The organism is Allorhizobium sp. DMC15, from assembly GCF_056314065.1.
In genome coordinates this window covers 170,615-278,771 of record NZ_JBQUZB010000001.1, presented here as the reverse complement: position 1 = coordinate 278,771, position 108,157 = coordinate 170,615, and the positions used below count along the sequence as shown (strand labels likewise).

118 protein-coding genes and 1 tRNA gene (1 of these 119 only partly in view) are annotated in these 108,157 nt (G+C 62.6%); 56 read left to right on the top strand and 63 right to left on the bottom strand.

Going from position 1 to position 108,157, the window contains the following annotated elements:
• Positions 1-116: 116 nt before the first annotated feature.
• Together cysK and ACT53S_RS01380 are read left to right on the top strand one after the other, a co-directional pair.
• Positions 117-1,085 carry a cysteine synthase A gene (cysK, locus tag ACT53S_RS01385; protein ID WP_476065668.1) on the top strand — a complete coding sequence of 323 codons (969 nt, stop codon included), beginning with the start codon at positions 117-119 and terminating at the stop codon, positions 1,083-1,085.
• A gap of 509 nt (positions 1,086-1,594) precedes the next feature.
• Positions 1,595-2,650 (top strand): HWE histidine kinase domain-containing protein, encoded by a 1,056-nt coding sequence (locus tag ACT53S_RS01380; protein ID WP_476065667.1) that lies wholly within the window; start codon positions 1,595-1,597, stop codon positions 2,648-2,650.
• 109 nt (positions 2,651-2,759) lie between these two features.
• On the opposite strand, the gene ACT53S_RS01375 is transcribed toward ACT53S_RS01380, so the two are convergent.
• The 9 genes from ACT53S_RS01375 to rsmI form a co-directional block, all read right to left on the bottom strand.
• Positions 2,760-4,289: a YifB family Mg chelatase-like AAA ATPase gene (locus ACT53S_RS01375; RefSeq protein ID WP_476065666.1), complete on the bottom strand. Its 1,530-nt coding sequence runs from the start codon at positions 4,287-4,289 to the stop codon at positions 2,760-2,762.
• 199 nt (positions 4,290-4,488) lie between these two features.
• A complete protein-coding gene (gshB, locus tag ACT53S_RS01370; RefSeq protein WP_476065665.1) occupies positions 4,489-5,436 on the bottom strand; it encodes a glutathione synthase in 948 nt (315 codons plus the stop codon).
• Between the two features lie 95 nt (positions 5,437-5,531).
• Positions 5,532-6,023: a cupin domain-containing protein gene (locus tag ACT53S_RS01365; protein ID WP_476065664.1), complete on the bottom strand. Its 492-nt coding sequence runs from the start codon at positions 6,021-6,023 to the stop codon at positions 5,532-5,534.
• Between the two features lie 92 nt (positions 6,024-6,115).
• Complete coding sequence (locus ACT53S_RS01360) at positions 6,116-7,228, bottom strand: sn-glycerol-3-phosphate import ATP-binding protein UgpC (protein WP_476065663.1); 1,113 nt, start codon at positions 7,226-7,228, stop codon at positions 6,116-6,118.
• Between the two features lie 14 nt (positions 7,229-7,242).
• On the bottom strand, positions 7,243-8,085 hold the full coding sequence (locus tag ACT53S_RS01355; protein ID WP_113375696.1) for an ABC transporter permease subunit: 843 nt from the start codon (positions 8,083-8,085) through the stop codon (positions 7,243-7,245).
• A 10-nt stretch (positions 8,086-8,095) separates the two neighbouring features.
• Positions 8,096-8,977, bottom strand: a complete 882-nt coding sequence (locus ACT53S_RS01350) for an ABC transporter permease subunit (RefSeq protein WP_476065662.1) — start codon at positions 8,975-8,977, stop codon at positions 8,096-8,098.
• Positions 8,978-9,044: 67 nt separating this feature from the next.
• Positions 9,045-10,343, bottom strand: coding sequence for an extracellular solute-binding protein (locus ACT53S_RS01345; protein WP_476065661.1), 1,299 nt, complete (start codon positions 10,341-10,343; stop codon positions 9,045-9,047).
• Between the two features lie 135 nt (positions 10,344-10,478).
• A complete protein-coding gene (locus ACT53S_RS01340; RefSeq protein WP_476065660.1) occupies positions 10,479-10,847 on the bottom strand; it encodes a YraN family protein in 369 nt (122 codons plus the stop codon).
• Positions 10,844-11,761 (bottom strand): 16S rRNA (cytidine(1402)-2'-O)-methyltransferase, encoded by a 918-nt coding sequence (gene rsmI, locus ACT53S_RS01335; protein ID WP_476065659.1) that lies wholly within the window; start codon positions 11,759-11,761, stop codon positions 10,844-10,846. Before rsmI ends, ACT53S_RS01340 begins: the two co-directional genes overlap by 4 nt.
• 221 nt (positions 11,762-11,982) lie before the next feature.
• On the opposite strand from rsmI, the gene dnaN reads away from it, so the two are divergent.
• From dnaN to ACT53S_RS01305, 6 genes are all read left to right on the top strand, one after another.
• The gene (dnaN, locus tag ACT53S_RS01330) at positions 11,983-13,101 is read left to right on the top strand and encodes a DNA polymerase III subunit beta (protein WP_113375701.1); all 1,119 of its coding nucleotides are present in this window, start codon (positions 11,983-11,985) and stop codon (positions 13,099-13,101) included.
• Between the two features lie 126 nt (positions 13,102-13,227).
• Complete coding sequence (pmtA, locus tag ACT53S_RS01325; RefSeq protein ID WP_476065658.1) at positions 13,228-13,821, top strand: phospholipid N-methyltransferase PmtA; 594 nt, start codon at positions 13,228-13,230, stop codon at positions 13,819-13,821.
• Between the two features lie 113 nt (positions 13,822-13,934).
• Positions 13,935-14,639, top strand: a complete 705-nt coding sequence (gene pyrF, locus ACT53S_RS01320; protein WP_476065657.1) for an orotidine-5'-phosphate decarboxylase — start codon at positions 13,935-13,937, stop codon at positions 14,637-14,639.
• Between the two features lie 23 nt (positions 14,640-14,662).
• A complete protein-coding gene (locus ACT53S_RS01315) occupies positions 14,663-14,950 on the top strand; it encodes a DUF1330 domain-containing protein (RefSeq protein ID WP_110790244.1) in 288 nt (95 codons plus the stop codon).
• Between the two features lie 132 nt (positions 14,951-15,082).
• Positions 15,083-16,063 (top strand): complex I NDUFA9 subunit family protein, encoded by a 981-nt coding sequence (locus ACT53S_RS01310; RefSeq protein WP_476065656.1) that lies wholly within the window; start codon positions 15,083-15,085, stop codon positions 16,061-16,063.
• 192 nt (positions 16,064-16,255) lie between these two features.
• Positions 16,256-16,414: a hypothetical protein gene (locus tag ACT53S_RS01305; RefSeq protein ID WP_165826144.1), complete on the top strand. Its 159-nt coding sequence runs from the start codon at positions 16,256-16,258 to the stop codon at positions 16,412-16,414.
• A gap of 57 nt (positions 16,415-16,471) precedes the next feature.
• Here ACT53S_RS01305 and ACT53S_RS01300 read toward each other — a convergent pair whose 3' ends face one another.
• Complete coding sequence (locus ACT53S_RS01300; RefSeq protein ID WP_476065655.1) at positions 16,472-17,278, bottom strand: undecaprenyl-diphosphate phosphatase; 807 nt, start codon at positions 17,276-17,278, stop codon at positions 16,472-16,474.
• A 142-nt stretch (positions 17,279-17,420) separates the two neighbouring features.
• Here ACT53S_RS01300 and ACT53S_RS01295 point away from each other — a divergent pair, with 142 nt between their 5' ends.
• The 13 genes from ACT53S_RS01295 (at position 17,421) to guaA (ending at position 30,764) form a co-directional block, all read left to right on the top strand.
• A complete protein-coding gene (locus tag ACT53S_RS01295; protein ID WP_113375706.1) occupies positions 17,421-18,113 on the top strand; it encodes a glutathione S-transferase family protein in 693 nt (230 codons plus the stop codon).
• A 10-nt stretch (positions 18,114-18,123) separates the two neighbouring features.
• A complete protein-coding gene (gene queG, locus ACT53S_RS01290; RefSeq protein WP_476065654.1) occupies positions 18,124-19,278 on the top strand; it encodes a tRNA epoxyqueuosine(34) reductase QueG in 1,155 nt (384 codons plus the stop codon).
• 3 nt (positions 19,279-19,281) lie between these two features.
• Entirely contained in the window at positions 19,282-20,163 is an 882-nt protein-coding gene (locus tag ACT53S_RS01285) for an SDR family oxidoreductase (RefSeq protein WP_476065653.1), read from the top strand.
• A 369-nt stretch (positions 20,164-20,532) separates the two neighbouring features.
• The gene (locus ACT53S_RS01280; protein ID WP_476065652.1) at positions 20,533-20,895 is read left to right on the top strand and encodes a septal ring lytic transglycosylase RlpA family protein; all 363 of its coding nucleotides are present in this window, start codon (positions 20,533-20,535) and stop codon (positions 20,893-20,895) included.
• Between the two features lie 103 nt (positions 20,896-20,998).
• Entirely contained in the window at positions 20,999-22,285 is a 1,287-nt protein-coding gene (locus ACT53S_RS01275) for an RsmB/NOP family class I SAM-dependent RNA methyltransferase (protein WP_476066614.1), read from the top strand.
• Positions 22,286-22,410: 125 nt separating this feature from the next.
• On the top strand, positions 22,411-23,691 hold the full coding sequence (locus tag ACT53S_RS01270; protein ID WP_476065651.1) for an imelysin family protein: 1,281 nt from the start codon (positions 22,411-22,413) through the stop codon (positions 23,689-23,691).
• A gap of 45 nt (positions 23,692-23,736) precedes the next feature.
• On the top strand, positions 23,737-25,254 hold the full coding sequence (locus tag ACT53S_RS01265) for a di-heme oxidoreductase family protein (protein WP_476065650.1): 1,518 nt from the start codon (positions 23,737-23,739) through the stop codon (positions 25,252-25,254).
• Positions 25,254-26,375, top strand: a complete 1,122-nt coding sequence (locus ACT53S_RS01260; RefSeq protein ID WP_476065649.1) for an imelysin family protein — start codon at positions 25,254-25,256, stop codon at positions 26,373-26,375. The genes ACT53S_RS01265 and ACT53S_RS01260 overlap by 1 nt, the downstream gene beginning before the upstream one ends.
• Position 26,376: 1 nt before the next feature.
• Positions 26,377-27,453, top strand: a complete 1,077-nt coding sequence (locus ACT53S_RS01255) for a DUF1513 domain-containing protein (RefSeq protein ID WP_476065648.1) — start codon at positions 26,377-26,379, stop codon at positions 27,451-27,453.
• A 66-nt stretch (positions 27,454-27,519) separates the two neighbouring features.
• Positions 27,520-27,972, top strand: coding sequence for a TspO/MBR family protein (locus tag ACT53S_RS01250; protein WP_476065647.1), 453 nt, complete (start codon positions 27,520-27,522; stop codon positions 27,970-27,972).
• A 68-nt stretch (positions 27,973-28,040) separates the two neighbouring features.
• Entirely contained in the window at positions 28,041-28,490 is a 450-nt protein-coding gene (locus tag ACT53S_RS01245) for a PaaI family thioesterase (protein ID WP_113375716.1), read from the top strand.
• On the top strand, positions 28,487-29,125 hold the full coding sequence (locus tag ACT53S_RS01240) for a 5'-methylthioadenosine/S-adenosylhomocysteine nucleosidase (RefSeq protein WP_476065646.1): 639 nt from the start codon (positions 28,487-28,489) through the stop codon (positions 29,123-29,125). Before ACT53S_RS01245 ends, ACT53S_RS01240 begins: the two co-directional genes overlap by 4 nt.
• Positions 29,126-29,201: 76 nt before the next feature.
• Positions 29,202-30,764 carry a glutamine-hydrolyzing GMP synthase gene (gene guaA / locus ACT53S_RS01235; protein WP_142072614.1) on the top strand — a complete coding sequence of 521 codons (1,563 nt, stop codon included), beginning with the start codon at positions 29,202-29,204 and terminating at the stop codon, positions 30,762-30,764.
• 54 nt (positions 30,765-30,818) lie between these two features.
• Here the strand turns inward: guaA and ACT53S_RS01230 are convergent, their stop codons facing one another.
• Together ACT53S_RS01230 and ACT53S_RS01225 are read right to left on the bottom strand one after the other, a co-directional pair.
• Positions 30,819-32,333 (bottom strand): mechanosensitive ion channel family protein, encoded by a 1,515-nt coding sequence (locus ACT53S_RS01230; RefSeq protein WP_476065645.1) that lies wholly within the window; start codon positions 32,331-32,333, stop codon positions 30,819-30,821.
• Positions 32,330-33,226, bottom strand: a complete 897-nt coding sequence (locus ACT53S_RS01225) for a Tll0287-like domain-containing protein (protein WP_476065644.1) — start codon at positions 33,224-33,226, stop codon at positions 32,330-32,332. The genes ACT53S_RS01230 and ACT53S_RS01225 overlap by 4 nt, the downstream gene beginning before the upstream one ends.
• A gap of 203 nt (positions 33,227-33,429) precedes the next feature.
• Here ACT53S_RS01225 and ACT53S_RS01220 point away from each other — a divergent pair, with 203 nt between their 5' ends.
• The 3 genes from ACT53S_RS01220 (at position 33,430) to ACT53S_RS01210 (ending at position 35,577) form a co-directional block, all read left to right on the top strand.
• A complete protein-coding gene (locus ACT53S_RS01220; protein WP_476065643.1) occupies positions 33,430-33,777 on the top strand; it encodes an ArsC family reductase in 348 nt (115 codons plus the stop codon).
• A gap of 3 nt (positions 33,778-33,780) precedes the next feature.
• Entirely contained in the window at positions 33,781-34,254 is a 474-nt protein-coding gene (gene ybaK, locus ACT53S_RS01215; protein WP_476065642.1) for a Cys-tRNA(Pro) deacylase, read from the top strand.
• A 72-nt stretch (positions 34,255-34,326) separates the two neighbouring features.
• Entirely contained in the window at positions 34,327-35,577 is a 1,251-nt protein-coding gene (locus ACT53S_RS01210; RefSeq protein WP_476065641.1) for an aminopeptidase, read from the top strand.
• A 76-nt stretch (positions 35,578-35,653) separates the two neighbouring features.
• Here the strand turns inward: ACT53S_RS01210 and ACT53S_RS01205 are convergent, their stop codons facing one another.
• From ACT53S_RS01205 to ACT53S_RS01175, 7 genes are all read right to left on the bottom strand, one after another.
• Entirely contained in the window at positions 35,654-36,007 is a 354-nt protein-coding gene (locus ACT53S_RS01205; protein WP_476065640.1) for a hypothetical protein, read from the bottom strand.
• Positions 36,008-36,204: 197 nt separating this feature from the next.
• Positions 36,205-36,585, bottom strand: a complete 381-nt coding sequence (locus tag ACT53S_RS01200) for a DUF6481 family protein (RefSeq protein WP_476065639.1) — start codon at positions 36,583-36,585, stop codon at positions 36,205-36,207.
• Positions 36,586-36,611: 26 nt separating this feature from the next.
• Positions 36,612-36,833: a hypothetical protein gene (locus ACT53S_RS01195; RefSeq protein WP_113375726.1), complete on the bottom strand. Its 222-nt coding sequence runs from the start codon at positions 36,831-36,833 to the stop codon at positions 36,612-36,614.
• Positions 36,834-36,964: 131 nt separating this feature from the next.
• Positions 36,965-37,174 (bottom strand): cold-shock protein, encoded by a 210-nt coding sequence (locus ACT53S_RS01190; protein ID WP_069042173.1) that lies wholly within the window; start codon positions 37,172-37,174, stop codon positions 36,965-36,967.
• Positions 37,175-37,418: 244 nt separating this feature from the next.
• Positions 37,419-38,018, bottom strand: coding sequence for an NAD(P)H-dependent oxidoreductase (locus ACT53S_RS01185; protein ID WP_476065638.1), 600 nt, complete (start codon positions 38,016-38,018; stop codon positions 37,419-37,421).
• Positions 38,018-39,628, bottom strand: a complete 1,611-nt coding sequence (gene xseA / locus ACT53S_RS01180; RefSeq protein WP_476065637.1) for an exodeoxyribonuclease VII large subunit — start codon at positions 39,626-39,628, stop codon at positions 38,018-38,020. The genes ACT53S_RS01185 and xseA overlap by 1 nt, the downstream gene beginning before the upstream one ends.
• A 74-nt stretch (positions 39,629-39,702) precedes the next feature.
• Positions 39,703-41,529: a hypothetical protein gene (locus tag ACT53S_RS01175; RefSeq protein WP_476065636.1), complete on the bottom strand. Its 1,827-nt coding sequence runs from the start codon at positions 41,527-41,529 to the stop codon at positions 39,703-39,705.
• 155 nt (positions 41,530-41,684) lie between these two features.
• On the opposite strand from ACT53S_RS01175, the gene ACT53S_RS01170 reads away from it, so the two are divergent.
• Together ACT53S_RS01170 and ACT53S_RS01165 are read left to right on the top strand one after the other, a co-directional pair.
• Complete coding sequence (locus tag ACT53S_RS01170; protein ID WP_476065635.1) at positions 41,685-42,722, top strand: glycosyltransferase; 1,038 nt, start codon at positions 41,685-41,687, stop codon at positions 42,720-42,722.
• Positions 42,719-43,093 (top strand): GtrA family protein, encoded by a 375-nt coding sequence (locus ACT53S_RS01165; RefSeq protein ID WP_476065634.1) that lies wholly within the window; start codon positions 42,719-42,721, stop codon positions 43,091-43,093. The genes ACT53S_RS01170 and ACT53S_RS01165 overlap by 4 nt, the downstream gene beginning before the upstream one ends.
• A 14-nt stretch (positions 43,094-43,107) precedes the next feature.
• On the opposite strand, the gene ACT53S_RS01160 is transcribed toward ACT53S_RS01165, so the two are convergent.
• On the bottom strand, positions 43,108-44,094 hold the full coding sequence (locus ACT53S_RS01160) for a Gfo/Idh/MocA family protein (RefSeq protein ID WP_476065633.1): 987 nt from the start codon (positions 44,092-44,094) through the stop codon (positions 43,108-43,110).
• 193 nt (positions 44,095-44,287) lie between these two features.
• Here ACT53S_RS01160 and ACT53S_RS01155 point away from each other — a divergent pair, with 193 nt between their 5' ends.
• The 4 genes from ACT53S_RS01155 to ACT53S_RS01140 all read left to right on the top strand — a co-directional run bounded on the left by ACT53S_RS01155 (position 44,288) and on the right by ACT53S_RS01140 (position 47,335).
• Entirely contained in the window at positions 44,288-44,848 is a 561-nt protein-coding gene (locus ACT53S_RS01155; RefSeq protein ID WP_476065632.1) for an isochorismatase family protein, read from the top strand.
• Positions 44,849-44,858: 10 nt separating this feature from the next.
• Positions 44,859-45,827, top strand: coding sequence for a GlxA family transcriptional regulator (locus tag ACT53S_RS01150; RefSeq protein ID WP_476065631.1), 969 nt, complete (start codon positions 44,859-44,861; stop codon positions 45,825-45,827).
• Between the two features lie 108 nt (positions 45,828-45,935).
• Entirely contained in the window at positions 45,936-46,886 is a 951-nt protein-coding gene (locus ACT53S_RS01145) for an aldo/keto reductase (protein WP_476065630.1), read from the top strand.
• Positions 46,883-47,335, top strand: a complete 453-nt coding sequence (locus ACT53S_RS01140) for an N-acetyltransferase family protein (RefSeq protein ID WP_476065629.1) — start codon at positions 46,883-46,885, stop codon at positions 47,333-47,335. Before ACT53S_RS01145 ends, ACT53S_RS01140 begins: the two co-directional genes overlap by 4 nt.
• Before the next feature lie 6 nt (positions 47,336-47,341).
• Here the strand turns inward: ACT53S_RS01140 and ACT53S_RS01135 are convergent, their stop codons facing one another.
• Positions 47,342-48,232 (bottom strand): LysR family transcriptional regulator, encoded by an 891-nt coding sequence (locus tag ACT53S_RS01135; protein WP_476065628.1) that lies wholly within the window; start codon positions 48,230-48,232, stop codon positions 47,342-47,344.
• 142 nt (positions 48,233-48,374) lie between these two features.
• On the opposite strand from ACT53S_RS01135, the gene ACT53S_RS01130 reads away from it, so the two are divergent.
• Positions 48,375-49,370, top strand: a complete 996-nt coding sequence (locus ACT53S_RS01130) for an aldo/keto reductase (protein ID WP_476065627.1) — start codon at positions 48,375-48,377, stop codon at positions 49,368-49,370.
• A gap of 60 nt (positions 49,371-49,430) precedes the next feature.
• On the opposite strand, the gene ACT53S_RS01125 is transcribed toward ACT53S_RS01130, so the two are convergent.
• Both ACT53S_RS01125 and ACT53S_RS01120 read right to left on the bottom strand, forming a co-directional pair.
• Entirely contained in the window at positions 49,431-50,888 is a 1,458-nt protein-coding gene (locus ACT53S_RS01125) for a sensor domain-containing diguanylate cyclase (RefSeq protein ID WP_476065626.1), read from the bottom strand.
• 133 nt (positions 50,889-51,021) lie between these two features.
• Complete coding sequence (locus tag ACT53S_RS01120; protein ID WP_476065625.1) at positions 51,022-51,888, bottom strand: helix-turn-helix domain-containing protein; 867 nt, start codon at positions 51,886-51,888, stop codon at positions 51,022-51,024.
• A gap of 212 nt (positions 51,889-52,100) precedes the next feature.
• Between ACT53S_RS01120 and ACT53S_RS01115 the strand changes: the two genes are divergently transcribed.
• Together ACT53S_RS01115 and ACT53S_RS01110 are read left to right on the top strand one after the other, a co-directional pair.
• Positions 52,101-53,009 carry a DMT family transporter gene (locus ACT53S_RS01115; protein WP_476065624.1) on the top strand — a complete coding sequence of 303 codons (909 nt, stop codon included), beginning with the start codon at positions 52,101-52,103 and terminating at the stop codon, positions 53,007-53,009.
• Positions 53,010-53,324: 315 nt separating this feature from the next.
• The gene (locus ACT53S_RS01110) at positions 53,325-53,489 is read left to right on the top strand and encodes a hypothetical protein (RefSeq protein ID WP_476065623.1); all 165 of its coding nucleotides are present in this window, start codon (positions 53,325-53,327) and stop codon (positions 53,487-53,489) included.
• Positions 53,490-53,622: 133 nt separating this feature from the next.
• Here the strand turns inward: ACT53S_RS01110 and pheT are convergent, their stop codons facing one another.
• The 11 genes from pheT to infC all read right to left on the bottom strand — a co-directional run bounded on the left by pheT (position 53,623) and on the right by infC (position 63,293).
• The gene (gene pheT, locus ACT53S_RS01105; protein ID WP_476065622.1) at positions 53,623-56,046 is read right to left on the bottom strand and encodes a phenylalanine--tRNA ligase subunit beta; all 2,424 of its coding nucleotides are present in this window, start codon (positions 56,044-56,046) and stop codon (positions 53,623-53,625) included.
• Complete coding sequence (locus tag ACT53S_RS01100; RefSeq protein ID WP_476065621.1) at positions 56,043-56,333, bottom strand: DUF2442 domain-containing protein; 291 nt, start codon at positions 56,331-56,333, stop codon at positions 56,043-56,045. Before ACT53S_RS01100 ends, pheT begins: the two co-directional genes overlap by 4 nt.
• An 87-nt stretch (positions 56,334-56,420) precedes the next feature.
• The gene (pheS, locus tag ACT53S_RS01095) at positions 56,421-57,506 is read right to left on the bottom strand and encodes a phenylalanine--tRNA ligase subunit alpha (RefSeq protein ID WP_142072574.1); all 1,086 of its coding nucleotides are present in this window, start codon (positions 57,504-57,506) and stop codon (positions 56,421-56,423) included.
• A 1-nt stretch (position 57,507) separates the two neighbouring features.
• On the bottom strand, positions 57,508-58,374 hold the full coding sequence (locus ACT53S_RS01090; RefSeq protein ID WP_476065620.1) for a phosphotransferase: 867 nt from the start codon (positions 58,372-58,374) through the stop codon (positions 57,508-57,510).
• A 153-nt stretch (positions 58,375-58,527) separates the two neighbouring features.
• Positions 58,528-58,932: a 50S ribosomal protein L20 gene (gene rplT / locus ACT53S_RS01085; protein WP_113379683.1), complete on the bottom strand. Its 405-nt coding sequence runs from the start codon at positions 58,930-58,932 to the stop codon at positions 58,528-58,530.
• Positions 58,933-58,971: 39 nt separating this feature from the next.
• Positions 58,972-59,175 carry a 50S ribosomal protein L35 gene (gene rpmI, locus ACT53S_RS01080; RefSeq protein WP_075613521.1) on the bottom strand — a complete coding sequence of 68 codons (204 nt, stop codon included), beginning with the start codon at positions 59,173-59,175 and terminating at the stop codon, positions 58,972-58,974.
• 144 nt (positions 59,176-59,319) lie between these two features.
• Positions 59,320-60,669 carry a sensor histidine kinase gene (locus tag ACT53S_RS01075; RefSeq protein ID WP_476065619.1) on the bottom strand — a complete coding sequence of 450 codons (1,350 nt, stop codon included), beginning with the start codon at positions 60,667-60,669 and terminating at the stop codon, positions 59,320-59,322.
• The gene (locus ACT53S_RS01070) at positions 60,666-61,331 is read right to left on the bottom strand and encodes a response regulator transcription factor (protein ID WP_476065618.1); all 666 of its coding nucleotides are present in this window, start codon (positions 61,329-61,331) and stop codon (positions 60,666-60,668) included. The genes ACT53S_RS01075 and ACT53S_RS01070 overlap by 4 nt, the downstream gene beginning before the upstream one ends.
• 3 nt (positions 61,332-61,334) lie before the next feature.
• Positions 61,335-61,856, bottom strand: a complete 522-nt coding sequence (locus ACT53S_RS01065; RefSeq protein ID WP_476065617.1) for a PepSY domain-containing protein — start codon at positions 61,854-61,856, stop codon at positions 61,335-61,337.
• Between the two features lie 147 nt (positions 61,857-62,003).
• Positions 62,004-62,573: a hypothetical protein gene (locus ACT53S_RS01060; protein WP_476065616.1), complete on the bottom strand. Its 570-nt coding sequence runs from the start codon at positions 62,571-62,573 to the stop codon at positions 62,004-62,006.
• Between the two features lie 183 nt (positions 62,574-62,756).
• A complete protein-coding gene (gene infC, locus ACT53S_RS01055) occupies positions 62,757-63,293 on the bottom strand; it encodes a translation initiation factor IF-3 (protein ID WP_113379695.1) in 537 nt (178 codons plus the stop codon).
• Between the two features lie 179 nt (positions 63,294-63,472).
• Here infC and ACT53S_RS01050 point away from each other — a divergent pair, with 179 nt between their 5' ends.
• Positions 63,473-64,270, top strand: a complete 798-nt coding sequence (locus tag ACT53S_RS01050) for an alpha/beta hydrolase (protein ID WP_476065615.1) — start codon at positions 63,473-63,475, stop codon at positions 64,268-64,270.
• Between the two features lie 200 nt (positions 64,271-64,470).
• On the top strand, positions 64,471-65,088 hold the full coding sequence (locus ACT53S_RS01045) for a transglutaminase-like cysteine peptidase (protein ID WP_113379696.1): 618 nt from the start codon (positions 64,471-64,473) through the stop codon (positions 65,086-65,088).
• 2 nt (positions 65,089-65,090) lie between these two features.
• On the opposite strand, the gene ACT53S_RS01040 is transcribed toward ACT53S_RS01045, so the two are convergent.
• Complete coding sequence (locus tag ACT53S_RS01040; RefSeq protein ID WP_476065614.1) at positions 65,091-66,284, bottom strand: MFS transporter; 1,194 nt, start codon at positions 66,282-66,284, stop codon at positions 65,091-65,093.
• Positions 66,285-66,355: 71 nt separating this feature from the next.
• Entirely contained in the window at positions 66,356-67,339 is a 984-nt protein-coding gene (mbfA, locus tag ACT53S_RS01035) for an iron exporter MbfA (RefSeq protein WP_142072562.1), read from the bottom strand.
• Positions 67,340-67,469: 130 nt separating this feature from the next.
• On the opposite strand from mbfA, the gene ACT53S_RS01030 reads away from it, so the two are divergent.
• Complete coding sequence (locus tag ACT53S_RS01030; RefSeq protein ID WP_476065613.1) at positions 67,470-67,937, top strand: group III truncated hemoglobin; 468 nt, start codon at positions 67,470-67,472, stop codon at positions 67,935-67,937.
• Between the two features lie 46 nt (positions 67,938-67,983).
• Here the strand turns inward: ACT53S_RS01030 and ACT53S_RS01025 are convergent, their stop codons facing one another.
• Entirely contained in the window at positions 67,984-68,667 is a 684-nt protein-coding gene (locus ACT53S_RS01025) for a hypothetical protein (protein WP_476065612.1), read from the bottom strand.
• Between the two features lie 222 nt (positions 68,668-68,889).
• Between ACT53S_RS01025 and ACT53S_RS01020 the strand changes: the two genes are divergently transcribed.
• Complete coding sequence (locus ACT53S_RS01020) at positions 68,890-69,987, top strand: TRAP transporter substrate-binding protein (RefSeq protein WP_476065611.1); 1,098 nt, start codon at positions 68,890-68,892, stop codon at positions 69,985-69,987.
• Between the two features lie 72 nt (positions 69,988-70,059).
• On the opposite strand, the gene ACT53S_RS01015 is transcribed toward ACT53S_RS01020, so the two are convergent.
• From ACT53S_RS01015 to ACT53S_RS01005, 3 genes are all read right to left on the bottom strand, one after another.
• On the bottom strand, positions 70,060-72,054 hold the full coding sequence (locus ACT53S_RS01015) for a primary-amine oxidase (RefSeq protein ID WP_476065610.1): 1,995 nt from the start codon (positions 72,052-72,054) through the stop codon (positions 70,060-70,062).
• A 67-nt stretch (positions 72,055-72,121) separates the two neighbouring features.
• On the bottom strand, positions 72,122-72,292 hold the full coding sequence (locus ACT53S_RS01010) for a hypothetical protein (RefSeq protein WP_476065609.1): 171 nt from the start codon (positions 72,290-72,292) through the stop codon (positions 72,122-72,124).
• Positions 72,289-73,728 carry an APC family permease gene (locus tag ACT53S_RS01005; RefSeq protein ID WP_476065608.1) on the bottom strand — a complete coding sequence of 480 codons (1,440 nt, stop codon included), beginning with the start codon at positions 73,726-73,728 and terminating at the stop codon, positions 72,289-72,291. The genes ACT53S_RS01010 and ACT53S_RS01005 overlap by 4 nt, the downstream gene beginning before the upstream one ends.
• A 121-nt stretch (positions 73,729-73,849) precedes the next feature.
• Between ACT53S_RS01005 and ACT53S_RS01000 the strand changes: the two genes are divergently transcribed.
• Positions 73,850-74,863: an AraC family transcriptional regulator gene (locus tag ACT53S_RS01000; RefSeq protein WP_476065607.1), complete on the top strand. Its 1,014-nt coding sequence runs from the start codon at positions 73,850-73,852 to the stop codon at positions 74,861-74,863.
• An 18-nt stretch (positions 74,864-74,881) separates the two neighbouring features.
• On the opposite strand, the gene ACT53S_RS00995 is transcribed toward ACT53S_RS01000, so the two are convergent.
• Positions 74,882-75,910: a histone deacetylase family protein gene (locus tag ACT53S_RS00995; RefSeq protein ID WP_476065606.1), complete on the bottom strand. Its 1,029-nt coding sequence runs from the start codon at positions 75,908-75,910 to the stop codon at positions 74,882-74,884.
• Positions 75,911-76,112: 202 nt separating this feature from the next.
• Between ACT53S_RS00995 and ACT53S_RS00990 the strand changes: the two genes are divergently transcribed.
• Both ACT53S_RS00990 and ACT53S_RS00985 read left to right on the top strand, forming a co-directional pair.
• Positions 76,113-76,724 (top strand): TetR/AcrR family transcriptional regulator, encoded by a 612-nt coding sequence (locus ACT53S_RS00990; protein WP_476065605.1) that lies wholly within the window; start codon positions 76,113-76,115, stop codon positions 76,722-76,724.
• A 47-nt stretch (positions 76,725-76,771) separates the two neighbouring features.
• Positions 76,772-78,001, top strand: a complete 1,230-nt coding sequence (locus ACT53S_RS00985; RefSeq protein WP_476065604.1) for an MFS transporter — start codon at positions 76,772-76,774, stop codon at positions 77,999-78,001.
• Between the two features lie 101 nt (positions 78,002-78,102).
• On the opposite strand, the gene ACT53S_RS00980 is transcribed toward ACT53S_RS00985, so the two are convergent.
• The 3 genes from ACT53S_RS00980 to ACT53S_RS00970 form a co-directional block, all read right to left on the bottom strand.
• Positions 78,103-78,444 carry a hypothetical protein gene (locus tag ACT53S_RS00980; RefSeq protein WP_476065603.1) on the bottom strand — a complete coding sequence of 114 codons (342 nt, stop codon included), beginning with the start codon at positions 78,442-78,444 and terminating at the stop codon, positions 78,103-78,105.
• Positions 78,445-78,579: 135 nt separating this feature from the next.
• The gene (locus tag ACT53S_RS00975) at positions 78,580-79,098 is read right to left on the bottom strand and encodes an N-acetyltransferase family protein (RefSeq protein WP_476065602.1); all 519 of its coding nucleotides are present in this window, start codon (positions 79,096-79,098) and stop codon (positions 78,580-78,582) included.
• Between the two features lie 42 nt (positions 79,099-79,140).
• On the bottom strand, positions 79,141-79,731 hold the full coding sequence (locus ACT53S_RS00970) for a helix-turn-helix domain-containing protein (RefSeq protein ID WP_476065601.1): 591 nt from the start codon (positions 79,729-79,731) through the stop codon (positions 79,141-79,143).
• On the opposite strand from ACT53S_RS00970, the gene ACT53S_RS00965 reads away from it, so the two are divergent.
• A complete protein-coding gene (locus ACT53S_RS00965) occupies positions 79,715-80,566 on the top strand; it encodes an MOSC domain-containing protein (protein WP_476065600.1) in 852 nt (283 codons plus the stop codon). The two genes, ACT53S_RS00970 and ACT53S_RS00965, sit on opposite strands and share 17 nt — an antisense overlap.
• On the opposite strand, the gene ACT53S_RS00960 is transcribed toward ACT53S_RS00965, so the two are convergent.
• Complete coding sequence (locus tag ACT53S_RS00960; protein WP_476065599.1) at positions 80,551-82,248, bottom strand: FAD/NAD(P)-binding protein; 1,698 nt, start codon at positions 82,246-82,248, stop codon at positions 80,551-80,553. The two genes, ACT53S_RS00965 and ACT53S_RS00960, sit on opposite strands and share 16 nt — an antisense overlap.
• 168 nt (positions 82,249-82,416) lie before the next feature.
• Between ACT53S_RS00960 and ACT53S_RS00955 the strand changes: the two genes are divergently transcribed.
• The gene (locus ACT53S_RS00955; RefSeq protein ID WP_113379657.1) at positions 82,417-82,647 is read left to right on the top strand and encodes a DUF2171 domain-containing protein; all 231 of its coding nucleotides are present in this window, start codon (positions 82,417-82,419) and stop codon (positions 82,645-82,647) included.
• An 84-nt stretch (positions 82,648-82,731) separates the two neighbouring features.
• Here ACT53S_RS00955 and ACT53S_RS00950 read toward each other — a convergent pair whose 3' ends face one another.
• Complete coding sequence (locus ACT53S_RS00950) at positions 82,732-83,133, bottom strand: ketosteroid isomerase-related protein (RefSeq protein WP_476065598.1); 402 nt, start codon at positions 83,131-83,133, stop codon at positions 82,732-82,734.
• 81 nt (positions 83,134-83,214) lie between these two features.
• Here ACT53S_RS00950 and ACT53S_RS00945 point away from each other — a divergent pair, with 81 nt between their 5' ends.
• The 4 genes from ACT53S_RS00945 (at position 83,215) to ACT53S_RS00930 (ending at position 85,333) form a co-directional block, all read left to right on the top strand.
• A complete protein-coding gene (locus ACT53S_RS00945; protein ID WP_476065597.1) occupies positions 83,215-83,808 on the top strand; it encodes a GNAT family N-acetyltransferase in 594 nt (197 codons plus the stop codon).
• Positions 83,805-84,680 (top strand): carbon-nitrogen hydrolase family protein, encoded by an 876-nt coding sequence (locus ACT53S_RS00940; RefSeq protein ID WP_476065596.1) that lies wholly within the window; start codon positions 83,805-83,807, stop codon positions 84,678-84,680. The genes ACT53S_RS00945 and ACT53S_RS00940 overlap by 4 nt, the downstream gene beginning before the upstream one ends.
• Positions 84,681-84,752: 72 nt before the next feature.
• Positions 84,753-85,022 (top strand): CopG family transcriptional regulator, encoded by a 270-nt coding sequence (locus ACT53S_RS00935; RefSeq protein ID WP_113456161.1) that lies wholly within the window; start codon positions 84,753-84,755, stop codon positions 85,020-85,022.
• Positions 85,019-85,333: a type II toxin-antitoxin system RelE/ParE family toxin gene (locus ACT53S_RS00930; RefSeq protein WP_476065595.1), complete on the top strand. Its 315-nt coding sequence runs from the start codon at positions 85,019-85,021 to the stop codon at positions 85,331-85,333. The genes ACT53S_RS00935 and ACT53S_RS00930 overlap by 4 nt, the downstream gene beginning before the upstream one ends.
• A 10-nt stretch (positions 85,334-85,343) precedes the next feature.
• On the opposite strand, the gene ACT53S_RS00925 is transcribed toward ACT53S_RS00930, so the two are convergent.
• The gene (locus tag ACT53S_RS00925) at positions 85,344-86,603 is read right to left on the bottom strand and encodes an RNA polymerase sigma factor (RefSeq protein WP_476065594.1); all 1,260 of its coding nucleotides are present in this window, start codon (positions 86,601-86,603) and stop codon (positions 85,344-85,346) included.
• 6 nt (positions 86,604-86,609) lie between these two features.
• Positions 86,610-86,981, bottom strand: a complete 372-nt coding sequence (locus ACT53S_RS00920; protein WP_113379648.1) for a YciI family protein — start codon at positions 86,979-86,981, stop codon at positions 86,610-86,612.
• Between the two features lie 257 nt (positions 86,982-87,238).
• Here ACT53S_RS00920 and lepA point away from each other — a divergent pair, with 257 nt between their 5' ends.
• Positions 87,239-89,059 (top strand): translation elongation factor 4, encoded by a 1,821-nt coding sequence (lepA, locus tag ACT53S_RS00915; RefSeq protein WP_113379647.1) that lies wholly within the window; start codon positions 87,239-87,241, stop codon positions 89,057-89,059.
• Between the two features lie 46 nt (positions 89,060-89,105).
• Here lepA and ACT53S_RS00910 read toward each other — a convergent pair whose 3' ends face one another.
• On the bottom strand, positions 89,106-89,465 hold the full coding sequence (locus ACT53S_RS00910) for a winged helix-turn-helix transcriptional regulator (protein ID WP_476065593.1): 360 nt from the start codon (positions 89,463-89,465) through the stop codon (positions 89,106-89,108).
• Positions 89,466-89,582: 117 nt separating this feature from the next.
• Here ACT53S_RS00910 and ACT53S_RS00905 point away from each other — a divergent pair, with 117 nt between their 5' ends.
• The 3 genes from ACT53S_RS00905 to ACT53S_RS00895 all read left to right on the top strand — a co-directional run bounded on the left by ACT53S_RS00905 (position 89,583) and on the right by ACT53S_RS00895 (position 90,529).
• On the top strand, positions 89,583-89,897 hold the full coding sequence (locus tag ACT53S_RS00905) for an antibiotic biosynthesis monooxygenase family protein (RefSeq protein ID WP_113379645.1): 315 nt from the start codon (positions 89,583-89,585) through the stop codon (positions 89,895-89,897).
• A gap of 99 nt (positions 89,898-89,996) precedes the next feature.
• Complete coding sequence (locus ACT53S_RS00900; protein ID WP_476065592.1) at positions 89,997-90,227, top strand: type II toxin-antitoxin system CcdA family antitoxin; 231 nt, start codon at positions 89,997-89,999, stop codon at positions 90,225-90,227.
• 2 nt (positions 90,228-90,229) lie between these two features.
• A complete protein-coding gene (locus tag ACT53S_RS00895; protein ID WP_476065591.1) occupies positions 90,230-90,529 on the top strand; it encodes a CcdB family protein in 300 nt (99 codons plus the stop codon).
• A gap of 3 nt (positions 90,530-90,532) precedes the next feature.
• Here ACT53S_RS00895 and ACT53S_RS00890 read toward each other — a convergent pair whose 3' ends face one another.
• Positions 90,533-91,519, bottom strand: coding sequence for a hypothetical protein (locus tag ACT53S_RS00890; protein WP_476065590.1), 987 nt, complete (start codon positions 91,517-91,519; stop codon positions 90,533-90,535).
• A 259-nt stretch (positions 91,520-91,778) separates the two neighbouring features.
• On the opposite strand from ACT53S_RS00890, the gene ACT53S_RS00885 reads away from it, so the two are divergent.
• The gene (locus ACT53S_RS00885) at positions 91,779-92,144 is read left to right on the top strand and encodes a YegP family protein (protein ID WP_476065589.1); all 366 of its coding nucleotides are present in this window, start codon (positions 91,779-91,781) and stop codon (positions 92,142-92,144) included.
• A gap of 1,675 nt (positions 92,145-93,819) precedes the next feature.
• On the opposite strand, the gene ACT53S_RS00880 is transcribed toward ACT53S_RS00885, so the two are convergent.
• The 5 genes from ACT53S_RS00880 to ACT53S_RS00860 all read right to left on the bottom strand — a co-directional run bounded on the left by ACT53S_RS00880 (position 93,820) and on the right by ACT53S_RS00860 (position 98,848).
• Complete coding sequence (locus ACT53S_RS00880) at positions 93,820-95,457, bottom strand: CRTAC1 family protein (RefSeq protein WP_476065588.1); 1,638 nt, start codon at positions 95,455-95,457, stop codon at positions 93,820-93,822.
• On the bottom strand, positions 95,454-96,770 hold the full coding sequence (locus ACT53S_RS00875) for a vanadium-dependent haloperoxidase (protein ID WP_476065587.1): 1,317 nt from the start codon (positions 96,768-96,770) through the stop codon (positions 95,454-95,456). The genes ACT53S_RS00880 and ACT53S_RS00875 overlap by 4 nt, the downstream gene beginning before the upstream one ends.
• Positions 96,771-96,909: 139 nt before the next feature.
• Positions 96,910-97,503 (bottom strand): LysE family translocator, encoded by a 594-nt coding sequence (locus tag ACT53S_RS00870; protein ID WP_476065586.1) that lies wholly within the window; start codon positions 97,501-97,503, stop codon positions 96,910-96,912.
• A gap of 88 nt (positions 97,504-97,591) precedes the next feature.
• Positions 97,592-98,293 (bottom strand): type 1 glutamine amidotransferase, encoded by a 702-nt coding sequence (locus ACT53S_RS00865; protein WP_113377281.1) that lies wholly within the window; start codon positions 98,291-98,293, stop codon positions 97,592-97,594.
• Positions 98,294-98,407: 114 nt separating this feature from the next.
• Positions 98,408-98,848 carry a DoxX family protein gene (locus tag ACT53S_RS00860; RefSeq protein WP_113376998.1) on the bottom strand — a complete coding sequence of 147 codons (441 nt, stop codon included), beginning with the start codon at positions 98,846-98,848 and terminating at the stop codon, positions 98,408-98,410.
• Positions 98,849-98,969: 121 nt separating this feature from the next.
• Here ACT53S_RS00860 and ACT53S_RS00855 point away from each other — a divergent pair, with 121 nt between their 5' ends.
• Positions 98,970-99,272 (top strand): Rdx family protein, encoded by a 303-nt coding sequence (locus tag ACT53S_RS00855; protein ID WP_476065585.1) that lies wholly within the window; start codon positions 98,970-98,972, stop codon positions 99,270-99,272.
• Positions 99,273-99,374: 102 nt separating this feature from the next.
• Here ACT53S_RS00855 and ACT53S_RS00850 read toward each other — a convergent pair whose 3' ends face one another.
• Positions 99,375-99,845 (bottom strand): BA14K family protein, encoded by a 471-nt coding sequence (locus tag ACT53S_RS00850; protein ID WP_476065584.1) that lies wholly within the window; start codon positions 99,843-99,845, stop codon positions 99,375-99,377.
• Between the two features lie 246 nt (positions 99,846-100,091).
• Between ACT53S_RS00850 and ACT53S_RS00845 the strand changes: the two genes are divergently transcribed.
• Positions 100,092-100,178, top strand: a tRNA-Leu gene (locus ACT53S_RS00845).
• 172 nt (positions 100,179-100,350) lie between these two features.
• Positions 100,351-100,566: a hypothetical protein gene (locus tag ACT53S_RS00840; protein ID WP_113376996.1), complete on the top strand. Its 216-nt coding sequence runs from the start codon at positions 100,351-100,353 to the stop codon at positions 100,564-100,566.
• 29 nt (positions 100,567-100,595) lie between these two features.
• Here the strand turns inward: ACT53S_RS00840 and ACT53S_RS00835 are convergent, their stop codons facing one another.
• The 5 genes from ACT53S_RS00835 to ACT53S_RS00815 form a co-directional block, all read right to left on the bottom strand.
• Entirely contained in the window at positions 100,596-101,822 is a 1,227-nt protein-coding gene (locus ACT53S_RS00835; protein ID WP_476065583.1) for a pilus assembly protein TadG-related protein, read from the bottom strand.
• 171 nt (positions 101,823-101,993) lie between these two features.
• Positions 101,994-102,407, bottom strand: coding sequence for a hypothetical protein (locus ACT53S_RS00830; protein WP_142072501.1), 414 nt, complete (start codon positions 102,405-102,407; stop codon positions 101,994-101,996).
• Between the two features lie 53 nt (positions 102,408-102,460).
• Positions 102,461-103,321 (bottom strand): C40 family peptidase, encoded by an 861-nt coding sequence (locus ACT53S_RS00825; protein WP_476065582.1) that lies wholly within the window; start codon positions 103,319-103,321, stop codon positions 102,461-102,463.
• Positions 103,322-103,333: 12 nt separating this feature from the next.
• Entirely contained in the window at positions 103,334-103,681 is a 348-nt protein-coding gene (locus ACT53S_RS00820) for a MarR family transcriptional regulator (protein WP_113376992.1), read from the bottom strand.
• 86 nt (positions 103,682-103,767) lie between these two features.
• Complete coding sequence (locus tag ACT53S_RS00815) at positions 103,768-105,159, bottom strand: M17 family metallopeptidase (RefSeq protein ID WP_142072497.1); 1,392 nt, start codon at positions 105,157-105,159, stop codon at positions 103,768-103,770.
• A 132-nt stretch (positions 105,160-105,291) separates the two neighbouring features.
• On the opposite strand from ACT53S_RS00815, the gene ACT53S_RS00810 reads away from it, so the two are divergent.
• On the top strand, positions 105,292-106,113 hold the full coding sequence (locus ACT53S_RS00810) for a tetratricopeptide repeat protein (RefSeq protein WP_113376990.1): 822 nt from the start codon (positions 105,292-105,294) through the stop codon (positions 106,111-106,113).
• An 18-nt stretch (positions 106,114-106,131) separates the two neighbouring features.
• Here ACT53S_RS00810 and ACT53S_RS00805 read toward each other — a convergent pair whose 3' ends face one another.
• Together ACT53S_RS00805 and ACT53S_RS00800 are read right to left on the bottom strand one after the other, a co-directional pair.
• A complete protein-coding gene (locus ACT53S_RS00805) occupies positions 106,132-106,734 on the bottom strand; it encodes an IMPACT family protein (protein WP_476065581.1) in 603 nt (200 codons plus the stop codon).
• 9 nt (positions 106,735-106,743) lie between these two features.
• A complete protein-coding gene (locus tag ACT53S_RS00800) occupies positions 106,744-107,169 on the bottom strand; it encodes a hypothetical protein (protein WP_113376988.1) in 426 nt (141 codons plus the stop codon).
• A gap of 254 nt (positions 107,170-107,423) precedes the next feature.
• Between ACT53S_RS00800 and ACT53S_RS00795 the strand changes: the two genes are divergently transcribed.
• Positions 107,424-108,157: the beginning of a DNA translocase FtsK gene (locus tag ACT53S_RS00795; RefSeq protein WP_476065580.1), read on the top strand. Its footprint extends 2,401 nt past the window's final position; only the first 734 of its 3,135 coding nucleotides appear in the window; the start codon lies at positions 107,424-107,426; its stop codon lies off the right edge, out of view.

The following is a 108,157-nucleotide window of genomic DNA, read 5'->3' as shown; positions in this document are numbered from 1 at the left end:
CTCTCCCGGCGGAGGATTATTTCCCGTTTCAAAGACTGCGGAAACAAACGGTTCTGGCGGGCGGCAGACAATCTGCCTATCTTGTCTGCAAGCAAAAATCCGAAAGGGAGTGAAACATGACGGATACCAAGAAACCCGGGCGTGGACGCGTTTACGGATCGATCACCGAGACGATCGGCGACACACCCATCGTGCGGCTCGACAAGCTGGCCAAGGAAAAGGGCGTGAAGGCGCATCTGCTCGCCAAGCTCGAATTCTTCAACCCGATCGCCTCGGTCAAGGATCGCATCGGCGTGGCGATGATCGAAAGCCTGGAAGCCCAAGGAAAGATCACGCCCGGCAAGACCACGCTGATCGAGCCGACCTCCGGCAATACCGGCATCGCGCTCGCCTTTGCGGCCGCCGCCAAGGGTTATCGACTGATCCTGACCATGCCCGAGACGATGTCGATCGAGCGGCGCAAGATGCTGGCCCTGCTCGGCGCTGAGCTTGTTCTGACTGAGGGCGCCAAGGGCATGAAGGGCGCGATCGCCAAGGCGCAGGAACTGGCCGAGACGACGCCGGATTCGATCATCCCCCAGCAGTTCGAGAACCCGGCCAATCCGGAAATCCATCGCAGAACCACAGCCGAGGAAATCTGGAACGACACCGATGGTTCGGTCGATATCTTCGTTTCCGGCATCGGGACGGGCGGTACGATCACCGGCACCGGCCAGGTGTTGAAGGCGAAGAAACCGTCGATCAAGGTCATCGCCGTCGAGCCCGCCGACAGCCCGGTGCTTTCCGGCGGCAATCCGGGACCGCACAAGATCCAGGGCATCGGTGCGGGTTTTGCCCCTGCCATCCTCGACACGCACATCTATGACGAGGTCGTCACCATCACCAATGACGAGGCATTCGAGCACGCCCGTCTCGTGGCGCGGCTGGAAGGCGTGCCTGTCGGGATCTCCTCGGGCGCTGCACTGACTGCCGCCATCAAGGTCGGCCAGCGGGAAGAGAATGCCGGAAAAACGATCGTCGTGATCATTCCCTCTTTTGCCGAGCGTTATCTTTCGACCGCCTTGTTTGCCGGCCTCGGCGAATAAAGCAACGGGATCGGACAGGCATCGATGCCTTGCGGGCTGACGCGGTTTTCCCTTGCCGCGTCAGCCGCCATTGCCTTGCGTGTGCGGCATGCGCGTTTCGGCTCCGCCTGCCTCGCATGCCCGTTCTCCCCGCCACGCTTTTATGTGTCGGACTGTTCTCATGTCGGCAGCCACAGACAGGTTCCCGAATCCGTGGTGACCGACTTTTCGGTCAGAGGACCGCAGTTGCGAACCTGAAGACGTGCCGATGCCGCCACGAGAGGGTTTGGTCCATGATTGCCGACGACCGGCCGAGGTCGCCCCGGCCGCCGAGGACCGCCACAGCTTGACGAACTCGGTATGTCGATCCTCTCTCTGCGGGAACGCGGAACCGGCAAACGCCGCGAAGAGTTCAAGCGCAGGATACGGTATCGTGGATTGTCGGCGCCTCCAGGGTTAGCTAGGGTCGCTATCTGGTTTTTCTGTTTTAACGTCGCATAATACGTCTTCCTGTCAGACGATTGAGGCCCATGCGCTCCTATTTCGACACCCTGCCGGCCTTTGCAGCAGTCCAGAAAACCCTGTCCAGCAAGGACAAGGTGGTCACATATGGCGCCAGTCTTGCCGTCTTCCTCGTCGCGCTGCTGCTTCGGGCCTGGCTCGACCCGCTGATGCCCGCGGGCTTTCCTTTCCTCACCTTCTTTCCAGCCGTCGTCATTTGCGGCTTCGTCTTCGGAGTGCGCCAGGGCATTCTGGTCGCGATCCTCTCCGGCCTCTCGGCATGGTATTTCTTCATCACGCCCTACCGCTTCGACGTTTCGGCCGGAACGCTCGTGGCAATGGGCCTCTATGTCTTCGTCATCGTGACGGACCTCACGCTGATTCACCTCATGATGGGTGCCTACCGGGCGGAAATAGCCGCCAGGCAGGAGACACAGCGCCTGGCGGACGGGCAGGAGGTGATGGCGCAGGAGCTTGACCACCGACTGAAGAACATCTTCGCCACCATCAACGCCATCATCAGCCTTTCCTTGAAGAATGCCTCCAGTGCGGAGGAGCTTGCAGCACGGCTGCGCGACCGGTTGACGGCACTCGGTCGATCAAACCTGCTCCTCAGGGGCCTGCGCGAAGGCGAGGATGCCTCGCTGCAGTCCGTCATCTTCCAGGCGCTCGAACCCTTTGCCGTGGTCGGCACGCCGCGCTTCTCCGCCTCCGGCCCCCGGGTTCCGGTCGGTGGCCAGACCGTCGTGGTGCTCAGCCTCATCCTGCACGAGCTTGGCACCAACGCCGCCAAATATGGCGCACTCAGCGTCGGCACCGGCCAGATCGACCTGACCTGGCGCCTCGAAGACGGCGCAGACGAAGAGAGCCGGCTCATCCTGGAATGGCGCGAGACCGGCGGTCCCGTGCCAACACCGCCGGAGGTCGGCGCCGGCGGCTTCGGCTCCACCCTGATGAAGCGCGTGATTGCCGGAGTTCGCGGCCAGGCCGAGATGCACTATCCGGAAACCGGGGCCGTCATCCGCCTGTCGCTGCCGACCGACATGCTGAGACCGGACGAAACCGGGCCACAGAACGCCCGATAGCGGCACATCCCCGTCTCTGCCGAACTGGATTTCCCGCATACGCACAGCTTTCCTCGGACGCGACTGGCTTGCTCGGGTCTCCTTTGCCTGCGAGCGGGCCATCGCGCATTCAGGCTGCGGCCGCTAGACGCTCCGAGGCGATGCGGTAGGAGATCGCTTCGGCAAGGTGGATGCGGCCCAGGGTTTCCACCCCGTCGAGATCGGCCAATGTTCGCGCCACCTTCAACACCCGGTGATAACCCCTGGCCGAAAAACGGAACTTGTCGGCCGCGTCACGCAGCAACTGGAGGCCAGAGGGATCAGGTTCGGCAAGCGTTTCGATCAGCGCTGTCGAGCAGCGGGCATTGGTCGAGAACGGCAGATCGAGCCGAGCAAAACGCTCGCGCTGGCGGTTGCGGGCAGCGGCCACGCGACGGGCAACGTCGGCACTGCTTTCGGCCGTGCCCGGCCGGATGAGGTCGGAAGCCGAGACTGCCGGCACATCGATGCGGATATCGATGCGATCCATCAGGGGGCCTGAAATGCGGCCTTGATACTCGCTCTGGCAGCGGATTCCGCGGGCGCAGACATGGCCGGGTTCACCCGCCATGCCGCAGCGGCACGGGTTCATCGCGGCAACCAGCTGGAAATCGGAGGGATAGGAGACACGGTGATTGGCGCGGGCAATGATGCATTCCCCGGTTTCGAGCGGCTGGCGGAGCGCATCGAGCACCGGCGGGGCAAATTCGGGGAGTTCGTCGAGGAAGAGAATGCCGTGATGGGCGAGCGAGGCCTCGCCCGGTCGGGCCTTCAGGCCGCCGCCGACCAGTGCCGCCATGGTGGCGGAATGATGAGGGGTCCGGAAGGGGCGGCGATCCGACAGCTTGCCGCCCGAAAGCTGGCCAGCGATCGAATGGATCATCGAAACTTCGAGCAATTCGGCCGCAGAGAGCGGCGGCAGGATCGAGGGCAACCGGGCTGCCAGCATCGACTTGCCGGAGCCCGGCGGGCCGACCATCAACAGATTGTGCCCGCCAGCAGCCGCCACTTCCAAAGCGCGCTTGGCGCTTTCCTGGCCCTTGATGTCGGCCAAATCCGGCAGGTTGGCGGGCAGTGCGCGCACGGACGGCTCCGGCCGCGACAGGATCTGGGTGCCGCGAAAATGATTGGCGAGGCCAATCAGGCTGCGCGGCGCGAGGATGTCGAGGTCTGCGCCGGCCCAGGCGGCTTCGGCGCCGCTGTCGGCCGGGCAGATCAGCCCCTTGTCGACAGAGTTTGCGCTGATCGCCGCCGGAAGCGCACCAGCGATGGGGGCAATCGTGCCGTCGAGATTGAGCTCGCCGATGACGAGATAGCCGGAGAGCGCGTCACCCGGAATGGCGCCCAGGGCTGCCATCAGTCCGAGCGCGATCGGCAGATCGAAATGAGACCCCTCTTTTGGAAGATCCGCAGGTGCCAGATTGACGGTGATCCTCTTCGGCGGCAGAGCGAGACCGGAGGCATGGAGCGCGGCTTGCACCCGTTCGCGACTTTCGGCGACTGCCTTGTCGGGCAGGCCGACGATCTGCATGCCGGGCTTGCCCGGTGCCACCATGACCTGGACATCGACGGGCACACCCTCGATCCCCTGGAATGCAACCGTACTGACACGCGCCACCATTGCCCGCCCTCGCCGATCGTCCCCTGGCCGCCACCTGCAACTTCATATTGCGTGTGTAGACAGGAACAATCTCGCATAAGGCGCAGGAATTGGCAAGAACATTTACGGAACATCCGCATCCCGCGATAGTCGTGGGGTTGCAACCGGTTGCAACAGCAGAACGTGCCGTGAACTTTATGAGCCGTTTCAGATGCTTGCGTCAGGCGCGCTTCCGCTCGATGGCATCCCACAGAAGTGCCGCGATGTCGGCGCCGCCGAACTTCTTGACTTCGCGGATGCCGGTCGGGGAGGTGACGTTGATCTCCGTCATGTAATCGCCGATGACATCAATGCCGACCAGGAGGAAGCCCCGTTCACGGAGAGCGGGACCGATGCGGGCGCAGATCTCGCGTTCGCGGGCGGTCAGTTCGGTCGGCTCCGGCCTGCCGCCAGCGTGCATGTTGGAGCGGGCGTCATGTTCGGCCGGGACGCGGTTGATCGCGCCCACCGGTTCGCCATCTACGAGGATGATGCGCTTGTCGCCCTTGCGCACAGCCGGCAGATAGCCCTGGGCGATGAAGGGTTCACGGAACATCTGGTTGAACATCTCCATCAACGAGGAGAAGTTGCGGTCATCGCGGGTCGAGTGGAAGACACCGGCGCCACCGTTTCCGTAAAGCGGCTTCAGGATGATATCGCCCTGCTCTTCCCGGAAGCGGGCGATCTCGGCCGGATCCTTGGTGATCAGGGTCGGCGGCATCAGGTCGGCGAATTCGGTGACGAAGATCTTTTCCGGCGAGTTGCGCACCCAGGCCGGGTCATTGACCACGAGCGTCTTCGGGTGAATACGCTCAAGCAGGTGCGTCGAGGTGATATAGCTCATGTCGAAGGGTGGGTCCTGACGCAGCAGGACGACATCCATCGTGGAGAGATCGACGCGCTCCGGCGCTCCGAGCGTGAAGTGATCGCCCTTGACGTCACGCAGTTCCATGGGCTCGACGGTCGCATAGACCTTGCCATCGCGCATCGACAGCCGGTCGGGCGTGTAGTGGAAGAGCTTGAAACCCCGGGCCTGCGCCTCGAGGCTCATGGCGAAAGTCGAGTCGCCCGCGATGTTGATCGTGGAGACGTGGTCCATCTGGACCGCGACATTGGTGATTTTCGCCATGGATCTGTCCTCGTTCAAAAGCAAGGCAGATTTAGGCTGCGCCGCCAGTGATGGCAACGGCGGCCGCCTTGAATTTTCCTGATGCTGCGATCACCTCAGAGGGCCGAGTACTTGCCCTGACGCAGCGCATTGCGCAGCCGGTACAGCGTGGCGAGCGGACCGGGGAAGGGTTTGCGCAGGAAGGCGATCTTGCGGACGTAATTGTCGATGCGCCAGGTGGCCCAGGTGCCCCCCCGGAAATAGGCAATGTCGCCGGCACGTAACAGTCGCACTTCGCCGTCCGCGTCGGTCACATGGACTTCCCCTTCCTGGATCACAACCGTCTCGTCCCAGTTGAAATACCAGCGGAATTCGCCTGCGGTGCAGTCCCAGACGGCGGTTGAACTGGCCTCGTCGGTGCTGGTCGAATGCTCGCCGATGCGCGCCAGCGGGGTGCCGCGAATGATCCAGTCGGAATTGATCGGAGCCGCCTTCATGGCGAGGTGATCAGCATGCGCGGCAACCACGGCAGCCGGGCCTTCGGTTCGGCGGCGTGGCGTGGCAAGCATCAGACCGACCATTCCGGCAATGAGCAATTTAATTGGCATAGGTTCCCCCGTGAATGCGACCGGGGGACGCTAGCAGCCATGCGCTAAAGTCCGGTTTGGCAGATCATTCAAATGCGATCTATCCGGAACCTTCAGGCGAAGCTCGGAACCGGCACCGGGCAAATGGCGGAATTGGCCTCGCCTGCCGTTGTCGCTTCGACCCTCTTGCCCGTTTCTGCCGAGAAGAAATGCAGTTTTTCGGGTGCTATCCGGACAGGCAGACGATCGGCAAGAGGAGCGTTGGGCGAAACGATCACCGTCAGCACCTGGTGACCGACCAGACCGTGGACCAGTCTCTGGGCGCCAAGTTCCTCGACATAATCCACCGCCAGAACGAACTGGGCGTCCTGCGGCTCCGCCGCCACCAGATCTTCAGCACGCAGCCCCAGGCGGATCGGGCCATCCGGCAGCAGACCGGGTATCTGCAAGGGGACGTCACCGAAGATGAGCCGCCCGTCTTCGACGACGCCGTCGAGCAGGTTCATGGCCGGCGAACCGATGAAGCTCGCGACGAAGGTGGAGGCGGGGCGATTGTAAACCTCGAGCGGCGTGCCAATCTGCTCTATGCGACCACCATTCAGCACCACCAGGCGATCAGCGAGCGTCATGGCCTCCAGCTGGTCGTGGGTGACGTAGATCGCCGTCGTCTTCAGCCGCTTCTGCAGTTTGCGAATTTCGCCACGCATGGAGACGCGCAGCTTGGCGTCGAGGTTGGAGAGCGGCTCGTCGAAGAGGAAGACGGCAGGCTTACGCACGATCGCGCGGCCCATGGCGACGCGCTGGCGCTGGCCGCCGGAAAGCGCACGTGGCTTACGGTCGAGATATTTCTCGATTTCGAGCATTCGGGCAGCTTCGGCGACACGGGCGGCGATCTCTTGCCTCGGCGTACCACGGTTCTTCAGGCCATAGGCGAGATTGTCGTAGACGGTCATATGCGGATAAAGCGCATAGTTCTGGAAGACCATGGCGATGTCGCGATCGGCAGGCTCGACCTCGTTGACCACGCGGTCAGCGATCGAGATCGTGCCTTGCGAGATTGCTTCGAGACCGGCCACCATGCGCAACAGTGTGGACTTGCCGCAACCGGAGGGGCCGACGAGCACGATGAACTCGCCGTCCTCGATCTGAATGTCGACCGCGTCGACGGCGCGCGCTCCGCCCTTGTCGTAGATCTTGGAGACCTCGTTTATATCGATGGAAGCCATGATGCGTTCCTCTCTTACTTGTCGGTTTCGGTCAGGCCCTTGATGAACCAGCTCTGGAACACCACCACCACGATGACGGGGGGCAGGAGTGCGAGCACAGCCATGGCAAAGGCTTCGTTGTAATCGGGGATCTGCGAGCCGACCCAAACCTGAAGGATCTGCTTGATGCCGCGCATCAGGGTGTAGAAGCTCTCGTCCGTCGTCATCAGCATGGGCCAGAGATACTGGTTCCAGCCATAGACAAACATGATGATGAAGACGGCGGCGATCATCGTGCGCGAGAGCGGCAAGAGGATGTCGACGAAGAACTTGAACGGGCCGGCATTGTCGATGCGGGCGGCTTCCAGCAGTTCGTCGGGGACCGACTTAAAGAACTGGCGGAAGAAGAAGGTGCCGGTGGCCGAGGCCAAAAGCGGCAGGATCAGACCCTGATAGGTGTTCAAGAGTCCCAGATCGCTCATCACCTTGTAGGACGGCATGATGCGCACTTCGAGCGGCAACAACAGCGTGGTGAAGATGAGCCAAAAGGCGAGCGTCGCAAAACGGAAGCGGAAATAGACGATGGCGTATGCCGCCAGCATGGAGAGCACAATCTTGCCGATGGCAAAGCCTAGACCGAGGATCAGCGAATTCATCGCCATGGTCAGGCCCGTGACCTGGCCGGTAAAACCGCCCGACTTAAAGAGCACCTTGTCATAGGTCGAGGTGAAGTCGTCACCGATTGACAGCATCAGGCCATGGGTGTGGATCTCGGCCGCCGAATGCGTCGAGGTGGTGAAGGCGACGACCAGCGGCCCGAGCATGAAGATCACGCCGGCGATCAGGATCAGATGGTCGAAGAATTTGGTGCGATACATGGCGCTCTCCTCAACCGTAATGAACGCGGCGTTCGATGAAGCGGAACTGGATCATGGTCAGCACCAGCACGATCAACATCAGGATGACCGACTGGGCCGAGGACGAGCCGAGGTCATTGCCGCGGAAGCCATCGAGATAGACCTTGTAGACCAGCGTGATCGGGTTGTTGGCCGGCTTGTCCTTCACGATCACGTCGATCACGCCAAAGGTATCGAACAGCGAATAGGTCATGTTGATGACCAGCAGGAAGAAGGCGGTCGGGGTGAGCAGCGGCAGGATCACCGTCCAGAAGCGGCGTGTGCCGGACTTGCAGTCGATGGCGGCGGCCTCGCGGATGGAGGCCGGGATGCCCTGAAGGCCAGAGAGGAAGAAAATGAAATTATAGGGAATCTGGTTCCAGACCGCGACCGCGACCATGGCAAAGGCCGTGTCGAAGTAGTTGAGGCCCACCTTCATGTCCCAGCCGAACAGGGCGGCGAATTTGACGAAGGGACCGATATGTTGGTCGAAGAACATCATGCCGATCAGACCCGCGACCGGCGGGGCAATGGCATAGACCAGGATCAGAAGCGTTTTGTAGGCGGACTTGCCCCGGATCACGGCATCGGCTTTCAGCGCAAGAAGGAGGCCGAGCGACAACGCCAGGAAGGTTACAATCAGGCTATAGACCACCGTGAAGCCGGCAATCTTGCGATATTCGGGCGAGGCGAGTGCGTCCGTGTAATTGGCGAAACCGACGAAGCTGGAGCCGAAGCCGAAGGGATCCTCGATGTAGAAGGACGAGGTGATCGCCTGGGCGGACGGCCAGTAGAAGAAGATCGAAATGATCACGAACTGCGGCAGCAGGAATAGATACGGCAGATATCGCGAGTTGAACTGGACGCGCTTCATCGGGAACCTCTCAAGCAAAGTCCCGGGGGCATGCACCCCCGGGATCCGTCAGGCATGGCAAAGATGATCAGCCGGCGGTCTTGGCGAAGCGGGCGAGCAGTTCGTCGGCTTCCTTCTTGATCGTTTCCATTGCGTCCTTCGGGGTGGTCTCACCCGCGAAGATGCGGTTGTATTCGCGTTCCATGATCGAGCGGATCTGCGGGTAGAAGCCGAGGCGATAGCCCTTGTCCCACTCGGCGCCCGGCAGCTGCAGCTGCTTGATGCCCACTTCAGCAGCCGGCTTCTCGTTGTAGTAGCCTTCCGACTTTGCCAGCTCGTAAGCGGCATTGGTGATGGCGACGTAACCGGTGGCCTGGTGGTAGAACTTCTGGATCTCGGTCGAGGTCAGGAAGTTGAAGAACGTGGCCGTGCACTTGTTTTCTTCAGCCGACTTGCCGGACATTGCGAAGAGGGCAGCGCCGCCGATGAAGGAGTGGACGCCAGCGCCTTCGATTGAATTCCAGTAAGGCAGGAAGGTTGCCGAGAAGGGCATGGTGGCGGTCTTCTGCAGGCCACCGAAGGAACCCGAAGAGCCGATCCAGAGAGCGGCCTTGCCTTCTTCGAAGACCTTCTGGTTGTCGTTCCAGGCGGCACCGTAGTAGCCGAACAGGCCCTGGTCGTACCAGGCCTTGAGCTTGTCATACATCATGACATGGCGCTCGTCGGTGACGTTGATCGTGGTGTCGACGATGCTGTCGTAACCGTTGTTGTTCGAGGCGAACTGGATGTTGTTGCGCGAGAAGAAGTTCTCGGTGAACTGCCAGGTGAGCTGCGACTGGACGAGCGGGATGAAGCCGGCTTCTTTCAGCTTCGGGGCGATGGCTTCGAACTCTTCCCAGGTCTTCGGAGCTTCGACGCCGGCCTTCTTCAGGGCTTCGTCGTTGATGTACATGATCGGCGCCGAAGAGTTGAACGGCATGCCGACGAACTTGCCGTCCGAGTCGGCGTAGAAGTAGCGCACACCTTCGATGAAGGCGTCACGGTTAAACTCGAAACCGTTCTCCTTCAGGAGGTCTTCGGCCGGAATGGTTGCGCCCTTGGCGTTGATGATGGTGGCGGCACCAGCGTCGAAAACCTGCAGGATGTTCGGCTGTTCGCCGGAGCGGAAAGCGGCGATTCCGGCCGACAGGGCTTCCTCGTAGGAACCCTTGGAAACGGGCGTGATGGCGCATTCGCTCTGGGCAGCGTTGAACTTCTGGGCAAGCTCGTTGATGACTTCGCCGTTGCGGCCACCCATGCCGTGCCACCAGGTGATGTTGGTCGCGGCAAGCGTCGTCGATGCGGTCATGGTCAGGGCCAGTGCGGCCAGGGAAATCTTCTTGATCATGGGACAGATCCTCTCCACCGGTTGTTGCGGTGAGGCCTGCATTAGGCGTGGTCGATGACAGCGACTTGAATGTTTGGTGACAGTCCTGTCACAATTGGCGGGTTTCGAGTTTTCCACATCGAAGGCGAAACGAACCTAGAACGCGCCCGGCAGATGGGTCGGCCAGCGCCATGGCCGCACCACGATGATATCATGGCGAAGTGACAGTTTTGTCGCGTCGGACTGCCTGGTAATCCAATGATCTGAGGCGTTGTGAATACGGCGCTGCGCCTCCCAGCCGACGGCATCGACCCCGGAAGACACAGTCTTTCGCGCTTTCACTTCGACAAAAATGACGAGATCGCCGCGACGCGCGATGATATCGACTTCACCCGCCCGGGTACGATAACGGAAGGCGAGGATGCGGTAGCCTTTGAGCAGCAGGGCTATCGCCGCACGAACCTCCGACCAGCGGCCCAGCCTTTCGGCGCGGATGCGATTTCGATCCACGCCGACAGGCTTCATGCGGCCCCCTTGAGTTCCAGGAGCCGCTGATAGAGGTCCTTGCGCGGCAGGCCCGTGAGTTTGGCTGCCTCGGTCGCCGCCTTGGCCGTGGGCATGGTGCCGGCGAGTTCGGCGAGAAGACTGTCGACATCGGCGGCATCGGGGGCGGCATCGGCCATCGGCGGGCCGATCACCAGCACCACCTCGCCCTTCACGGCCTTGTCGGCATAGATCGCGGCGAGGTCGCCCAGCGTGCCGCGGCGGAATTCCTCGAAGGTCTTGGTGAGTTCCCGGCAGACGGCGGCAGGGCGGCTGGCATCCAGCTCTTCGGCAGCGGCTGCCAGCGTATCACCGATGCGGTGCGGAGATTCGAAGAAGATGAGCGTGGCCGGCACCTTGGCGAGTTCCTTCAGCCGGTCACGCCGCGCCTTGTCCTTGGTCGGCAGGAAGCCGGCGAAGAGGAATGCGTCGTTGGGAAGGCCGGAGCCGACAAGAGCGGCGAGCGGTGCGGATGCGCCCGGGATCGGCACGACGCGGTGGCCGGCCTCGATCGCCAACTGGCCGAGGCGATAGCCGGGGTCGGAGACGAGCGGCGTGCCGGCATCGGAGACGAGCGCCACTGACTTGCCAGCGTCCAGCGCGGCGAGCAGGCGGGCGCCGGCCTCGTCGGCATTGTATTCGTGATAGGCATAAGGCCGGTTCTCGATACCATAGCGATCGAGCAGGACGCGGGTCACACGCGTATCCTCGCAGGCGAGCACATCGGCACCGGCCAGCGTTTCCAAGGCCCGGAGCGTAATGTCGCTGAGGTTGCCGATGGGGGTCGCCACGAGATAGAGCGCCGGCTCCAGCGGGCGGGCGGGCACCAGCGTGTCGTTGAGGCGGTAGCGTTTGGCGGACGGCGCCTCGGCTGCGGGTTTGTCATGATCTGTCATGGCGTCTTTATCCTCCACGCCCCGATCTTCCACAAGGGCGCCCGGCCATAAACCATTCCGGCAACCAGACCTGTGCGCCGAGGTGGAAAACCTTGGAGGCTCTTGCTTTTCCCGTTCGTTTCCTGCCATTTTGCCCGTCCACATCGTCCGGCCCAGGGTCAGGCCGGCCCTTCTTCCATCCGGGCAACCGGATGACGACACGTCGAAAGCGGTAGCATCCTATGCGTATAACTCTTGAACGGTCCAATCTCCTCAAGTCGCTGAACCATGTGCATCGTGTGGTCGAGCGTCGCAACACGATCCCGATCCTGTCGAACGTGTTGTTGAAGGCCGAAGGTGCGGCCCTCGACATGAAGGCGACCGACCTCGACCTCGAAATCACTGAAAGCACGGCCGCCATGGTCGAGCAGGCCGGTGCCACCACCGTTCCCGCGCATCTGCTCTATGAAATCGTGCGCAAGCTGCCGGACGGATCGGAAGTGCTGCTGGCCACGACGCCGGACGGCGCGAGCATGACGGTGGCCTCGGGTCGTTCCAAGTTCTCGCTGCAGTGCCTGCCGCAGTCCGACTTCCCGGATCTCACCGCCGGCAGCTTCAGCCACAGCTTCAAGATCAAGGCATCCGATTTCAAGATGCTGATCGACCGCACCCAATTCGCGATCTCGACTGAAGAAACCCGCTATTATCTGAACGGCATCTTCCTGCACACAATCGAGGCTTCCGGCGCCCTGAAGCTGCGCGCCGTTGCAACCGATGGCCACCGACTGGCGCGCGCCGACGTCGATGCGCCCTCGGGCTCAGAGGGCATGCCGGGCATCATCATCCCGCGCAAGACGGTCGGCGAATTGCAGAAGCTGATCGACAACCCGGATCTCGTCATCGGCATCGAGATTTCGGATTCGAAGATCCGCCTCTCGATCGGCACCGTCGTTTTGACCTCCAAGCTGATCGACGGCACCTTCCCGGATTACCAGCGCGTCATTCCGCAGGCGAACGACAAGGAGATGCGCGTCGATTGCCAGACCTTCGCGCGCGCCGTCGACCGCGTCTCGACCATTTCTTCGGAACGCGGCCGCGCCGTGAAGCTGGCCCTGTCCGACGGCCAACTGCTGCTTACCGTCAACAACCCGGATTCGGGCAGTGCGACGGAAGAAGTGGCCGTCGGTTATGAAAACGACGCGATGGAGATCGGCTTCAACGCCAAATATCTGCTCGACATCACCAGCCAGCTTTCGGGTGACGATGCGATCTTCCTGCTCGCGGATGCAGGCTCCCCGACGCTCATTCGCGACACGGCCGGCGTCGACGCTCTCTACGTCCTGATGCCGATGCGCGTCTAAGTCGGGAATTTTCTTTCACGATACGTACTCCGACAGCGCCATTCCCTCTTGCGTTTGCGACAGACAAGCCCAAAATTGTCGCAATCGGCTCGCAGCAATCGAGCAGGAACAACAAGAGGGACGATCATGGCCATTCGACTGAAGGAACGGTTCGAGAAGAAATTCGATGAGGAGATCCGCTTCTTCAAGGGCATGATGCAGGGGCCAAAGACGGTCGGCGCCATCGTGCCGACCTCTTCCGTGACCGCAAAGCGCATGGCAAGCGTCATCGACGTGACGTCTGGCCTGCCCGTCCTCGAACTCGGGCCCGGCACGGGCGTGATCACCAAGCAGATCCTGGCCCGCGGCGTATCGCCGGAGAAGATCGTATCGGTCGAGTATTCGCGCGACTTCTACGAGCGTCTGGTCGAGGACTACGCGGGCGTGAACTTCATCCATGGCGACGCCTTCGATCTGAAGACGTCGCTTGGCGCCTTCGCCGACCAAACCTTCGACTGCGTGATCTCGGCGGTGCCAATGTTGAGCTTTCCGATGGAGGCGCGCATCCAGCTGCTCGAGGACCTTCTGTCGCGCATCCCCGAAGGTCGTCCCGTGGTGCAGATCACCTATGGCCCGGTGTCTCCGATCATCGCCAAGCCGGACCGCTACCACATCCAGCACTTCGACTTCGTCGTGCGCAACATCCCGCCGGCTCAGCTGTGGATCTACCGCAAGGCTTGAGCGACCCTCTCATATGAGCGGGGGATCACGGTCAGCTCTCCCTTGGTCGTGCTTGCGATTCAGCTCCGGTCGTGCGACTTGACGTCCGTCTCGATCTGGCAGGAGTGTTTGTCTTGAGCGCACGTCACCGTCTCATCGTCGGACTGGATGTTCCGACCGTCGCCGACGCGGAAGGCGTGGTTTCCACGCTCGGCGAGAGCATCTCCTTCTACAAGATCGGCTATCAGCTCGCCTTCGCGGGCGGACTGGAATTCGCCCGAGACCTTGCCAAGGACGGCAAGCAGGTCTTTCTCGACATGAAGCTGCTCGACATCGACAACACGGTTGCCTCGGCCGTCGAGAACATCGCGCGCATGGGCATGACCATGCTGACGCTGCATGCCTATCCGAAGGCGATGAAGGCTGCCGTTGAAGCGGCCAAGGGCTCGGGCCTCTGCCTGCTCGGCGTGACGGTTCTGACCTCAATGGACGAGCAAGATCTGACCGATGCGGGTTATGAATACGACCCGCATACGCTGGTTCTGAAGCGCGCCGAACAGGCGCGCATCGCTGGCATGGGCGGGGTTGTCTGCTCGGCGGAAGAGGCGAGCGCCGTGCGCCAGATCCTCGGGCCGAAGATGGCGATCGTGACCCCCGGCATCCGGCCTGCGGGCGCCGACCATGGCGACCAGAAGCGCGTGATGACACCGGCCGATGCGATTGCCGCCGGTTCCAGCCATCTCGTCGTCGCACGCCCGATCGTCAAGGCCGCCGACCCGAAGGCTGCCGCGCTCGCGATTCTGGCCGAGATGGATACGGCACTCGGCACGTCGAACTGAACTTACCAAGGGAGGAGACACCAATGGCCAAGGGATACTGGATCGCCCGTGTCGATATTCGCGATGCCGAGCGCTATAAGGACTATGTCGCGGCCGCCAAGCCGGCTTTCGAGAAATACGGCGCGACCTTCCTGGCACGCGGCGGTGCTTATACGCAGCTCGAGGGCCAGGTGCGCGCTCGCAACGTGGTGATCGAGTTCCCCTCGCATCAGGCGGCCGTCGATTGCTACAATTCGCCGGAATACCAGATTGCCGCCAAGATCCGCCAGGAAGTGGCCGACGCCGAGATGGTGGTTGTCGAAGGCGTGTGACGCTTCAGGCCTGAGGCTCTCTGTCCCGCTGGCAAAGGCCTCATCTGCCCTTTCCCCGGGCAAACGATTCGGCTAAGAGAAGCGCGATATCATACGCGCAGAGTGCGCCGCACCGTTCAGGGGAGCCCGTCCATGACCTTGTCCAACCAACCGCCGCTCGTCACCGTCTTCGGGGGTTCTGGTTTCGTCGGGCGGCATGTCGTGCGCGCACTGGCCAAGCGTGGATACCGCATTCGCGTCGCGGTACGCCGTCCCGACCTCGCCGGCTTCCTCCAGCCGCTCGGTAATGTCGGCCAGATCTCCTTCGTCCAGGCCAACCTGCGCTATCGCGCCTCGGTCGATGCCGCCGTTCAGGGCGCAGATCATGTGGTGAACTGCGTCGGCATCCTGTTCGAGAGCGGCCGCAACGGTTTCGATGCCGTGCAGGATTTCGGCGCCCGCGCGGTTGCGGAAGCGGCCCGTTCGGTCGGTGCGACGCTGACCCACATCTCCGCCATCGGCGCCGACACGAAGTCGGCCTCGTCTTATGCCGCCAGCAAAGGTCGAGCTGAAGTCGCGATCCAGGCGATCCTGCCGGACGCGACAATCCTGCGCCCATCGATCGTCTTCGGCCCTGAAGACGGCTTCTTCAACAAGTTCGCCGCCATGGCACAGCTGTCGCCCTTCCTGCCGCTGGTTGGCGGTGGCAAGACGAAGTTCCAGCCGGTTTATGTCGAAGACGTCGCCGAAGTCGTGGCGCGTGCCGTCGACGGCACGATTACGCGCGGCAAGACCTACGAGCTTGGTGGCCGCGACGTCATGACTTTCAAGCAGTGTCTCGAGACCATGCTCGAGGTTGTCGGCCGCAAGCGGGCGCTGGTGCACCTGCCCTTCGGCATCGCCTCGCTGATCGGCAGCATCGCGTCGGCCATCCCGCTGATCACGCCGCCGCTGACGCCGGACCAGGTAACGCTGCTGAAAAAGGACAATGTGGTTTCGGCTGCGGCCAAGGCAGAGGGGCGCACACTGGAAGGTCTCGGCATCGAGCCGGTCACCGTTGCCGCCATCCTGCCGACCTATCTCGTGCAGTATCGCGAGCACGGCCAATATGCCGGCGCCGGGAAGGCTGCCTGAGCAGCATTCCTGCTGGCTGCGGTGTGCCGGAGTTGCACAAAAGACGCAGCTAAAGAAAGACGCGTGTTAACCGCGGATAAAGCAAGATCGCCTATTGATGGCCGTCAAAGCAGTGCGTAAAGACTCGCCCGCAGCACCGGGCGAGAGTTTCCCACCGGCCATTTCTATTTAGACAGTCTCAAGAGGCATTTCATGGGCAAGTCCATCGCACTGTTCTTTGCATGTGCGGCATTGGTGATCATCGCCGGCTCGTTCGTCGCGCCGACCACCGTCGCGGCCCGCAAGGGAAACTGCACGCCGGCCTACGGGATCGACCCGTGCTCGACGGCGTCCATTCCGGCGACGAACTAATCATCTTTCCGAAAAAAGGGCCGCTTCGAACGGCCCTTTTTTATCGCGCGCAGATGGTCAGCCAACCAGAAGCAGCGCCACAAGGCCGATCGCTCCGACCGCGATGCGCCAATACGCGAAGGGCGCGTAGCCCCGGCGCGAAACGAAGTCCAAGAGAGACCTGACAACGAAGATCGCCGAGACGAAGGCGGCGATGAATCCGATGGCGATGATCGCACCGTCGTTGAAGCTCAGCGCATCCCGGTTCTTGTAGAGGTCGAGCGCGAAGGCGCCGACCATGGTCGGCATGGCCAAGAAGAAGGAGAATTCGGCGGCAGACCGCTTGTCGGCACCGAGGAGCAGGGCACCGACGATCGTCGCGCCCGAGCGCGAGGTGCCGGGGATCATCGCCAGGCACTGGAAGAACCCGATCTTCAACGCCAGCGACAACGGATATTCGGTGACATCGTGATAGCGCGGGGTGAGCGGCTTGCGATCAATCCACAGAAGGACGAAGCCGCCGAGAATGAGGACGACGCAGATCAGCATCGGCGTTTCAAACAGTACCGTCTTGATGAAATCATGCGCGATCGCGCCGATGACAGCGGCCGGCAGGAAGCCGACGAGAACGGCGCCGACGAAACGGCGGCTCGCCGCACTCGTGGGCAGCGACAGGGCGATCTGCAGAAGCTTGGTGAAATAGACGCTCAGGATCGCGAGAATCGCACCCAGCTGGATCAACACGGCGAAGGTGTTGCCCGGCGACTTGAAACCGAGGAAATGCCCGGCGAGCAGGACATGCGCCGTCGACGACACCGGGATGAACTCGGTCAGGCCCTCGATGAGGCCGAGCACGAGCGCGCTTACGATTGACTGATCTTCCATAAGGTCTCCTTCAGGGGGAAGGCTGCGAGTGATATGCTTGTGTTGCGGGGACCAAGCACCTATAGCTTGGAAGCCGAGATCATGACCAGTCGCCTCAGATCGCGCGGTCCGGCGCCTGAAAAATCCGAGAATCCGAGTCACAATGCCGACCCTGTATCATCATTCGATGTCCACCGCGTCTCGTTTCATCCGTCTGGTGCTGGCCGAATACGGCTTCCAGGTGGATCTGGTGGAAGAGCAGACCTGGGAAAAGCGCAAGGAATTCCTGGCGTTCAATCCGGCCGGTACCCTGCCCGTCTATGTCGACGACAACATGCGGGCACTTTGCGGGCCCATCGTGATCTCGGAATTCATCGACGAGACGCATGGCGTTTTGAAGCGGGATCGCCGCCTGTTTGCGGAAGACCCGTTCCAGCGCGCGGAGATCCGTCGACTGGTCGAGTGGTTCCTGCAGAAGATGGAGCAGGACGTGACAAAGCCGCTCGTGCGCGAGCGGGTGCACAAGCTGATCATCCCCAACGGGCTTGGTGGCGGGGCGCCGGATTCGAAGGTGCTGCGCACGGCGCGCGGCAATATCCGCCATCACATGAAGTACCTCACCTGGCTGTCGGGCTCGCGCCAGTGGGTGGCCGGTGACCGGTTGAGCTATGGCGATCTTTCGGCCGCGGCTGCCGTCTCGGTACTCGATTATCTCGGCGAGATCGACTGGAACGAATTCGCCGTTGCCAAAGAATGGTACCAGCGGATCAAGTCGCGGCCGTCGTTCCGGCCGCTGCTCACCGAACGCGTTCGCGGCATCACGCCTGTGTCACACTACGCCGATCTCGACTTCTGACGGCCAAGCCATGGACGAGCCGCAGAACGATCCGAAGATCAGGAAGCGGCGGGAAGACCTGACGCGCTTCCTGCGCGCGGAAGCGCTCGCCCAGGGCTTCGATGTCTGCCGCATCACCCTGCCCGACACGATCCCGGAAGCCCCTGCGCGGCTCAAGGCCTTTGTCAAGGCTGGACGGCACGGCACCATGGCGTGGATGGAAGAGACGTTGGAGAGACGCGGCGACCCGCGCGTGCTGTGGTCGGACGTTCGCTCCATCGTGATATTCGGGATGAATTATGGCCCGGATGAGGATCCTCGCCTTCTACAATGCCAGCGGGACAAGGCCGCCATCTCCGTCTATGCCCGCAACCGCGACTATCACGATGTGATCAAGGGACGGCTGAAGGAGATCGCGACGCGCTTTGCTTCAAAGGCCGGTGCGGATGTGAAGGTCTTCGTCGACACGGCACCGGTGATGGAAAAACCGCTCGCGGCGGCGGCCGGGCTCGGCTGGCAGGGCAAACACACCAATCTTGTCAGCCGCGACTTCGGCTCCTGGCTGTTTCTCGGCAGCCTGTTCACCACGGAAGATCTGGAGATCGACACGCCCGAGCGGGATCATTGCGGCTCCTGCCGGGCTTGCCTCGACGCCTGTCCGACCGAGGCCTTCCCGGCGCCCTATCAGATCGATGCGCGGCGCTGCATTTCTTATCTGACCATCGAGCACAAGGGACGAATCGACCCTAAGCTTCGCCCCGCCTTTGGCAATCGCATCTATGGGTGCGACGACTGTCTGGCCGCCTGTCCGTGGAACAAGTTCGCGGCGAGCGCCCGCGAAATGAAGCTCAAGGCGCGCGATGATCTCAAGGCACCCGAAATCGCCTTCTTCCTGACGCTGGACGATGCCGCCTTCCGCACCTACTTTAGCGGCTCGCCGGTGAAGCGCATCGGACGCGACCGTTTCGTGCGCAACGTGCTGATCGCGGCGGGGAATTCCGGATCGGGCGACCTCATATCCGCCTGCGAAACGCTGCTCGGTGATGCTTCCGCAGATGTGCGCGGCATGGCCGTGTGGGCGCTGTCGCGGCTGCTGCCGGGGCAGGACTTCGCGGTCCAACGGGCGGCCCGCATGGGGGACGAGCCGGACGAGACAGTCCGGATGGAATGGATGATGGAGAGCTGACGCATGCGTGTGATGATCTTTGGGGCGGGTTATTCGGGCAAGGCGATCGGCCGTCTATTGAGCGGCCAGGGAGCCTCCGTCGCCGGCACCACGCGCAGCGCCGAAAAGGGAGTGGCCCTGGAGGCTGCCGGCATCCAGCCTTTCGTTTTTGACGGCACGAGGCTTACGTCGGAACTTGAAGCCGCCTTGAAGGACGTCACGCATTTCGTCCAGTCGATCGCGCCGGGGGCGCAGGGTGATCCGCTCATCCGGCTGTTCGGCACTCAAGGCCTGAAAGCCGCGATGCCGAAGCTGGAATGGGTCTGTTATCTCTCGACGGTCGGTGTTTATGGCGACCATCAGGGCGCCTGGGTCGACGAGACCTCCGAACTGAAACCTGTTTCCGTGCGCTCCGTCGAACGCGTCGAGGCCGAAGAGGCATGGCAGTCGCTGGCGGATCGGGAGGCCATCCCGCTCGCCATCCTCCGGCTTTCCGGCATCTATGGGCCGGGCCGCAACACCTTCATGAACCTCGCCAACGGCACAGCTCGCCGGCTGGTGAAGAAAGACCAGGTGTTCAACCGCATCCGGGTCGAGGACATCGCTGCGGCAACCGCCTTCCTGGCGGGCCCCAAGACCGGGGGCGTGTTCAACGTCACCGACGACGAGCCCTCGCCGCCGCAGGACGTGGTCACCGAGGCCGCCCGGCTGATGGGCCTGGAAGCGCCCCTCGAGCAACCGTTCGAGGCCGCCGAACTCACCCCGATGGCACGCTCCTTCTATGGTGAGAACAAGCGGGTTTCCAACGCCAAGATCAAGGCTCTGGGATTCAACTTCAAGTTCCAGAACTACCATCTGTCGCTGGAGGAATTACTTGCCTCTGGCACATGGAACCAGAAGGCCTGAGAACCGTTTCCCGAGGTCGAACTTTGCTTGCCCAGCGGCAAAAATGGCCGAAAAACAGGGCCTCGGCCCCTTCCGCACCACAATTTGGGCAGCAAATGTGACGCTTGTGGAAAATTTTTCTTTGCGGATTCCGTGATCCCTTGAATTCGGAATCCATCTGGATTTCCATTCCTTGAATCTGACTGGAATCAAACAATTTTTCCGCCTTGCTTACCATTTGTTAAGGTAAAGACATCGCCCGACCCATTCACGAATATTACAGACTGAAATACTTCGTGATCACAAGTTGGCACTTTTTTGCCACTTTTGACCCTGCCTAGCCGTCAGCACGCAAAAAACTCCTCGTGTCAACGACTAGGGAAATCAAACTTGACGATCAACCGACGCTCTATTTTCACCGTTGCAACTATTGCTGCACTCTGTGCTTTCGCACCTCATAGTGCAGATGCCAAGTCCTCCTGCGGTGGTGCCTCCTGGTACGCCCTGCATTCGAAGACTGCTTCCGGTGAACGTATGAACCCGGCCAAGATGACGGCGGCCCACAAGAGTCTGCCGTTCGGAACCAAGGTCAAGGTTACCAATTCGCGAAGCGGCAAGAGCGTCGTGGTCCGCATCAACGATCGTGGTCCGTTTATCCGCGGTCGCGTGCTTGATCTCTCCAAGGCTGCTGCACAGAACATCGGCATGGTCCGTTCCGGTCACGCCAAGGTCTGCTACGAGATCATCGGCTGATCCCGACCTCAGCCCAGGCAGCGCCTTCGACAGATCACGCTAGGCGCTTGCTCTTGCCCCTGACAGCCGTTACCACGCTCTCTTCTTTCAAAGGAGAATGACCATGCGTCTGGGCGGCCGTCTTGCCGGTGCGATCGAAGTCTTGGATGATATCGAGACCCGTCGCCGTCCCGTTGCCGATGCCCTAAAGGATTGGGGGCTCGCCCACCGCTTTGCCGGATCCGGTGATCGCGCCGCGATCGGCAATATCGTCTACGATGCCCTGCGCATGAAGCTGTCGCACGCCTGGCTGATGGACGACGACAGCGCGCAGGCCCTGGGCTGGGCCGTTCTTCTGCGCCAATGGGGCATGGAGCTCGATGCCCTCACGGCGAGCTTGGAAGGCGACAACTTCGCCCCTGCCCCTCTCTCTTCCCAGCAGATCGCGGCCTTCTCCTCCCGCGACATCTCGACCGCGCCCTTGCATGTTCAGGGCGATATCCCCGACTGGGTCCAGCCCGCCTTCGAGGAGGCCTTCGGTGACGACTGGCTCGCCGAAGCCAAGGCGCTCGCCACGCGTCCGACCCTCGACCTCCGTGTCAACACGCTGAAAGCCAACCGGGACAAGGTGCTGAAGGCCATCGACCGATCCGGTGCGCAAGCCTCGCCAATCGCCCGCTTCGGCATGCGGGTGCCGGCCGGCGAAGGCCCATCACGACTTCCGAATGTCACGGCCGAACTGAGCTTCCAGAAGGGCTGGTTCGAAGTGCAGGACGAGGGATCGCAGATCGTTGCCGATCTCGTCGATCCGCGCGAAGGCCAGCAGGTGCTGGACTTCTGCGCCGGCGGTGGCGGCAAGACGCTCGCCATGGCAGCCGCCATGAACAACAAGGGCCAGGTGCATGCCTATGACGCCGACCGCAAGCGGCTGGCGCCGATCATCGAGCGCCTGAAGCGGGCCGGAACCCATAACGTCCAAGTGCATGACAGCGCCAAGGCGCTCGACGGGCTGAAGGACCGGTGCGACCACGTCCTGGTCGATGCGCCCTGCACCGGCACCGGTACCTGGCGCCGCCGCCCCGACACCAAATGGCGACTGACCGACCGCAATCTGCAGGAACGCGTATCGCAGCAGACCGAGGCACTGACGGAGGCTTCTGCCTTCGTCAAACCCGGCGGCTCGCTGGTCTATGTCACCTGCTCGGTGCTGCCGGACGAGAACGACGGCCAAGTGCGCGCGTTCTGCGAAAAGAACCCGGCTTTCGAGATCGTGCCAGTCCTCGATGACTGGAAGCGGCTGTTCGGCACATCCGCCCCCGCACCGCGTTCGGCAGACGGCAAGACGCTGACGCTCAGCCCCGCCAGCATGGATACGGATGGCTTCTTCTTCTGTCGCATGCGGCGCAAGTGAGACCCGAGACGGGCCGCAGAATGCGCTCTTTCTTATAGTCGACTGTTTGACACCAGTTTGATTTTCGGCCAAGACATGGCGTCCGTTCAAAGAGTGGCGCCGTGCCGGTGCCAAAGGGAGACACCATGATCCGGAAATCCGTCCTCGGCGCGTCCTTCGCGCTGCTCGCCACATCCGCTGCGATCTTCGCCGGACCGGCCTTTGCCGCTCCCTCCGCCAAGGAGGTGCTGACGCATTATACCGACCTGGCAGAAGCGAAGTTCCAGGATGCGCTGACCACCGCCAAGGCGCTGGACGCGGCGATCGATGCGCTCATCGCCAAGCCGAGCGACGAAACGCTGAAGGCCGCCCGCGCCGCCTGGATTGCGGCCCGTCCGTCCTACCAGCAGACGGAAGTCTATCGCTTCGGCAACCCCATCGTCGACGAATGGGAAGGCAAGGTGAATGCCTGGCCGCTGGACGAGGGCCTGATCGACTATGTCGACGCTGCCTACGGCACCGAAAGCGACGGCAATTCGCTCTATGTCGCCAACGTCATCGCCAATCCGAAGATCAAGATCAACGGCGAAGAGGTCGATGCCTCCAAGATCACGCCCGACTTCCTCGCCAACACCCTGCATGAAGCCGGCGAAGTCGAGGCCAACGTGGCGACCGGCTATCACGCCATCGAATTCCTGCTCTGGGGCCAGGATTTGAACGGCACCGGCCCGGGTGCTGGCAACCGCCCCTATACCGACTACGACAAGGCCAATTGCACCAACGGCAATTGCGACCGCCGCGCCGACTATCTGAAGTCCGCCTCGACGCTGCTCGTCCAAGATCTGCAGGAAATGGTCGATGCCTGGGCGCCGGAAGGTGAAGCCACCAAGAACGTGCTTTCCGACGAAAAGAAGGGTCTGTCGATCATTCTGACCGGCATGGGCTCGCTCTCCTATGGAGAACTCGCCGGCGAGCGCATGAAGCTCGGCGTGCTGCTGCACGACCCGGAAGAAGAGCATGACTGCTTCTCCGACAACACCCACAATTCGCACCTGAACGATGCCATTGGCATCGCTTCGGCCTATCTCGGCGACTATACCCGCGTTGACGGCACCAAGCTCACCGGTCCGTCGCTCTCCGAGCTGGTCGCAGCCAAGGATCCGGCGCTCGATGCCGAAATGAAGGCGAAGCTTGCAAAGACCCTGGACGCCATGAACGCCATGGCCAAGCGCGCCGAAACCAAGGAAGCCTATGACCAGATGATCGGCGAAGGCAATGCCGAGGGCAACGCCACCGTACAGGCCGCGATCGACGGACTGATCGACCAGACCCAGACCATCCAGCGCGTCATTGCGTCGCTGGATCTGGGCACGATCGAGCTTGAAGGTTCCGACAGCCTTGATAATCCTGGCGCCGTGTTCCAGTAAGAAGCAAAGGCGGGCCGTTCCCTTCGGAACGGCCCGATCTCCCCGATGAAAGCTCCGATCGCTCTCGCTGCCGGCCTTGCGCTGCTGATGTCGACAGCGATCCCGTCTGGCGCCGGGGAAACGGTGATCCGCAGCGACCTGTCGCCAAAAGACCTCGCCCGCGTGCAGGCTGTAACCAAGCCGACCAGCGACTTTTCCAAAGCAGAACCTTTCGAGATCAAAGAAGGCGGTGCCGGGACCTCGCAGCATGGCGTGTCCCACGATGCCTTCTCGCAATTCGCCCCGAACATTACCTTTGCCGAAGAGCAGGATTTCAAGCTCGGCAATGCGCTGTTCACCAAGCTCTGGGTCTCCTCCCCCTCCTCAACGCAAGCCTCCGACGGATTAGGACCGCTGTTCAACGCGCGCTCCTGTCAGAGCTGTCATGTGAAGGACGGGCGCGGGCACCCGCCGGAAGGCGACCGCGACGCGACCTCGATGTTCCTGCGGCTCGCCCGCCCACCCGTCACGCCTGAAGAACGCGGCAAGCTGGACCGACTGGAAGTAATGAGCCTGCCGGACCCCGTTTACGGCGGACAGCTGCAGGACCAAGCCGTGCCGGGGCTTTCCGCCGAAGGGCGGATGGTGATCACCTACGAGGAAAGGCCGGCAACGCTTGCAGGCGGCGAGACGGTCATGCTGCGCAAACCGACCTATTCGGTCGCCGACCTCGCCTATGGCCCGCTCGATCCGACGACGACGCTCTCGCCCCGCATCGCCAATCCGATGATCGGGCTCGGCCTGATCGAGGCGATTGCCGAGGAAGATATCCTGGCATTGGCCGACCCCAATGATCGCGACGGCGACGGTATTTCCGGCAAGGCGGCGCGTGCCCGCGATCACCGGACCGGCGAGATCAAGCTCGGCCGCTTCGGCTGGAAGGCGCAGAATGCGAGTGTACGCGACCAGAGCTCAAGCGCCTTTGCCGGGGATATCGGGATATCGACGCCGGATGATCCGCGCCATTTCGGTGACTGCACCCAGAAGCAAACTGCCTGCCTTGAAGCCGCAACTGGCGTGCAGGCGCGGCTGGGCGATACGGAAGCGCCCGATCCGGTGCTCGAACTCGTCACCTTCTATGCCAAGGCCCTCGCGCCGCCCGCCCGTCGCAATGTCGATGACGCGAATGTCTTGCGCGGCAAGAAGCTGTTCTATGACAGTGGCTGCACCGCCTGTCACACGCCGAAATTCGTCACCAGCCGCGCGGCGGACAACAAGGCGCAGGCCTTCCAGCTGATCTGGCCCTACTCCGATTTCCTGCTGCATGACCTGGGCGAAGACCTGGCCGATGGGCAGGCCGTGGGCGATGCCACCGGAACCGAGTGGCGCACGCCGCCGCTCTGGGGTATCGGTCTCACAAAAGCCGTCAACGGCCACACCTTCTTCCTGCATGACGGGCGCGCCCGCTCGCTGACCGAAGCCATTCTCTGGCATGGCGGAGAAGCGCAAGCTGCCCGCAATGCCTTCGCCGCCGCCAACCCCGAGGACCGCAAGGCCCTGATCACGTTCCTGGAGTCTCTCTGATGCGGACACGCTGCACCCGGCTCGCCTTCGCCACGCTTCTGTCTCTGCCGCTGCTCGGGCTTGCTCCCGCGCTGGCGCAGGAAAGCCCCATCACCCCCGGCGCGCTCGACACGGCCAAGGTGCCCGGCGTGATGGCCAAGGCCGTCGACGGTTTCATCCGCCCCGGCTATCACCATTTCACCGAAGAGGCCGAGACCATGGAGGAATCCATGGCCCTGCTCTGCCAAACGCCCTCCTCCGAGACCCTGCTGAACGCTCAGTCGACATTCGGCGATCTGGTCGAGGCCTGGTCGCGGATCGAGATCGTGCGTGTCGGCCCTGTTCTCGACGGTAACCGCTTCGAGCGCATCCTGTTTTTCCCCGACCGCAAGGGCACCGGGCTGAAGCAGGTTCAGGCCGCCCTTGCCAAGCCCGACCCGAGCGTCACCTCCGTCGACACGCTGAAGGACAAGAGCGTCGCCATGCAGGGGCTCGGCGCGCTGGAATTCGTGCTGTTCGGCACGGGTTCCGAGACGCTCGGCACCACCGCGGGGAGCTATCGCTGCCAATACGGTACGGCGATCGCCGCCAATTTGAAGCGCCTCGGAACCGAACTGACGCAAGCCTGGGACGCACCCGACGGCGTCGCGGCCGCCTGGAAGACACCCGGACCGAACAATCCCATCTACCGGGATGAGGCCGAGGCGGCCAAGGAACTGCTCGGCGTGCTCGTGCATGCGGCCGAGACGATCCGCGATCAACGGATCGAGCAATTCTACAAGGGCGATGCGGCGAAAGGCCTGCCCCGGCAGGCGATCTACTGGCGCTCCGGCAATACGTTCCGGTCGATCACGGCGAATATCGAGGGCATTCGCGACCTCATGACCACGTCCGGCATGGTCGACCTGCTGGCCGAAGACAATCGCTCGGTCGCCAGTTCTGTCGACTTCGTGGCGCATTCGCTGTCGCGCGTGTCTGCTGATATCGAACCCGACGTCGCCAAAGCCTTGGCAACCCCCGAGCAGGTCGCCAAGCTCGACTTCCTTCTGCTCAACAGCCGCGACCTGATCCTGCGCCTCAACGACGATCTCGGCGGCGGGATCGGCCTTGCCGCCGGATTCTCGTTCTCGGACGGGGACTGACATGCCGAGTCCTTGCCTGATCGATCGGCGCGCTTTTCTAAGGGCCGCCGGCCTCTCGTTTGTGGCTGCTCTGACACCACGCGCCGCCTTCGCGCTCGACCAGACGGATGCGGTCTATGCCTCCGGCCTGAAACAGCCGGATGGCCGCTTTGCCATCGGCCTTGTCAGCGAAGCCGGGGAGCTCATCGAGCAGATCGCGCTTCCGGGCCGCATCCACGGGCTTTGCCACAGCACGGTCAACGGCCTCTCCGTCGCCTTTGCCCGGCGACCGGGCACCTTTGCCGTCATCTTCGACACCACCCGCCGGGCCGAACCGAAAATCATCTCGGCGCCGGAGGGGCGGCATTATTTCGGCCATGGCGCCTTTTCGCCCAATGGTCAGCTGTTTTACGCCAGCGAAAACGACTTTGACGCCAATGCCGGCGTGATCGGGATCTATGACTGCCTGTCGGGTTTTGAGCGCGTCGGCGAAGTGCCGGCCCATGGCATCGGCACGCATGACATCACGGTGACGGCTGACGGCATTCTGGTCATCGCCAATGGCGGCATCGAGACCCATCCGGATTTCGGCCGCACCAAGCTCAATCTCGACCATATGGACCCGTCGCTGGCGCTGGTCGATGCGAAGAGCGGCGAGCTGATCCAGAAACACGCTTTGCCCGCCGAACTGCGCCAGCTCTCCACCCGCCATCTGGATATCGCCGAGGACGGCAAGATCTGGTTTGCCTGCCAGTATGAAGGACCGCGCACCGACCGGCCGCCACTGGTCGGGCATTTCTCCAAGGGCGAGGCGCTTTCCTTCGTGTCGCTGCCGGAGGCGACCACCGACCGGCTCGGCAATTATGTCGGTGCCATTGCCGTCAATCGCAAGCAGGGCCTCGTGGGTATCGCCTCACCGAAGAACGGGCTGTGGGCCGTGCTCGACGGACGCGACGGGCGGCTCGTTTCGGAGACCGTGCTCGTCGACGCGGCCGGCATTGCGCCCTCGCCGGAGAGCTTCGCCGTCTCTTCCTATCGCGGCGACTTCCTCGACCGGACGCATCGCGTCGCCTGGGACCAGCATATCGTCCGTCTCTGACCACACGTTCCAAGACGGCGCATCCCGTCCTCTGGCAAGACGTATTCTCCGCCCTAATTAGCTGCCATGCGCACCATCCTCACCTATGCCATCTTCATCTTCGTCGTCGTGTCGGCCGGTCTGTTGTCGGGCCTCCTGAACATGCCCGGCGACTGGTACCAGGCGCTGGAAAAGCCCTTCTTCAATCCGCCGGCCTGGCTGTTCGGTCCGGTCTGGACCACGCTTTACGTGCTGATCGGCATTGCCGGCGCGCGGATCTGGATGCGCGCGCCGAAATCGGCAGCCATGCAACTGTGGTTTGCCCAGTTCGTCGCCAACATGCTCTGGTCGCCCGCGTTTTTCGGCCTCAAGAACCCCGAACTCGGTCTCGTGGTGATCGCCGCCATGCTCATCACGATCATCGGTTTCATGGTGAAGGCGCGAGCGATCGACCGCATATCCACTCTGCTTTTCGTCCCCTATCTCGCCTGGGTGGCTTTTGCGAGCGTGCTCAATCTCAGCATCGCCTGGCTCAACTGAATTCTGCCTTCCGACAGCTTGCGTGCCGTAATGCTGCGTGCCACTTTCGCGCCGAAGGGGCACCAAGCATGACAGAAATCGATCCTGATACCGTCGAGGCGCGCATTCGGCGCAGTTTCGCGCGCCAAGGCGCCATGGAGACGCTGGGGGCGGAATTGTCCCATATCAGCCAGGGCGTGGTGGAAATCGAACTGCGCTACGACGCGAAGCTGACCCAGCAACACGGCTTCCTGCATGCAGGCGTCATCTCCGCAGCACTCGATACGGCCTGCAGCTATGCCGCCTATACGGTGGTCGAGCCGGAAGTCTCACTGCTGACCATCGAATTCAAGGTGAACCTGATGTCGCCGGGCCGCGGCGAACGCTTCCTGTTTCGCGGCGAAATCACCAAGCCCGGCTCCAACATAATCGTCGCCGACGGACGCGGTTATGCGCTGACCGATGGGCCAGCAAAACTGATTGCATCGATGACCAGCACCCTGATGGTGATCCGCGGGCGGGAGGGGATATCCGGATGAGTTACGAGATGAAGTCCATTGCCGGCAAAAATGTGCTCTTCGTCATGGCGGCGGATGCCGAATATGGTGTCTTTCTCCGAACCCGCATCTCGCCGCTGATGACCGGGGTCGGCCCGGTCGAGGCCGCCGTGGTGCTGACCAAAGAACTGGCGCGGCTGTCATCCCATGACGACCTTCCGGATCTCGTTGTTTCCATTGGTTCGGCGGGCTCCGCCAGGCTCGACCAAGCCGAGATTTACCAGGTCTCCTCCGTCTCCTATCGCGACATGGATGCCTCTGCCTTCGGGTTCGAGAAGGGCAAGACGCCTTTCCTTGACCTTCCCATCGCCGTCGAGCTTCCCTTGCGTATTCCCGGCATCCCCGTCGCCAGCCTGTCGACCGGTGCCGATGTCGTCTCGGGTGCAGCCTATCAGTCGATCGATGCCGACATGGTGGACATGGAGACCTTCGCGGTCCTGCGCGCCTGCCAGAGTTTTGGCGTGCCTCTGATTGGTCTGCGCGGCATTTCCGATGGCCGCCACGACGTCAACCACATCGACGACTGGACGCAGTATCTGCACATCATCGACAAGAAGCTGGCGCTGGCCGTCGACGGCCTGCAGACGGCGCTCGAAGACGGCGTCTTCTGGTTCTGAGCAGGCGCACAAAAAATCAGGATTCTCCGGGCGATCTGCCATTGAAAGATGGGCTCGTTTTCTTTAAAGGCTCGCCATGACCCAGACAGCACATCCCGACAGTGTTCTCATCGTCGATTTCGGCAGCCAGGTAACGCAGCTGATCGCCCGCCGCGTCCGTGAATCCGGCGTCTATTGCGAAATCGTCCCCTTCCAGTCCGCCGAAGAAGGCTTCAAGCGCCTCAAGCCCAAGGCGATCATCCTGTCCGGAAGCCCCGCTTCCACGCTGGATGAGGGAAGCCCCCGCGCGCCGCAGGTGCTGTTCGACAGCGGTCTTCCGATTTTCGGCATCTGCTATGGCCAGCAAACCATGTGCGCCCAGCTCGGCGGCAAGGTCGAGGGCGGCCATCACCGCGAATTCGGCCGCGCCTTCCTCGAGGTCGAGCAGGACTGTGCGCTCTTCGAAGGCCTCTGGTCGGTGGGCTCCCGCCATCAGGTCTGGATGTCCCATGGCGACCGCGTCACCGCGATCCCGCCGGGCTTCAAGGTGCTCGCCACCTCGTCCAACGCCCCCTTCGCCTTCATCGCTGACGAAGCGCGTAAATATTACGCCGTGCAGTTCCACCCTGAGGTCGTGCACACGCCCGATGGAGCGAAGCTCATCCAGAATTTCGTGCAGAACATCGCCGGCGTGAAGGGCGACTGGACCATGCATGCCTATCGCCAGAAGGCGGTCGAGCAGATCCGGGCCCAGGTTGGCGACAAGCGCGTCATCTGCGCGCTCTCGGGCGGCGTCGATAGTTCGGTTGCAGCCCTGCTGATTCATGAAGCCGTCGGCGACCAGCTCACCTGCATCCTCGTCGACCACGGCCTGATGCGCAAGAACGAGGCGGCAGATGTCGTCGCCATGTTCAAAGAACACTACAACCTGCACCTCATCCATGTGGATGCCGTCGACAAATTCGTCGGCGAGCTGGAAGGTGTTTCCGACCCGGAAACCAAGCGCAAGATCATCGGCCGCCTGTTCATCGAAACCTTCGAGGAAGAAGCCAAGAAGCTCGGCGGTGCTGATTTCCTCGGCCAGGGCACGCTCTATCCCGACGTCATCGAAAGCGTCTCCTTCACCGGCGGTCCTTCGGTCACGATCAAGTCGCACCACAATGTCGGCGGCCTGCCCGAGCGCATGAACATGCAGCTCGTCGAGCCCTTGCGCGAACTCTTCAAGGATGAAGTGCGCGTGCTCGGCAAGGAACTCGGGCTGCCCGATAGCTTCATCGGCCGCCATCCCTTCCCGGGTCCGGGCCTTGCCATCCGCTGCCCGGGTGGCGTGACGCGCGAAAAGCTCGACATCCTGCGCGAAGCCGATGCCATCTATCTCGACGAGATCCGCAAGGCCGGCCTCTATGACGCGATCTGGCAGGCCTTTGCCGTGCTGCTGCCGGTCCAGACCGTCGGCGTCATGGGCGATGGCCGCACCTATGAATTCGTCTGCGCGCTCCGCGCCGTCACCTCGGTCGACGGCATGACCGCCGACTTCTACCACTACGACATGGAATTCCTTGGACGGGCAGCGACCCGCATCATCAACGAGGTCCGCGGCATCAACCGCGTGGTCTACGACGTGACGTCGAAGCCGCCGGGTACGATCGAGTGGGAATGATGGAATGACAACGGGGCTGCCTCAGGCGGCCCCGTTTTCGTTTGCGGTAATGCCTCAGGCTTTTTCCAAGGGTTGCCGGCGACCGAGCCTTGCGGAAAGAATGTCCATTCCGAGGTCGGAGAGCAGCGGCGAAGAGATCAGGATCTTCCGACGCAGGTCCGCCGCCTCCGGATGGTTGGCGAGCGCGGCCTGGCGGTTTTCGTCAAACACCAGCAAATCGGCGGAATAAACGACCGTCCGCTTGCGCGTCGCCTGCGGCTCGAATTGCAGCCGTCCGGCCCAGCCAAAGGCATCACCCGACTGCAGATGGCGCAGCGGACGATCGGGGGCATTGGAGAGAAAACGCTCCCGGTCGAGGGGATCGGGGACGCGTGTGGCGAGTGCCTGATAGAGGAGATAGGGATCGGTGGTCAGGCTGCCGTAATGCTCGGCCAGGGTGAAGGACACCGGCCCCAGGAACAATGCGGCCTGGCGGGCGACCTTGCGGATGACACCGGTCGGGATCAGGGCCATCCTGTCTAGTCCGAATTCCGCGGCGAGGATCGGGGCAAGCTCGGCCTCGAGATCGATTTCGTGGCTCAACACTTCCTCGTGCAACCCGCCGTCGACGACGAAGCCCGCGAGCTCCGGCGGCACGGTTTCGCCCGGCCCGAACCGGAGCAGGCGCCCATGCTCAGCCAGTTCGCCAAGGAAGCCGGCGTCGGAGGGCAGCTCGGGTGCGATCGGGCTGCGGCTCAGTCCCGTCATCGGGATGTCGGACCTGTCGAAGGCATACCACAGTGCCGTCAGGACACGCGAGGCGAGCGATGCCGTATCGATCGGCTTGTTGGTGTAGCAGCGCAAAGTGTAGCGCATGACACCCGTTTCGGGCTCGGGGCCGACCAGAACGACCGAGGGAAGCGGATCTTCGGCGATACCCGGCACGCCACGGTCGAGCACTTCTTCCGCCACCTTTAGTACGCGCATGGGGGGAATGCTGTCCGGCACCAGCAGAGGCACCGCAATCCGCACCGGCTGGCCGCGCCGCACCACTTCCACCGCATCCGTGGCAAGCGTGCTGTTCGGCAAGACGACCGAGCTGCCGTCCGGCGTACGCAGGAAGATCGAGCGCCACTTCAGCGCGACGACTTCCCCTTCGACCGAGCTCTTGCGGATGAAGTCGCCGACCCGCAGCGGACGCTCCAGCTCGATCGACAGGCCGGAAAACAGATTGCCCAGCGTGTTCTGCAGGGCAAAACCGAGGACGAGCGAGACGATCGCGGATGTGGCGAGCAGGCTGGTGATGTCGAAGGCCATGCCATAATGCAGCCAGACCAGCATGGCGGCGATGTAGATGACGATCGAGCTCATGACCTTGACGAGATCGGTCGTCCGGCTGTTGCCATCGCTGTCATCGACAAGCGTCGAAACGAGTACCTCGACGAAGCGCGCAGCGCTCAGTGCCGTCAGGAAATAGGCGGCGTCGCGCAGGACCGGCGCCCATGCGGCGCGTTCCGGATCCAGCGTGACGAAGAGCAGCCACGTGAGGGCCGTCGAGGCGACGAGCAGAGCGGAGAGCAGATAGCTCATAGGTCCTTCTTCCTGCCGCCGAGATCGGGAAAGAGCCTGAGGGCCTCGTTGAGGCTGATGCGCAGACGCGAGATCGACTGTTCGAGATCGTAGAACTGGCCGTTCATCCTGACCCGAGGTTCCGCCCCCTGCCACTCGGCTCCCAGACTGGTCTCGATCGTCTGGCGGGTGATCGTCTCCAGCGGATGGGTGACGTAGCGGCGCAGGAGCAGCAGGAAGATGGCGAGCGACAGCACGAAGACACAGGTGAGAGCCCCGAGGGTCACAGCAAGGCTCTTTGCCGCCTGCCGGTTCGGACCGGCCACCGGCACCTCGATCAGCTGCATGCCGATCACGTCGCCCATCTTCCAGCCGAAGCCGTTGTTGCCGTATTTCGCCACCATGGAGGCAGGCGCCACCTCCGGCGTCGAATGACATTGCAGACAGGCTTCACTCGGCATGCGCAACGGCCTTGCGAGATAAAAGCGCCGTTCCGCCCCCTCGCCCACCTCGCCGGACTGTTCCTTCAGCTCGGCATCGTCCTGGAAATTCTGCAGGAGCGTGACCTCCCAGTCATTGGCGCGATCCTCGATATTCGTCGGGTTGAGCGAGGCCTCGCGGTAGCGATAATCGGGAAACTTTTCGCGCAGGATGCCCAGCGTGGTCTGTGCCCCGTAGGAGGGGACCATCTGCGGGTGGAACTCGTCATAGCCGAGGGCCTTCACCAAAGGCGCCACCTGACTGCTGGTGTAGTTGCGCATGGCGAGACCCATTTCCAGAAGAACACGGGACTTTTCGTTGACCTCGTTGCGGGCCTGACGAAATTCCAGCGTGTATGAAATGTAACCGGCGATCAGCAAACCGAAGATAAAACAGACGGCCAAAATCAATCCGAGACGAAACTCTATCCGCATGGTGCCTCCAAGAGCTGCGGGTTCATCTGCAATGCGACTGAAAGATGTTTATGCGTTGCAGCATAATACGAAGCTTTGGCGTGGCAATCTGTCGCAACGTCCAAAAGTGACCTATTTTTCGGCGTCCCCTGCGTCTGGCCGCAACGCTTGATTTGCGGCCCTGCTTTGCTATTCCTCGCAGCAGGTTTTCGAGGAAGAAGCGCATGACCACGATCTACGGCATCAAGAACTGCGACACGATGAAGAAGGCCAGAACCTGGCTCGAGGAACACAGCGTGGCGCATGACTTCCACGACTACAAAGCCAAGGGCATCGATGCCTCGACCCTCGACAGCTGGATAGGCAAGGTTGGCTGGGAAGTGCTGCTCAACAAGGCCGGCACGACCTTCAAGAAGCTCGACGAGGCGCAGAAGGCGAATCTGGACGCGGCAAAGGCCAAGGCGCTGATGCTGGCGCAGCCGTCGATGATCAAGCGGCCGGTGCTCGATGTGGGCGGCGAGCTTGTCGTCGGCTTCAAGCCGGAGATCTATCAGCAGACGTTCAAGGCCTAAGACATGGCGAAGACCACCCGCGCCACGCAGTTTCTCGACAAGGCCGGTGTGGCCTATACCACGGTGACCTACGACTACGACCCGAATGCCGAGCGCATCGGACTGCAGGCGGCGGAAGCGATCGGCGAGCATCCGTCACGCGTGCTGAAGACGCTGATGGCGGAACTCGATGGAAAGCCGGTCTGCGTCGTCGTGCCCTCCGACAAGGAGGTCTCCATGAAGAAGCTGGCGAGCGCCTTCGGCGGCAAATCGGCGGCGATGATGAAGCCGGCCAATGCGGAAAAGTTCACCGGCTTCGTCGTCGGCGGCATCAGCCCCTTCGGCCAGAAAAAGCAGGTGCCGACGGCGATCGAGATCGGGGCCATGGACGAGGCGCTCGTCTATATGAATGGCGGCCAGCGCGGCTTGCAGGTGCGGCTTTCGCCAAAGGATGCGCAAAAAGCGCTGGGTGCGATTGCGGCGCCACTGGTGGCCTGACCTTTGCCAATGGTCTGGACTTCGCCATCTTTGCCCTTAAGTCTGGCGTGACAACTACAACAGGAATACCCCATGACCCTCCCCGATCTCTCCGCCTCCATCGATCCGACCAAGCTCGACAAGCTCGCCGAGGTGGCGATCAAGGTCGGGTTGCAGTTGCAGAAGGGCCAGGATCTGGTGCTGACCGCCCCGCTCGTCGCCGTGCCGCTGGTGCGGCTGATCACGGCGCACGCCTACAAGGCTGGGGCTTCGACAGTGACGACCTTCTATTCGGACGAGGAGACGACGCTGGCGCGTTATCGCCATGGTCACGACGAGAGCTTCGACCGGGCGCCGAACTGGCTCTACGACGGCATGGCAAAGGCCTATGAGAATGGGGCAGCACGCCTCGCGATCTCCGGCGACAATCCGATGCTGCTCGCCTCTGAAGACCCGGCCAAAGTCGGCCGCGCCAACAAGGCGACCTCGATCGCCTACAAGCCGGCGCTGGAGCACATCTCCAATTTCGACATCAACTGGAATATCTGCTCCTATCCGAACCCCTCCTGGGCGAAGCTCGTCTTCCCGGATCTGCCGTTCGAAGAGGCCGTGCGCAAGCTGGCCGACGCCATCTTCGCCGCCTCACGCGTTGACCGCGACGATCCGGTCGCCGCCTGGGCGGAGCACAATGCGGAACTGAAGAAGCGCTCGACCTGGCTGAACGGCGAGCGCTTTGCCGCCCTGCACTTTACCGGCCCCGGCACAGACCTGACGGTGGGTCTCGCCGACGGCCATGAATGGCATGGCGGCGCCTCGACGGCGAAGAATGGCTTGACCTGCAACCCGAACATCCCAACGGAAGAGGTCTTCACCACGCCGCATGCGCTGAAGGTGGAAGGCCACGTGTCCTCGACCAAGCCGCTTTCCCATCAGGGCACGCTGATCGACAATATTCAGGTACGCTTCGAACGCGGACGCATTGTCGAAGCCAAGGCCTCGAAGGGTGAAGCCGTGCTCAACAAGGTACTGGACACCGACGAAGGTGCGCGGCGTCTCGGCGAGGTGGCGCTGGTGCCGCATTCCTCGCCAATCTCGGCGTCGGGCGTGCTGTTCTACAACACGCTGTTCGACGAAAACGCCTCCTGCCACATCGCGCTCGGCCAGTGCTATTCGAAGTGCTTCCTCAATGGCGCGTCGCTCAGCCAGGACCAGATCAAGGCGCAAGGGGGCAATTCCTCGCTGATCCATATCGACTGGATGATCGGCTCGGACAAGGTCGATATCGACGGCATCCGGGCCGACGGCTCGAAGGTGCCGGTGATGCGTCAGGGTGAATGGGCCTGAGGGCGTCTCCGGCGCGACCAACAAAAAACCCCGTCCTGTCGCCAGGGCGGGGTTTTGTTTTGGAGGCGTGCGCGGCTCAGCGGTAGTAGACGATCTTGCCGCCGTTGAGCGCGGTCTGGACCCACAGCACGTTGTGCTGTGCTATGCCGCGCACCTGGAGTGCCGCGACAAGGCTCGGATCTTCCGCCACGACCGATTGGGCCAAACGCAGGCTGTTGCCCGTCGGGTGGATTGCCTGCATCGGATAGGTGTGGCGGTCGAAGCCACCGAGGTCGACCCGGATGGCGGTGACATTGCCATTGTACTGCTTGCCAAACAGGATTTCCCGCGGCGTCCAGCCGCCGGCCTCGACATAGGTCGCGGCATTCGCGGGAACTGTGCCAAAGGCTGCTGCAGCCAAGGCTGCGGCCAGAATGACTTTCTTCATCATGATCATACTCCGTTTTACCGGTCGCTTGGGAGGACATCCGGTTTCAGCGCCCCATGTGGCGACGATGAAGATCGTTGTCTAGTATAATCACATGAGGTTGATCAATTGCGCGCAACTGATTTTGGAGCAGTGAGGGGCGGACCCCATCTCCAGGGGTTCGTTTCGCGCAACGAGGGCAGCCGAACCGGACGGTGAACTCAGCCCTGACGCGCCTTGCGGGCGGCGTAGCGACGGTCGCGCTCGGCCTTGCGTGCGGCTTCGTCTTCGACGACGCGGCTGATCCTTGATGCTTCGGCCTGTTCGCGCGCGTCCTGTTCAGCGCGCGCTGCGGCGATCGCCGCTTCTTCGCGCTCACGGGCCTCCTGCTCGGCACGGGCCTTTTCCTCGGCCTTCAGCCTATCGCGTTCAGCATGGCGCCGGGTGCGCTCTTCGGCGCGCGCGGCACGTTCGGCCATGCGGGCTTCCCGCTCCGGGTCCGCCGCAGCATGGGCTGCCTTGCAAGCGGCCAGCAATGCGGCCTTGGCGTCGGTTGCCGTCGTGCGGCGCTCGGCCAGGCCATGATCTCGGGTAAACTTCATCGGTGCTCCGATCTGTTGAGTTGACGTCAGGGGCGCGCGCGCTTGGCCAGCAAGGCCGCCGTTGCACGCTCGCGTGTCTCGCGCTCCCGGTTGAGGCGTGCCTCGCGCAGGCGTGCGGTCTTCTCGTCGCGTGCTGCGGTCAGAGCATCCTGTTCATCGATGGCACGACCACGTGCGAGAAATTGCGACTGCGTCTTTGCAAATGCGATTTCCGCCGTGTGGCGCGATTTTGTGTGGTTTTCAGTCATGGGGTCTCCTTCTGGAGCCGGCCCTTGCGGGCAATAAAAAAAGGCCAGGCGAACCGCCTGACCTTCGATGGGATCATGCCTTCAACAGTGCCAGTACATCCGTGGTCAAAGGAAAGCGGATCCCGGATCTATCAGGCCGCCTGCAGGTTGCAGGCCGACATCTTGCCCGACTTGTTGTCGCGCTCCATGTCGTAAGAAAGCTTCTGGCCTTCGACGATTTCGCGCATGCCCGACCGTTCGACGGCGGAGATGTGAACGAAGGCGTCCGGGCCGCCATTGTCAGGCTGAATGAAGCCGAAGCCCTTGGTGGAATTGAACCATTTTACTGTGCCAGTGGTCATGATGAACCCTTTCATAGCGCATAGAGTGCCCCAGCGCGGATGCGCTGCGGAGATAACGATTTTTGAAAGGAAGGTTCGACAGGGCGCGGGCTGTTCCGCGCGGTAACCAAAGCTAGCAAGCAAACATCGATGGAGCATACATAGAGGTCTTCCTAATGAAAGTCAACCATCGGTTTTCAGTCAATTCGATTTCTCAATCAAAAGTGTAATTTTCGGCAATGCAACCGCAACGCCGACGCCTGTTTCAGACAGCGCTGATCGCTGCCCTGACCCGGGCCAGGAAGCGCTTGCGCTTCGCCTCCGTCGCCCGGTCCATGTCGTGCAGCGACAGCATGCGGAAGTCGACAGACTTGGCACAAAAGGCCGCCACGCCGCGCTTCAGGATGCGCTTGACCGGATTGCCCATGTAGAGATGCACCACCCACCAGGGGGAACCTGTGGAGGTCACGACCCAGAAGGCCTTGATATGGGTCATCAGCGGCACGATGCGACCGCCAGCCTTGTCGTGCTCGAAGGCGACGCCGGGCACGAAGATGCGGTCGATGAAGCCCTTCATGATCGCCGGCAGATTGAACCACCATTGCGGAAAGACGAGCACCAGGCCATCAGCCGCCTTCAGCCGCGCGACGATGCCCGAGACGTCTTCCGGTGGTTCGTAACCCGGCTCCATATAGGCGGCGCGCTCGGCGGCCGTCAGGCGCGGATCGAAATCCTCGGCGTAGAGATCGAGCAGATCGACTTCGTGGCCTTGTCCTTCCAGCGTCGCGACCACCGCTCTTACCGCAGAGGCCGCAAAGCTATCCGGCAGCGGATGGGCGAGCACGACCAGGAAGCGGCGTGCCATCAGAAGAGGCTCCCCTGCCCGGCCGGCGGCTCGCTTTTGCGCGCAGGCTTCGGTGCAGGCGCGGTCCGCGCGGGCTGCGGCGCTGACGGTTCCGGCGGGGATACACCTTCGCCGGCGACAGCGGCCACGCGGCCATCCGCAAACTCGATCGCGATCGCCTGGCCGTGGGCCAGACCGTCGGCACGCGAAACCGGGCGATCATGCTCGTCGCGGATCACGGCATAACCACGGGCCAGCACATTCTTGTAAGATAGCGACTGCAGCACACGGTCCTGAGCCAACAGCGCCTGGCGGGCGCGTCGCAGATCGTTCATGACAGCACTGTCGGCCCGGCGACCCAAGCTTTCCAGTCTGTCCTTCGAGCGTTCCATCATCGCCGTCAGCCGCGCCGGGACCGCCGTCAGCGTCGCGTCGAAACGCCCGAGCCGCGCCTTGTTGCGCTCGATCAGCCGCTCGATGACGCGTTCGGCGCGGACACCACTTTCCGACAGCTTCTGCCTGCGCTCCACCAGCCGGCGTGCCAGCATGTCGGGCGAAAGTTTCGCCGCCACACGCTCGAAGCTGCGGCGCTTGTTCATGGTGTTGAGTTCGAGGCTACGGCCAAGGCCGGCAGCCGCCTCGTCAAACCGACGTCGCGGCAGAGCCAGCAACTGATCGAGGGAAGGTAGCGCCCGCACGAGGCTGCGCAGGTTCTGGCGACGATTGTCCATCTGCCTGACCATCGCGCCGGAAAGGCGGGCAGAGAGTGTCGCCACCTGCGCTTCGAGATCGGCCTTCACGGGAACGGCCATTTCCGCCGCGCCCGTGGGCGTCGGGGCGCGCACATCAGCAGCGTAGTCGATCAATGTCCAGTCGGTCTCGTGGCCGACGGCGGAGATCAGCGGAATGGTGCTGGCGGCGGCTGCGCGCACCACCGCCTCGTCGTTGAAGCTCCAGAGATCTTCGAGGCTGCCGCCCCCGCGCGCCACGATCAGCACATCGGGACGGGGGATCGGCCCGCCCTCACCCAGTGCGTTGAAGCCGTGGATCGCGTTCGCCACCTCATCGCCGGAGCCTTCACCCTGAACCTTGACCGGCCAGACCAGCACATGGACCGGAAAACGGTCGGAGATGCGGTGCAGGATATCGCGGATGACGGCACCGGTCGGTGAGGTGACGACGCCGATCACCTTGGGCAGGAAGGGCAAGAGCTGCTTGCGGGCAGGGTCGAAGAGACCTTCCGCCGTAAAGCGGCGCTTACGCTCCTCGATCAGGGCCATCAGCGCGCCGGCGCCCGCCGGCTCCATCTGCTCGATGACGATCTGGTATTTCGACGAGCCGGGGAAGGTCGTGACCTTGCCGGTGGCGATCACTTCCATGCCTTCTTCCGGGCGGTATTTCAGCCGCGAGAAGGAGCCCTTCCAGATCACCGCGTCGATGCGGGCCTTGTCGTCCTTCAGGCTGAAATAGGCGTGGCCCGAAGAATGCGGGCCGCGATAGCCGGAGATTTCGCCGCGCACCCGCACGTGATCGAAGGAGGTTTCGATGGTGCGCTTGATCGAGCCCGAGAGTTCCGAAACGGAGAACTCGGTCAGGTTCGTCGGCGAATCGTTGTCGAAGAAATTGCTCATGCCCCTTCCCTAGCGGAAATCGGGGCCAAGATCAGCCCGTGCCTTCGCGGCCTGCCCGGTTTCCCCGGCAATGATCAGGGCAGCTTGACGGTAAAGATCTGCAATCCCGATGGCCCGTTGATCGGGACAGGGGTGAGATAGGCCGGAACCTTGCCCTTCAGCAGCTCTGCATAGAGGCCATCAGGCTTCATCCGCGCGATCTTTTCCGACTGCAGGAAATCGGGGCAGAAGGCGAGGATGCCGACACCTGCACCGCGCAGAAAAGCCGCCGCCTCATCCGGTTCGGCAAGACCAATATGCAGCTCGGTCAGCATGCCGCCCTGGTTGCGGTGATAGGGGCCCGCCAGCACCCTGTGTCGGGTAAACCGGAGGATTTCCGGGCCCATGTCCGAGGGCGCCGATACCGTCGTTGGCGGCAGGCTGGCCAGTGTGGCGTAAGCTGCGGGCGTATCGCAAACGACCGTTGCGTTCTGTGTCATCTGACTGGACCCGACGAGTGACTTCATGCGCGCGGTCACACCGGCCGTGCCTTCCACAAAGAAAACACCGCCCAGGGCCCAGACGCTGGGCACGGACAGGATCGCGGTCAGCGCGAAGAGAAGGCCGGCACCCAGATGTTCCGGCTGCTCATTGGCGTGGCGACGCAGATCGGAAATCAGCAGGCCGAGGGGAAGAATGGCGTAGAGGTTGGAAAAGGTCGTACCGCGCACCTGCACCATGCCGACCAGGAAGCTGACACCCAGGAGAGCGAGGAGGATGGCATGGCTGCGGACACGATCGCGGCCGAGGATGCGGAAGAGGCAGACGCAAACACCAAAGAAGCCGACTGCATAGAAGCCACCGAAGCCTTCCGGATCGACCTGAAGCTGCCGATAGAACGACTGCGCCTCAATGACGCCGTCCAGCCAGAGTGTCTTGAGCAGAGGGTCCAGTTCGTTGAGCGGGTTTTGCAGGCATTGCGGCGCGATCACCACGGCCGTCATCTGCACGAGAGCGCCCGTCGCGACAATGGCCGCCGCACGCAGACGCAAGCCCGCACCGAGATAACTCGCCGCGAAGAGGGCGGCAGCGCCAATCCCGACGATGGCATAGAAACCGAGCGACAGGCTGTCACAGGTGACGACGCCGTACCGGATGGGCGGCACGGTGGCGAAGAAGAGCGCAGACAGCGACAGCAGCAGCGTCAGCGAGAAGGCGCGCATGGCGGCCGCGTAAGCGACACCTTCCACGAGCCAGAGCAGCCCGACTGCGGCGCAGGCGACCGCCACGAGCGGCGTCGTCTCCGCGCCTATGGCGATTGCCACAGCGGCTGCAAAACCCGCGACCGCATGACTTGCCCAACGGCGGGCAGGATCGAGCAGGCCAGCCGCCATGATCGCGGCCAGCACCATCTGGACATTATGGTGGTCGATCGCACCCGGCAGAAAGCGGTTGCTGGTGATGCAGAAGACCATGGTGAGAAGCATGACGATGTGCTCCGTCACCGCATTGCCGATCCGCCGGGCTGCGACCGCCATGGCCGCCATCAGCGGGACCACCAGCGACAAGGGCCAGACGAGGAGCGCGAGGGCTTCGGCCTGCTGGACCGGGACCATTTGCGAAAAGAGGCGGATCAGAAGTGCAATCGGAAGATCGACCAGACGCGACCAGTGCATCAGCGTGCCGCCGGACAGACCCAGGCGATACTGCATCAGATCAAACCAGGACTGGCCGGCAAGCAGATCGCGCACCTCGACGAGGCGCATGACGTCGTCGTTGTCGGCGCCGACATAATCGACGGCACCGGGGAGGTTGAGGAGAGCGATGAAGGCGATGGCTGCAAAACTGTAGAAAGCGACCCAGAGCGGCCATGTCGCCCTCGATTGATCCTTGCCGGACGACGGTGCGGACAAATCGACCATGGATCCCCCGTTTCTTCAAAGACCCGGCGCATCGGCTGGCTCGGTGCGATCATTCGAAGATGATGCGCGCGCGAAACCTAGCCTTAACCTTCTCAAGAAATAGTAAAGCCGGAGGAGACCATAAGGATCTCCAGAGCGCCCGCAGGTAGTTCCCCATGGATGGTCAGGCCCCTCATTCTCCCGAAATCGCCGTTCTGCTGCCGTGCTACAACGAGGCGGCGACGATCGGACAGGTGGTGCGCGACTTTCGCACGGCTCTGCCGGAGGCGCGGATCTATGTCTATGACAACAACTCCACCGACGGCACCGCTTTGACCGCCATGCTGGCCGGTGCGACCGTCGTGCGCGAACGGCGCCAAGGCAAGGGCCATGTGGTGCGCCGCATGTTCTGCGATATCGATGCCGACATCTATATCATGGCAGATGGTGACGGAACCTATGGCCCGGCCGATGCGGAAGAGCTGATCCGCACGCTGATCACCGAGAGGGTGGACATGGTGGTGGGCACGCGGCGGGGCGTGCACGACGATGCCGGTCGCAACGGCCACGCCTTCGGCAATCGGCTGTTCAACGGGCTTTACCGTGTGCTGTTCGGCAATGACTTCACCGATATCCTGTCGGGCTACCGCGCCTTTTCGCGTCGCTACGTGAAAAGCTTCCCGGCTGTTTCCGCCGGTTTCGAGATCGAGACGGAAATGTCGGTGCATGCATCGCGGCTGAAGCTGCCGGTCTGCGAAATCGAGCTGGATTACGGTCGCCGACCCGAAGGGTCGCATTCGAAGCTGTCGACCTTCAAGGACGGCTTCAAGATCCTCTGGATGTTCGCCATGCTGATGAAGGAAACGCGACCTTTCGCCTTTTTCGGCCTGATCGCAGCGGCTCTCATGGGCCTCAGCCTCGGCTTCATGACGCCCGTCCTCTACGAGTTCTTCACGACCGGGCTCGTCTCGCGCATGCCGACCTGGATTGCCGCCATGGCGCTGATGATGATGTCATTCCTGTCGTTTACTGCGGCGCTGATCCTCGATTCGCTTGCCCGCTCCCGGGCCGAACAGCTGCGGATCCACTATCTGACGCTGCCCACGCTCATCCGCTCTCCGACACCCCGCGCCAGCGAGATCAAAGCCAGCGCCACGAGGAACGCGGCCACCACAGGTGCTGCATCCCGGGGCGACAGCTCGCAGGCGGCATGAAAAAGTTCCTGCGTTTCGCCGTCGTCGGCGCCACCGGTTTTCTTGTCGATGCCGGCGTGCTGTGGCTGCTCCTCACCTATACGCCGCTCGGTCCCCTGTCGGGTCGCGTGATCGCCATTGCTCTGGCCATGACGACCACATGGCTGCTCAATCGCCACTTCACCTTCGGCGCCTCTGCGCGGTCGATCGTGGTGGAGGGGTTCCGCTACGGCTTCATCGGGCTGGTGACATCCCTGGTCAATTACGGGGTCTATGCGGGGCTGCTGCTCATGGCGCCCTTGCTCAGCCCCTATGCCGCCCTCGTGGCCGCGTCGATCGCGGCCATGCTGTTCAGCTTTTTCGGCTATTCGCGCTATGTCTTCCGTCGGTAACGGGAAGGCTCGGCTTACACCGCCTCCCAGCCGTCCTTATCCGCCGCACGATAGATCGCATCGATCAGCTTCTGGTTCAGCTTGGAATTCTCCAGCGATACCACCTCGCCCGTCGTTCCCTCGACAGCGCGGGCGAAGGCTTCCGCTTCCAGCTTGTACTGACGGCTGTCGGGGAAGCGGAAGATCTGCGAGACGTTGTGGCTGCGATTGGTCAGTTCGACCTCTTCGGCACCCCAGCGGTCTGCATTGAAAGGCGACTTCACCTCGATGAAACCGTCCGTGCCGTGGAAGACCATCAACTGACGGTTGGCCATCTGGGTCGCGACGTAGAAGTTCAGCTCGAAATCGGCGAAATCGGCCTTCACGCTCGCATAGATGTCCGTGCCGAATTCCGGATCGCGCTCGATGGTCGACTGGACGCGGATCGGCTCCTTGCCGGTGACGAAGCGCGTGGTGATCGTCGGATAAACGCCGATGTCCGGCAGAGCGCCACCGCCGAGTTCGGGAATGTTGCGCATGTTGCCGGGGTCACGGTTGAAATAGGTGAAGGAGCCCTGCACCATTTTCAGCGTACCGATGGCACCCTGGTTCAACAATTCGCGCACCTTCAGCCAGACCGGTGCGTAAGTCACCATATACGCTTCCGTCACCAATACTTTGTTGCGGTCGCGCGCTTCGATGATGGCGTCGATTTCGTCCGCCTTCAAGGCAATCGGCTTTTCGCACAGCACATGCTTGCCGGCATTCGCCGCCTTGATCGCCCATTCAACATGCTGGCTGGTCGGCAGCGGAATATAGACGGCGTCGATCACGTCGGAAGCCAGCATCTCCTCATAGGAGCCAAACGCGTGCGGAACCGAGAAGCGATCGGCCATCTCGCGGGCCTTGGCGAGATCGCGGCTGGCGACAGCCGTCACAACAGCATTTTCTGCATCCTGGATCGCCGGTACCACGAGTTCGCGGCCAATCTTGGCCGTCGACAGAATTCCGAAACGCAGCATCTCTCATCCTCCCTGAAATTGTCGGGGCGGACATTAGGGGAAGGACCGACGGGGCGCAACGGCGTTCACGCCGGTCGCCCCAGCTCGACCCACTCTCAAATGGCCTAAAACGTCCGCTTTTCGTCCGAGGCGCACATGGTGGCAGAAATACAGAGGTTTATGCTAGTCTCCATCGCAACTTTAGGAGACAGATATGTCCGCTTCCGACACCGCCCTCATCGTCGTCGACGTCCAGGAGAGCTTCCGCCACGCCTCCTACTGGGACGCTTCCGAACTGCCTGCCTATCTCGCCCGCCAGCAGGCGCTGATCGACGGGGCGAAGGCCGCCGGCATGCCCGTTGTCCAGATCTTCCATGTCGATGCCGACGCCCCCTTCACGCTGGAAAGCGGCCTTGTGCGGACGCTCGCGGAGATTTCGATTGCCCCCGATGTCACGTTTCACAAGGGCGTGCATTCGGCGCTCGTCGGCACCGGGCTTGAAGCCTATCTGCGAGAGAAGGGCATCCGCCGCATGATCGTCTCCGGTATCCGCACCGAGCAATGCTGCGAGACCACCACGCGGCACGCCTCCGACCTCGGCTTCGATGTCGACTTCGTCACCGAGGCGACACTCACCTTCCCGATGACGCATTCTTCCGGACGGGTGTTCAGCGCAGAGGAGATCCGGATGCGCACGGAGCTGGTACTTTCGAAACGCTTCGCCCGCATCGTCACGGTTGATCAGGCGCTCGCGCCGCTTTCCGCCGCCGCCTGAGAGGAATACGATGGACGTAGTCCCGGTCTTCATCCTCGTTCCGCCCGACGCCCTGCTGATCGACATCGCCGGTCCACTTGAGGTGCTGCGCTATGCAAACCAGGAACAGGACCGGGTGCGTTTCGACTATCGCTACATCTCGGTGAAACCTCGGCAGCAGACCTCGATCGGACTTGCGCTCGATGGGCTCGAGCCCTTGCCCGACAGCCTGCCGGACAATGCTCTGCTGATCATCTCCGGCAGCCTCACGGTCGGCATGGCGGAGATCGCGCGCCAGGCCGAACTGAAGATGCTGAAACGCTGGCTTTCGGCGACCGTGCGCACCGATACGAAGCTCGCGACCATCTGCTCCGGCGCACTGCTTGCCGCCGCCGCCGGGCTGATGGAGGGCTATCAGTGCACCACCCATGCCGAATGCCTGGAGGAGCTGCGTTCTCTCGCGCCGACGGCGCGCGTCCTGGAAAACCGTCTCTATGTCGAGGACGGAAACCGCTTTTCGAGCGCCGGCATCTCGACCGGGATCGACCTGATGCTGCATCTCGTCGGTCGCTTTGCCTCTCCCCAGACGGCGCTCGCCGCAGCGCGGAAAATGGTCATCTATCTCCGGCGCAGCGGCCAGGACCCGCAGATGTCGCCCTGGCTCTCGGGCCGCAACCACATCCATCCGGCGATCCACCGCGCGCAGGATGCGATCATGGCCGATCCGGCCCGCGACTGGTCTCTGCCGGGTTTGGCCGGGATCGCGCATTTGAGCGAGCGGCACCTGTCGCGCCTGTTTCGAGAGCATGTCGGATTGTCCGTCGTCGACTATGTCAACCTGATGCGGGTGACGCTTGCGCAGGAACTGCTGAAGCAATCCCGGCTGGACATGGAAAGCCTGGCGCAGCGGGCGGGTTTCGCCTCCTCGCGTCACATGCGCCGGATCTTTGTTCAGCATCACGGCGTCTCCCCCAGCGTGTTTCGCAAGGCTGGAGAATGACGCCATCCGTGCCTTTCATTTCGAGGCCATCCCCGATTTTAATGGAACCTCGCGCTTACGCTTGATAGCGTCTGTCGATGCCGTTCCCACCACCCTTTGAGGCTTTCCATGCAGAAACGTGCCCTCGGCCGTACCGGCCTTTCGATCGCTCCCGTCGTTTTCGGCGGCAATGTCTTCGGCTGGACCGCCGACGAGAAGACATCGTTCGCGCTTCTCGACCGGTTCTTTGATGCCGGCTTCAACACGATCGATTCGGCTGACATCTATTCGAGCTGGGCAGACGGCAATGTCGGCGGCGAGAGCGAAACGATCATTGGAAACTGGCTGAAGCGCGGCCGCGTGCGCCGCGAAGATGCGGTCATCGTCACAAAAGTCGGTGGGGACCTGGGCGAAAAGCGCCGGGGCCTCAGCGCCCGCTGGATCGCGCAAGCGGTTGAAGACTCGCTGCGCCGCCTGCAGACCGACTATATCGATCTTTACCTCGCCCACTGGCCCGACGCGGAAACCTCGGACGAGGAAAGCCTGACGGCCTTTGCCCGGCTCAAGGAACAGGGCAAGGTCAGGGCGATCGGCTGCTCCAACCTCGATGCGGAACAGTTGCAGGCGACATTCGATGCCGCCAAGGCTGCCGGTGTCGGCCGTTACGACGTGATCCAGCCGGAATATAATCTCTACACCCGTTCGAAATTCGAGGGCGAACTGGCCGCGCTCTGCCAGCGGGAGGAGATCGGCGTCATCAGCTATTACGCACTCGCCTCCGGTTTCCTGACCGGCAAGTATCGCAACGCCGCCGACACCGAAGGCCGGGCGCGTGGTGAAGACATGGAGCCTTATCTCAATGATCGTGGCTTCCGCATCCTCGACGCGCTCGACGCCGTGGCGGCTGAAACCGACACCAGCCCGGCGACTGTCGCCATCGCCTGGATCGCCGCACAGCCCGGCATTACGGCACCGATCGCGTCTGCCACGAGCCTGCGACAGCTCGAGAGCCTGATCGCGGCCGGACAGCTTGCACTCACCGAGGCTCAGGTCCGGCATCTCACGGAGGCTTCCGTGTGAAGCGGGCATTCAACATTCGTGACGCAGACCCCGCCGACGAGGCGAGCTGGCGCGCGCTCTGGGCCCAGTATCTCGCCTTCTACAAGGTCGAATTGGCCGAGTCGGTGACGGCCCATACCTGGGGCCGCATCCTCGACCCTTCGTCGCGCGTCGCCATGCGCGTGGCGGAGGTCGACGGCGTTCTCGCCGGTTTCGCCATCCACCATTTCCACGAATCAACCTGGGTCATGACACCCGACGTCTATCTGGAAGACCTGTTCCTGGACGCGAGGTTCCGCGGGCGGGGCCTGGGCCGGGCGCTGATCGACGACCTGATCGCGATTGCCAAGGCAAAGGGTTGGTCGCGGCTCTACTGGCACAGCGATCGCGGAAATGCGACGGCGCGCAAACTCTACGACACCTATGCCCCGGAAGATGGGCATGTACGCTACCGGCTGAAACTCGGCTGAGCGCCGTCAGCCACGCCAGCGGAAGAAATCGACGAAGGCCCGCAGCGCCGGACGCATCTGCAGGCGGCTCGGATAATAGATCGAGAAACCATCGAAGGGCGGGCACCAGTCATCAAGGACCCGGACCAGCCGCCCGGCTTCGATGTCTGCCTCGACGCGGGCATCGAAGATGTAGGCGAGCCCTGCCCCATCCAACGCCGCTTGGCGCATCAGCCCCTGGTCCGACAGGATCAGGCCACCCTGAACATCCACAGAAATCGCCCGGCCGTCCTTCTCGAATTCCCAGCGGTAGATTGTGCCGCTGGAGAAGCGTCGGCGGATGCAGGTATGGTGAGCGAGATCGCGCGGGTGCACAGGCTTCGGCCGGACCTCGAAGTAGCCGGGTGCGCCGACGACCGCACCGCGCCACGACCCACTGACGCGCACTGCGACCATGTCCGCTTCCAGATGTTCTCCCAGCCGCAGGCCGGCATCGAACCCTTTCTCGACAATGTCCTCGAAACGGTCGTCCGTGACGATCTCCAACTCGATGTCGGGATAGAGGCGGACAAACTCGCCGAGGCGCGGGGCGATCACGTGGCGGGCGGCCAGCAGAGGCATGGTGATGCGCAAGGGGCCGGCAGGGCGGGCGCGAACATCGGACAAGGCCGTCAGGGCGGCATCGATATCCCCCAGAGCCGGCATCAGCACCGCCAGAAGGCGCCGCCCCTCTTCGGTGGGTGCCACACTCCGGGTGGTGCGCGCGATGAGACGCAGGCCGACACTGTTTTCCAGCGCCGAGACGGCATGGCTGACGGCCGAGGGTGCAATACCAAGCTCCGTCGCTGCCGCGCGAAAGCTTCCATGCCTTGCGACGGCGGCGAGAACGGCCAGCTGCGAGAGTTGAGTCCGGTTCATTGTTCTAAATGTTAGAACAAGTCATCATCGTTTGCACCCGTTTTCCGAAGCGATCCATCGCCCTAGATTGGCTGTGTCTGCTTTGCCGGCCCTGACTGGCCTGCTATCTTCATTCTCCAAAAACTCCTTGAAGGAGGTCATCATGCAATTGCGTCATCTCGGCTCTCTCAACCCTTCCGCCCTTGGGCTCGGCTGCATGGGCATGAGCCATGCCTATGGCACCAATATCGACGAAGCTTCGGCACAAGCATTGGTCGATCGCGCCGTCGATCTGGGCATCACCTTCTTCGATACGGCAGAAGTCTATGGCCCCTTCACCAATGAAGAACTCGTCGGCAAGATTCTTCGCAAACATCGGGATAAGGTGCTCATTGCCACCAAGTTCGGCTTCAGCATCGGCGACGAGGCCAAGGCCGCGCGTCCGTCCGGCCTGGACAGCCGGCCGGAGCATCTGCGTGCCGTGGCGGAGGCCTCGCTGAAGCGGCTCGGGGTCGATGTGATCGACCTCTTCTACCAGCACCGCGTTGATCCCGACGTGCCGATCGAGGAGACCGTCGGCGCCATGGCTGAATTGGTGAAGGAGGGCAAGGTCCGCGCGCTCGGTCTTTCTGAAGCCAGCGCTCAGACCCTGCGCCGCGCCCATACCGTCCATCCGATCGCCGCCATCCAGAGCGAATATTCGCTTTGGACCCGCGATCCCGAGACCAATGGCGTTTTCGACACCTGCCGCGAACTCGGCATCGGCTTTGTCCCCTTCTCGCCGCTGGGGCGGGGTATGCTCACGGGTGCTCTGAAGGATCTCGGCAAGCTCGGCGCCAATGATTTCCGTCGCGGCCTGCCGCGCTTCGACCAGGAAAATTTTGACGCCAATCTGGCGCTGGTCACGGCGTTGGAAGAGATGGCTGCCGAAAAGGGTGTCACTGCAGGTCAGCTGGCACTTGCCTGGGTGCTGGCACAGGGCGATTTCATCGTGCCGATCCCCGGAACGACCAAGATTGCCAATCTGGAAAGCAATGTCGCGGCCGCGGAGATCCCGCTGTCGCCCCAGGATCTGGCCCATCTCGGTGCGATCATCGCCCCGGACAAGGTGGCTGGCGCCCGATACAACGAGTCCATGGCGAAGATGGCGGGTCGCTGACGCCCTTCGGGGACGGCGCCTGCGTCCCCTCTCTCAATCACGATCCAAAGGGCGTCGCGTTCAGCTTCGGGCGCGGCGCCCCTCGGCCATCGGCTTTCCGGCGTAGAACGAACGCTTGTTCTCGTACATCGCGTCATCGGCGCGCTTCATCAATGCCTCCATGGTCTCGCCCGGCTCGCTCGTTGCCGTGCCGATGGAGATGCTGAGCGCCGCATCGGAATAGAACTGGTTGTTGATCTTTAGGATCTCGTGGATCGTCTCGACCACGCCCTGGGCCGCCAGGTGATCTGCACCCGGCATCAGGACCGCGAATTCGTCGCCGCCAATGCGCATGGCATGATGCGGCGCCTTCACCACGCTGTTCAGCACCTCTCCGAAGCGGCGCAGCAGCTGGTCGCCGGCGTCGTGTCCGCGCTCATCGTTGGCTTCTTTCAGTCCGTTGAGATCGATGACGATGGCCGAGACCGGGCGTAGCGACTTGCGCTCCAGCCGGTTCAGCTCGTCGGTGTAAAAGGCGCGGTTGTGAAGCTTGGTCAGAATGTCGTGCTTGCCGAGATATTCCAAATACGCTTCGGCCTTCTTGCGCGCGGTGATGTCGGTCAGGGCCACCTGCACCCGTGACCAGTCACGCTCATGGCCCGGGAAGACCGCAAAGTTCAGCAAAATATGGCGCACATTGCCGTCGAGCGCATAGTTGACCACCTCGCGGCTGTGGAACAGCCGCCCATCCCAGAGATCTATAAGTTGTTCGCGGAACGGCTTCTCCATCTCGTCGCGGAATATATCGTTCTGCCGCAGAAGCAGTGTCTGGCGATCGGGTGCCGCAAACAGGTCTAGCGTGGCCTGGTTGACATCCAGCACACGAATTTCCGACATGCATTGTCGCACGAATTCGGGATGCACGTCGGTAAAGACCCGGAAATCGTCGATGCCGCGGGAGCGAACATCCTCGATCAGATTGCGAATGCTGCTGAAGTCCTCGATCCAGAGCGAGACCGGCGAGTGCTCGAAGACGCCTTCGGCATAACGGCGGTTCTCGAGTTCAGCGCGGCGTGCATCCTCGCGATCGGTCACGTCCTCGGTGGTGACGAGCACCTGAGCCAGCGTCTCCTCGTGGCCGGGCAGAACGGAGCCGCGCAGCTGGATGTCGAGCCGCCGGCCCGTCAGCGTGTAGTTGGTGGTCGCTCCGACGAATTCCGTCTTGCCGTTCCAGAGGTCGGTCAGTTCGTTGATGTGGGTTTCCCACATGTCGTCGCGGAAGACCTTTTCGAGGTTACCTGAGAGTTGGTCGAGACTTTCCGCGTCGAAGAGTTCGAGCGTCTTGCGGTTGACCTTGAGGATGCGGATTTTCGCCGAACATTCTGCCACGCGCGAGACGTCCTGCTGCAGGAAACTGCGGAGATCAATCACCCCGCCGGCGCGCCAGGCGTCGAATTGCGCCTTCACCGCGCTGAAGTCCTCGATCCACATCGCGATCGGGGCCAGTTCGAATATGTTTGAATCAATGGAATCCGTCATGAAACAATGCCCGTTGCGCAATCACCAAGCCCCTTGAAACACCCGGGCCGCAGAACGCACCCTAGGTAGAGTTGATTAACGCTCGGTTGCCCTCAAAGGGTAGAAATCTTCCACCAGGCTCGGCGACTTTGCGTTAGGCGCCCGACATCGCGCGGCGATAGGCGGAGGGCGTGGTGCCGGTGACCCCCTTGAACATGCGGGTCAGGTGGCTCTGGCTGCTGAACCCGCAGGCGCTAGCGATCTGGGCGATCGGCTCTGTGCCCTCGAGCATGCGCCGGGCGCGGTCGATGCGACGGTTGAGGATAAAGCCGTGAGGCGAGACGCCACAGCTCAGACTGAACATGCGCTGCAGATGGAATTCGCTCAGGCCCGCAATCGTGGCCAGTTCCTGCAGGGTGATGACGCGATGCAACGAGGCCTCGATAAACTCGATCAGGCGTCGGCGAACGGCCGGGGCGAGCCCGCCCCGCAAGTCTACCCTCTTTTCGCCGCCATAACGGGGATCGAGAAAGAGATGTCCGACAGCCGCAGTCAGGGCTTGTTCGGCCAGAAGCCGCTCCCCGCCCGCGGTCGCCCGGGCAAGCTGTCCAAGGGCACCGGCGAGACGTGGCGCCTCCTGAAAGGTGGTTTCCGGGATAAGCATCAGCCGCGCGTCGCGGTCGAAGGTTTCGGAAAACAGCCGTCTCAACTCCTGATCCGAGACATAAAGGTGGACGAAATCGAAGGGGTCGGTGATTTCCCATTCCGACGAGGCGCCCTGAGGCATGATGCAGAGTGCACCGGGCCAGCCATGGATGGAGCCGGCATCGATGCGCCGCGTTCCGTCACCACCCCGCAGATAACAGCTGAAGGTGTGACCGTCCGCCCGCTCGTAGCTCATCCGGTCATGGCTGTTGCGCCACAAAGCACTCGCCCGGCCTTCGCCGAGGTCAAGCGCATTCAGCCGCTCGGCGCGCGAGGAGGCGGACAGGGAACTGAAGACGGACGAGGTTTGCAGCATGGATTGACCCGGTGATTGCAGCGCATTGTAGCGCAAGTGCGCGCTTCTGCCACCGCCCCGGCGGCGTTCGTGTTTGCCGGGATGCAGTTCGCCGCAAGATCGTGCAAGAAATTCCGGTTCGGTCGGCGTTCAAGTCTCGGCAGATTTCAGCGATGCCGTCCATGCCCATCGATCACATGGCCGCGTCATCACCACGACCGAAACGAACCGCCATGACCAATCTGCTTTTGTTTTCCTCCACCGTGCTGATCTGGGGCACCACCTGGATTGCGATCGCGCTGCAGATCGGGCCGGTTCCCGTTCTGGTGTCGGTGTTCTACCGATTCGCCACGGCGGCGCTGATCCTCATCGCAGCGCTCGTCGTCACGGGGCGGCTGAAAGTTCCGACCCGGGCGCAACAACCCTATGTGCTCGCCCAGGCGCTCTGCCTGTTCTGCTGCAACTTCCTGTGCTTCTATCATGCCGCGAGCTACGTGCCCTCCGGGCTCATTTCCGTCGTCTTTTCGCTGGCGACCATCTACAACGCGGTCAATGCCCGCATCTTCTTCGGCGACCGTATCAGCCCCCGCACGCTTCTTGCCGCCGCGCTGGGGGCGACGGGGCTGGTGCTGCTCTTTGGTGTCGACATTCTGTTCAGTCTGAATGTCGATAGCTGGAAAGGCATCGGGCTGTCCGCGCTCGGCACCCTGTTCTTCTCGCTCGGCAACATGGCATCCCGGCGCAACAGCGCCTCCGGTATCCAGCCGATCACCGCCAATGCCTGGGGGATGAGTTACGGCGCGCTGGCCCTGCTTGCCCTGATCGCCCTCACGGGCACGCCAGTCGTCGCACCACCGACGCTCACCTATCTCGCCGCCATGCTCTACCTCGCCGCCATCGGCTCGGTCGTCGGTTTCACCACCTATCTGATGCTCGTCTCCCGCATCGGCTCGCAGAAGGCGGCGTATGCCACGGTGCTTTTCCCGGTCGTGGCGCTGACGCTGTCAACGCTTTACGAAGGCTATCACTGGACGCCACTTTCGGTTCTCGGGCTCATGCTGACTCTGGCCGGAAACGTCGTCATGTTCGCGCGGCTGCCAACGGGCAAAGCCACTCTCGATGCGGCAAAACAGCCGGCTTGAGAGGCCGGGCAAGCAAGAGGCATAAAGCGATTAGACGGCTCGAAACCAGACTGGGCGCCGACATCCGCCCCGTCACCGCTGTTTCGCGCTCTTGCCTGCGCGAATCCACGCCCAGTCGGCGCAGGCCTGATGGCAACGGCATGCAGCGCCTGACGACATATTGAGCTTTCGGTCGTGCATCCCTACATAGACCATATGGACGACGCCGTTCGAATGCGTCGCATTCGTCCGTCACGGGCGAACTCCTCTTCCCGAATACCCGCGACCTCTCAGGCTTCGGCATCCTGCCGGGGCAAGTTCGCATTGGAGGCCATCATGGCAGACGACAACACGACAACGGATTCACCAGCCAAGGGCTACGAGCCCATTCCCTTCGCCAAGAAGCACCGCATCTCGGTCGAGGACGCAAAAGCGATCCTCGCGAAACACGGCAACGACCGCAAGGCCGCCGACAAGGAAGGTCGCCGCGTCAGCCTCTGACGCGGGATACCAGAGCCTGCCCGCCGACGGTGATGACCGTCAGCGCACATCGAAAAGCCCTTTTCCTGGCATGCAGGGAGAGGGCTTTTCTGTATGTTCCGACAGCCAAACCAAGTCGGCCGTCTTCAGTGGTTCACGCGCGCAGGCTGCCGCCCGTCGACTTTTCGACATTGCCGACGATCTTCTTCGTCAGCGCATCGAAATCCTCATCGGTCAGCGTCTTGTCGGTCGGCTGGATCAGAACCTCGATCGCCACCGACTTCTTGCCCTCACCAACGGAGGTGCCCTCGAAGATATCGAAGACATTGACGCCCGAGATCAGCTTGCGGTCGGCGCTCGTCGCTGCCTTGATGATCGCGCCGGCTTCGACCGTCTTTTCAACGACGAAGGCGAAGTCGCGCTTCACCATCTGGAAGGCCGACAGCTCAAGTGCTGCCTTGGTGCGGGTCGCCTTCTTCTTCGGCTCAGGCAGGGCATCGAGATAGATCTCGAAACCACACAGCGTGCCGGAGACGTCGAGTGCTTCCAGCGTCTTCGGGTGGAATTCACCGAAGGTACCGAGAATGACCTTGGGGCCTGCCTTGATCGTGCCGGAACGGCCAGGGTGATACCATTCTGGGCCACCCTGCTCGATCTGCACATTGCTCATCGGAATGCCGCAGGCTTCAAGCACGGCGAACGCATCGGCCTTGGCGTCGAAGACGTCGACCGGCTTGCCGCCGCCCTTGGCCTGGTTCGACCACATGCGGCCGGCACCGGCGATCGAGGCCGTGCCACGGCGGACGCCACCGGCGACGCGGCGCTGGGTTTCGGGCGTATCGCCTTCATAGGTGCCGGAGACTTCGAAGATTGCGACGTCGCCATAGCCGCGGTCGGCATTGCGCTGGGCTGCGGTCAGCAGGCCCGGCAGCAGCGAAGGCCGCATGTCCGACATATCGGCTGCAATCGGGTTGACCAGCTTCAGCGTCTCGCTGCCACCGCCAAAGAGCTTGGCATGCTCGGCCGAGATGAAGGACCAGGTAACCGCCTCCAGCATGCCGCGCGCGGCGAGCGCCCGGCGGGCCGAGCGCGTGCGGATCTGCAGCGTCGTCAGGATCTTGCCATTGACCGATCCGCTCGGCGGCAACGGTTCCGGCTTGATCTTTTCGACGCCGAACATGCGCATTACTTCTTCGACGAGGTCGGCCTTGCCGTCGACATCCGGACGCCAGGAGGGGACGGAGACCTTGGCCGAGCTTTCATCGCCCGAGAGAATTTCGAATCCGAGCGCGGTCAGGATCTGGCGCGACTCTTCGTTGGAAACGGTCAGACCGGTCAGGCGTTTGACTTCCGAATAGGGGAAATCGACCACCTTCTTCTGGTGACCCTTGTAGCCCTCCACCTTGGCGGCTGCTGCCGTGCCACCACACATCTCGAGCACCAGCTCGGTCGTGCGCTCCAGGCCCGGCACCATGTATTCCGGATCGACGCCACGCTCGAAACGGTAGCGCGCATCGGTGATGATGCCATGGACACGGCCGGTCTTGGCGATGTTGATCGGATCCCAGAGCGCGGACTCGATCAGCACGTTGACGGTGTTTTCGTCGCAGCCCGAATGCTCGCCACCCATGATGCCACCGATCGATTCCGGACCATTGTCGTCGGCGATGACGACATTGTTCGGGTTGAGCTTGTAGGTGCGGGTATCGAGCGCGAGGATCTCCTCGCCGTCCTTCGCCCGGCGCACGACCAGCGCGCCCTTGACCTTGTCGGCGTCGAAGACGTGCATCGGACGGCCCTGGTCGAAAGTCATGTAGTTGGTGACGTCAACCAGTGCCGAGATCGGCCGAAGGCCGATCGAGAGCAGGCGCTGCTGCATCCATTTCGGGCTCGGCCCGTTCTTCACGCCGCGCACGAGGCGATAGGCGAAGCCCGGGCAGAGGTGCTCTTCCAGCTCAAGCTTCACCTGGTGCGGCGTCTCGCCCTCGACCTTGAAGGAGGGCGCCTTCGGGGCCTTGAGCTTGCCCAAACCGGAAGCGGCCAGATCACGGGCAATACCGAAGACGCTCGTGCAGTCCGGACGGTTCGGCGTCAGGTTGATCTCGATGACCGGATCGTCGAGGCCGGCGTAAGATGCGAAGGAGGTGCCAACCGGCGCATCCTCCGGCAGGTCAATGATGCCGTTGTGGTCGTCGGAGATGTTGAGCTCTTTCTCGGAGCACATCATGCCATGGCTTTCGACGCCACGGATCTTGCCGACTGAGAGCGTCACATCAATGCCAGGCACATAGGTGCCCGGACGCGCGAGAGCGCCAATCATGCCGGCGCGGGCATTCGGCGCGCCGCAGACGATCTGCACCGGCTTGCCGTCACCGGCATCGACAGTGAGCACCTTCAGGCGATCGGCTTCCGGGTGCTTCTCGGCCGTCAGGATCTTGGCGATGACGAAGGGCTTGTAGGCCGCCTTGTCATCGACGTCTTCGACCTCAAGACCAATCGCGGTCAGCCGCTCGCAGATTTCCTCGAGCGAGGCGTCGGTTTCCAGGTGATCCTTCAGCCAGGAGAGTGTGAATTTCATTGTCTCGTTCCCATCTGCATCTTGCCCGAAGCGTCCAGCGGTCGCGCGCCTGACGCCTGCCTTCCGAGGAGCATGCTGACCACCGTCACATCGAGATCGATGTCGGGCCAGTGGATGCTCGACGGCATAAATTCCACGTTGTTCCGCTCCACCGGCATCGCCTCCTGAAGGGGCGGGTACCACCAGACCGGAACGCTGACGATACGACCGTCCGTCAGTTCCACATGCAGCAGGTCGTCATCGCAAAGCAGATCGACCGGGCGCATGTTGTTGAGATGTTCAATCACGTCACATTTGCCTTCATTCACCCGGACCGGCGGCCCTGCCGCCCGTCCGTACTCCGCCCCGGGGCTGCCGGGACGGTCACATGCCAATCAGCTGCTGAGACCGCCAAACAGCGTCGGCACATCCAGCGGGCGGAAGCCGTAGTGGCTCATCCAGCGGACATCCGCATTGAAGAAGTCGCGCAGGTCCGGCATGCCGTATTTCAGCATGGCGATGCGGTCGAGACCCATGCCCCAGGCGAAGCCCTGGTACTCGTCCGGATCGAGCCCGCCAGCGCGCAGCACATTCGGGTGGACCATGCCGCAGCCGAGGATTTCCATCCAATCCTTGCCTTCGCCGAACTTGACGATCGGGCCCGAGGAACGGTCGCACTGGATGTCGACCTCGAAGCTCGGCTCGGTGAACGGGAAGAAGGACGGGCGGAAGCGCATGGTGACGCTGTCGACCTCGAAGAAGGCCTTGCAGAACTCTTCCAGCACCCAGCGCATGTGGCCGACATTGGCGGTCTTGTCGACGACGAGGCCTTCGACCTGATGGAACATCGGCGAATGCGTTGCGTCACTGTCCTGGCGATAGGTCTTGCCAGGAATGGCGATGCGGATCGGCGGCTTCTGTAATTCCATCGTGCGCACCTGCACTGGCGAGGTGTGCGTGCGCAGCACCTTGCGCTCACCGTTTTCATCCGGTGACAGGAAGAAGGTGTCGTGCATCTCGCGGGCGGGATGACCCTCGGGGAAGTTCAGGGCCGTGAAGTTGTAGTAGTCGGTCTCGATATCGGGACCTTCTGCGATCGAGAATCCCATGTCGGCGAAGATCGCGGTGATCTCGTCGACGATCTGGCTGATCGGGTGGATACGGCCGCGTTCGGCCGGCGAGGAGCGCACTGGCAGCGACACATCCAGCGTCTCGGCCTTGAGACGCGCGTTGATCGCCGCATCCCTCAGCGCCGTCTTGCGGGTCGTGATTTCTTCGGTGATCTCGTTCTTCAGCGCGTTGATCGCAGCACCGCGCGTCTGGCGCTCTTCCGGCGTCATGGTGCCGAGTGTCTTTAGGAGCTCCGAGACGGAGCCCTTCTTGCCGAGAGCGGACACACGCACCGCCTCGATCGCTGCCTCGTCGCCGGCTGCGGCGATCTCGCCGAGAAGCTGTGCCTTCAATACGTCTAGTTCAGCCATTTCATCCTGCCTTGGCGGTCTTGGAGCCATCCGCCGTCAGCGGCGGGACCCTCATCAGAAATTCAGTTGCCATGATAAAGCGTCGCAGATCACTACCCATGTGCAGGCGGCCAATCAACCGTGCGAGCGGCAAAATTCGGCCGATCAGGGCCGTCAGCCTGACCAATTCGCGCCGGGCCGCATCCGGGGCCCGGGCAAGCCAGGCCTGCAGGGCTGACGGACAGGTCGTTTCGGGATTTGCAGCGAAGCTGGTCACCACCAGAAAATAGAGAAGCACATCCCGCGCCTGCGCCATGGCCAGCGGCATCACGGAGGCCGGGTCTTCCTCGAAATCCATGAATCCGACCTGGCCGTCCTCCAGGAAGAAGTCGCGCACATGCGGTCGGCCGTGGCTCAGCCCCGCCGCATGAACCCGCCCAAGTGCCTCGGCGACGTCGACCAGTAAGGCGTCATGCGCAACCGGGTCGGCCTGGCCGATGGTCTTCATCGTGCTATAGATGGTCGGCCCGACATCGGACATGACCATAGCGGTTGCGGAGGCATAGACGATCTTCGGCACCGGGAAACCAGCCTCGGCGAAGGCGCGCATCCGTGCGATCTCCCGCGCCTGCATGGCTTCAGGGGAAAGCTGTGGCGAGGGGCGGAGGATCGGCACACGAAAAAGGCCCGCAAAGAAGCCCTGGACCGCCACCAGCGGCGGCAGAATCTTGCTGCCCTGGCGCTTAATCCATACGGCGCGATCCTTCAGCTCAAGGCGCTGAACGCGGCCATCGCTCTGCATCATTGCGCGCAACAATTCGCCGATTTCGTCACTGTCGAGCAGGTTCCCGCTCTCGATCGCGGCGCCCGGCCCATCCGGAAATGCCATGTCTGCTCCATCAACACGCCGGGTGGGGCACGCCTGCCTGCCCGCCGGGTCGTGTTTGTCCATCGCGCCATCCGGCGCGGACCCAAAAGAAAAACCCGCGCCGGTCGTCCAGCGCGGGTTTCCCAAAATGTCAAAGCTTGGGGAAGCGCTGGCTTACTTGACCGCGCTTTCAAACTCGTTGGCCGTACCGGCGTCCTTGAGGTAGGCGAGTGCCTTCTTCGAAGCTTCTACGAGCTTTGCGAAGGCTGCCGGCTCATGGATGGCGAGGTCGGAGAGAACCTTGCGGTCAACTTCGATGCCAGCCTTGTTCAGTCCGTCGATGAAGCGGCCGTAGGTCAGGCCGAATTCGCGGACAGCGGCGTTGATGCGCTGGATCCACAGAGCGCGGAAGTTGCGCTTGTTGACCTTGCGGTCGCGGTAGGCGAATGCCTTCGAACGATCGACGGCGGCCTTGGCGGCGCGGATCGTGTTCTTGCGGCGGCCGTAGAAGCCCTTGGCTGCCTTGAATACCTTGTTGTGCTTGGCGCGGGAAGTTACGCCACGTTTTACGCGTGCCATGTCATGATCTCCTTATATGATCCAAAAAGCGAAAGGGTCTCAGAGACCGTTCGGCAGGTAGTTCTTGATGACCTTCTTGCCGTCAGCTTCGGCGAGAACCATCGTGCCGCGAGCGTCGCGGATGAACTTGTTGGACCGCTTGATCATGCCGTGGCGCTTGCCGGCAGCAGCCGCGAGGACCTTGCCGGAGGCGGTGATCTTGAACCGCTTCTTGGCGGAGGATTTCGTCTTCATCTTGGGCATTTTGCTACTCCATTGTTCTTGTATCGAAACAGGCAGACGAATGCCCGTTTTCAAGCATAAAGAACGGCCACGGCATGCCCTGCCGGACCGTTCGGACGCGCGCTTATAACCGCAGACCTTAAAAAGCGCAACGGGGCGCAGGTTTTATTCTTCGACAGCCCGATTTGCCGCCGACGAACGGGCGGGCAATACCAGCGTCACCCTCAATCCCCCGAGCGAAGAGCGCGCAAAGGAGAGCCCGCCACCATAGGCGGCCAAAACGTCGGCACTGATGGCAAGCCCCAGTCCCGACCCTTCACCCTCTCCCAGATGAACGCCACGTCCGGCAATCTCCGCCAGCGCTTGGTCCTCGACACCCGGACCGTCGTCCTCCACGTCCAATCTTATGCCATCACCGTCCCGCAACGCCGAAACGGCGATGACGCTCCGGGCAAAGCGGGTCGCATTGTCGAGCACATTGCCCAGCGCTTCTGCAAGATCTGCCGGATCCATGTCGGCTGTCAGCGTCTCGTCCAGACGCAAGGTCCACTGGATGCCGCGCGCCGCCGTCACCGGCGTCAGCACGGAAACCAGTTTTCCTGTCAGTGAGACCAGATCCGTTTGCGCCATCTGCTCGACTCCCAGACGGGCGGATTGCAGCTGCCGGTCGGCCCTCTGGCGGATGAGATCGACCTGTTGACGGATCAGCGCCTTTTCCGGCCCCGGCAAACCATCGGCCAGGTGAAGAAGCACCGTCAGTGGCGTCTTCAGACCATGAGCGAGATCGCTCGCGCGGGCGCGCGCCCGTTCAACCGCCGTTTCCCGCTCCTTGAGCAATTGATTGAGCTCCAAAATGAGCGGCTGCAGCTCCGTTGGTCCTTCGCCCTCGAACTGGTCCCGTAGTCCGGCCCGCACCTGGGCAAGGCTCACCTGGAGCCGCGACAGTGGTGCAAGACCGATGCCGATCTGCAGGAAGGCGGCCGCGAACAGCACTGCGGCGGTCGCCGCGAGCATCACCGTCATCGAGCCATGATATTCGGAGATCGCATCGTCGATGACCTTGCGATCGAAAGCCGCGAGCAGGGTGAAGGAATGGGTCGCGTCCCTGGTCTCCAGTTCGATCCGGCGCAGGTCGACCAGGATCGAGGCACCGTCGGGCCCTTCGGCTTCGCGAAACCGGTAGGGACCGGCATGCAGGGCCGACAAGGGCAATTCGACATCCCAGAGCGATCGCGACCGGATCACGCGGCCATCTTCAGCAATCACCTGCCAATAAAGCCCGCTGCCGGGCAGGCCGAAGCGCGGATCGCTCGGCTCGTCCGTCACCACCGGCTCTCCCTGGCGGATCTCCAGGCTCGCGGCCAGCTGGTCCATGATCGCCGACAGATCAGCCCGATAGCGGTCTGCGGCATACGTCGAAAATACACTGCTCAGGCCGAAGCCGACCAGCAGCAGCACGCAGGCGATTGCCAGGATGGCGCCGATCACCAGCCGCAGGCGCAGCGACCGCATCATGCGCCGTCGCCCGTGAGCGTGTAGCCGAATCCGCGCCGGGTGGCGATGGCGAGCGGATGGGTCTTGCGCCGGATACGGGCGATCATGGCCTCGACGGCGTTCTTGGCCGCATCGTCGTCACGGCCCTGAACCTGACGGGCGATCTCCAGGGGATCGAAAACCCGCTGCGGCTCGGTCACGAGCAGGCAGAGCAGCCGGTATTCAAGCGGCGTCAGTTCAATCGCACGCCCCTCGAAGGTCACCCGCCGTGCCGCGTCGTCGATCACAAAACCGCCTGCGGAGACTCTGGTCTTGGTCCGCCCGCCAGCCCTTCGCAACAGCGCCTTCAGCCGCGCTACAAGCTCCTCGCTGCGAAACGGCTTGGGAAGATAATCGTCGGCGCCGGCCTCGAAGCCATCGACGCGCTCCATCCAGGATCCTCGTGCTGTCAGGACGAGGATCGGTGTTTCGACACCCCCCGCCCGCCAGCGTTTCAGGATCGACAGGCCGTCCATGCCGGGCAGGCCGAGATCGAGCACGATGGCGGCATAGTCGCCCGTCTCGCCTTCGGACCATACGTCCGGCCCGTTGGTCAGATGATGGATCACGAACCCCTCGCTCTCCAGCTTGGAGCGGGTGTAGTCGGCGATGGTCGCATCGTCTTCAGCCAGCAGGATCCGCATCGCTCACCATCCGAACAAGGTCAGACGCCGGCCGCTTGCCGCGTCCAGCTTCAGGGTGCGTACGTTCGCGCCCTTCTGAACCTTCAGGGTGTAAAACGGCTTGCGGGCTTCGAGATTGAGATTGACCGAAATCACGCGTCCGCCGCCCATTTCCTGCACCCGCTTCAGGATCTCCCGGAGGGGCAGGATCCGGCCCTGTCCAACGGCCTCGCGGGCACGTTGATGATCGCGGTCCTTATGCGCGCCCCCAGAACCGCCGCTGTCACCATCGTCATCGCCACTCTGGTCATCGTCACCGCCGCCGCCACTACCGCTACCGCTACTGCTGCCACCGCCATCGTCGTCATCGCCACCATCATCGTCGCTTCCCGAGTCGCCGCCGTGGTCATCGCCGCCATCGTGGCCACTGTCGTCGCCGCCGTCGTCGTCTTGTCCGTCCTTTGCTGCAGCCGGCAAGGCCGGCGAAAGCAGCATCGCCAGGGAAGAGCTAGCCAGGAACAGGAACAGAAAGCGGCGGCGGTCCATCACGGGCTCGATTGGTTTGAAAGGTCAGCCTAACGCGGCCAAAGGCCGCCGCCAACCGACAAATGAGAAACCCCGTCCGGTGGGGGCCGGACGGGGGCAAACGGCAACGATCCCGCGGCGGCTAGGGCATCGCCGTTTCGCACCGGCTCAGGGTGCCGGGATCACGGTCACTCCGGTCAGCGTCCCTTTCGCCGCCCGCAGTTTGATTTCGGTCTGGCCATGTTCTTCTTCGGCTTCAAAACGCAACCGTTTGCCGTTTTGATCGACCGGGATCATCGTGCCGTTCAAAAGGCCGCGAAGCTGGGCCTCGTTGACGATCAGACGGACCTCATCCCGGTCGCGACCCGATCCGTCATTGTCGAGATCATCGGCACTGTCGTCGTTCAGGTCGTCGCCGCTGTCGTCGTCATCCGCGCGGTCACCGCCGTGATCATCTCCCTTGTCGTGATCGGGACCGTCGTCATCCGATCCATCGTCGTTCGAATCATGGCCGGAACCGCCGCCGCTGTGATCGCTGCCACTGTCGTCGCTGCCACTGTCGTCGCCGTCGTCGCGATCATCGCTCCCACCATCGTCGTGTCCACCGCGGGCCTGAGCCTGCTGCTGAATGAGCGAGGAGAGCGACGCCGGCGCCATGGCGCCGAGAGCCGGGAGAAGGGCGAGCGCGATCGCCGCCGTGCTGGAAACGAGCAAGGTGCGTTTTATCAGTGCGGTCATGGTGTTCCTCCGTGGTACCGTGTTCCATGTAGGCATCATGCATCGGGGAGCCTGACAGACAGGGCACCCGCCCCGTCAGCAACCTGTCAGCAAAGCCGATGATGCCGCAGTTTTCCTGCCGGGAGAAAAGCGGGCATGAAAAAAGCCGCCTTGCGGCGGCTTTTCGATGTCATCTATCGCTGCTCACTTCGGCGCGAGGACCATCATCATCTGGCGGCCTTCGAGCTTCGGCTCGGCCTCGACCTTTGCGACACCGACGGTGTCTTCCTTGACCTGAAGCAGGAGCTTCATGCCCAGTTCCTGGTGTGCCATTTCGCGGCCACGGAACTTCAGGGTCACCTTGACCTTGTCGCCTTCTTCGAAGAAGCGGTTCATCGCCTTCATCTTCACCTCATAGTCATGGGTGTCGATGTTCGGGCGCATCTTGATTTCCTTGACCTCGACGATCTTCTGCTTCTTGCGCGCTTCGGCCGCCTTCTTCTGGTTGGCGTATTTCAGCTTACCGAGGTCCAGGATCTTGCAGACCGGCGGCTCCGCATTCGGCGAGATCTCGACCAGATCCAATCCGGCCTCTTCTGCCATACGCAACGCCTGATCCGTCGGCACGACACCGAGGTTCTGGCCTTCTTCGTTGATCAACTGGACTTTGGGTATGCGAATTTCTCGGTTGGAGCGCGGCCCATCCTTGACGGGGGCATCGGCTTTGAACGGTCTGCGAATGGTCGTATTCTCCTCGAACTATTTCGGAATGCGTACGGGCCCGACCCGCGCGCATGCGCGTGACAGGCCTATGTGATACTTGCGTCGGCAGAGTCAATAGCATGCTCCGCAAAGAAAATCACCTGTTGTCGGTCACTTCCCGAATGTGTTTTACAGCCTTCAGCGAATCGGAGCCCTGCATGACCCAGCCAGCAAACATCCTCACCGAACAGACTATCACGGTCGGCGAAGGCAGTGCCGCACGGCCGATCAGCGTCATCCAGCGGCTCGGCGCTCCCGATGCTGACAAGCCGGTGCTCGTTTGGCTCGGCGGCTATCGCTCCGACATGTCCGGCACCAAGGCAATCGAGATGGATGCGCTCGCGGCCGACCAGGGACTGGGCGCGATCCGGTTCGACTATTCCGGCCATGGCGTGTCCGGCGGCGACTTCGCCCTCGGCACGATTTCGCGATGGACCGAGGAGGCGCTGGCCGTGATCTCGGCATCGGGCGCCCGCCGCGTCCTTCTCATCGGTTCGTCGATGGGCGGGTGGATCGCGTTGCGTGTCATCCAGGAAGCCCGTCGGCTTGGCCTCGGCTTTACCGTTGCAGGCCTGGTGCTGATCGCCCCCGCCCCGGACTTCACGTCCGAACTCATCGAACCCAGTCTGACGGAGGCAGAACGCCGCTCTCTCAACGAGCGCGGCTTTTTCGAGGAACCGTCCGAATACAGCCCGGAACCGAACATCTTCACCCGCGCACTGATCGAAGATGGGCGGCAGAACCGGGTGCTGACCGGACTGATCGAAACCGGCTGCCCGGTGCATATCCTGCAAGGCATGAAAGACCCGGACGTGCCGCACACGCATGCCCTGAAGCTGATGGAATTCCTGCCGCTCGACGACGTGGTGCTGACGTTGGTGCGCGACGGCGATCACCGGCTGTCGCGTCCCGAGGACATCGCCCGGATGAAGGCCGCGATCCTGTCCATGCTGTAGGGCCAGTCCGCTCCGCCCGGATATAGCAGCCCGATGTCAGGGTTTTCCCGACATCGCAGGGAACCGATTGCGGGCTGCTCCGTTAGAACTGTCGCATTTTAACCATAGTCGCGGAATTGCGGGGGTGTTCCATCCCGGCGACGTTGACTCGTGCCCTGTAGCGATCTTAACGTTTTGTTAAGGATACAGGGGACAGGTTCATGACGAACGGTTCACGCGCCATCAAGGCGCTGATCATTGCTGCTGCGGTGCTGGCGCCCGCCCATGCCGGTCATTCGGCATCATCGCCGTCGCGTTCGATGATCACCGGCCAGATCACCTCGCAACCGATCGGTCACTACGAATTCTGCAAGTCCCTGCCTCAGGAATGCGCCATGCGCACCCGTCCTTCGACGCCGCCGAAGATCACCGATCACGGCTGGAGCCTGATCCGCGACGTTAACGCCTCCGTCAATCACGCCATCGTGCCGATGACCGACGAACAGATCTATGGCCGGGAAGAAGTCTGGGCTTATCCGACGGATGTCGGCGATTGCGAAGACTTCGTCCTGTTGAAACGCAAGAAGCTCATGGAAGCCGGTTTCTCTGTTGCCGACCTGCTGATCACCGTCGTGCGCAAGCCTGATGGCGAAGGCCATGCGGTCCTGACCGTGCGCAGCCAGACGGGCGATTTCGTGCTCGACAACCTGAATGACGACGTGAAGCTCTGGAGCGAAACGCGCTATACCTTCCTCAAGCGCCAGTCCTCCACCGACAGCGGTCGCTGGGTAACCATCGAGAACGGCACATCCGACGTTCTGGTCGGCGCGCTGCAGTAAAGCTAGGCGGTTGCCGCCGCCTTGTTCTTGCCGGCTGTGAGGGCCAGCGTTGCCAGCACGCTTGCGAGCGAGGCAACGAAAAGGCTCGCCAGAGCCGCAACGGGTCCTGCCACATCGTTCAGCCAGATGACCGAGACGGGTGCGAGGGCGGATACGACGATCCGCACGGCCGACAGCGTGCCCATCGTCCGTCCATAGCCGGCAGCGCCGAAGTAGTGCAACGGCAGCACGCCGCGCACGATCGATGTCAGCCCTTGCCCTGCTCCATAGAACAAGGCGAAGGCGAGCGCGAAGCCGGTGGCCGGCATCAGCAGCGACCCCGCCAGCAGGACAATGCCAAGCGCCATGACCGCGGCCGCGATGATCGCGGTCAACGGCGGCGAAAAGAGATTGCGCCTGACATATTCGATCAGTCGCGCCGCCACCTGGCTCGGCCCGATCAGGCTGCCGGCGAGGGTCGCGATGCCCGTCGCATAGCCGAGGTCACGCATCAGCACGAGCAGCGTCGCACCGACCGCGGAGATGACGAAGCCTCCGGCGGCGAAGGCGATCGCCATCAGCACCATCAGGCGCGTTCGGTCATCGCGTGGGCCATCGACCGTAACACCGTCCACAGGTCGTCTCGCTTCGGCGGTATCGGTGCGCGCCTTCGGCAAGGCGAGATGGATCGGCAGGGCGATGAAGAGGTTCATTGCCGCCAGAACGAGATAGATGTCGCGCCAGCTCATCATCGTCAGTAGCCATTGCAGCAGCGGCCAGTAGATGGTCGAGGCAAAACCGGCGATCAGCGTGACCAGCGTGATATGGGCCCGTGCGTCCCGGCCATAGGTCTGGGCCAGCGCGGCAAACCCCGCGTCATATTGAACCGCAAGCGCGATGAACTCGGCAACGAGCGTGATTGCGGCGAAATGCCAGGCGTTCTGCATCAGGGCAAAGAGCGCCAGCGCAAAGGCAGCCGCGACCGAGCCGAGGCACAAGACCCGTCGCGCCCCGAAACGGTCCACCAGGCGGCCGATCACGGGTGCAGCAACCGCGCCCGCCAGCAGTCCGAAGGAGAACACGCCAAAAACGAAGCTGCGGCTCCAGCCGAATTCGCGGGCGATTTCGGGCGCAAGCACGGAGAAGGAATAGTAGAGCGTTCCGTAACCGATGGTCATGGTGACGCCCAGACCGATGGTCGCGGGAGAGGCTTTCATGGCGCCTTGCTAGTCATCTTCGATGATGACCAGATGACAGCGCCGATACCCCTCCCGTCAAGCCTTTCAGCTCATCCCTGGCCGATCAGCACGCCGGCCGCGAGAACCAGCGAGCCGCCCAACACCACCTGCATGGCGGCACGCCAGAAGGGTGTTTCCATGTAGCGGTTCTGGATGAAGGCGATGGCCCAGAGCTCGAAGAAGACGACGATGGCCGCCGTGATCGTCGCGGTCCAGAAATGCGGGATGAGATAGGGCAGCGCGTGGCCCAGGCCGCCGAGCGCCGTCATGATGCCGGAGGCGAGGCCGCGCTTGATCGGCGAGCCGCGCCCCGAGAGCTTGCCGTCGTCATGGGCGGCTTCCGTGAAGCCCATGGAAATGCCGGCGCCGACCGAAGCGGAGAGGCCGATCAGGAAGGTCGACCACGTGTCGCCGGTGGCGAAGGCGGCTGCGAAAATCGGCGCGAGCGTCGAGACCGAGCCGTCCATCAGGCCGGCCAGACCCGGCTGCACATAGGTGAGAATGAACTGGCGGCGGGCGCTTTCGTCCTCTTCCGTCCTTGCGTCTTCGGTCACGTGTTTTTCGCCGAGCATGCCGGCGATCTCCTCGTGACCCTGTTCGGCCAGCGCAAGGTCGCCTAGCAGCTTGCGGATACCGGCATCGGAGGTCTTCTGCGCGGCCGCCATGTAGAAGCGATAGGCGCCCTGCTCCATCAGCTCGGCTTCCGTGCGGATCTGGTCAAGCGTCAGGTTCTGACGCAGCCAGTCGGGCTTGCGGTCGTAGAAGCCGCGCACATGCTCGCGGCGGATCAACGGGATGCGCTCGCCGAAACGCTCACGATGCATCTCGATCAGCATGTTGCGGTGGGTGTGCTCCACCTCGGCCATGTCTTCGAAAACCTTGGCCGATTGCGGCGCGGTCGCGCGCAGCTGGTCGGCATAGGCGAGGTAGATGCGGGCATCGTCCTCTTCCGAGGAGATGGCCAGGCCGAGAATCTCCTGTTCGCTGAGGCTGTCGAAGGAGCGCTTGCCGGTCGAAAGGGATAAACCAAACATCTGTTGTCACCTTTTTAGAATTATTCTAAACTTATCCCTCTGCTCTTCGCTTTTCAAGCGACAACTTGCCGCTTGACCATGGCGCAGATGCGGACGTAGCCAGAGCACAGCACATAAGGATCAAGCCGTCATGACCATGGAGCTTTCCGGCCGCGCCGCGCATCGCGCCGAAATCACTGCCCGCGCGGAAGCCCAGATGGCCGCCATGGGCGTGGACGCCGCCTTCATCAATCGTCTGGTGGAAACCTTCTATGGTCACATCCGCCGGCATCCCGATCTCGGACCGGTCTTTGAAGGCCGGCTTGCCGGTCGCTGGCCGGAGCATATGGTGAAGATGAAATCCTTCTGGTCGTCGATCGCCTTCAAGACCGGCGCCTATGGCGGCAAGCCGGTGCAGGCGCATCACGGCGTTGACGGCATGGCCGAAGGATTGTTTCGCCAGTGGCTGCAGCTCTTTTCCGACACACTGGTCGAGATCGGCGCCACGGAGGAGATCCACGGCTGGTTCATGACCAGCGCGGAGCGCATCGCCAAGAGCCTGGTGCTTTCCCTGTTCTACAATCCAGCGCTCGAAGATCCGAGACTGCGCAATCCTTGAACTGAGGATGCAGTATTTTTAGTCGACTAAGAAGAACCTTGCTACCTCAGGCGCCCCAACGGTCTAACTCGTCTGAATTCTTGAATGCTCTGCGCACCCCCGGCATAATTAACGCGGCAGTCCCATTCTCAAAAACAGCCTTTACGCCCCCTTTGAAAGCTACCGCTGGCCCGACATAAGGTTCTGCTCGCTTCACACGCAATTTTGCTACGGGATCCATCCCATGTACCCGCACCTCCTCCATATACGAGGCGAGAAGCTCGTTCGATGCAGCACTTCCTGAGGCAATTGCAGCCTCTTTGGCATCGACGATCTTCTGTGTCAGGGCAGATAGATAAGCTTTATCATTAAGAACAAAGTACTTTTCAGCAAGCTCGTCTTCAGCTGCAGGGCCATATTTCTTTACCGCGTCAACCGCACGAGCAATATCGTTATCGACGTCCTTTAGTGCCTCCCACTTAACTAGGTCGAAAGCCTTGCCTTTCACCTGAGGCTGAGCAACCTTTGATACGCCAAGGTGCTCAGGATTACTGTTTAAAGTCCCGGTAGGATTAGAATATCGGCTGTCTTGCGGCGAGTCACCGGCCAAAGCCAAGGCGATCACTCCAACAAGCGGGAACAGGAAACAGATTACAGCCCAGATCGCCGGGTCACGCCCACGGCTGCGGGCCATCCCAGCACCAATATATGCAAATAAAGCTCCGACCAGCAGGTAAACAAGTAGGATCATCTGCGTATGCCCTCTTACTTCGTTCTGAAATTTTCGTTGCGGAAAACTGTGAGATCTATCTGATATTCTAAATATGCTTGTAAATTCAAGATCGGATTTGCATGGCTATTCCCGTCGAGCGTCCGCACCCTGGCGTTTTTCACTTGCACCTCGGGGTTTGCCCCTTTAGACCCGCCGCGGGAGCTGGAGGAGCATTTTATTTAAAAACCAAGGCAAGAGATCATGAACCGCCGTCAATTCTTCAAGCAGGCCGGCGTTGCCGGCGTCGGGGCCGCAGCGCTCGCTGCCCCTGCCCTCGCCCAGGAAAACCCGAAGTTCACCTGGCGCCTCGCCTCGTCCTTCCCGAAGAGCCTCGACATCATCTTCGGTGCCGCGACCGATATCGCCGAGAGCGTCTCGAAGGCCACAGACGGCCAGTTCGAGATTCAGGTCTATGCCGCCGGTGAAATCGTCCCGCCGCTGCAGGTCGCTGATGCCGTTTCCGACGACACCGTCGAAATGGGCCATACCTGCTGCTACTACTATATCGGCAAGGATCCGGCCTTTGCGCTCGGCACCGCCATTCCCTTCGGCCTCAATGCCCGCATGACCAATTCCTGGTTCTCGGTCGGCGGCGGAAACGAGTTGCTCAACGAATTCCTCGCCTCCTACAAGCTCTATGCGCTGCCGGCCGGCAATACCGGCGCTCAGATGGGCGGCTGGTACCGCAAGGAAATCAAGACGATCGACGACCTCAAGGGTCTGAAGATGCGGATTGCCGGTCTCGCCGGCGAGATCATGTCGAAGGTCGGCGTGACACCGCAGCAGATCGCCGGCTCAGACGTCTATCCGGCGCTGGAAAAGGGCACGATCGACGCCACCGAATTCGTCGGTCCCTATGACGACCTGAAGCTCGGCTTCTACAAGGTCGCGCCTTATTACTACTACCCCGCCTGGTGGGAAGGTGGCCCGACGGTGCATGCCTTCTTCAACCTGGAGAAGTTCAACGCACTGCCGGAAAACTACAAGCGCATCCTGACGGATGCCTGCGCTGCGGCAAACGCCCGCATGCTCGCTCGCTACGACGCCTCAAACGCCAAGGCCCTGCGCGAACTCGTTGCCGGCGGGGCGCAGCTGCGCGCGTTTACGACCGATATCCTCGACACCTGCCACAAGGCGGCCAAGGAGACCTATGCGGATCTCGCGGCCAAGAACGAGTGGTTCAAGAAGCTCTATGACAGCCAGCAGGCCTTCAAGCAGGACGCCTATCTGTGGAGCCAAATCGCCGAATACAGCTTCGATACCTATCAGATGATCCAGCAGCGCCAGGGCACGCTCTAAGGCTTCGGATCATCCAGAACGACAAGAGGCCCGGGCATGTCCCGGGCCTCTTCGTTTTCGCATTTCGCTGCCTCAGTGGCAGCAGCCGCTCTTCGTCTCGGTCTTCGGCGCACAGCAATCCGCCTCGCGATTGTCCTTGCTGTGGCCGTTCTTCTCCGCCGGCAGGTCCATCGCGATATTGGCGTCGAAGAAGCCGTTCGGCTTCAGGGTGAAGCCGGCATATTCGACCGGCATTATCGGAAAGTCCTCGGGCTTGCAGACATGGGTGTGGCCGAAGGAATGCCAGAGAACCACGTCGGCATTCTCGATGTTGCGGTTCTGGCTCACATATTTCGGCAGGCCGTCCCCGCCGGCATGGACGTTCGGATAGTCGCCGGATGCATATTTCTCCGCCGGATCGAAGGCCGTCACCCAGATGTGCTTCTTGGCAAAGCCACCGCGCTGGGCCACGGTCGACCCCTCCTGCGCCAGCATCAGCGGGCTCGGCATCACCACCATCTTGTAACCCGGCGCCTTGCCGACGGAGTTCTTGTCGTTGGGGTTCTGGACCTTCCAGTAACGCCCGGTCTCGCCATTGGCCACGGCGGGTGAGTCCAACTCGCGCTTCAAGACCTTGGTCTTGGTGTCGAAGACATTGCCATAGGGGTTGTCGTCGCCCCAGGGACGGGGAACGAATTCGTGCTCGGTGACGGTGTTGCCGCCGCCATCGACATCCATGTGCAGACGGGCGTTGAAGAAATGCTGGTGCGTCGGGCCGCCGAGATTGTCGTCGACCATGCCCCCCCATGCATAGGTTTCGCCCGGTGCCACGGCAGCGGTCTGGATGATGCCAGTGAGCTTTGCCTCCAGCTGGATCGTGCCGTCCTGATAGAGATACCAGTAGAAGCCGTAGTCGTAATTGCCGACGGTGGCGAAGAAGGAAATGACGAGGCGGCGCGAGCGGCGGACTTCGAAGATGCCGTTGCGGAATTCGTAGTGCTTCCAAAGGATGCCGTAATCCTCTTCATGCATGCAGATGGCGTTCTTCATGACCACCGGCTGGCCGAAATCATCGGCCGAGGGCACGTCGAAATAATGGATGTGGCCCAGGCAATCGCAGCCGAGTTCCAGACAGTTGGCGAGACGACCCAGGCCATATTCGCCGGCATCGAAGGCGCTTTTCCAGAAGTGGTTGGCGGTCGGGTCGGCATAGGGCACGACCATTTCCGTCACCGAGGCGCGGAAGACGATCGGGCGGATCTTGCCGCCGTCCTTGATGCCGAGTTCATGCAGCACGAGGCCTTCGCGTGGCGTGAAGCCGACGCGGAATGACCAGTTCTGCCATTCGACCTGCCAGCCATCGACGGTGAAGCTCGGCCCTTCCGGCTGAACGATGTCGAGGGGTTTCAGACCCTGGCGTGTCTCCGGAAAGGCTTCCTGACCGTAATTGCGCTTCTTCTTGCGCACCGGGATGATCTTTTCGTCGTCGACGAGATCGACCACCTTGTTCTTGACCAGATCGACCACGGCGACGACGCCTTCGATCGGATGGGAATAACCGTTGTCCCGGATGTCTTCGCGCCAGTAGGAGACGGCGCGGACGATGCGCTGGCCCTTTTCGAACTCCAGGCCGAAATAGCCCGAGGAGAAGGGATCGATCTGGACAAGCGGGATATCCTCATCGGTGATGCCACGCTTCTTGACCGCCGCGATCCAGCGCGGGTCGGATTTCACCGTCGCCTCGACGGTCTCGAATTCGCAGAGCATGACCGGCGGCTGGCCATAGGGCAGCTCGTCATGGGGGAGCCGCTTGTGGTCGATGACATGCTTGGCTGTGAGATCCACGATGCTCTCATGGGTCTCGCCACTGGTGATGTCGAGCGAGAGGATGAAAGCGAGCCGGGCGAGCGGCTTTCCGGCGCGGAAGGTGGCGAGATCCGCCTTGGTTGGCTCTTCCAGCCGAATGATCGGGAAACGAATGGTCTCGGCCAGTGCCTTCTCATCCTTGAGGATGGCAACGGCTTCCGCGATCTCGTTGAGGCTCAAGGGATCGAGCGGATGGAGGATGGTGTCGACGACGGCGTCCATGGGAGCGTCCTTCAGGCAAAAGGGTTGGGAAGATCAGGGTGGCGCGGCAACGCCACCCCCAGTCGTGTCAGCCGCGGCCGGCGCAGATCTCGCTCTCGACCATGGGCGTGCCATGGATGCAGAAGAGATTGCAGAAGGCATGGGCCTCGGCGGCAAGCAGGATGGTCGCGACGGTCAGGGCGGCGAGCGTGATCCCGAGCAGCCGATCGGTCGCAGGAAGGGTCCGGAGCGCGTTCATTCGAAAGCCTTTCCGAGCGCGGCATAGAGCTCCGGCTTTGCCTTGCGGATCTGCATGGCGAAGGCCGCACCGAGGAGGCCGACCAGCACGATCAGATAGGGGAAGGACTTGACGATGAGGCTTTCAGAGCCGGAGAGCAGCGACAGATTGGCAATCACCAGCCCGAGTGCTCCGAGCAGGCCGGCAAGTCCGAGCGCCGGGGCGATCATCGTCGTCCAGGGGCCGTATCCCGTCTTCGCCTTGCGAAAGAACAGGATGATGGCAACAGACACCAGGGCCTGGACCGTGAGGATGCCGATGACCGCGAGCGCCGACATCCAGGAGAAGACCACCGTATAGGGATCGGCACCGGCGAGGATGAAGAGCACCAGAACAAGTGCGGCAATGACGCTCTGCAGGATTCCGGCAATGTAGGGCGAACCGTGCATCGGATGCACCTTTCCGAGCAGCTTGAAGGCGAGGCCTTCGCGGCCGAGCGCAAAGAAGTAGCGGTTCAGCGTGTTGTGGAAGGAGAGGATGCAGGCAAACAGGCTTGTGATCAGCAGGATGTTCATGACCTGCGACGCCCAGGGACCGAGGATGGTGTCGGTTGCGGTGAAGTAGAATGCCTCAAGGCCGGCTTCTGCCGTCGGCTGCACCGCGCTCGGGCCATAGAACTGCACGATCGCCCAGGTGGAGAAGGCATAGAAAACGGTGATCAAGAGCACGGCGACATAGGTTGCACGCGGAATGGTCTTTTCCGGGTTCTCGGCCTCTTCGCCGAAGATCGCAGTCGCCTCGAAGCCGATATAGGAGCCGACGACGAAGACCAGCGCCACGCCGAGCCCCGGCGCGAAGACCGTCGCCGGATCAAAGGACGTAAAGCCGAAGCCTTCCGGGCCGCCACCGGCTGCCACGATGCCGATGTCGAGCAGCATCAGGATGGCGATCTCGGCGATCATGCAGACACCGAGGATGGCCCCGGAAAAGGCTATGTTGCGCTGGCCGCAGACATGCACGATGACAAGCGCCGCAAAGGACCAGACCCACCAGGGCAGATCCGCGATCGGCGCCATGGCGCCGGCCATGAAGACACCGAAGAGGCCGTAGACGGCGATCTGGACTGCCGAATAGGTGACGAGCGCCATCAGCGCGCCGCCAACGCCGGCCGGCTTGCCGATGCCATGGGTGATGTAGGTGTAGAAGGCGCCGGCCCCGCCGACATGGCGGCACATGGCGGTGAAGCCGACCGAGAACAGCAGATAAAGGATGCCGGCGAGCACGAAGGCGCCGGGCACGCCCGCGCCATTGCCGAAGGCAAAGGCTGCCGGCGTTGCGCCGACGACAGCCGTCAAGGGCGCTGCAGCCGCGACGACAAAAAAGACGATATGGGCGAGGCCGACGGAATTCTTCGCCAGCCGATCCGTGGGACCATCCGCAATGGATTGTAATGTCATGGGAACCCCTCTTGTGTTTGATTTTCATCAAGAGGGTAGGCGCGACATTTTGGCACTGAAATTGCAGTTCATGCCAATGAATCGATAAACCGCGCCACTTGGCCAATCCAGGATCGCGAAAATGGCAGTTGCACCGCAAATGAACAGGGCCGTGCCCGCAATTGCATCCATTCGGGCCTCGGTTCTGGCCCCTCTGGTTGAACAAATCGACCGGCGCAGCGGCAAGACCGACGTCATGCTCGCCTCGCACGGGATCCTGCGCAGCCAGCTGGACGACCCCTACGCGATGATCCCGATGGCGCGCTACGTCGCGATCTTCGAAGAGGCGGCCCTGATCACCGCCGAACCTTCGCTCGGCGCGCGCTTGGGCACCCTGTTCAAGCCGAGCGATATCGGCCCGATCGGCGTCCTGTTCTCCATCTCCGGCACGATCCGCGCCGGCTTCGAGCGGCTGGCGAAATACGTCAACACCGTGCAGAGCGCCACCAGCTCCGGCGTGTTCGAGGAAGAGGGCAACCTGGTCTGGAGCTACCGGCTGGAAGATCCGCTGATGTGGCCCAGGCGGCAGGACAGTGAATTCTCGCTCGTCGCCTCCTGCCAGCTGGTGCGCTCCTGCTTCACCAAAGCCTGGAAGCCGCTGGAAGTGCATTTCGAGCATCTTGCGCCCCGCGACCGGACGGTGCTGGAGCGGATCTTCCGCTGCCCGCTCAAATTCGGCGAGACGGCCAACCGGATCATCGTCGACGGGCGCGATGCCAACCGGCTCTACCGCCAGGAAGACGCCGCCCTGTCTGCGGTGCTCGAGCGCCATGTGGCGGACCTGGTCGACCGGACGAGAGCCCCCGACACCGTTCGCGAACAGGTTCAGGGGCTGATCGGCATCTATCTCGGCCACAAGCCGGTCACACTGGTCTCGATTGCCGCCGACATGAACATCTCGGTGCGGACGCTGCAGCGACGACTGGCCGATGAAGGCACGTCGCTGCGGCAACTGGTCCGCGACACCCGAGCGGCCATCGCCGCCACGCAGATGGCGGCGCATGTCCAGAAATCCCGGATTGCCGAGGTGCTCGGCTATGCGGATTCAACCGTCCTGTGGCGGGCGCAGAAGGGGTGGGCCTCCTCACGGAGCTAACCGCCCACCCCGGCTTAATCAGCCCTCCAACCCCTTCAGCACATTCGCCACGTTCAGCCCGATTTCCGGAACCCCGTAACCACCTTCCATCAAGGTCAGCACCGGCACGCCGTTCGCCGCGATCATCTCACCCATCTTGATGTAGTCAGGGCTCTTCAGCTTGAAGAAGCTGATCGGGTCCTGCTCGAACGTGTCGACTCCAAGGGAAACGATGATGGTCTCGGCACCGTAGTCCTTGATGCGCTTCAAGCTGTCTTCGAGTGCGGCCGACCAGACATCCCAGGGCGTGCCTGACGGCATCGGATAATTGGCGTTCAGCCCTTCGCCCTCGCCTTCGCCGGTTTCGTCGGCATAACCGAGGAAATAGGGGAATGCGTTTTCCGGTTCGCCGTGCAATGAGGCGAAGAAGATGTCGCCACGACGATAGGTGATGTCCTGCGTGCCGTTCCCGTGGTGGAAATCGACATCGAGGATCGCGACTTTCTGCGCGCCGTGATCGAGGAGCCGCTGGGCGGCGACGGCGGCGTTGTTGATGAAGCAATAGCCACCGAAGAGATCCCGGCCGGCATGGTGGCCGGGCGGGCGGCAGAGGGAGAAGGCGAAGCGGTGTCCCTCGTTCAGCCAGTCGGCGCCTGAAAGCGCCACGTCCATCGACGCGATTGCCGCCTCATAGGTGCCCTTGGAAATCGAGGTCTCGGCCGAGTTGGTGTAATAGCCCACGGCGCCATCGATATGCTTCGGCACCCGGCCCGTCTGGCTGCGGCGGCAGGGGAAGGAGGTGGGGATCGCCTCGCCCTCGAAACCATGCGCCTCCCAGCGGTCCCAGCAGGTGCGCAGGAATTCCAGATAGCCGGCGTCATGCACTTTGAGTGCGGTCTCCAGACCATGTTCGGTGGGCGCCTGGACATCGGTGAAACCGGCGTTCTGCACGGCATCGAGAATCCATTCGGCGCGGAAAGGTCCTTCGAAGGGTTTCACCAGCAGGCCGCCATGCAACTCCGTCTTGGCATCCCTGAGCTTATGCTTTTCCGAATAAAAGACGCGCATCTCGTTCCCTCTGTTGATCGGCCGCCGGTCGGGCTTCTGGTCTCGTTTCGCAGCCTAGCGCCGGCCCCTGCACGGCGGCAAGAGCGCCCGTCGGATTTCAGGTCAAACGACCAAAAATCGCGCCAGCCGAACAGGGGCTTGACGTTTCGATGCCATGCGTCTATTTGGAAACGATCGTTTCCTAATTAGACAGGAACCCGCCATGTCCAACATCGCCATTTCCAGCCGCAGCGCCGGCCGCCCCCGCGAATTCGAAATCGACAGCGCTCTCGATGCGGCCATCACCGTCTTTACCGAACGCGGCTATCACGGCACGTCGATCACGGACCTGAAGGCGGCCATGGGGCTCACGGCCGGCAGCATCTACAAGGCGTTCAAGGACAAGAAGGCGATCTTCCTCGCCGCCTTCGACCGCTACAAGCAGGTGCGGGCAGCCCTTCTCGCCGAAAAACTCGCCGGCGCATCAACCGGTCGCGAGCAAGTCCAGGCCATCCTGCAATTCTATGCCGAGGCCGCTTGTGGCGAGACCGGGCGGCGTGGCTGCCTTGCCATTGGCGCCGCGGTCGAACTCGCCCTCTTCGATGCCGACGTGGCGGAACGCGTCTCACGCTCGCATGCCGCCCTTCTCGCTCAGATCGAAGGGTTCATCGCAAACGGTCAGAAGGATGACTCCATCTCCAGCGCGATCGACGCTTCCACTACGGCGCTCTCCATCTTTTCCTTCCTGCAGGGCATCCGCATTGCCGGCAAATCCGGCCAGGACCCCGGCCGCACGCGTGCGGCGGCCGATGCCCTCCTGACCCTGCTCGACTGACCTTTCAACGTCCTCGATCCTCCCCCTCCTCCCCCGGAAACCGTGTCATGACTTCCACATCCTCGACTGCCGATCCCGTTCTCAGCGCCGGCGAAACCGCCCGCGCCCCCGGCCTTTCCGCCGGCCTGACCTTCATCATGGCCGCCGCCTGTGGCCTGATCGCCGCCAATCTCTATTATGCCCAGCCGCTTGCCGGCCCCATCGCCGAGTCGATCGGACTGCCGCTGCATGCCAGCGGCCTGATCGTCACGCTGACCCAGATCGGTTACGGGCTCGGGCTGTTCTTCCTCGTGCCGCTCGGCGATCTCGTCGAAAACCGAAAGCTGATCCTGATCATGATGGGCGTGGTCACCGCAGCCCTTATCGCCGCCGGGCTTGCCACGACACCGCTTCCCTTCCTGGCCGCGTCTCTCTCGATCGGGCTCGGCGCCGTCGCCGTCCAGATGATCGTGCCGTTCGCCGCAGGCCTTGCCCCGGATCACGCGCGCGGCAAGGTGGTCGGCAATGTCATGAGCGGTCTGATGGTCGGCATCATGCTGGCGCGGCCGATCTCGAGCCTCGTTGCCCGGCTCGGCTCCTGGCACACGATCTTCTTCCTCTCCGCCGCCGTCATGGTGGCGCTGGGTGTGGTCCTTGCCAGAAACCTGCCGCGGCGCGTTCCCAAGACGCATCTCGGCTATCTCGCCCTGATCGGCTCCATGGGCCGGCTTCTCGCCACGCAGAAGGTGCTCCAGCGGCGCGCGACCTACCAGGCCTTCCAGTTCTCTGCCTTCAGCTTGTTCTGGACGGTCACGCCGCTTTATCTCGCCAGCCCGGCCTTCGGCCTGACACAAACCGGCATTGCCCTTTTTGCGCTCGCCGGTGTCGCCGGTGCCATCGCCTCGCCGATTGCCGGTCGGCTTGCCGACCGGGGCCTGTCCGGACCCGCCACCGCCTTCGGACTGTCGAGCGTCTTGGCCGCCTTCCTCATGACCTTGATTGTGCCCGAGGGATCCTGGATCGCGCTCACCCTTTTGACCCTCGCCGCCATTCTCCTCGATTTCGGCGTGACGACGACGCTGGTTACCGGCCAGCGCGCGATCTACGGATTGGGTGCTGAATTGCGGAGCCGGCTGAACGGCCTGTTCATGGCGATTTTCTTCACCGGCGGCGCCATCGGCTCGGCGGTCGGCGCCTATAGCTACGCCCATGGCGGCTGGATGATGGCCGCACTCGTTGGGGCCGCCCTGCCCACGGCGGCCCTGCTCGTCTTCCTGACGGAGACGCGGAAGCGCTAAGCCGCGTGCAACGAACCGCCCCTTCAAAGCCAAAGGGGCGGTTCTCCGGGTCCGCAGACCCGAAAAACCACCCCTTCCCCCGGCCCCCGCCGTAGTCGAACTTATTCGGTCAGATTGATCTGCTCTGTCTGACCACCTTCGCAGGTGTAGCAGCAGTCCTCGCAGGTCTCGGCATTTTCCGGCCCCACGCCCCAGTAGCTCTGCTTGTCGCCCTCGATCCAGGCGCCGTAGCAGATCTTCTCGCCCTCTTCGCAGGAGAGCGGGATCTGCTTGGTCTCGCCATCATTGAGATAGAAGACCTGGTTGTTGCCCGGCCAGACATAGTCGCGGTCCTGGCTGTACAGCTCCACTTCCACCGCATTCGGATGGTCGTTGCGCATGACGAAGGTGACGTCGGCGGCAAAGGCCGGTGCCACGGCACCCAGCAACAAGGATGCGGTCATGCCGATGATTGTCCTGCTTCCCAACATAGCGCCCTCCGCCCAAAAAAAGCCTGCTGGGGGGCGACCTTAAGCAGAAGGAAAGACTAATGAAAAGAGGGGGGTTGGACGTTTTTTGGGCTGATCCCCGTCGCCCCGTCAAACCAGTCGCTTGTAGAAGATGACCGTGTCGCAGAAGCGCCCGTCCGGGTAGAGCGCATAGTCGGGGATTTCGCCCGACCGTTGCCAGCCGAGCTTCTCGTAGATCCGTTCCGCAAGTTCCCCCTTGGCCGTATCGAGCACCAGTAGCGAGCGGCCCGCCTCTGTCGCACCTGATTCCGCAGCGTTCATCAGCGCGGTCGACAGGCCTCTGCCGCGCCCCTTGCGATGCACCAGAAGTTTCATCAGATCGGCCCGGTGTGGCTGGTTCGGCTTCAGGGCAAAACCGATCTGCACCGTTCCCACCAACTCTGCATCGATGAAGGCGCCGTAGAGCAGAACCTCGCCGCGCCCGACGGCATCCGCCACGCCGCGCCAGAAAGCTGCGCCCTCGTCCTGCGTGAAAGGCGGCATGAAACCGACCGAGGCATTGTCTTCGATGCAATCTCCAAGAACGTCCGTCAGGGCGGGGATCAGATCGAGGGCTTCGGCATGGGAGAGCTTGCGGATATCGGGCATGGCAGGTTCCAGTGGTGGCGGGAGAAAAAGAAGAGCGAGGTATCAGGCGCCGAGGGCGATCACCACGGCATAACGGGCGGGTGCATCGGTCGGGTTGTGATAGGCGTGCACGTCGCCGACATTCATGTAGAGGCAGTCGCCGGCTTCCAGCCGATGCACCGTCTCGCCCACTGTCAGCTCGATGACGCCCTCGAATACCCAGACATGCTGGGTCTGGCTGCGCCCGGTCGGGCGGCCGGGGAAGCGCACATGGGCGCGCGGCGGAAACTCGACCTCGACGATATCGGTGCCGCTGCCGGTTCCCGGCGGCGATACGGCGCGGCGCAAATAGCCGGTTTCCGGATCGCGCCAGACCGGCTGGCGGGCACGGCGCATCAGCGGGTCGGCTTCCACACCTTCATCGGCAAAAAACACCGAAAGCGACACGCCGAGCGCCGAACACAGCCGTGCCAGAAGCGCTGCCGTCGGGCTGGCCTCGGCCCGCTCGATGCGCGAGATCATCGCCCGGCTGACACCGGAGGCTTCCGCGAGCTGGTCGAGCGTCAGGCCACGCCGAACCCGCAGCGCCCTGATCCGCTCCCCCACCGTTTTCTCAAAATCCTGGACCGTTGATTCCATGATAGTAGAATTCATGGATATCATCGTGGAGTCAAGTGTTCATGGGGTGGTGGAACACATTCAGCACGGATTGTCTTATGCTGCCGGAACAGACGAGAGGGATCAGATGAAGACAATCGGGCGCGTGGCGGAGCTTTGGCGTTATCCCGTGAGTTCCGTCAGGGGACAACCGTTGCAGCAAATCCAAGTGACGCCGGGCGGGATCCCCGGCGACCGCCGCTTTGCGCTGTTTGATCCGGAAAACGGACTTGCCGCCTCTCCTGAACGGGAGCCACGCTGGCGGGCGGCCCTTTTTCTTCAGGCCCTGCGCGACGAAGATGCCCAATTGCCGCAACTGCGCTTTCCCGATGGCGCAGCCTTCTGGCTGGATGATTCCCGGCTTGCGGCACGGCTCGAGGCCCACTTCGGCTTTGCCGTCGGGATCGGAGCCTATGGGGGGCTCGACGATGGGGCCGACATGCGGTTTCCGATCGTTTCCAACCGCTACGCGCCAGCGGCCCTGCATCTCGTGACGTCGGCATCACTTCGCCATCTCGCCGACATGGCGGTGGTGCCTCTTCCCGATCATCGCCGCTTCAGGCCCTCGATCCTGATCGAAACAACCGAGGGCGGGAGCTTCCTCGAAAATACCTGGATCGGCCACGAGATCACGATCGGCTCGACGCTGGTCAGCGTCACCGAGCCGACGCGGCGCTGCGGCATGACCATGATTGCACAGCCCGAGTTCGACGAGCAGCCCGAAATCTTGCGCGGCATCATGCGCCACAACGCCCGCAATCTCGGCGTCTATGCCACGGTGAAGGCTTCCGTCACGATCGCGGTTGGCGATCCCGTCTATGCCGGGATCTGAAACAGCGGAGCCTCTTGCCTCGCCGGAGTCACATCCGCGAGGATGGCCCGGGCCACCGTCTCGCCGATCTCACAGGCGCTGGTAATGCCCTGAACGAAGGGCTCCTTGTGAAGCAGGAAGGCGATGGCCGCGCAGTAAAGACGATTGCTGAGCAGTCCGTCGATCTTCGGCCGATAGGAATCATCGACATCGATACCGCCGGTGCGCACAACATCCGGCCCGCCGTCCAGGCTATGCAGTGCCCCCACGCGCGGTGTCGCTGATTGCTGCACCCCGCCCTGGGCAACCAGCGTCGGAAACGGCAGGTCGGTCGCCGATAGCGTTTCCTGACCCGTCGCATCGATGAAGGAGCCGAAACGATACTCGACATCGCCGACAATGACGCGTGCACCGCGCTCGACGCCGGTCTCGTCCGTCTCGATCCGGTAATCATCGCCGAGTTTCAGGATATCGAGCTTGCCGGCCCGCGACAGCGCCAGCAGTCGCCGGATCGAGGTGAGCGGCACGGTCGCATAGTCATCAATGAAGATGGTCTTGAAGTGCTTATGGAAGCGCTTGAGGTCGTGCTCGTTGAGATGCGGGATGACACGCGCGACGATCTCATGCGTGATGAGGATCGCATAACGCCAGGGCACCGTGTAACGCTTGGCACGGTTCTCCTCCACCTCCGCCAGATTCCGCGCCGCCCAGACGAAGGGATCGGAATGGGTCCGGTCGGCATAATAGGCAGGCGCAAAGGTTTCGACCGTCAACTGCGACAGGCCGATCCGGGCCGCATAATCCGGGTCGGCGGCGACGATCTCGCCGCGGAACAGTTCAAAGACGTCGTCGAGAAGATCATGCCGACCTGTGGCGATCAGGGCATCGACGGCCTCTTTCGTGCAGACTTTCGGCGTCTCATAGGGCAGCGGGCAGTAGAAGTCCGCTTCGGGCAGCACGCCCTTGCGGGACATCATCGTGGCGTGAAAGGCATCAGTGCCCTCGGCGGACTGGTATTGCAGGTCGCCGGCCGCATCCGCATAGAACATGCCCCGCGCCGTTGCCACCGTCATCAGCGCATCGATGCTGCTGAGCGAGGTGCCGAGAATGCCGACGCGTTCGTTGCGCACTGTCTTCAGCGCTGTCGCCGGCCATGGGGAAACGAAATAGCCGGGCCTGATCTCGGTTGTCTCCGGCCAGTTGTGCCCGGTTGCCATCACGACATGATCGTAGACTGCGTCTTGGCGGCCATCGGGGCCTTCGACGCTCAGGCGGATCTGCTCCGTCTGCAGTTCGATGTCGACGACCTTGTGGCGTCCGAGAACGCTTACGTCATGGCCGTTTTCGGCCGCCGCCAGACGCATGAGTTCAAATTGCGCCTGCATATAGTCGCCGAGCACCACACGCGGATAAAACTCCCGATCGTCAATCGCGTCACGTCTGATATCGAGTTGTAACAACCTTTCGTCGCTCTGGCGACGCAGCCAATCCACCAGCGTTTCGGCAAAGGCTGGCAGCTCGATGCTCGGGATGTTCGACAGCATCGCCGGGTCGTTGACGTCAGGATGGTAGGGCGTGCCCTTGCCCGGTTCGTCATAGGCTTCGAACAAGGTGATCGAAAGCGGAATAGTGGAGCCGATCAGATGTTTGAAAGTGTAGAGGCCAGTCGGGCCGGTGCCGATGATCGCAATTCTGGGAAGCATGTGGGTCTCGCTGCCGTGCGAGGGATCTCGCATGCGGATGCGGGAGAATGTTCGACCTCGGCAAATGGTTCCCCACGGGAATGCGGTCCCTGCGGCAATCCTGTCAGGAACAAATCGGGCCTCATCTGCCTTTCCCTGTCATCGCAACCAAGCCCGGAGGATACCCCGATGATTTCTGCAGATCAGATCCGTGAACACATGGAAGTGCGTGGCCTTGATGGCGCCCATGTCGGCACCGTCGACCATATGGACGGCCAGAGCCGCATCAAGCTCACCAAGACCGATTCGATGGACGGCCAGCACCACTACATTCCGCTGGACTGGGTCGACCACGTCGATCAGCACGTTCATCTGTCGAAGAATTCCGACGACGTGAAGCGCGACTGGTCGGTTAACTGACCGATCACGGCTGGCATGATGCCGGCACACAGAGAGGGCCGTCCCGCATCCGCGTGACGGCCCTTTTTTCGTTTCTAGCGAAGCTCAGCCGCCGACTTGGGCGATCCAGTCCGGCAGGCTGTAATAGTTGGAAATGCGGGCGACCTTGCCGTCGCGGATCTCGAAGAAGGCGCCGGCCGGCAGGCGATAGGTCTGGCTATTGGCTTCCGGCAAACCTTCGTCGGTCGCGAGATAGGTGCCGTTGACGATAAACTCGGCCGCACCGCGCGTGCCGTCCTCGTTGACCATGATCACCATGTCGGTGAGCTCTTCCTTGTAGCAACGGTTCATGTGATCCATGAACTTTGCAAAGGCGTCCTTCCCCGTCTGGCGGGCACCCTGGTTGATGTCGTGCGCCACGTCATCGGTGAGGAGCGAGAGGAAACGGTCCATATCGCCGGCATTGAAGGCGTCGTAATAGGCACGGATGGTGGCGGCGGCGGTCATCGGTCACTCCTCGTCGTGGAATTGCTTTCTCAGGTCGTCTCGGATGGGTATAACCACTCCGCAACGGACTGAAAACACTCTATGACGCTCACGATCCAATCCTTTTCCGGCAGCGACGCCATGCCCTTTTTCGGCGACCTCGCACGGCTCAGAACCACTATCTTCCGCGCCTTTCCCTATCTCTATGAGGGAAATCCGGATTACGAACAGACCTATCTTTCCACTTATGCGAAGTCCGAGGGTTCCGTCTTCGTCATCGCCTGCGATGGTGACCGGGTGGTCGGTGTTGCCACGGGAACGCCGATGGCAGGTGAGACGGATGAGGTCAAACGCCCCTTCCTTGCAGCAGGGCTCGATCCCGAACAGTTCTTCTATTTCGGCGAAAGCGTACTTCTGTCGCAGTATCGCGGCCAGGGCATCGGCGTGAAATTCTTCGAAGGCCGCGAGGCACAAGCAAAGAGGCTCGGCCTGCGCTACGCCACCTTCTGCGCTGTCGAACGCCCCGCCGACCATCCGCGTCGGCCCGCCGATTACCAGCCGCTCGACGCCTTCTGGGCCAAGCGTGGCTATACCCATCACCCCGCGCTTCGGACCACATTCACCTGGCGCGACCTCGACGAGACCGTCGAGAGCCCGAAGCCGCTTTCCTTCTGGATTAGGGATCTCTCCGCATGACAGCCCTGACGCTCGCCGCCTGCCAATACAAGATCGACCTCATCGAGTCCTGGGAGGATTACGTTCTCCACCTGACGGGCCTGGTGCATCAGGCCGTCGAGCGGGGCGCAAAGCTCGTGCTCCTGCCGGAATATGCGGGCCTCGTGCTCGCCGGCCAGCTCGATCCTCAAACCCGCTCGGACCTGCATGGCTCGATTGCCGGCATCCAGCCGCTCATCCCAGCCTGGGTTGAACTCTGCGAAGAGCTTGCCCGCACCCATTCAATCGTCTTCCAGCCCGGCTCTGCCCCGGTTCTTGACCCCGACGGCCAGTACCGCAACCGCGCCTTCCTGTTCGGTCATGACGGGCTGATCGGTCATCAGGACAAGATCATCATGACCCGCTTCGAGCGCGAGCAATGGGGCATTGCTGCCGGAAAGGATGGCCTCACCGCCTTCGACACGCCGCTCGGCAAGCTCGGCATCCTGATCTGCTACGACAATGAATTCCCGATGCTGGCCAATCGTCTCGCAAACCAGGGCGTCGACCTGATCCTCGCGCCCTCCTGCACCGACACGCTGGCCGGGGCCTACCGGGTGCGCATCGGCGCCCAGGCCCGGGCGCTCGAAAACCAGATCGCCGTCCTCTCGTCACCCACCGCCGGCACCGCGCTCTGGTCCCCCGCGCTCGACGAAAACCGCGGCCGCGCCGCTCTCTACGTCCCCTCCGACTACGGCATGCCACCATCGGGGATCTATGCGGAAAGCGATAGCGACACTGTCGAGGAAAGCCACTGGCTGATCACCGAGATCGACCTCGACATGGTCCGCCGTCTCCGAACCGAAGGCCAGGTCGCCACCCGCCGCGACTGGCCGGAGCAGTTCGGGGTGTGAGGCGAACATCGCGTTATGGCAAAGGGCAGGCAGGCGCGCTATGCTGGGCCAGCAACAAGCGGAGCAGCATGAATGTCTTCCCGCACCACCATGACGATTGAGATAGGTCAGGATGTGAAGGACCAGCTCGATGCGCTTGCATACGACGTGGACCAGAGCAGCCAGAAACTCGCCGAAGACGCCGTCACCAGGTTTGTCGCGCAGGAACTTGCCTTGCGCCAGTCAATCGAAAGGGGTCTTGCCGAGGGTCGAGCCGGCAAGACGGTCGCGCATGCCGAGGTCATCGCCGAAATGCGCGCCGTGATCGACACTGTCCGCCGTGAACGGACGGCGCGGGGATGACTCGGCCGGTCGTGTGGGCGGCCGAGGCCACGCGTGACGCGCTCGATATACTCCGTCATATCGCACAGGATGATCCCGACGTCGCAGAGCGGATCGTCGATCTGATCGAGACCGCAGGCACTAGCCTGGGTGAGATTCCGACGGGGCGCCCCGGACGCATCGCTGGCACGTTTGAAAAATCCCTCGCCCCGCTTCCGTGGATCCTTTGTTATGCCATCGACGATCAACCCGACGCGGAGCGCGTTGTCATCCTGAGGGTGATCCATACGGCGCGAAACTGGCCGGGAGGCCGCTGGCCGCAGGAGGGCTAGGCGTCCGGGCTTAGCGGCGCTCCATGCCTTGGCAACCCAAGCCCAACGCATCCCGCCGCCGCTCCAGAAACCGCCGCTCCGCCTCGCCCGGCGACAACGCCAGGGCGCGATCATAGGCATCGATTGCCTCGGGCACGTGTCCGAGGCGTCCCAGCAGATCTGCGCGCGCTGCATGGAATGGCAGGAAATCGGACAAGGCTTCGGCATCCAGTCCCTCGAGTTCGGTCAGCGCCTCCTCAACCCCCATCACCTCGGCCAGGGCCACCGCCCTGTTGATGCGGATCACCGGGTCGTCGCGCAGTTCGACGAGGATGTCATAAGCCGCCAGCACCGCTTTCCAGGGCGGCGGGTCGGCGAGCGTCTTGCGCCCGCACCAGAGCGCGTGGATCATCATTTGCAGGATACGCGGCCCCGGCCCCGAGAGACCGAGCGCCCGCCCACAGTAACGCCGGGCCTGATCGATCAGCGGCTTCGACCAGAGCGCCGGGTCCTGCTCCGCCAGCGGCACCATCACGCCGTCTTGATCCGTCCTCGCCGGTCGACGCGCCTCGGCGAAGCGGATCGTGGCGGCGAGCGCCATCACCTCGCCCTCCTGTGGCAACATCTCTGTCAGGAGCGCCGTCACCTCCAGCATCTCCCGGGCATAACCCGCATGCCGGCCGGTGCCCGCCGCATCCTCATGCGCCTTGGCATAGGCGACTTCCAGCGTCGACAATACCGCCGCCAGCCGCTCGGCCCAGTGTTCCGGCCCCGGCACCTCGAAACTGACGCCGGCTTCGGCAATCTTGCGCTTGGCGCGCACAAGCCGCTGCGCCAGCGTCGTTTCCGACACCAGGAAGGCCCGCGCCACCTCGTCCGTCGACAGGCCGCAGACCAGTTTCAACGTCAGCGCCGCCCGGCTGTCGGCGGCCACCGCCGGATGGCAGCAGACGAAGATGAGCTTCAGCCGCTCGTCGGGAATGACGGCGTCGTCGCTTGTTAGCCGATCCTCGGCGGTCGGTTCGGGTTCCGGCTCGTCGGGACTGTTTGCCGCCCTCGTCCGCCTGCGCCTCAAGATATCGAGCGCTGCGCGTTCGGCCACCCGGTAAAGCCAGGCCGCCGGATCGTGCGGCAGGTCCTTTCCCTCGTCCCCCCAGGCCTTCACCGCCCTGAGGCAGCTTTCGGCAAAGGCCTCCTCCGCAAGGTCGAGATCGCGGTAACGGGCGGCAAGGGCCGCACGAATGCGCCCGCCCGCCGCCCGGAAGGTCTCGTCGAGAAGCCCGTCCCGCATCGCCCCTCAGCGCTTCGCCGCCAGACCGGGCGGCATGGGCAGAACCGGCCGAACCTCGATGGCGCCATCCTTGCCGAGCGGCACCTTTCTGGCGATGGCGATCGCCGCATCCAGATCCTCGGCTTCCACGAGATAAAAGCCGCCCAGCTGTTCGCGCGTCTCTGCGAAGGGACCGTCATGGATGGTCTGCTTGCCGGCGGTGGTGCGCACCGTGGTCGCTGCCTCCGTGCCCTTCAGCCCGGCGCCCCCGCGCATCTTTTCGCCCAGTTCGTGGCTGAAGGCGAAATGGCGCGGTCCGAGATCGGCCATGATCGGGCCGGTCTTGTCCGGACCGCCGAAGATTTCCTCGTTTTCATAGATCAGCAGCAGGTATTGCATCGTTCTCGCCCCTCCTTCGGGCCGCAGCGGCCCCGCCCATCGGTGCCACCGATCAAGAGACGCGGCACCCCGGGCGGATTCGACAAAGCCTCCAAAAAAATTTCGCCGACAGACTATCGGCGAGTGGAACGTCCATGGCAACGACCAAGCCTGGTGACGAAGCGGCCACCCCTGCGGCGCCAAAACCGCCGCGAAGGCCTGAAAATCCCGATCTTTCCGCTTTGCGAGAACTGGCCTCGCTGCTATATGCGCGAACCATGAGCACCGATCGCACGCCCCTGAGCCATATCCGCAACTTTTCCATCGTCGCCCATATCGACCATGGCAAGTCCACCCTCGCCGACCGTCTGATCCAGACGACCGGGGGCCTTGCCGAGCGCGAGATGTCCGAACAGGTGCTGGACTCGATGGATATCGAGAAGGAACGCGGCATCACCATCAAGGCCCAGACGGTGCGCCTGCACTACAAGGCCAATGACGGCGAAACCTATGTGCTGAACCTGATCGACACGCCCGGACACGTCGACTTCGCCTATGAAGTCTCGCGCTCGCTCAGCGCCTGCGAAGGCTCGTTGCTCGTCGTCGACGCCTCCCAGGGCGTCGAAGCCCAGACGCTCGCAAACGTCTATCAGGCGATCGACAACAATCACGAGCTGGTCACCGTCCTCAACAAGGTCGACCTGCCGGCCGCCGAGCCCGAGCGCATCAAGGAACAGATCGAGGAAGTCATCGGCATCGATGCTTCCGAGGCCGTTCTGATCTCGGCGAAGACGGGCCTCGGCATTCCCGATGTTCTCGAAGCCATCGTGCACAAGCTGCCGGCGCCGAAGAGCGAAGGCGGCGAGAAGGCTCCCCTCAAGGCGCTGCTCGTCGACAGCTGGTACGACACCTATCTCGGCGTCATGGTTCTCGTGCGCGTGCTCGACGGCGTTTTGACCAAGGGCCAGACCATCCGCATGATGGGCACGGATGCGAAATACGCGATTGAACGCGTCGGCGTTCTGACTCCGAAGATGGTTTCGGTCGACAGCCTCGGCCCGGGCGAAATCGGCTTCTTCACCGCCTCGATCAAGGAAGTGGCCGACACCCGCGTCGGCGATACCATCACTGAAGACAAGCGCCCGACCGCCAAGATGCTGCCGGGCTTCAAGCCGGCCCAGCCGGTCGTGTTCTGCGGTCTCTTCCCGGTCGATGCCGCAGACTTCGAAGACCTGCGCGCCGCGATGGGCAAGCTGCGCCTCAACGACGCCTCCTTCTCCTTCGAAATGGAATCGTCTGCCGCCCTCGGCTTCGGCTTCCGCTGCGGCTTCCTCGGCCTGCTCCATCTCGAAATCATCCAGGAACGCCTCGAGCGCGAATTCGATCTCGACCTGATCGCGACCGCCCCGTCCGTTGTCTACAAGCTGTTCATGACCGACGGCACGGAGCGCGAACTTCACAACCCGGCCGACATGCCCGACGTGGTCAAGATCTCCGAAATCCACGAGCCGTGGATCAAGGCCACCATTTTGACGCCAGACGACTATCTCGGCGGCATCCTGAAACTCTGCCAGGACCGGCGCGGCATCCAGACAGAACTCACTTATGTCGGCAAGCGCGCGATGATCACCTATGAGCTGCCGCTCAACGAAGTGGTCTTCGATTTCTACGACCGCCTGAAGTCGATTTCCAAGGGTTACGCCTCCTTCGACTACCATCTCGACGGCCATCGCGAGGGGAACCTCGTAAAAATGTCGATCCTCGTCAATGGCGAGCCGGTCGATGCCCTCTCGATGATGGTGCACCGCATGGCAGCCGAAAAGCGCGGCCGCGACATGTGCGAGAAGCTCAAGGACCTGATCCCCAAGCACATGTTCAAGATCCCGATCCAGGCTGCGATCGGCGGCAACGTGATCGCCCGCGAAACCATCTCGGCGCTGCGCAAGGACGTGACCGCCAAGTGCTACGGCGGCGACGCGTCCCGCAAGCGCAAGCTCCTCGACAAGCAGAAGGCCGGCAAGAAGCGCATGCGCCAGTTCGGCAAGGTCGAGATCCCGCAGGAAGCGTTCATCGCGGCGCTGAAGATGAGCGACGAATAAAGACGATGTCAGCGCCGGCGAAAGCCGGCGTTTTCGTTTTGATGTCTCAGCTTACCCGTCGACCATCATCGAGGTCAGGCTGCGCCCGCGCAGACGTCCGCCCCGCATGCCCCAGCCCCCAGCCGCCCATGGCATCGAGTACCGGCACCAGCGAGCGGCCGTAGTCGGTATAGTCATATTCGACATAGACCATGTCGCCCTCTTTCAGCGGCCGGCGTGACACGATGCCGTCGCGCTGCAGGGCGGCCAGATTTTCCGACAGGACCTTTTCGGATACCCCGACATAGCGACGCAGGTCGCCGAAGGTGGCCGGCCCGTCGCGCAGACGCCACAAGATCCTCGGTTTCCACTTGCCGCCGATCACCTCGATCGTCGCCATGACCGGGCAGTCAAGCATCTTGTCCATGTCCACCGGATGTCCTTCTTGAGCCTATCCTCGCGGCAAGCCCTAACCTCCAGGTAAGCCCTTGCGTGCGCGCAGTTTTTCGCCAGCATGCAATTCCACAACCGGAGGACGCTGCGCATGATCGTCGAATATATCCGCTACGAACTCAAGACCCATCAACCGGGCGAGCTTGTGGAGGCCTATCGACAGGCCACGCCCCACCTCGAGGCGGCCCCACAATGCCTCGGCTACGAGATGTCGCATTGCGTCGAGGAGCCATCGAGCCTGACGCTCCGCATCCTCTGGACTTCGACAGAGGACCATCTGCAGGGCTTTCGCAAAAGCCGCCATTTCCCACCCTTCCTGGCTGCCATCCGGCCCTTCATCGGCGAGATTGCCGAGATGCGCCATTATGCGCCGACAGACATCGCCTGGGGCCGCACTGAAGGATGATGCCTGCGAGGTCGGCGCTTGAGACGCTTGCTCTGTAAGGGCCGGCTCTACCCGCCTTGTTCGTTTCGCGCTAGAATGCCTCAGCCTTGGAGCCACGCCATGTCGATCGAAGCCCGCAAAGCCCATGACCTGACCGTCAGTGAAGCCCTCGTCGCCGAGGCGGAATCCCTCGGCCTCGACATCATGGGTGCCGCCGAACAAGGCATTGCCCGCGCCATCAAGACGGAAAAAGAACGGCGCTGGAAGATTGAGAACGCCGATGCGATCAAGGCCGACAATGAATATGTCGCCAAGCACGGCCTGCCGCTCGCCAAATACCGGCAGTTCTGATCATGGCGCGATTTCGGGTCCATCGCCTGAAATCGGAAGACCAACTGGTCATCGACCTCCAGTCCGACTTTCTGCAGGACCTGCCCACGGGTGTCGTCGCACCCTTGCAACCCGTGGACACTGTGTCATGGGTCATCGCGAGGCTTACGCCCCGGTTTGAGGTCAACGGCAAGACCTATGTCATGGCCACCCATCGGCTCGCCGCTCCTCCGCTCGCTGAAATCGGCCCCTCCATCGCCGACCTCTCGCCCCGCGCCGACGAGATCACCGCCGCCACCGACTTCCTCTTCCAAGGCTTTTGACGCTCAGTCCCAGGCGATGTCGAAGGTCAGCGTCGCGTTGCCGCTCGTCAGCGAATGGCCGGTGATGTCGCAGTTGGTCTTGGAGCGCACGGGGGCTGCGCCCGCCAGCGTGAACTGCGCCATGGCGTAGGTGATGTGATAGTGGCCGCGCACCTCGTAGTCGGTCGCCGGGCAACCCTTCTTGAAGGTGTGGGCGATGCCCTCGATCAGCACGCCATCAGGATTGTCCATGCTCCACGGCTTGCCGTGGAACAGCACCGTGCCACGCTTTACCGTGCCCGCGATCGACTTCTTCGGCCGTTCGTAGGCGATGATCCCCTTGGCTCCATCGACGATGACGATCGAGCCGTTGTGGTCGTAGGGAATGCCGTCGAGCGTTTCCATATCGATCACTTCGACCTTCGACAGGCGGCCAATGCCGTTGCCTGACGGGACCGCGGCCGGGCCTTGGGCAGAAACGGCCGCGACGACCGGCGCAGATGCCTTCATCACGCCGCTCGGCACGGCATTGTCGCGCAGGCCCTCGGCATAGACCAGCTTGCCTTCCTCGCAGGTTCGCCAGATGCCGTATTCGCCCTGGTGATACCGCCAGACGGGAAAGCAGAAGCCGGGGCCGAGGATCTCGATGTCGGGCCACTCGCTGTCTGCGCGCGGATGGAAGGCAAGATCGGAGCCGGGGAAGCCGAAGGCATCGGTCCACCCGCCCTTGCCGTCGGAGATCAGCAGACTGATCTCGGAACCCGCGTGACCGAAACAGCTGGCCGCGCCACTTGCCTGGACATGGACGATGATCTCGTCCACCGCGTCGCCGTTGATGTCCCTGACCTCGTATGGCAGTTCGAGCTTCGAACCATTCGCCTCCGGGCAGGCCCGCATTTCGGGTGTGTCCAGTGTGGCAAGCGCCGCGTCGATCTGCGCCGGGGTCAATGCCAGCGCCGACGCCGGGGCGAGCACCATCATCAACAGGCTCGCGAGCATCTGGCGCCGCATCGCGGTATCTTTTTGCTTGCGGTCTGCCCTCGCCATCATCGTCGCCCCTGCGTTCACGTGTTGCGGGCGAGACTGGAACGGCAATCTTGAGCGAGACGTTAACGGCGGCGGGAAGCGAGAGACCACGCTTTGCGCGTGGTTAAGATCCACCGTGGCATTCGTGCAAAATACCAGCCGACGGACCACCGTGTCGGATATTTACATTTCAATGAATTTTAGTAGCCTCCCCTAATAAGAAGAACAAAGGGGAGAGACGGACATGCACAAGTTCAAGATCGTGAAGACCGAAAAGGGCGAGTTCCGCGTCCAGTTCGTCTACAATGCCGAAGTCATGGTCTGGTCGGAAAATTACGCCTCGAAGGCGAGCGCAAAGAATTGCGTCGAGTCGCTGAAAAAGAACGCACCCGCCGCCCCCGTCGTCGATCTCACCAAGGACGAGACCGGCAGCGGCTATCGCTTCGAGATCGACCAGGCGAAAAACGGCGAAACCTTCGTCCGCTTCCGCGCCGCCAATGGCGAGATCATGGTGCGTTCGGAAACCTACAAGTCGAAATCGAGCGCCAAAAGCTGCATCGCATCGATCCAGAAGCGCGTGGCCGAGGCTGCGGTCGACGAGTCGGAGTGAACGTCGATTATGCCTCCCCCTTGTGGGAGAGGCTTCGGAGGGATGCCGCAGTCTCCCCTCCAAGGGCGGAGATTGGGGCCGTACTTTCGACCTTTGCCCCTCAAACCCAATCACATCAGCCCCTCATCCGCCGTTCGGGCACCTTCTCCCCGCGAGCGGGAGAAGGCCACGATGGCCACCGCTTGCGCCCCCTCTGCCCGCAGCCAAGGAAAGGGCAGGGTGAGGGGCAAAGGCCACGAACTCGGCGACAGCGGCCCACATTCCCCATGCGGGGGAGGACGGAAAATCGAAGGCTTAGGCGCGCGTAAGCCGCCTAAACTTCAGATTTTCCCGGAGAGGGGCACGGTTCCGATGGCACTCCCCTCACCGAGCCCCCCTCTGGCGAAAACTGAGGTTTGGCCCTGAACGGGCCAATTCCTCTCACAGCCTTCGCGCAGCGTCGTGCTTAGGCCTCCGCTCTCTGAAATCGATTCACTGGATCGATTTCTGGCCTTCGGCCACCGCTCAGAAGTCTCACCCGCAAGGGGGAGATGAGCCCGCGGCCCTCGCTTGTGTCTGGATCCTCGGGTCAAGCCCGAGGATGACGACCTCTAGGGGAGACAAGGGTATCCTCCTCAGACATTGTGCGGTGAAGACAGTAGCGGAGGATACCAGGCGCTTTCTCCACACTCCGTCATCCTCGGGCTTGACCCGAGGATCCAAACACAAGCCTTCCACGTCAGACGGTCACGCCAGAGCGCGCCATTTCCCGAAAAAGGGGGACGCTCCGCAGCGATTTCTCAACAAAATCAAACCCACACACATTTTTTCATCCCCGCCCATTTCCACCCTCGTAGACTCAACCCCGTCCCGCCCTCGGATACACCTGACGATGCGATGTCAGGCGAGGCGGGGCCGGCGCCGGGAGAGAGGGTTGTCGCAGATCCAAGATCCCGGCCCGCTGCAACGGTCTCCCTCCGGACGTGGGGCTGGATACGAAGGTTAAGGGGTCGGATGCCCCGGAGCCGGATACCCCGATCGGAAGGACGTGCCTCAGAGGCACACAGACAAGGCGCCTGTGCCGTCGCGAAGATCCCAGACGGCGGGGCGAAACAAACGGCGGGGATGAGGACCGAGGTCGAAAATGACCAGGGACTCATCCCCCGGGCGAGGGTCCCGGTCGGAATGGTGCACCATCCGGCGGGAACCTCCCGGGCCACCGGCCAGGCTGAAGCGTCATCTCACGGTGATGCGGCAGCCGGACCCTACGCCCGGTCGAACGTCGGACGGATCGAAGGATCGTCACGACGCCCGTCGCCGCCTTGCCAGAGAGACGCATGCAGCGGGACAAAACGCCGAACGAGGCGCCGGAAGGAGCCACATAATTCCTTAGACAGGTTGCTTCTGGCGCCTCGTCCGAGACAAGCATGACCCGACCCGGAGGGAGAGATCCCGACCGGGGGCGACGCTTGGGGTTTTTGACAATTGGTCTTTCCCTCTCCCCCTTGTGGGAGAGGTTACAAAATCGAGGGCTTAGCCCGATCAGGGCTAAACCTCAGATTTTGTTGGTGAGGGGATCGGTGATGGTGGCACGGAGAACGGACCCCCTCACTTGCGATTTCTGATGTTTAGGCGGCTTGCGCTCGCCTAATTCATCGAAATCGCTTTCTCCCCCACCAAGGGGGAGATATCTACCTCACATCTCCTCGCCCGGCTTCCATCCCCTCGGCGCCTTGCCCGGTTCCACCACATAGAAGCCGTCGGTCGAGACCTTGGCCCACGCACCCGCCTCGCCGTTCGGCCACAGTACCCGGATCTCCGTCTCCGCCTGTTCGCCCAGACCGAAATGCCACCAGCCGGTCTTGCCGCTGGCATGGCCGCCGCCGACTGTCACTTCGCGGCGCTGGACATGGTCGCCGGTTTTCACCTCGATCCAGGCGCCGATCGCATCGCGGTTCGGGCCGTCCTGGCGCAGCGCGAGTTGCAGGAAATGGCCCGGCGTTTCCGTCGTGTTGCGCCAGATTTCGACCGGCGAACCCTGATTGACGACGAGGAGGTCGACCTTGCCGTCGAGGTTGAAATCGGAAAGCGCGCCGCCGCGGCCGGTCGCCAAACTCGCCACGCCGGCCTTGTCGCCCATTTCGGTGAACTTGCCGTCTTCGCCCTGGACCAGCAGGTTGTTCGGATCCTTTTCGGCAAAGTCCGGCATCTTGGCGACATTGCCCTTGGCGATGAAGAGATCGGCGCGGCCGTCATTGTTGACGTCCTCGAAATCCGTGTGCCAGGCCGTGGAGGGACGGATTTCGCCGCCGGTATAGGGCCGGTGGGCGGTGGCGCCCTTGGCGAAGGCGACGTCGGCATAGGATGGCTTGGGCTTGCCGTCGGTGGGGATTTCGCCCAGCTTCTGCAGCTTGTTGTCGGCCATGCTCGTCAGGAAATATTCCGGATAGCCGTCAAAATCGAGGTCATGGGAAGCGATGCCCATGCCCCAGATGCGCAGGTATTTCCAGCCTTCCTCCTGGGTGAAGAGCCGCGGCGGCTCACCTGGCTCGACATGCCACATCTGCTCCTGGCCGCCCTTGTAATATTCGCGGTCGTTGGAGACGCGCAGCGAGGGCGTGCCCGACCGGTTCCAGTCGGTGAAGAGGATCGAGAGCGGGCAGAAGGAGGGGTTAAGCTGTAGCGGCGGGGCAAAACGGCGCTCGTTTGCCGAGACCGGCCGGTGCAGCCAGTTGTCGGTGCATGAGCCCCAGGGTTCGAAGTCCTCGAAGCGGTCGATGTAATTGCCGATGGCAAGCGTCGGCCAGGCATTGCCCTTTTCCCAGGTGGCGGAGAAGGCGGTGGACCAGGCGTCGCCGCCGTCGAAGCCGAAGGCCTCGTTGGCGCGCTCGAAGCGGCATTCGCCCAAGCCCCGCATGACGACATTCTCGCCGGAGCGCAGGAGCATGACGTCTTGCAGTCCATCGCCGTCGACATCGAGCGGATAGGCGCCAACAACCTTGTCGAGTTCGAGGCCGGAGGGTTTTTCCTCGAATGTCAGCGCCCCGCCCTGGGAGCTGCGGTTGAGGTAGAACTTGGCCTTGTCCTCGCCGCCGGCCAGCACGAGATCGGGAAAGCCGTCGGCATTGCAGTCGAAGCTGCCGGCCCCGCCGCCGACCATGAATTCCCAGTCGCCGCGATAGGTGCTGGTGATGCCGCTGGTTGCGGTTTCATCGGCGAAGCGGGGGACGAGCGGGCCGCCATTGGCCAGCGCGGTGCCGGCCTGCAGGCCGAGGATAATCGCCACGGCGGTCGCGGCACCGACCCGCGGATAGACGCGAGAAAGATGCTTCATCCGCGCGTCCTCAGGGCCACCGCCTTCTCGCCGATGCAGCGCCCCTGGTCGAGGCCGCGCTCGATCGCGGCGCGGAAGTGGATGCCGCCATAGAGTCGCGAAATGCCCGCTTCGTTTGCCGCATCCCAGAAGCTCTTGAAGCTCCGGTTCGGCAGCTTGTCCTTCTCGTGCGTGCTGTCGGTAAAGGCGTAATTCTCGCCGAAGAAGGCGGTGAGCACGGTCGCTGCGGCACCCGACTGGGTGGAATGGCCGGAAGGATATTCCGGGAAGGGCGGCGTGATCAGGATCGGCTCCCACTTCGGGTCGATCACGCGCTTGATATAGGTGACCGGGCGCAGCAGATCGTATTCGAATTTCGAATGCCAGCAGCCAATGAAGGCATCCGCCAGCGTGACGCCGAGCCGTGCGAGCAGATCGGCATGATCGGCCGCGCTCGCCTTGCGTTCGTCGAGCTGCTTCAGGGCAATGACAATCCAGTGGCCGGGCGGCGTCGGCGACAGCATCGGGTCGTCCGACCAGAAGCGGGCAACGGCACGCTGCTCGGGCGTCAGGTTCTTGACGGTGTCGTAGACCTCCAACGCCTCCTGATAAAAGGCCGAACCCTTTTCTTCGCTATAGGCGGGTGGGGCGGGCAGGCCGCAGGTGCCGCCATCCGGCATGGTGAAGGGCCGATTCTCGCCCCAATTCGGCAAGAGCGGCAATTGCTGCTGGTTGATCAGGCTTGTCGGCACCCAGTGGGCGGGGCCTTCGGTCAGGGCGAATTCGAGCGGGAAGCCCATGTTTTCGATCTTCGCGCCGCCATCGCCTTCAGACCAGGCGAGGATATGGGCGGTGACGCTCTCGCCGTAAGCCTGGCTGCGGGCCACGAGTTCGGAGGACAGGCCCTCATTGAGGCCAGCGGCCATCTTTTCGCTCATGCGTTTCAGGGCGCGCTGTCCCGTCGGGCCGGTATTGCTGAAAAGGACTTTGGCGGCAGAGCCGAGAGCGGCGTTGACAACGACGGCTTCGTCGTAGGTTTCGCCTGCCGCACGCGCGGGAACGGGGGTTAGGCCATTCAGCTGACCGGCGAGGCTCGTCAGGCTTCGATCGCCCGAAGCGAGCGCCTCGTAGCCGGTGACGCCGAGATAGGCAAAGGCACGACTGGCGACCGGTGGCGAGTAGGTGGGCGTATGGCGCACCAGCTCGAGCATCAGATGATACCAGTCCCGGATGACCTTGTCGGCGCCGATGGAGGCTGCAGACGCCGGTCCGGTGGAAAACATGCAGAGAATAAAAAATCCGAGCGCGCAGAAGCGCTGAAACCATGCTTTCATTTGCCCCCTCCCCGAGGTCCCTGAAGCCATAAAAAGTCTCGATCATCAATGAGCGCGCCAAGAAAGGCTGTCACTCAACCGATTGAATAGCGATTAAGCATGGGTTCCGGCCTCCCGCAAGGGGTGTGGGGTCGTCCCCTCAGATCAAGCCGATCGCCCGCCCGGCAAGACTTGCGGCGAAGAGAACGAGGAAACTTGCGGCGATCCGTCCCAAGAGGAGCGGATTGCTCCGAGCGACCCGGCGCAAGACCGCAGCGCCAACCATGAGCCAAGAGCAGGCAACGGTCACGACCAGACCGGAAAACAGACCGAAATAGGGAAGAGGAGCGGCAAGTCCGCCGGGTGTACCCGCTACCGCCGGCGGGATCAGGGCAAGCCCAATGATCATTCCCTTCGGATTGAAAACCGTCGTGGCGAAGACGCCCAAAACGTTGACCGCGCCCTGATCGGCGGCGGTCGGGGGATTGGTCCAGAGCCGGGCCGCCAGCAGCAGGACCCAGACGGTGGAGGCGAGCTTGACCGCAAGAGCTGCGATCGGCTGGCCGACGAGCCATGGGGCGGCCACAAAGACCAGAAGGGAGACCGTGGCGAGATACCCGGACAGTTCGGCGAAAACCAAAGGAAGCGATGCCTTCAGACCTCGCGAAGCACCCGCAACGGCCAGAAGCGTATTGGTCGGACCGGGCGTCAGAAGGAGAAGCAGAACGGCGAGGGTGAAGGCGGGCAACGACACGGGGGACACTCCGAAGGCAATGCCTCTCTCCTAACCGTGTGCTCGACGGAGCGGCTTGATTTCGGTCAACCAACCGATGGTCCGGCCCTCAGCTGCGGATCGTCGCCACCCAGGCGCGGGCGAGCGCCAGACCCGCTTCGTCCGACACAATGCCATCTCGCTCCGCCAATGCATCATGGCGCGCGGCCCAGCCCGGCTCCTTGCGTTCGATCGCATCCGGAAACTGGGTCAGCCAGTCGCGCACCACCGCGCGGCTTGCTTCGAAATGGAACTGGAAGCCGTAGGATGCGCGGCCGAGGCGGAAGGCCTGATGCCGGGCGCTCCGGTTCTCTGCCAGATGCAGCGCATCGGGCGGGAGGGTGAAAGTATCGTCATGCCACTGAAACGAGAGGAAGTCATCGGACACGGCCGAGAGGACCGGATCGGCCTGTGCCTCGGCGGTCTTTCCGATGCGACACCAGCCGAATTCGGGGGCCGTGCCGATCAGATTGTCGGCGCCATAGGCGCGGGCGAGCAGCTGGCTGCCGAGGCAGATGCCGAGAACCGACTTCTCGTTTTCACCGAACCGGCGCATCAGCGCAGCCAGATGCGGCAGGTAGGGATGCTTCTCGTCGTCGCGGGCGTTCTGCTCACCGCCGAAAACGACGAGGGCGTCAAACTGATCGGGCTCCGGCAATGGCTCCCCGGCATAGGCGCGGATGGTGATCGTTTCGGCACCGGCTTCAGCCAGCGCAACGCCGACCTGGCCGGAATGGGTGATTTTCGAATTTTCGACGATGGCGACGCGCATGGAGACTCGGAAGCGTTTTTGGCTGATGCGGGAGAAAAAGCATGCCGCGGGGCTGGCCGCAAGGGCGCCCGACGGCATTTGCCGGGCGCTTCACGTCATCGGAGAGGCGAGAGATCAGAGGGTCTTCGGCAGCCGAGCATCGACCGACTGGGCATTGCCGCCCCGGATGACAAAGTAGAGGGTCATCGCTGCCCACAAAAGGGACTTTTCCGCACCGGAAAAGCCCTGCCCCATCTGGACCCAGTGGAAATAGACCGTGACAAGCAGCACGATCGTCGTTGCAAAGGCAGCTGGGCGGGTGAGAAGACCGATCGCCAGGAAAATGCCGCCGAAGAATTCGGTGGCGGCGAGCAGCGGCGACCAGAAGACACCGGGATAGAAGCCGAGCCCCTCAACCATCTGTACCGCGCCGAAGGGATCGACGATCTTGCCTGCGCCATGCACGACGAGGAAACCACCTGCAACGACGCGCAGCAGCGTTTCGGCGAGGTCATGGGTCGAGCGATAAAGAGGTGCGAGGGCAGGAATGACGAGACGTTCGTTACGGGTGGACATAGGAGCTCCTGTGCGGACAATGGATGCCGGCCAATTGCCGCCCGCCGTCGATCATGGCAAGGCAAGCGAGATCAAAACTTGAATAAACCAGTTAACTTATTTGTGAGGTGAAGGACTGCAAATGGACAAGGCCCGGATTTCGATCACCTATTGCACCCAGTGCAACTGGCTGCTCCGCTCCGCCTGGGTTGCACAGGAATTGCTGCAGACCTTCGGTACCGACCTCGGCGAAGTTGCGCTCGTCCCCGGGACGGGCGGGATCTTCGAAATCCGCCTGGGCGAGGCGCTCATCTGGGAGCGCAAACGCGACGGCGGCTTTCCCGGCCCGAAGGAACTCAAACAGCGGGTGCGTGACGTGGTCGACCCGGAGCGGGATCTGGGCCATGTGGACCGGTCCGGCAAGAACGAGGGGCTCGACACCTGATCGAACGGCCCGGGACCGACCTTTGCACCGCCGGATAGGCGGGGCGAGACAGCCGAGGCGGAGGGGCGTGCCATGGCGTCACCCCTCCCCTCAAAGCTTCCCTCAATAGAAGGGCGAGCGGCAGGTCTTGTAGTAGCCGCTGGACGAAAGGAATTCGTTCGTCCGCGGGTTATAGGACCGGTAGCGATTGAGGCACCATTCCACATGGCGCGCCCAGACATTGCGCGGCGGACGGTAACCCGGCTCGACGTAAACCGGTGGGCGCGGACGGGGCCGATAGACCGGTGGCGGCCGGTACACCGGCGGCGGGCGATATCCCGGTTCGTCATAGACCGAGGGCGGATAGTAATCCGGCGGCGGAGGACGATAGCGCGGAGGACGCGGGCGGTCCCAGGTCTCGTAGCATCCGGAGAAATCGCAGACGAGATCGACCTTCTCGATCCCGGCCATGCCGGACTGGGTTCCTGCGGACACGATCGGTGCAATCGGCCCTGGCATCGCTGCCTCGGCGACCGGCCCAAGGATCTGTGCGCCGATCAGCGTCAGGGCCAAGACGGGCAACCTTGTGTTCATATCAACATCCTTGCTCGACTCTTCCGCACCGCCTTTGCCGGCCGGTGCTTCGACAGGCGCAGTCAGCGTCCCGATCACGGCTTTTTCACGACGCCGTCATTTCGATTTTCGACGACAGGGGAGAGCGGACAGGGGATCGGCCGAGGGTGAACGATTGCTCTCATGACGACGATTTCACGCCGTGACATGAAAACTTCAAAATGGCGGTTGACAGGTCCGGGCAGTCCCTTTACACGGCTCCTCGTCGCCCAGATGGCGGAATTGGTAGACGCGCCAGCTTCAGGTGCTGGTACTCGCAAGGGTGTGGAGGTTCGAGTCCTCTTCTGGGCACCAAATTCCTTTCAGAACAAGGCTTTGCCTTGGATTGAGAGCATCACAAAAAGCCCGGTTCGCCGGGCTTTTTTGTTGCCTTTTTCTCCGGATTGCAGAAAGGCTTGCCGCCTGTGCTGCGGCGCCATTCATCCTGTGTGCGGCCAGCGGCCGATAGCCCAGCAAAGGACTTTTCATGGAAGACACGGTGGCGATCGAGACCCGCAGCGAATTCGCACTCTGGGCGATCGAAAGGGCGAAGGAAATCGTCTCGCAGGAAGGTACGGCGCTGGCGCTGGCTGCCCGCGACATGGACGAGGACGAGTTGCGCGAAGCGGGACACAAGCTGGGCGCGGCGATCAGCGACGCGCTTCTCGAGGTGTTTGACGGCCTGCTGGGTGACCAGGGCTGAGCACGTCGGGACTGACGCAGAAGGCGACGTCAGCGCGCGATGCGTGGACCGGCGGATGCAACTGCTGACGACCCGGCCCCGCCCGTATAGGGCTCGATCTTCCAGTTTGACGCATTCATGATGATCGAATTGACGACCAGGGTGATCTTGCTGGTTTGCTCGGTGGTGGAGTTGTAGGTCACGTCGCGATTGGGCAGATGGATAATGCCTTCCAGCGTTTCACCCTTGCTACCGTTGAAGACATACTGCTGGGAATAGCGATTGTTGCTGGCATCGCTGGTCTTCTCATACATCAGGATGCCCTTGTAGGTGCCGGAAGTCGGCGCCGTTGCCGTGAAGCTCAACCCGCCATTGGCGCGGATCTCGCTGTTGACGTCGGGAAAGTAGAAGGTCACCCCGTCCGCCCTCACCGTTGCCCCGGAATTGATGATCATGCGGCCCGAGATGATGTGCAGGCCCGGCTTGAAGGTGATGGTCGGGGAACCGTTGAACGTGGTTGCGCAATGCTTCCCGGGTTGCAGGGTGATCGTCGCCCCGTCCATGGTTCCGGAGGTTGTGCAGCTTGCCGGCACGGCCGGTTCCGGCAGCTTGTCTGCATAAGGATCTGCTGCGGCAGCGCAGGACGTCTGCAGGTTGGTCAGCGTGCCGCCATTCTTGATGTAGTTCGAACCCTTCACACAGAAGCGTGCGGTGTCGACCGATGCGCCGGCATTCATGATGAAGGCAGGGTTGCTGGTCGAATGAACATGGACCTCGCACTTGCTCGACTTGACGTTGGCACCGGAGTTGATCAGCACGGCCTGGTTGATATTGCCGAGTGCATAAATGCAGCCACTGCCTGAGGCCGGGGCCGCCTCGCCGGCGACCACAGTGGTGCTGACGCCGACCTTGAACACCGGAAGTCCCGCAATTCCAAGAAAGCGATTTGCGACAGTCCGCTGGTAATTGCCGGTTATCGAACCGTCGGAATTCGCCTTAATCGAGAAGCTGACGCCTTCGGATAGCTGGGTGCCGGTTGTATCGAGACCGAGGAAGCGACGCGCCTGGGTTTCGCGGCCCGAAGCGTCAGTTTGGCCTGCCGCCGCCAGCATGGCAGCGTCGAGGCGCGCCTGCATGTCGCTGCGTTCAACATAGGCGGAGGCCAGGTCAAGTACACCACCCGCCGAGACGAGCAGTGCGGGAGCCAGCAGCGCCGAAAGCATAGCAAAGTTGCCCCCTCGATGCGCGAGAAGGCGGAGCAGATTCCAGGAAACCATCACGGCAATCCTTTTCCTTCAGGAGGACATCCACCTATTATTTCATGTGGATCAGAAGTTGCCGGTTATTTATTGAATTCTACTTAATCCAGAATAGGATATTTCAGGATTTCATTGAAAACCTGCGCCATTGAGCGTCTCCGGTCGCCAACCGGCTGTTCCGCAGCTTTCTCAATCGATGTTGCGCGGATTCACACCCGGATACCACAGGCGCCCGCGCATTGGTGGCTGGGTCCCCTGGTAGATGACCCCGTCCTTCTCGCAGCGGTACACCGTGTAGGGCAGCGAATCGCGAAGGCTTCGGCTTCTTCCAGCCAGTGACGGCGAGGCTGTCGCCGTTTCACAGGTATAACCATCTGACAAAGGATCGGGAGACTGGGGTTTCACGCCGGGCAAGTCATGGAAGGCTTCAGACCCCGCCTTGTTCCAGGAGATGCCATTCTCCGCTGCCAATACCGGCGATGCTCCGCCGAGGGGTAGGGCAAGACACTGCAGCACGACCGCCAAAGCGACCACCCCCAGCAGGTGCAATCTGGCGGACGGGAAGAAAACAGGCATTGGCATCGCGGGCTTCGCTTCTGACATCAAAGGTCTGCCAGATATAAGCATCTTTCCCCGGTGACCCAAGACGCCGACATTCACGTTTCGGCGACGGGGCGGCGGTAACCGGTCGGGGTGCCATAGAGCCAGCCGATACGCTCGATCGCATCGGCAAGCGTCTCGCGGGCCACCGTCATGGTGTGGCCGTTGGCATGGATCATCATTTCCGCATCTTCCATGATCGCGGCGTGGCCCTTCCAGAAGACGAGATCGCCACGGCGGAGTTCTTCCCGCGTGATAGGCCGGCCAAGCCCGGCCGCCTGCATATCGCTGTCGCGGGGTGCCTTGAGGCCCGCCATCGCCATGGACAGCTGGACGAGGCCGGAGCAATCAATGCCGAGACCGGACTTGCCGCCCCAGAGATAGGGGGTTTCAAGGAAGAGCGCGGCGACCGCGACAAAATCCTCTGCCGGCGGCGCAGAGAGTGACCGGAGATGGCGCAGGATCAAGGCGCTGCCATCGGCAAGCAGGCCATAGCGGGTGCCGCGGGTTTCCGCCTCGCCGACGACAGTGACGCGGCTGCCCATGGAGAGCGTATCGCGGCGGGGAAAACGCAGATCCGGACCGGGATACATGAAGGTGCGGGGGACGCAGACGACGTGGGTGGTCGCTTCGGGTTCGCCGAGTGCTGCTTCGGGAAGGTAACCGACATAGCCGTCTGCCACGGCCTGAACCCAGGCGATGCCCCCTGCCCGCTCGAAGACGCGGATATCCTCGCCAAGCAGGAGCTGGGTGTCGATGCCACCGGCCATGTCGGACGTCGGGTGCAGGTCGACGACCGGCAAGGCGATGCGCGCCGGCTCGGGTGTGACGAAGCGGGCCGCTTCGACCTGTCCCTGCAGGGCGGCATCGGCGAGATCGGGGCGGAAAGCGTGGAGGCGGCGGTCGAGGGTGGTCATGAACAGTCTCCGTCAGCCGAGCGAGCGGCCCCTGGCGATGATGCGATCGCCGAATTTTTCAAGGAAAAGCGCACCGCCGACGGTGCGCTTGACGATGACGCTGCGGCGGTCGAGCGGGTCTCTCACTCGGTCGACCAGGGCCATCTCGCCCAGTGTATCCAGGGCGCGAGTGATGACCGGCTTGGTGACCTTCAGGGTGGCGGCAAGCCCGCGCACGGTGTGCGGGGGCGGCACGAGGTAGATCTCCAGCAGGATCGCCAGCTGGCGCATGGTGAGATCGGGCCCGTCGTGTTGCACCTGTTCGAGGGTGACCCCGTGCCAGAGGCCGAGCGCCTGGGTTGCCGTCAGTTCAAGGGCCATCGAGGATCCTGCGTCATGGCCGGGGCATTTGCCGCCCCTGGCCTATGACGCTATCATTCCGGCAAAGGAACGATTGTGCAAGGGGGTCAGCCCCAGCGGCGCTGCAGCAGGCGGTAGAGCGCCCGGATGGCCTGTGCCTCGCCGCCGACGGGACCGTGGGCACGTTCGCTTTGCGCCCAGCCGAAAATGTCGAAATGGGCCCAGGCACGTCCGGGCGAAACGAAACGCTTGAGGAAGAGAGCCGCCGTGATGGCGCCGGCCATGCCACCGGCCGGCGCATTGGTGAGATCGGCGATCTGGGCTTTCAGCATACGCTCGTAGCCCTTGTGCAGCGGCAGGCGCCACAGCGGATCGTCGACCTCAAGCGCGGCATCGGCGATGTCATGGGCGAGGTCTTCGTCATCGGTGAAGAAAGGTGGCAGATCGGGGCCAAGGGCCACGCGGGCAGCACCGGTAAGCGTCGCCATGTCGATCAGGAGGTCGGGCGCATCGGCATCGGCGTGGGAGAGTGCGTCGGCGAGGATCAGCCGGCCTTCGGCATCGGTATTGTCGATCTGGACGGTCAGGCCCTTGCGGCTCCTGTAGACGTCGCCGGGGCGGAAGGCATTGCCGGCAATGGCGTTTTCGACCGCCGGGATGACGACATGGAGATCGACCTTGAGCTTGGCGTCCATGATCATCAGCGCGAGACCGAGCACATTGGCGGCACCGCCCATGTCCTTCTTCATCAGCAGCATGGAGGCGGAGGGTTTGATGTCGAGACCGCCGGTGTCGAAACTCACGCCCTTGCCGACGAGGGTCAGCTTCGGATGGCCCTTCTTGCCCCAGCGCATTTCGATCAAGCGCGGGGCCACGGTGGAGGCCCGGCCGACGGCATGGATGAGCGGAAAATTCTGCGCCAGCAGTTCGTCGCCGACGATCGTGGTGACCTCGGCCTTGTAATGGGCGGCGAGGCGGCGGACGGCGTCTTCGATGTCGGCCGGGCTCATGTCGTTGGCCGGCGTATTGATCAGGTCACGGGCGAGATAGACGCCGGCGATCTGCCGCTTGATATCGGCGGCGTCGGCATCCTGCGGGATCAAGAGGCGCGGTTCGGTGATGCGTTCCGAGCGGTAACGGTCGAAGCTGTAGGCGCCGAGGCCGTAGCCGAGGAGGAGGCGGTTGGCGGTGAGCGGCGCGGTTTCGATATGCCATTCGCCGGCCGGAAGGAGGCGGGCGAGCTTGCCGGTCAGGAAGGGCGTTTCGGACGGGTTGGTGCCAAGGCCAAGGAGGGCGCCGCCGAGATGGCCGTCCTCCGTTGGAATGAGCAGGAGCGAACCGGATTCCGCCTTGAAGCCCGCCTTTTTCGCCCAGTCGAGGGCCAGCGGATCGAGCGTGCCTGTTTCGACATGGGCGGGCGTGACCGCGAAGACCGGCAAGGATTTGCCACCCTTGGTGCTGAAGGGAGTGGGTCTTTCAATGTACTGGAACGGGGGCATGGCAGCGGCTTTCTGGACGGGAATCGCGATGGCTCGATTAACACTCCGTTAGGGTTAACAGATTATTGCTTGAGCGGAGATTGCGCCGTGCTTCGCCGCCCGGCGACGACACGACATTCGGAGCGAAACGCAATGTTCACCCGGCACACCACACAGCGCAAACATCTGCAGATCCTGGCCACGGCTGGCCTGGTGCTGGCGGTTCTTGCGACCTCGGGATGTTCGACGAGCCGCGACAGGCTGACGACGGGCTCGATCCCGAAGATGAACAAGGCCGTCGCCAGCATGAGCGAGCCGGAACTGGCGCGCGCGGCCGAAGGCATGGGGCAGGCTTATGACCGAAACCCGAAGGACCGCAATATCGGGCTTTCCTATGCCAATGTGCTGATGATGCAGGGGCGCAATGCCCAGGCGCTCGCCGTGATGCAGCAGGTGGCGATCGCCAACCCGACCGATCGCGAGGTGCTGGCGGCACTCGGCAAGGCGCAGGCTGCGGCCGGGCAGCTGGAGAAGGCCCTGGGCACGATCAATCGGGCGCAGACGCCCGATAGGCCCGACTGGCGGCTCTATTCGGCGGAGGGGGCCGTGCTCGATCAGCTCGGCCGATCCGACGAGGCGCGCGGGCGCTATCGTATGGCGCTGCAGATCCAGCCGAACGACCCGAGCGTGCTGTCCAATCTCGGCATGTCCTATGTGCTGACCGGCGACCTGAAGACGGCCGAAAGCTATCTCCGGCAGGCGTCGCAGCAGCCGGGGGCCGACAGCCGCGTTCGGCAGAACCTGGCGCTCGTGATCGGCTTGCAGGGACGGTTCCAGGAGGCCGAACAGATCGCGGCGCAGGAGCTCAATCCGCAGCAGGCGGCGGCGAACCTGCAATATCTGCGCGGCATGCTCTCGCAGCAGAATTCCTGGCAGCAGCTCGCGTCGCAGGACAAACCGAAGAAGAAGGGCTGAGGTCCCTGCCCTATCAGATCAATCGTCGGTCCCGGGGTCGGGGAAACGCAGGTGTGATCGGCCGCTTGTCAGGTCTTGGACGAGGCGTTGTGTCATGGTTTCGTCGCCACGCTTCAGCGTGACATCGAAACGCACACCGTCGGCCTCGAAATGCTCGACGAGCGACAGATGCGGGATCGCCTGAAGACGGGCCTTCAGGAGCGCCAGATCCGAAAAGCTGCAGGCGAGTTCGCCCGTGACGAGCGGGATGATTTCGGTTTTCGTCCCGAGCCGGAGTGCCTGCGCGGTCGTTCCGCCATAGGCGCGCATCAGGCCGCCGCTGCCGAGCAGGATGCCGCCGAAGAAGCGGATGACCAACACCACAACGCCATCCAGTTCCTGACCGTCGATCGCCTGCAGGATCGGCTTGCCGGCCGTGCCGGAGGGTTCGCCGTCGTCGGAAAAGCGGTAGGACTGGCCGAGGCGCCAGGCCCAGCAGTTGTGGGTGGCGGTGGGATCGGATTTCTCTGCGAGGAAGGCTTTGGCCTCGTCTTCGGATGATATCGGCGCCGCATAGGCGATGAAGCGGCTTTTCTTGATGTCCTGCTCGTGCTCGACGGGAGCGTTCAGCGTGAACGGCATGGCGTGGCCTCACTCTTGCGCAGAGGCGGCAGCCTCGTTTGCCTGAAGCCAGAGGGCGAGTTCGGCAATCACCGAGAGCCTGAGCGCCGCCTTCATGGCAAGGGCGCGCGTGAGAGACGTGTCGCGCGGGGAGAAGCCGAGTTCGGCCATGACGGCCGAAGGGGTCATATTACGGGAACGCATGACGGTCTCGACCCTGACGATGGTGGAGGGGAGTAGATAACGGCCGTTGGCGATCAGGGCTTGCCTGTCCTCGCCGACGGAGGCGGGATCGGAAGATTCGGCCGGGCGGGTAGCCGATGGTGCGGTCGACTCACCCCTGGCGCGCACCTCCGCCGTGACGAGATCGAGGAAGGCCTGACGCTCCTCGGGCGAGGCTCCGGTCCAGGCCTTCAGAAGTTTGGTGAGTGGCGTGGGCTTGGCTTTCTTCGACATGACCGGCTTTCTGTTCCTCCCCGTCCATAACGCGCCCGAACGGTCGGTGCGAGAAAAAAACTCTCCGGTCTGTCGCTTCTTTTCCGGCTGCAAATTACCAGCCAAGACAGCGGGATCGGCACCCTTCACAACGCTTTTTCGGCGCCGCATGCATGAGGAATTCCGAATGGACGACAAGCAGTCGTTAACCTTTATTTTCTACTGAAAAGGCTGCGTATCCGCTCTCCCGTATCTCGTCAGCGTTCAGGTTTTCGATGCATCCTCCCCGTTCCAATTCCGCTTTCCAGGCCAGCCAGTTCGGGGATCAAAACGGGGGCAGCGCCCAGACCCCGCAGGGGCAACAAGCCGCCCGTCCGGCGGGTGCCGACCAGACGGCCGCGAACCAGATCGAGGGGCGCGAAGAGCAGCCCGTCTGGCAGAGCGCCTTCGTGCTGGGTCCGAATGTGCGCTTTACCCGCACCCCTGACCGGATGCCGGCGAAGCCGGAGACGGTGGAGCCGCTGACGGCTTCCACGGCGGCAGCCACGCCAACCCCAGCGGCACCACAGGCGCCCTCCGTTCCGGCTTATCAGCCGCAGACCGCCGTCACACCGGCTCACGCCGCACGCGTGACCCCGCAAGCAGACCAGCGTCCGGCAGCGCCCTATGGCTTGCCGCGCACCGGAGCGCCGACGCAAGCGGCGACCTCAGCGAGACATCCGGTCTCGACGCAGGCCCTGCAACAACAGCAACAGCCGCGCATGCCGGCCTCCGTCACCCTGCCGCAGCCGCCGGATGCCGTCGGCGCACGAGCGCTCACCTACAAGCTGCGCCGCGAACTGGCGCGCCAGCAGGCCGAACAGGCTGCCTGGGAGGCTTCGATGGCGGATGGCGGAACGGGTGACATCGGACCTGCCCCGCAGCCCATGCAGCCGGCGCCGCTGGTCGAGGGAATGCGCAGCGTTCTGGCAAGCACTCAGGCCGCAAGCGTCGGCACTGCCGCCGGGCG

Excerpts from the sequence above, each read along its gene's own strand:
- ACT53S_RS01355 (WP_113375696.1), bottom strand. The coding sequence starts at position 8,085 with ATGTATCGCACCAAATTCTTCGACCATCTGATCCTGATCGCCGGCGTG.
- ACT53S_RS01340 (WP_476065660.1), bottom strand. The coding sequence starts at position 10,847 with ATGAAGCCTGTCGGCGTGGATCGAAATCGCATCCGCGCCGAAAGGCTG.
- ACT53S_RS00885 (WP_476065589.1), top strand. The coding sequence starts at position 91,779 with ATGCACAAGTTCAAGATCGTGAAGACCGAAAAGGGCGAGTTCCGCGTC.
- ACT53S_RS01005 (WP_476065608.1), bottom strand. The coding sequence starts at position 73,728 with ATGACATTACAATCCATTGCGGATGGTCCCACGGATCGGCTGGCGAAG.
- xseA (WP_476065637.1), bottom strand. The coding sequence starts at position 39,628 with ATGAGCAATTTCTTCGACAACGATTCGCCGACGAACCTGACCGAGTTC.
- ACT53S_RS01030 (WP_476065613.1), top strand. The coding sequence starts at position 67,470 with ATGACCATGGAGCTTTCCGGCCGCGCCGCGCATCGCGCCGAAATCACT.
- ACT53S_RS01275 (WP_476066614.1), top strand. The coding sequence starts at position 20,999 with ATGCGTCTGGGCGGCCGTCTTGCCGGTGCGATCGAAGTCTTGGATGAT.
- ACT53S_RS00980 (WP_476065603.1), bottom strand. The coding sequence starts at position 78,444 with ATGACCGCATCCTTGTTGCTGGGTGCCGTGGCACCGGCCTTTGCCGCC.
- ACT53S_RS01075 (WP_476065619.1), bottom strand. The coding sequence starts at position 60,669 with ATGATGCGGTCGCTGCGCCTGCGGCTGGTGATCGGCGCCATCCTGGCA.
- gshB (WP_476065665.1), bottom strand. The coding sequence starts at position 5,436 with ATGGCGAAAATCACCAATGTCGCGGTCCAGATGGACCACGTCTCCACG.
- ACT53S_RS01375 (WP_476065666.1), bottom strand. The coding sequence starts at position 4,289 with ATGGTGGCGCGTGTCAGTACGGTTGCATTCCAGGGGATCGAGGGTGTG.
- ACT53S_RS01110 (WP_476065623.1), top strand. The coding sequence starts at position 53,325 with ATGGCAGACGACAACACGACAACGGATTCACCAGCCAAGGGCTACGAG.
- ACT53S_RS01220 (WP_476065643.1), top strand. The coding sequence starts at position 33,430 with ATGACCACGATCTACGGCATCAAGAACTGCGACACGATGAAGAAGGCC.
- ACT53S_RS00800 (WP_113376988.1), bottom strand. The coding sequence starts at position 107,169 with ATGTCGAAGAAAGCCAAGCCCACGCCACTCACCAAACTTCTGAAGGCC.
- ACT53S_RS01345 (WP_476065661.1), bottom strand. The coding sequence starts at position 10,343 with ATGATCAAGAAGATTTCCCTGGCCGCACTGGCCCTGACCATGACCGCA.
- ACT53S_RS01090 (WP_476065620.1), bottom strand. The coding sequence starts at position 58,374 with ATGGCATTTCCGGATGGGCCGGGCGCCGCGATCGAGAGCGGGAACCTG.
- ACT53S_RS01010 (WP_476065609.1), bottom strand. The coding sequence starts at position 72,292 with ATGAACGCGCTCCGGACCCTTCCTGCGACCGATCGGCTGCTCGGGATC.
- ACT53S_RS01185 (WP_476065638.1), bottom strand. The coding sequence starts at position 38,018 with ATGGCACGCCGCTTCCTGGTCGTGCTCGCCCATCCGCTGCCGGATAGC.
- ACT53S_RS01025 (WP_476065612.1), bottom strand. The coding sequence starts at position 68,667 with ATGATCCTACTTGTTTACCTGCTGGTCGGAGCTTTATTTGCATATATT.
- ACT53S_RS01020 (WP_476065611.1), top strand. The coding sequence starts at position 68,890 with ATGAACCGCCGTCAATTCTTCAAGCAGGCCGGCGTTGCCGGCGTCGGG.
- rpmI (WP_075613521.1), bottom strand. The coding sequence starts at position 59,175 with ATGCCCAAGATGAAGACGAAATCCTCCGCCAAGAAGCGGTTCAAGATC.
- ACT53S_RS01125 (WP_476065626.1), bottom strand. The coding sequence starts at position 50,888 with ATGACGGATTCCATTGATTCAAACATATTCGAACTGGCCCCGATCGCG.
- ACT53S_RS01170 (WP_476065635.1), top strand. The coding sequence starts at position 41,685 with ATGGATGGTCAGGCCCCTCATTCTCCCGAAATCGCCGTTCTGCTGCCG.
- ACT53S_RS01210 (WP_476065641.1), top strand. The coding sequence starts at position 34,327 with ATGACCCTCCCCGATCTCTCCGCCTCCATCGATCCGACCAAGCTCGAC.
- ACT53S_RS00960 (WP_476065599.1), bottom strand. The coding sequence starts at position 82,248 with ATGCTTCCCAGAATTGCGATCATCGGCACCGGCCCGACTGGCCTCTAC.
- ACT53S_RS00820 (WP_113376992.1), bottom strand. The coding sequence starts at position 103,681 with ATGGCCCTTGAACTGACGGCAACCCAGGCGCTCGGCCTCTGGCACGGG.
- ACT53S_RS01285 (WP_476065653.1), top strand. The coding sequence starts at position 19,282 with ATGCGTGTGATGATCTTTGGGGCGGGTTATTCGGGCAAGGCGATCGGC.
- ACT53S_RS01225 (WP_476065644.1), bottom strand. The coding sequence starts at position 33,226 with ATGCGGATAGAGTTTCGTCTCGGATTGATTTTGGCCGTCTGTTTTATC.
- ACT53S_RS01160 (WP_476065633.1), bottom strand. The coding sequence starts at position 44,094 with ATGCTGCGTTTCGGAATTCTGTCGACGGCCAAGATTGGCCGCGAACTC.
- ACT53S_RS01350 (WP_476065662.1), bottom strand. The coding sequence starts at position 8,977 with ATGAAGCGCGTCCAGTTCAACTCGCGATATCTGCCGTATCTATTCCTG.
- ACT53S_RS01245 (WP_113375716.1), top strand. The coding sequence starts at position 28,041 with ATGACAGAAATCGATCCTGATACCGTCGAGGCGCGCATTCGGCGCAGT.
- ACT53S_RS00985 (WP_476065604.1), top strand. The coding sequence starts at position 76,772 with ATGACTTCCACATCCTCGACTGCCGATCCCGTTCTCAGCGCCGGCGAA.
- rsmI (WP_476065659.1), bottom strand. The coding sequence starts at position 11,761 with ATGACAGATCATGACAAACCCGCAGCCGAGGCGCCGTCCGCCAAACGC.
- ACT53S_RS00950 (WP_476065598.1), bottom strand. The coding sequence starts at position 83,133 with ATGACCGCCGCCGCCACCATCCGTGCCTATTACGACGCCTTCAATGCC.
- ACT53S_RS01230 (WP_476065645.1), bottom strand. The coding sequence starts at position 32,333 with ATGAGCTATCTGCTCTCCGCTCTGCTCGTCGCCTCGACGGCCCTCACG.
- ACT53S_RS01300 (WP_476065655.1), bottom strand. The coding sequence starts at position 17,278 with ATGGAAGATCAGTCAATCGTAAGCGCGCTCGTGCTCGGCCTCATCGAG.
- ACT53S_RS00830 (WP_142072501.1), bottom strand. The coding sequence starts at position 102,407 with ATGTCAGAAGCGAAGCCCGCGATGCCAATGCCTGTTTTCTTCCCGTCC.
- ACT53S_RS01165 (WP_476065634.1), top strand. The coding sequence starts at position 42,719 with ATGAAAAAGTTCCTGCGTTTCGCCGTCGTCGGCGCCACCGGTTTTCTT.
- pheT (WP_476065622.1), bottom strand. The coding sequence starts at position 56,046 with ATGAAATTCACACTCTCCTGGCTGAAGGATCACCTGGAAACCGACGCC.
- ACT53S_RS00860 (WP_113376998.1), bottom strand. The coding sequence starts at position 98,848 with ATGTCCACCCGTAACGAACGTCTCGTCATTCCTGCCCTCGCACCTCTT.
- ACT53S_RS01040 (WP_476065614.1), bottom strand. The coding sequence starts at position 66,284 with ATGAAAGCCTCTCCCGCGACCATCGGTCTGGGCGTCACCATGACCATC.
- ACT53S_RS01250 (WP_476065647.1), top strand. The coding sequence starts at position 27,520 with ATGCGCACCATCCTCACCTATGCCATCTTCATCTTCGTCGTCGTGTCG.
- ACT53S_RS00955 (WP_113379657.1), top strand. The coding sequence starts at position 82,417 with ATGATTTCTGCAGATCAGATCCGTGAACACATGGAAGTGCGTGGCCTT.
- ACT53S_RS01255 (WP_476065648.1), top strand. The coding sequence starts at position 26,377 with ATGCCGAGTCCTTGCCTGATCGATCGGCGCGCTTTTCTAAGGGCCGCC.
- ACT53S_RS01195 (WP_113375726.1), bottom strand. The coding sequence starts at position 36,833 with ATGACTGAAAACCACACAAAATCGCGCCACACGGCGGAAATCGCATTT.
- ACT53S_RS00815 (WP_142072497.1), bottom strand. The coding sequence starts at position 105,159 with ATGCCCCCGTTCCAGTACATTGAAAGACCCACTCCCTTCAGCACCAAG.
- ACT53S_RS01240 (WP_476065646.1), top strand. The coding sequence starts at position 28,487 with ATGAGTTACGAGATGAAGTCCATTGCCGGCAAAAATGTGCTCTTCGTC.
- ACT53S_RS00910 (WP_476065593.1), bottom strand. The coding sequence starts at position 89,465 with ATGGACAAGATGCTTGACTGCCCGGTCATGGCGACGATCGAGGTGATC.
- pmtA (WP_476065658.1), top strand. The coding sequence starts at position 13,228 with ATGGCCATTCGACTGAAGGAACGGTTCGAGAAGAAATTCGATGAGGAG.
- ACT53S_RS00890 (WP_476065590.1), bottom strand. The coding sequence starts at position 91,519 with ATGCGGCGCCAGATGCTCGCGAGCCTGTTGATGATGGTGCTCGCCCCG.
- ACT53S_RS01000 (WP_476065607.1), top strand. The coding sequence starts at position 73,850 with ATGGCAGTTGCACCGCAAATGAACAGGGCCGTGCCCGCAATTGCATCC.
- ACT53S_RS00805 (WP_476065581.1), bottom strand. The coding sequence starts at position 106,734 with ATGCCGTTCACGCTGAACGCTCCCGTCGAGCACGAGCAGGACATCAAG.
- ACT53S_RS01145 (WP_476065630.1), top strand. The coding sequence starts at position 45,936 with ATGCAGAAACGTGCCCTCGGCCGTACCGGCCTTTCGATCGCTCCCGTC.
- ACT53S_RS01120 (WP_476065625.1), bottom strand. The coding sequence starts at position 51,888 with ATGCTGCAAACCTCGTCCGTCTTCAGTTCCCTGTCCGCCTCCTCGCGC.
- guaA (WP_142072614.1), top strand. The coding sequence starts at position 29,202 with ATGACCCAGACAGCACATCCCGACAGTGTTCTCATCGTCGATTTCGGC.
- ACT53S_RS00850 (WP_476065584.1), bottom strand. The coding sequence starts at position 99,845 with ATGAACACAAGGTTGCCCGTCTTGGCCCTGACGCTGATCGGCGCACAG.
- ACT53S_RS01310 (WP_476065656.1), top strand. The coding sequence starts at position 15,083 with ATGACCTTGTCCAACCAACCGCCGCTCGTCACCGTCTTCGGGGGTTCT.
- ACT53S_RS01050 (WP_476065615.1), top strand. The coding sequence starts at position 63,473 with ATGACCCAGCCAGCAAACATCCTCACCGAACAGACTATCACGGTCGGC.
- ACT53S_RS01295 (WP_113375706.1), top strand. The coding sequence starts at position 17,421 with ATGCCGACCCTGTATCATCATTCGATGTCCACCGCGTCTCGTTTCATC.
- ACT53S_RS00810 (WP_113376990.1), top strand. The coding sequence starts at position 105,292 with ATGTTCACCCGGCACACCACACAGCGCAAACATCTGCAGATCCTGGCC.
- ACT53S_RS01270 (WP_476065651.1), top strand. The coding sequence starts at position 22,411 with ATGATCCGGAAATCCGTCCTCGGCGCGTCCTTCGCGCTGCTCGCCACA.
- ACT53S_RS00875 (WP_476065587.1), bottom strand. The coding sequence starts at position 96,770 with ATGAAAGCATGGTTTCAGCGCTTCTGCGCGCTCGGATTTTTTATTCTC.
- ACT53S_RS01060 (WP_476065616.1), bottom strand. The coding sequence starts at position 62,573 with ATGACCGCACTGATAAAACGCACCTTGCTCGTTTCCAGCACGGCGGCG.
- ACT53S_RS01115 (WP_476065624.1), top strand. The coding sequence starts at position 52,101 with ATGACCAATCTGCTTTTGTTTTCCTCCACCGTGCTGATCTGGGGCACC.
- ACT53S_RS01065 (WP_476065617.1), bottom strand. The coding sequence starts at position 61,856 with ATGGACCGCCGCCGCTTTCTGTTCCTGTTCCTGGCTAGCTCTTCCCTG.
- ACT53S_RS01265 (WP_476065650.1), top strand. The coding sequence starts at position 23,737 with ATGAAAGCTCCGATCGCTCTCGCTGCCGGCCTTGCGCTGCTGATGTCG.
- ACT53S_RS00825 (WP_476065582.1), bottom strand. The coding sequence starts at position 103,321 with ATGACCACCCTCGACCGCCGCCTCCACGCTTTCCGCCCCGATCTCGCC.
- cysK (WP_476065668.1), top strand. The coding sequence starts at position 117 with ATGACGGATACCAAGAAACCCGGGCGTGGACGCGTTTACGGATCGATC.
- ACT53S_RS01360 (WP_476065663.1), bottom strand. The coding sequence starts at position 7,228 with ATGGCTTCCATCGATATAAACGAGGTCTCCAAGATCTACGACAAGGGC.
- ACT53S_RS01130 (WP_476065627.1), top strand. The coding sequence starts at position 48,375 with ATGCAATTGCGTCATCTCGGCTCTCTCAACCCTTCCGCCCTTGGGCTC.
- ACT53S_RS01135 (WP_476065628.1), bottom strand. The coding sequence starts at position 48,232 with ATGAACCGGACTCAACTCTCGCAGCTGGCCGTTCTCGCCGCCGTCGCA.
- ACT53S_RS01155 (WP_476065632.1), top strand. The coding sequence starts at position 44,288 with ATGTCCGCTTCCGACACCGCCCTCATCGTCGTCGACGTCCAGGAGAGC.
- ACT53S_RS01305 (WP_165826144.1), top strand. The coding sequence starts at position 16,256 with ATGGGCAAGTCCATCGCACTGTTCTTTGCATGTGCGGCATTGGTGATC.
- ACT53S_RS01380 (WP_476065667.1), top strand. The coding sequence starts at position 1,595 with ATGCGCTCCTATTTCGACACCCTGCCGGCCTTTGCAGCAGTCCAGAAA.
- ACT53S_RS00835 (WP_476065583.1), bottom strand. The coding sequence starts at position 101,822 with ATGGTTTCCTGGAATCTGCTCCGCCTTCTCGCGCATCGAGGGGGCAAC.
- ACT53S_RS00990 (WP_476065605.1), top strand. The coding sequence starts at position 76,113 with ATGTCCAACATCGCCATTTCCAGCCGCAGCGCCGGCCGCCCCCGCGAA.
- mbfA (WP_142072562.1), bottom strand. The coding sequence starts at position 67,339 with ATGTTTGGTTTATCCCTTTCGACCGGCAAGCGCTCCTTCGACAGCCTC.
- ACT53S_RS01205 (WP_476065640.1), bottom strand. The coding sequence starts at position 36,007 with ATGATGAAGAAAGTCATTCTGGCCGCAGCCTTGGCTGCAGCAGCCTTT.
- ACT53S_RS00970 (WP_476065601.1), bottom strand. The coding sequence starts at position 79,731 with ATGAATTCTACTATCATGGAATCAACGGTCCAGGATTTTGAGAAAACG.
- ACT53S_RS00930 (WP_476065595.1), top strand. The coding sequence starts at position 85,019 with ATGACTCGGCCGGTCGTGTGGGCGGCCGAGGCCACGCGTGACGCGCTC.
- ACT53S_RS00925 (WP_476065594.1), bottom strand. The coding sequence starts at position 86,603 with ATGCGGGACGGGCTTCTCGACGAGACCTTCCGGGCGGCGGGCGGGCGC.
- ACT53S_RS00900 (WP_476065592.1), top strand. The coding sequence starts at position 89,997 with ATGTCGATCGAAGCCCGCAAAGCCCATGACCTGACCGTCAGTGAAGCC.
- ACT53S_RS01190 (WP_069042173.1), bottom strand. The coding sequence starts at position 37,174 with ATGACCACTGGCACAGTAAAATGGTTCAATTCCACCAAGGGCTTCGGC.
- ACT53S_RS00880 (WP_476065588.1), bottom strand. The coding sequence starts at position 95,457 with ATGAAGCATCTTTCTCGCGTCTATCCGCGGGTCGGTGCCGCGACCGCC.
- ACT53S_RS00940 (WP_476065596.1), top strand. The coding sequence starts at position 83,805 with ATGACAGCCCTGACGCTCGCCGCCTGCCAATACAAGATCGACCTCATC.
- ACT53S_RS00865 (WP_113377281.1), bottom strand. The coding sequence starts at position 98,293 with ATGCGCGTCGCCATCGTCGAAAATTCGAAAATCACCCATTCCGGCCAG.
- ACT53S_RS00920 (WP_113379648.1), bottom strand. The coding sequence starts at position 86,981 with ATGCAATACCTGCTGCTGATCTATGAAAACGAGGAAATCTTCGGCGGT.
- lepA (WP_113379647.1), top strand. The coding sequence starts at position 87,239 with ATGAGCACCGATCGCACGCCCCTGAGCCATATCCGCAACTTTTCCATC.
- ACT53S_RS01365 (WP_476065664.1), bottom strand. The coding sequence starts at position 6,023 with ATGCCAATTAAATTGCTCATTGCCGGAATGGTCGGTCTGATGCTTGCC.
- ACT53S_RS00965 (WP_476065600.1), top strand. The coding sequence starts at position 79,715 with ATGATAGTAGAATTCATGGATATCATCGTGGAGTCAAGTGTTCATGGG.
- ACT53S_RS01315 (WP_110790244.1), top strand. The coding sequence starts at position 14,663 with ATGGCCAAGGGATACTGGATCGCCCGTGTCGATATTCGCGATGCCGAG.
- ACT53S_RS00840 (WP_113376996.1), top strand. The coding sequence starts at position 100,351 with ATGGAAGACACGGTGGCGATCGAGACCCGCAGCGAATTCGCACTCTGG.
- ACT53S_RS01260 (WP_476065649.1), top strand. The coding sequence starts at position 25,254 with ATGCGGACACGCTGCACCCGGCTCGCCTTCGCCACGCTTCTGTCTCTG.
- ACT53S_RS01200 (WP_476065639.1), bottom strand. The coding sequence starts at position 36,585 with ATGAAGTTTACCCGAGATCATGGCCTGGCCGAGCGCCGCACGACGGCA.
- ACT53S_RS00905 (WP_113379645.1), top strand. The coding sequence starts at position 89,583 with ATGATCGTCGAATATATCCGCTACGAACTCAAGACCCATCAACCGGGC.
- dnaN (WP_113375701.1), top strand. The coding sequence starts at position 11,983 with ATGCGTATAACTCTTGAACGGTCCAATCTCCTCAAGTCGCTGAACCAT.
- ACT53S_RS00855 (WP_476065585.1), top strand. The coding sequence starts at position 98,970 with ATGGACAAGGCCCGGATTTCGATCACCTATTGCACCCAGTGCAACTGG.
- pheS (WP_142072574.1), bottom strand. The coding sequence starts at position 57,506 with ATGGCTGAACTAGACGTATTGAAGGCACAGCTTCTCGGCGAGATCGCC.
- ybaK (WP_476065642.1), top strand. The coding sequence starts at position 33,781 with ATGGCGAAGACCACCCGCGCCACGCAGTTTCTCGACAAGGCCGGTGTG.
- ACT53S_RS00995 (WP_476065606.1), bottom strand. The coding sequence starts at position 75,910 with ATGCGCGTCTTTTATTCGGAAAAGCATAAGCTCAGGGATGCCAAGACG.
- ACT53S_RS01015 (WP_476065610.1), bottom strand. The coding sequence starts at position 72,054 with ATGGACGCCGTCGTCGACACCATCCTCCATCCGCTCGATCCCTTGAGC.
- rplT (WP_113379683.1), bottom strand. The coding sequence starts at position 58,932 with ATGGCACGCGTAAAACGTGGCGTAACTTCCCGCGCCAAGCACAACAAG.
- queG (WP_476065654.1), top strand. The coding sequence starts at position 18,124 with ATGGACGAGCCGCAGAACGATCCGAAGATCAGGAAGCGGCGGGAAGAC.
- ACT53S_RS00935 (WP_113456161.1), top strand. The coding sequence starts at position 84,753 with ATGTCTTCCCGCACCACCATGACGATTGAGATAGGTCAGGATGTGAAG.
- ACT53S_RS01045 (WP_113379696.1), top strand. The coding sequence starts at position 64,471 with ATGACGAACGGTTCACGCGCCATCAAGGCGCTGATCATTGCTGCTGCG.
- ACT53S_RS00895 (WP_476065591.1), top strand. The coding sequence starts at position 90,230 with ATGGCGCGATTTCGGGTCCATCGCCTGAAATCGGAAGACCAACTGGTC.
- ACT53S_RS01175 (WP_476065636.1), bottom strand. The coding sequence starts at position 41,529 with ATGGTCGATTTGTCCGCACCGTCGTCCGGCAAGGATCAATCGAGGGCG.
- ACT53S_RS00975 (WP_476065602.1), bottom strand. The coding sequence starts at position 79,098 with ATGCCCGATATCCGCAAGCTCTCCCATGCCGAAGCCCTCGATCTGATC.
- ACT53S_RS01070 (WP_476065618.1), bottom strand. The coding sequence starts at position 61,331 with ATGCGGATCCTGCTGGCTGAAGACGATGCGACCATCGCCGACTACACC.
- ACT53S_RS01150 (WP_476065631.1), top strand. The coding sequence starts at position 44,859 with ATGGACGTAGTCCCGGTCTTCATCCTCGTTCCGCCCGACGCCCTGCTG.
- ACT53S_RS00945 (WP_476065597.1), top strand. The coding sequence starts at position 83,215 with ATGACGCTCACGATCCAATCCTTTTCCGGCAGCGACGCCATGCCCTTT.